Genomic DNA, 115,343 nt, shown 5'->3' on the forward strand with positions numbered 1-115,343 from the left:
GAATTCTTGAAAATCCAATGGAAGTAAAGGGATATGATGCCAACGCAAAAATTAATTCAGATAAAAATAAAAAATCAACTTGGAGATGGACAGCGAAAAATATGCTGGATTTTGCTTGGGCAGCCGACAGAGATTATATTGTAAAAAGCTTTGATGTTCCGGAAGGTCCAAAAGTTTTCTTGGTCTATCAGAATAACGATAAAACAAAAGTTTGGGAGCAGGCTCAACCTTACCTTACGAAATATTATCAGCTGATGAACGCTCATTTCGGAAAGTATGTTTATCCTAGTTATGCTTTTATTCAAGGTGGTGATGGCGGAATGGAATACGGAATGTGTACTATGATTTTGGGAGAAGCTACTAGCATTGAAGGATTGATGGGATTAATGGCTCATGAAGGAGCTCATTCTTGGTATCAGCAAATGCTGGCAACAAACGAACCGATGCGTCCGTGGATGGATGAAGGTTTTACAAGCTATGCGGAAGGATATGTGATGAATCAGCTGTTTCCTCCGGCAAAAGAACTTCCGAATCCGTTTGCAAATTCTTTAAATGCTTACAGAAATTTCGTTAAAAAAGGAATTGAAGAACCTGCAATCTGGTTAGGCGATCACCACGATAACGGGACTTCTTACACGTATGCTTCTTACGTGAAAGGAGAATTGTATCTGGTAGAATTAGGCTATATCATGGGAGAGCAGAATTTAGCGGAAACACTGAAACAATATTACGATCAATGGAGTATGAAGCATCCGTCTGACAGAGATTTTCTTCACATTGCTCAGAAAGTTTCAGGGATGGATCTGAAGTGGTTCCAGAATTATTGGATCAATACAACAAAAACCATCGACTACGGAATTAAAGATGTAAAATACGATGCAAAATCTACAACAATCACTTTGGTAAATAATGGACAGGTTCCGATGCCGATTGATTTCAGTGTAATTACTAAGGATAAGAAAATTGTGAATTATCAGATTCCGATGAACATGACACATACCTGGAAAGTAAAAGATTCGTATGGTGATTTCAAAACAATGCCTTACTGGCCTTGGACGCAGAAAGAATATTCGATTACGGTTCCTTATAACAAAGACCAATTGACAGGATTAGGAATAGATCTGAGCCAAAGAATGGCAGATGTAAATCTGGCTGATAATTTTGTTGAAGTAAAATAACTTTCGAAAAACAATATTAAAATCCCTGAAGAATTTTCTTTGGGGATTTTTGTTTTATTAAAATTAAAAATAGATTTTATTAATTTGATAACAGTATGACTGTTTTTAATTAAATAATTCATTGTTTTGTTTCGCGCAATATGTTTTAAACAAAACAACTTCGCATTTGGTTTAAAACAATAGTGATTCTAACCTCTGTACATTGCATTTTATTAAAAACAATATTGTTTTAGTCTTCCTGCATTTGCATTTTATTTAAAATAACCTTGTTTGTAACCTCCGTAGTTCTTATTTTGTTACAAACAGGCTTGTTTTGAATAACGGAGAAAAACTATAAAGTATTAATGACTAAAAATAAAATCACCCATCAATTTGACGGGTGAATTTTTTTTTATGTAAGCCGAAATTATATAAAACAATATCTTTTAACAGAAGCTGGGCAACCTGGAATAGATGTATAAGTTAAATCTGGTCCGGGGTTTAGTTGACATCCCATTGCATACATATTATCTACACATTCTTGTGTATAGCCTCCTTTTACTGTTTTAAGATTTTCTCTTGAAAGTTTTTTAAGATTTTTCATAAAATAATTAATAGTTTGTTTGTAATTCCTACTCTTTGTAAAGCTTTTCGGATACCGCTTAAATTTTTCCTAAAATAGTGAATTTTATTTATTGGGCAATAATTTTTTTAAATCTGTAATTCGATTAGAATAATTTTAATTAAATCGTTTCCAATGATTCATATTTTTTATTGATCTATCTAAAGGTTTTTCCATATTCAACCGTGAAAATTTTACACAAAAGGGTAATTGATAGCTAGGAAAAGACGCTATACATTTGGTTTCTACAATATTTCATAAAAAATTATTAAACTAAAAACATCATTACATCATGGAAAAAATTTCAACTATACCACAAATGGGAGACAGAGGATTTCATGTGGAAGCTCTTCAGTTAAAATTAATTGCTCTTGGATATACAGCTCTTGGAACTGCCGATGGAATTTTCGGAGGCAGAACTAAAGAAGCAATCCGTAGTTTTCAAAATTCAAGAGGAATAGCGGCTACAGGAACCTTAGATAATGCAACATTGAATGCTTTGGAGCTGGAAATTGAAACAGATTTTGATAATTCTGAAAAAGCAATAACAAGTATTGTTGATAAATCAGGGATCTCAAAGACCTACTGGGAAAACAGAGGATATGCTCCTTATGGATATTATTACGGCATGGCTCTCATGTTTGCAAAATTATATAAGAGACTAAAGCAAGGGGATGAAATTGCAAAAGAAATTGCAAAACCGCTAAACTTCAGTCAGCCGGATTCTCTATTCAGATTTGATGATGTGTTTGCAGATTTAGGAATGAATAATTCAGCTTCCGAAGCAAACAGGCTAAGAAATACAATTACATTAATGATGGGGCTTGGTTTAATGGAAAGCTCAGGAAGACATTGCTGCGGTTGGGACAAAGGTAAATTAACAGGTTGGGGAAAACCTTCAAGAGCGATAGAACCGAGTTCAAACAATTCCGAAGCAGGACTATTTCAGACAAGCTATGACATCATAAACTCCGTGAATTCTTCTGTAAAATCTAAATTGCTTGCCGTGATTGCAAATTATGAGAATAATTCTGAAGGATTTTTAGATTATTTTTCCAAAGGAGTCCGATGCGGTGAATCAGATGCGGAAAATTACGGAGAAGGAGACGGTCTGAAATTTCAGAAAATGTCTAAAGATATTCCTGGTTTTGCGGTCGAATTTACAGCCGTTGCATTGCGCAATGTAACCGGACATTGGAATCCTGTTATTAAAATTGGCGATTCGAAACACGGATTACAAATAAAAAAAGAGTGTGATGAAATGCTTAAGAAAGTGCAGGACTATATTGATGGAAGCGGTGTTGAAATGCTGAAAAAAGTACAGGATTATGTTGTTGAAAATGGTTTTAAAGGCATTGTAGTGACAGCCGCAATTACAGAACCTACCTATGATGACAAAAAAGAAGCAATCTTAAATATAGCGGAAACATTAGGACAACATGGTGCTCTTAAAAGACTTTTTGATTTTGCTCCTGAAAGTCAGGCAAACCATTGGGCGGTAGTTGATTTTAATAAGCCGAGTTCAGAGGAAAGATTTTTTATATTTAATTTAAATGAGCAAAGTGTTAAAAAATATCTTGTCGCACATGGGAAAAAATCAGGCGAACTTTATGCAACCGACTTCTCAAATGTAAATGGATCTAACAAGAGTAGCTTAGGAATTTATAAAACCAAATATGTTTTTCAGAGTGGAAGTCATGGAAAAGCTCTCGGTTTAAAAGGTTTAGAAGATTCAAATTCAAATGCGGAGCTAAGAGAAATTATCATTCATAAAGCGGATTATGTAGCATCTGATTACAGAGGAGCTGGAGGATCGGGAAGATCTTTGGGTTGTTTTGCGGTAAAGCCTGAAGTTTTAAATGAAGTTGTTGAAGCATTAAGAGACGGATCATATATAAATGCTTGGCATAGCTGATAATTACCTTTAATAAACAAAGCTCCTGCAATTAGTAGGAGCTTTTTTATAATGAGTCACGGGAAAAATATTCTATTAATATTCTTTTTGGTAAGTTTTCTTTTCCGACAAATATTCTGTTTTGCTTCCATCTCCTGTTCTGAACAGTGTTTTTATGGTCTTTCTTTGTTTCGGACCTGTAGGATCTGGAAGATAACAAACAAAATGAAGATGAGGTCCGTTTGTCCAGCCTGTATTTCCACTTAGACCGATAACGTCTCCTTTTTTTACTATGTCGCCAATTTTCACTTTCACGCCATTTTGTTTTAAATGAAAATACTGTGCAATTGTTCCGTCAGAATGTAAAATGGTAATGTAATTTGCCTGATTGGCACAGTTTATTGATGGACATCCGGAATTATTGGTTTGAACTGCATCAATTACTTTACCTTCTCTTGTAGCGGTAATTTCTGTTCCTTCCGGCATAGTGAAATCCAGCGAGTTTTCATTTTGATGGGAAAATATTCCGTTGTATCCTTGATGAACCGTGAACGACTTTCCTTTTTGAAAAGGTAAATCATATTTATAATCAGCATCGTAGCTTTTTATCGTTGCGTCTCCGGCTAATGTGTAATAATTTGGCATTTTCTTTATCTTCCAGCCTTTTTTATTATCGTTAACCATGAAAACTGCAACCTTGTTTTTAGTTGATTGAGGAGGCAATACCTGAATCATTTTGAATTGTCCCGGAATTCTTAAATTTTCAAGTTCAGGCTGTCCGCTGAAAGTGATCGAAATGGGATATATCTCAACATTATCTGCGTAATAAATTACACTGTCTTTTTTCACTTCGGGATACATTTTAGCACTTTTCTGTGAAAATGCTGTGAAAGACTGAATAATTAAAGCTAAAATAATTAAATTTTTCATCGTTAGGTTTTTACTTGATCTCAAATTGTTTTACCATCCAGTGATTGGGATGATTTTTTATTAAATCATTTTTTATCGCTGCATCTTTTGTGCTTAGATAGCTGTAAACTTTTAGAGGAACAGAATCAGGATATTCTTTCAATCCCTGAATTGCAACAGCTTTTGCTTCATCTTTTTTATTGGCATTGTCTAATGCTTCATATTTATAAATATAGATGATCGCAGGAGTTTTTCCATAAACGCTTTTTGTTTCATCTTCCAATAACCTCATCGTTTCGATCTGGAAATCCGAATTCGGCTTTTTGCCTGCTGTCGCAGTTTGGCTGATGTGTTGCTGATACATTAAAAAGAGCAACAGAATATGAAGGTTTTTAGTAGAAGAATCTGAAGCCAGTCTCTGAATTTTCTCTATTGTTTCAGGAGTCATTTCATCATTTTCTGCCTGTAAGTTTTTATCATAAAATTCATCAAGGATATTATAGATGGTTTTGTCACTTCCATCGATCTTTGATTCTTTTTTTATTTTTTCAAATACTTCTTTTGCAGCAGCTGCAGTTTGTGAGAAAGCATTGATTCCCAGGAGAAAGAAGAATGCTAAGATCAGTTTTTTCATGAAAAGTTGAGTTTGAAGTGATTTTCGATTTTAAATATAATTAATTGTTTTAGAAACAGCAAAGTAATTTATACTCTATAATAAGATTATTTTTATTAAAATCATTAATTTTAAAACCTTAAAAATTAACAGAAGATTAAATCTTTTTTGAAAATCAAATAAATGAATTCAATCGTAATAAATATAGGGAACAGCAATATCCGGTTTGGACTTTTTGATGATGATAATTGTGATATTTCGTGGGTGATCAATACAAAACCATACAGAACACCTGATGAATTGTATGTTCAGATGTCGATGTTGTATCAAACCTATAAAATCGAGCCGAAAGAAATCAGCAAAGTGATTATTGGTTCCGTCGTGCCTCAGCTTACAAAAGTGATGAACGCAGCGATTAAAAAAATTCATGATCTGGATCCTGTGATTGTCGACAGAACTACGCCATCAGGAGTTGTGGCAAAATCTAAACAGATGGGAACTGATATTTACGCGAATCTTGTTGCAGCTCACAATATGTATCCGAACAGAAAAAAGATTGTTTTAGATTTCGGAACAGCACTTACAGCAAGTTGTGTTGCAGAAGATGGTGAAACATTGGGTGTGATTATCGCTCCGGGAATTGTAACCGCTTTGAATTCTCTGATTGCGCAGACTGCTCAACTTCCGAGTATTGAATTGGTAAAGCCGAAAACAGTTTTAGGATTAGATACAGTGAGTTGTATGCAGAGCGGAATGGTCTATGGATTTTTAGGGATGGTAGAAGGCTTTATCGACAGGATAAATGAAGAAGTAAATGATGATTGTTTTGTCATCGCAACAGGAGGCGTTTCTCATGTGTATAAACCATTGACAAACAAGATTCATTTAATGGATAGGCTTCACACTTTGAAAGGATTATACTTTTTGGGAAAAGATAAATAAATTAATATTTAATGATGTTTCAATTTTCCATTAATATCTAATGAGTAAAGTTGAAACATCAATTATATAAAATTATCTTTTAGATTTAAAGAATTCTTTCACGATCGAAGAACATTCATTTTCCATAATTCCGGTTACGATTTCCGTTTTCGGATGAAGTGAAAGATGTTTATTAATAAAGCCTCTTTGTTCGTCTCGGGCGCCAATCACAACTTTTGAAATCTGTGCCCAAGAAAGCGCTCCTGAACACATCACACAAGGCTCTAACGTTACATAAAGTGTACAGTCTTTTAAATATTTTCCCCCAAGAAAGTTCGCCGCAGAAGTTATTGCCTGCATTTCTGCATGAGCGGTTACATCATTTAATGTTTCGGTAAGATTGTGAGCTCTTGCAATGACACGATTGTTGGAAACCACGACACAGCCAATAGGAACCTCATCTTTTTCCATTGCAATTTCGGCTTCATTAAGAGCCATTTTCATGAAATATTCGTCAGTAAACATTTATTATTCTAAATTCATAGTTAAAGGAAGTCTGAATCGATATCTTACCGGGTCTCCATTAATGATTGCCGGGGAAAACTTTTGTGAAACAGAATACAGTGCAATTTGAGCCTGTCTGTTAAAGGTAAAATTATCACCATCGGCTTCAACATTACTTATGCTTCCATCTTTTTCCACAATAAAAGCAACATTAGCTTTTACAGTTTTTATATCAGAATAAACGCCTCCAAGATAAAAAAGGTCTGCCACTTCTCTTCGAAGTTCATTGATTCCGCCGGGATAATCTGCGACTTTATCGATAACGGGAGAAGGAGAAATGGTGGCTTCAGCGGGTGAATTCTTTTTTAATAAATTTAATTTGCCAAGATCTTCAAGATTCTTGGTTTTTAATAAAGCTCCGGTCAAAGCAACATTTTCTATGCTGTCCATTTTTCTCATGAAAAGAAGATAATCAAGCTTAATGGACGCTTTGTGAAAATTATCTTTTTCTGCATCAAACTTTTTCTTAAATTCTTTACTGAGCATTGACCGATGCTGATTGTAATAATTTTTAATAAGCTTAAATTCTTCCGTCTGCTGCGAAAAACAAAGAGAAGAAACAAAGCAAAAAAGACAAAGAAAAAGAGATTTCACTTTTGATATATTTATGTAAATGTACTCAAAAAAATCTTAAATATTTTGATAATTTATCAGCTTTCCAGATACTTATTCAACGATTCCTGCAAGTGATTGCGAATGTCTTCAACTAAACCTTTCGGTTCTAAAACCTGTACTTCTTTTCCATAAGAAAGAATTTCCTGCATAAAGTCGTAAGTCGGATGAAGGAAGAATTCAAAAAATATATCGGTCGGGGTTTCTTTGGTTTCTTTCTGTGACTGATGAAGAGGGAAGCTTTTAATATATTCACCTTGGTGACGGGTGCATTTCAGAACGATTTTCTGAGGATTTTGCTCTGTAAGATTCATAACGCCGAAAGCATTTTTAAAATGTTCCCTGAAATTATATTTATAATTTTCCCTGAATTGATTTTTTGAGACATCCAAATAATTGATTCTATCCAAACCGAAGGATTTCAACATTTTATCTTTTGTATCGATAGAGATAAGATACCATCTGTCTTTTGATTCTTTCAAAGCTAAAGGATGAACTTTTCTTGAAGTCATCAGTTTATTTTTGTAATTATAATGTTCAAAAGAAACTATTCTTTTATTACGGATTGCAAAGAAAAGGTCATAAAAATTTTCAACTCCCGTTGGTTTTCTGCTTTCAAAAAAGATGAAGTTTGAAAAATCAGGATGAAGATTCAGCGCATTACTTACCTGAAAAGATTCCAATAGTTTTTGATTGTATTCATCCACTTCCATGATCGGGCGACTTTCGATATAATAACGATTGTCCCCTTTCTTTTTATTGTGAATGGAAAGATTAAAAAGATCGGAAATTTCCCGAATATCTCTTTGCAAAGTACGGATAGAGTAGCTCTTGATCTCCGCATCCTGAAATTCGAAAGAATTGAGCAGATACTCTTCCAGCTGCGAATAGGTAGCCGGAGAACTTTCCAATCTTTTTATAATTAAGGCATATCTTGTAAGGTAAAAATCTTTTTTCATAATTAAAAGTTTCTACCACAAATATATGGGCTTAATGCGACAAAAGGTGTCGTGTTTTATTTTTTTGTAAGGTGTTTGTTTTATTTAATTAAAATTTTAATCTAACTCCTTTTTGAATAATTGTGGGTTTATTATAATCAAAAGGATTGTGGGTTGAAACAACTGTTGCATAAAAATATCCGGAAGTCCAGAATGATTCTGGATGCATTGATTTTGATATGGTAATAGTGAAAGGAAGAATCATTTGCGAAACATTAGCTGTTCCTTCTCCGGTTGTATAAGAGAAATTGCTGAGATACCAACTGTCTCTGTCTGCTGAGATATCTGAAATTTGTTTATTATCAACAAATACTTTTAAATTTGAACCTATACCTGCGTTTCCACCAACCCCGTCTTTCATACATAAATATGCTGTACCTTTAATATAATAATTGTTGTCGTCCTGAGTATAGGTTAGCTCGCTCATGTAGGACAATCTTCTTAGATCATCATTATTTTTATCTTCCCACCCAAACGTTCCATCTGGTTTTGCTACAATATTTTTAGTAAACTCAGTGCTTCCTTGAGCATTTGGCATATATTGAGAAGGAATTGTTAACGGAGCATTAATAAGTAGCTTATTATTAGGTAATTCTCCATAAATAATGGCTTCACTGGCATAAATTCTGCGCGATTTGTTTAGACCAATTGCAAGAGAGTCTATCTGATTCGGCAAATTAATACAGTTACCAATGATAATTGAATTGTTCATACTGGAGTTTGCTGATCGCAAATGATTTCCTGCTCCAATGACAATATTATTGAAGTTTCTATATAACATATTGCTTAGTGTGGAAGCCCCAATAATAGTCGACATTGCTGACCTGGTAGGAGAATTTGGATATGAATTAATACATGCTCCGACAAATGTATTTAGAGAAGTATTGAAAGAAGTTCCGTTATATCCAGATAAAGAAGAAAGTTCTTTCATGTATTCTGCAGCAGCTGGAGATGTATTGGCTAAATCCGTTTCACTTATTTCTGTTTTCAGATTAAAACCAGCATATTGCCCGACAAATACATTTGATGAAGATCTGTTTAATTGATATCCTGTTGCATATCCTAATGTTGTATTGTAACCGCCTTCCGTAACAGCGGAAAGACTATAGTTTCCTATTGCAGTATTGTATGCTCCAGTAGTTAATTTATTTAATGTATTAAAGCCCATTGCTACATTATGAGATCCTGTATGCGCAGGATTCATATCTCCAAAATAGTATCCATAAGTAGTTTCGTTGAAGCCTAATGTAGCAGCTCTGCCTTTTGCTGATGCAAGAATAATTTCGTTCTTTGTGGTTGAATTTCCTCTATTAGCTATAATATCAAAAGTATCATTGCTTTCAATAGATTGTTTTGAAATAATACCTTCACTGTCTGTTACAAAACGTTCATGTGAACCACCTTTTTTTGGAACTAAGTATATGTTTAATGGCTCAAAAGTTTTAATTTCATCCTGACTATTGATATAGTTACTTTCTTCAAGATTTATACTTTTTACGATAATTTCCCTAAATTTCATAATTATTATTTTGTATTATACCGGAAAATTCCAGATCCCGCCTTCGTCTTCTCCAATTTTTTCATCTACATAAACTACGGTCGCCAATCCTGAAGTATCAATCATTTCTGGTAGGGCTTCTGCAGATATTTTTTCCTCCTTATGCCAATAAGAATCCATCCATTCCCAAAACTGTTCTTGTGTTGGTTTGTCTCCTTCTTCGAAATAAAGCTTTAATTTTTCTTTTGTTATCATTGTTTTTAATTTTAGACTGTAGCATTTGTCCCTCCTCTATATGTGATCACTGCGGTTGAAGGAATTCCTGCAGTACTAAGATCTAATCCGGCAGGTGCTGAAACAGTTTGAAGTGCCGGAATAGCAAAAGCATTTTGCCCTACTGATTTTACGGAGTCAGGAATGTATAAGTTTGATAAACTGGAACTTCCAGGTAAATTGAATGCGGAAGCACCAATAGTTTCCAAGCTTTCTCCCAAAATAAGCTCTGAAATATTGATTGAACCACTATTAAATGCCCCTGCCTCAATGACTTTACAGTTATTGGGAATTTTTATACTTCCTGATAAGTGTTGTAAGGAGAAAGCATTGGATTTTATCTTTTCTAAAGAATTAGGAAATACAACTTTAGTAATATAGTTTTTAAAGATAGCAACGTAATTAAACGAATTCGACCCAATAACTTTTATTCCTTCTGGAAAAACAATTGTTTTGGCTATTCCTAACAGTTCAGTATTGTCTGTTGGAGAGTACATAAAGTGCTCTTTTGTTAAAAGATCGAGAGAATCCTGTGAGATTTTTTCCTCTTTATGCCAATAAGAATCCATCCATTCCCAAAATTCGTCTTGTGTTGGTTTGTCTCCTTGTTCAAAATAGAGTTTTAGTTTTTCTTTTGTTGTCATAATAAAAATTTTTATACTGTACCATTTGTTCCTCCTCTATATGTAATTACTGCGGTTGAAGGAATTCCCGCAGTGCTAAGATCTAATCCAGCAGGCGCTGAAACAGTTTGGAGTGATGGAATAAGAAAACCATTTTGTCCTATTGATTTTATAGAATTTGGAATATATAAGTCTTTTAAATCAGAACTGCCTTGTAGTGAGAAGGCTCCATAACCAATGTCTTCTATGCCTTCTTCTAGTATCAATTCGGTTATTCGACTTGACATCCCATTGAATGCATAAATTTCTATTACTTTACATGATCCAGGAATTTTTAAAGTACCAGTAAGATATTGATTGTTAAAAGCTGATGATTTTATTTTTTCCAAAGTATTTGGAAAGATAATTTTAGTAATATAGTTTCTAATAATTGCATTGAAAGCGAAGCCACTTGAAGTAATCACTTTTACCCCTTTCGGAATAGTAATTGTTTTAGCTACTCCCAATAGTTCAGTACTGTCCGTTGGGGAATACATTAAATGTTGCTCTGTTGCCAAAAGGTCGACAGAATCTTGTGAGATTTTTTCCTCTTTATGCCAATAAGAATCCATCCATTCCCAAAATTCGTCTTGTGTTGGTTTGTCTCCTTGTTCAAAATAGAGTTTCAGTTTTTCTTTTGTTGTCATAATAAAATTTTTGTTATTTAATTAATAGTCCTTTCAAAGTTCTTTTATGAAAATCTTAATTCATTTAATTCTTTCAAGTGATTTTCATGATAAAACTTTCTATTTTAGTATTCCTATATTATTGTTTTTAAACACAATTCTGGCTGTCCAACATTTTGTGAATGGAGAATTCAAAGGATAAGAAAGTAAAAAAGGATTTTTTGGGTATTATGGCGTTGAAAAGAGCCAGAATTTTATGTGTTTAAAATTTAGTTAGTATACAATATTTTTTAATGATGACATTCTCAAAATCTTGTCGGAAAAAGTCTTCAATGTCATCAGATAGTTGTCGTAATCTATCTCTGTGTTTTCAATATCGCTCCATTCAATAGTGTAGAAGTCTTTATCGAAGATTGCAGTTTGATTGTAATTTAGTGTTTCCATTTTGATATATGATATTTGGTGTTAATTTTTGAACATTTTTCTAGCTATCCAGCATTTGTAAATGTTGAATTCAAAAGTTATTTTTAAGCTTAATAATGATTCTTTTTTGTGTTTTGTTTTATGCTTCAAATGTAAGAGAGGGGAACGTCAAAACTTGACGTGTTTTAATTATTTTAGAAAAAATTAAAACTTTCTTTTTAAGTATTTTCTAATTAGTATGAAAAATAAAATAGAAAGAAGAAATGAAATAATTCCTGAGTTAAAAACATTTCCGATAGGCATATATTTGTATCCGTCTTTTGTAATGGGAGGATTCAGGCAATCAAATGAAAAATATAAAATGATATAACCAAGAATGAAAAATATAATGCTCATAAAAAGTGATGCGAAGTTTGCTTTCATTTTGCCAATCATTTTGAAATTAAATATAATTAAAAAAGCTTATATTAATTAATTATAAGGTCATAAGCTTATAATTTGTTTTTAATTAATTTTTGAACAATTTGATTTAAGGTTTCTCTGTTATCATCAATATAATTTAATCCAGCCTGAATCAGATTTTCAATATTAGACCTTTTTACATTATCCATCGCAGGAGAAGCGTTTTTCAATGAAGGATTTACGCGATAATAATTTTTCTGGTTTCTTAATCCTAAAGTCTGAAACATTTGTCCCAATTGATAATCAACCGTTTCTGCATTTGCTGACATTAAAATATCAATGATAGGATTTACCCAGCCTATTTTTCCAGCTTTCTCCATTTTTTTGAAAGAATAAGGTCTTGCCTCAATTCCTGTTCCGATTGAAACGATAATCATATCATTAACAGTCGGATTATTAGCTTTTTGATGATTTTTCAAAACCTCTGCAAAAGGAATTTTTCTTGCTTCTGCATAAGCGCAAAGAGCCGGATTATTGGCAAACATTCCGCCATCGATTAAGCTGAAAATCTGCCCATACATTGATTTGATCTGAACCGGGCTGAAATATGTCGGCGCCGCGGAAGTCGCTCTGCAAACATCTTTTACATAAAAATTATCTGTACTCAAATTCGCCTTCCAGGAATTAAATAATTTTGCTCTTCTGTTTTCTATATCATAACTTGTTATTAAACAGGGTTTTATTAATTCTTTTAATTCTAAATTTCCAAAAAAATCATTCAGGTTATTTTCAAGTTCATCCTGAGAGATTTTTTCGTTCAATAATCCAAACGGATTTACCAAGCGTTCCCAAAAAGAAACCTGAAATATGTCACCACCTCTTTCAGCATATAATTCTAATCCTTTCTGGATCGAATACTTTGCTTTTCGGTGTTCATCGGGGCATAAAATGATGGAAGCAATCAGCCCGCCTGTGCTGCTTCCCGCAACAAAGTCAAAATAATCGCCAAGTTTTGCATTTGGTTTATCATAAAATTGCAGTTGCTCTTCTATGTAGCGCAGAATAATGCAGGTGATAATTCCTCTGATCCCGCCTCCGTCTAATGAAAGAATAGTTGTCTTTTTCATGTTATTTTTTACTTTATTTTTAAGATACATTTGGCAACTTTAGACAAGTAAAACCAATAGCTTTTATAAAATGACTATTGGTTTTAGCTCTTATCGTGGTTGTGTGTAGTGTTTTCTTATAAGGCAAAGATAGATCGGGGTAGCGACAAAAGTCGTCGTATTAAAATTTATTTTCAAATAAGAGAGAATTAAAATACAATGTAGTTTTCCTTGTCTCTCAACATCTTAGACAGTATTCTCCAAGCTGTTTTTACTAAGCCTTTTTTAGTTTGAATGCTCTTTTTTTCAAAATGCGGAAGGTCTTTAAACGTTTTCCAGTTTCCGCCCCAATCCCAACCGTATTTTGCGAAAATTTTTACACATTCGTACCAATCGGCTACTTTGTCGTTGTCCCAATCTTTTGCTGTGTCCCAACTTGCCGTTTTTCCGTCAATCATTAAACAGATGTCAACAGCGAGTCCGTAATTATGAATACTTTGTCCGGCTTTTGCATTGGTCACTTTTTTTCCTGAAGTGATTCTTCCGATTGCATATAGTTTTTCCTGTTCTTCAAAACTTCTCAAACCTTGTGTAATTCTCACCTTTGCTCTCCCGGTTAATGCTTCGTCGCATTCCTTAATAATTTGCGTCACTTCCTCTCTTACTACAGGGTGAAGTTTTTCGATTCTTTGTAAAGTTACTTTATCCATATTGTCAATATTTTAGTGTTTTGAAAAGCAAAATTATAAGTAGTTAACGACAAAACTTGACGTATTTTAAATAAATTAAATGCCTTAAAATCAATCGTTTATATTTAATGTTAAAATTGACATTTAACATAACTATCCGCTATAAAAGTTATAATTTTGTGTATCAAAATGTCCCGTTTTAATCATGTATGCTTTAGTAGATTGCAATAATTTTTTTGTTTCCTGTGAGAGAACGCTCGATCCGGAACTTGAAAACAAACCCGTTGTAGTGCTTTCCAACAACGACGGATGTGTTGTGTCACGAAGTAAAGAAGCGAAAGATTTAGGAATTCCGATGGCGGCTCCGGCTTTTAAATATAAAGAGCTTTTTAAAGAACATGATGTAAAATGCTTCTCTGCAAAATTTGAATTATATAATTTTAAAAGTCAGCAAGTTATTCGTATTGCCAGTTCTTACGTTTTAGAGTTTGAGACATACAGTATCGATGAATTGTTTTTGAATCTTACTGGTTTTAAATACATTAATATGTATGACTATTGTCTTGAAATTAAAAATAAAATTAAAGACAATGCAAATATTCCTGTAAGTATAGGAATTGCATCCACAAAAACGCTTTGTAAAGTTGCCAACAGAATTGTGAAAGAATTTCCTGAAAAGTTTAATGGGGTTTATATTTTAGACACTCCCGAAAAAATCGAAAAAGCTTTAAAATGGTTAAATATTGGCGATGTTTGGGGAATCGGACGAAAACTTGCTGTAACAATGCAGGATAACGGAGTTTTTAAAGCATGGGATTTATTGCAAAAACCTGAAATGTGGGTTCGAAAAGTTATGGGAATTCATGGGATAAGAATGATCAATGAGTTGAAGGGAATCCGTCAATTGGAACTGGACTCTCCTTCTCCCAAAAAATCAATCGCAGTAACGAGAAGTTTCATGGAAATGCTGACTGAAAAAGAAGATGTTCGCGAACGTGTGGAAACTTTCGGAATGTATTGTTCCGAAAGGCTGAGAAAACAGAATACATGCTGTAAAATGGTAACGGTTTTTGTACAGACCAACCGATTCAGAAAGGATTTGCCTGAATATAGAAAGGCGATAACTCAAATTCTTCCAAATCCTACAAATTCATCAATTTTAATTGGCAGAGTTGTGAACGAATTGTTTGAAACCATTTTCAAAGAAGGTTTTCATTATAAAAAAGCGGGAGTCATTGTGAATGATTTTGTTCCCGAAGATCAGCGATTGATCAATCTGTTTGAGAAAGATGCTCAAAATCAACATTTACCGGTAATGAAGGCAATGGATGCAATGAATAAAAAGTTTGGAAAAGATAAAGTACGTCTCGGAAGTATGAGCGGAGAAAATACCTTCGGACGAAAACAATTATCCCCCGAATATGAAGCATTCTTAAAAAATAATATACTTCCAGAAGCCAATTTCAGGTTCCACTAAGATTTTAGTTTAATAAAAATCTATTTCCTCTCATATTTCTAATTCCATGTTTTTTCCGATTTTAAAAAGTTTAAAAATCAATTATTTCCTGAGAAAAACTTAACCGTCTCATTAACCAGGAATTTTATCTGATCTGGTCTTCCTCTGTCATTTTTAGGGAGATTATTATAGCTTCCGGTTCTTACAATAACCATATTATGTTCAGGAACCATGATGATATATTGTCCTTGCAAACCTAAAAAATAATAATGCTTAATGGGATTGTCGTTATTGATCCAGAATCCCATTCCGTAAATTTCTTTAGATTTTTCTGTAGGATTTCTCATTTGATTAATGAAATCATGACCTAAAATTTGTTTGTCGCCTACTTTCCCGTTATCTAAAAATAACTGTCCTAATTTTGCAAAATCTCTTGCATTGGAATGAATGCAGCAATATGTTTTTTCCATTCCGCTTTCGTCGGTGCTCCATTCTGCGTTTTGCTCCATTCCAAGCGGAATCCAGAATTTTTCGGATAAATAACTTGCTAAAGATTGCCCTATAGCTTTTTTCACTGCAAAACCCAACAATTGTGTTGAGCCACTTTGATATTCAAATCTTTCGCCCGGATTTTCTTTAAATTTCCTTGAAAAAGTAGCTTTAATCAAACTTCTTCCGTAGTACGCTTTAGCATTGGGCAGAAAAGGATTTTTGTAATTTTCGTCCCAATCCAGTCCGGATTCCATTTGAGCTAAATTTTTTAAAGTTAAGCTTCCTGCAAATCCTTTATTTTTAAATTCCTGAAAATAATCTGAAAATTTATCATCAATACTGTTGATTTTACCTTCTTCCAAAGCTTTTCCCAAAAGCATTACAGTAACAGCTTTTGCCATTGAAAAAGAATTGGTCTTTGATAATTGATTATAACCGTTCCAATATTGTTCGTGAAGTAATTTTCCATCTTTTATCACAATAAAAGAAGCTGTTTCAGAATGAATTAAATCTTCAACTATGTTTTTCGGTAGTTCAGATTTGTTGTATTCGGGTGCTTCTTCCCAGAGTTTTGGTGATTCTGTATGGATGAGATTACTAGAGAAAAACTTTCCGTCATCAATATTAGCACTGGTTTTTCCCTTTAAATAGGTCTTTGAAATTCCGCTAAAAATATAACTGTATCCAAAAACATAAAAAAGTAATGCAGCGATGATGATAAATGTCACAAAATAAATAAGAATTGTCATAACGATCGATCTTGAAACAAATTTAAAATAAATTTGAAAACAAATTAAAAAAGAATCCGTCTCACAAATAGTGAAAACTGATTCTTGACCTTGCAATAATTTTTATTGTTTTGTAGTATATAGTGTTATTTCATTTTCCTCAAAATTAGCTTTATAAGTTCCTATGTAAGGAGTTAATTCATTATTTGCATCTTTTAGGTAAGCCCCATTAGGAATGGTTGAAAAGGCTGTATTAAGGGATAAATTTTGAGCCTTACAAGACATTAAAGTCATAATTAACATTAATGTCAGAAATATTTTTGATTGCATTCTACTCATATTATCATTTGAAAAAGCCTCCGAAGAGGCTTATATTATTGCTTTGTGAAAATTACATCTTTCTCTGTCGGTATATTAACTGTAAGATCTGTATCTTTTGGACAGCCTCCCCAAATACCACATATCCCATTATAGCTCCATATAAAATGATTAGAATCTATCATTTTTAAATTAATACTTCCAGAACCGACTCCACAATTTGCTCCGGAGTAATAAAATGATGCTGATTTTAGACCCTTATTGTATGTATTAGAAATTATTTTATAAACATCTAAATTTTTTGAAAAATAGTCTTCAATTATGTTTCCTTTCTTATCCATAATTACATGTTGTATGATAAGAGCATCTTTAAAGTACTTTCTTTCATTTTTTCCAAATCCTTCTTTGAAAACCTTTTTTGGTACTTTTATAATTCTAAGCATTATTAATTTATCATCATAATTAGCTTTCCAATTACTTATGAAAGGTTTAAAATCATTATCTAAATCTTTAAGATAATCATCTGCTTGTATACTATCTGAATTTGTTTTATTTAATGGTAGCATTCTTTGCTGTGCTCTGCAAAAAAATACATTCAAAATTCCTAAAAGCAGTAATATTCTTTTCATTATTGCTTTGTGAAAATTAAATCTTTTGTCTCAGGCAAATAAATGGTAGTATCTAAAGTTGGAGGACATTTAGCTGCTGTTGTAGTAATATCATCAGGACGATATTCCCAAGAAATTTGTGTAGAGTTGATTTTTTTTAAGAAAACATCACCCCAACCTACGCTACAGTTTGTTCCACTATATATTAAATGTACAGCATTTTTAGCAGGTCTTATTTTTGTACTATATAATTTGATGTCATATAAATTATTATTTTGGGTATCTTGTAAAATAACTCCTGCAGAATTTTTCACAATATATTTTACCATTAAAACATCGACATAATAGCTTTTTTGACCGGTATTTTCTAATTTATTTTCCTGTTTAGTAATGAATAATGTAATTTCATTGCCATTAAAAATGGTTTTGTAAATTCCCACGTAAGGATTTAATTCACTATTCGTATCTTTTATATATGCACCATTAGGAATGCTTAAAAAAGGAGTACTAAGTGGTAAATTTTGAGCCTTACAAGACATTAAGTTTAAAATCATCATTAATGTCAGAAATATTTTTGATTGCATTCTAATCATATTATCATTTGAAAAAGCCTCCGAAAAGGCTAATTTTATTGCTTTGTAAAAATTAGATCTTTTGTTTCTGGAATGTAAATAGTTGTATCCAAAGTTGGAGGACATTTAGCTGCTGTTGTAACGATATCATTTGGTTTGTATTCCCATGAGAGTTGAGTAGCATTAATTTTTTTTAGATTAATATTTCCAAAGCCTACGCTACAATTAGTTCCACTGTAGATTAATTCTGCCTTAGTCCCATTCTCAGAAACCCATAAGCTATAAATAGCATGTGATAGATCATCTTGCTGTAATGTCATATTTTTAGTATCTTGTAGAATGGCTCCAGAAGAATTTTTTACAATATACTTTATTGATATCACATCTCTATAAATTTGTTGATCTCCGTAATTAAAAAATCTATCATTTTCTCTCGTAATATAAAGAGTGGTTTGATTTCCATTGTATGTTGAAACATATGTTCCTACAAAAGATTGGAGTTCATTATTAGTATCTTTTATATGAGACATATTTGGGATATTATCCAAAGAGGTCAATAATGGATAAACTTGCTGAGCTTTACAAGACATTAAATTTATAATTAATGCTAATGATATCAATATTTTTGATTGCGTTTTATTCATATTATTTCTATTTAAAATTTATTAATTATGGACAAGGTGTTCCGATAGGTATACCATTACTATCTAAAGTTACATTATTTACAATACCGTTTTCTATTCGTTGTAAATTTACTTTTCCATTCAAATTCATATTCTTCAATGTCTCAAAAAATAATTTTTCCAGTCCTTTTTCATTCAAGTCTCCTGCGTTATTTTTAATATATGTGTTTCCATTTAGTGAGGTGTTAGTTAATTCTCTTACTTTGATAAGGTATTTATTTTCAAACTGTTTCATTTGTGCAGCTGTAAAATTATAATTACCTCCTATTCCTAAATCTGATGCTGCACCAGTGTATTGAATGACATAATGCAAAAATTGCTTATTACTAGGTGGGCAATTACACCATTCTGCAGCAATCATTCCAAAATAGGCATCGCTTACATTATTTTGTGCAGCAGCAAATCCCAAAAGAGTATCGCCAATATCTTGTGGTGAAAACATATGTGTGCCTTGCGCAGTATGATTATGATAACCTCCAATAGCATCTGTAACATCATTATATATCACCTTATGTGCAGAATTTATATCTGCAGGAGCTATTGTTCCGTCTTTCTTTTCTTTAAAGCCAATCTCTCCTGTATTTATATTACTAAGGGTTTGTAAGGCTTGCGCTTTTACATCTGTTATTCCCTGCTGTACATTGGGTCTGGTCAGCATATTCTTTGTTTTCTCGCAGGGATCATCAATATCTATACCTGTATCATCATGTTCAATGCATTGCTGAGAAATCCTGTAAAACGTAGATCCACTCAACGTACACGGATCTTTCGGAGGTTGTGGTCCGGGAGCTCCTCCTCCGCCATCTCCTCCTCCCGATGTATTGGGAATAGGAAAAGAAGCATCACCATCCGGAACACTGATTACCAGATCATAACATATATTCACATGGCACTTTGCCATACAATTATCGCATTTTCCTTCTCCATGATGAGAACATTGCCAATAGACGCCACAGGATTGGAGCCATATCATCTTTCCATTCTGCTGAGCGGTAGCCGTGGAAGTTGTTAAATTTTTTATTCGTATTCTTCCATATTCATTATTATACTTTTTACCGACAAAAAGATCTTTCGGGATATTGGTGAAATCTTCATTCCCGAAAGTTTTATTATCCATATACATAAAAGTATAAAACATCTGCTCCCGAAAATCCTTATCTATTTTTTCACTGTAGACAATGTTTTCTAATAGTTTATTGTCATAATCTTTCACTCCGATTATCGAATTTTCATCATCCAGTGTGGCAAAAAGTACAGAACTCATCGTTTCATTATCATCTGAAAGGGGGATCATCAATCCCGTTGAAGTTTCTGTGTCTACTACCTGCATTTTGTCCCAGACCGGCATTCCTTTCTGGTCGGGCATGGTAGACAGGAAATCTTTTTCACGGTTGTAAGCTTCCAGAATACTCACATAATCTACGCCTGATTTTGCAGTAACAGAAGTTGCGTATTTAAAGAAATTGGTATTGTTTCTTTGAGGTTCAGCTTCGCCTTTGGCAAAGTCTTCATTGTGGCAGGACCATAGTAAGGTCAGCAAGACTGTCAGTATAGACAGCCACGAAATCATTTTTTTCGTCATGGTCATTTTGTTTTTTTAAGTTAACAATTATAGTCGTTTTATATATAGATGCATTTTTTTCTCTTTTGGTTGGAAAGGATGTAAAAAAAATTTCGATCTATATATGAACAGGGACAAAACTAAAATAAAATTTCTTTCCATATCATCGATATTTTGTTATTTTTGATCTAAATATCGATATTATGAGCATAGGTACTAAAGTAAAAAGATTCAGAGAAGCAAAAGGGATTTCCCAAGACGATCTGGCGTTACGCCTAGATGTTGCACAGAGCACCATTTCCAGTATAGAATCTGATAAAAATATTCCCAATTCTTTATTATTAAGTAATATTGCAAAGGAACTGGATATAAATATGAATGATCTATTTGATGATGAACGAACCATTAATAATGTTTATGATAACAATGATAAAGTTGCGATAGGCTTTGGTAACAATAATACATTTACTGTAGGTGGGTTGTCTGAAAAATTAGTTGAATTATATGAAGAGAGAGTAAAAGAATTAAAAGAACAAGTACAGGAACTTAAAGAAGAAATAAAAATTTTAAAAAATAAATAGAACCTGTTCAGGATAACATCATCTCAGGTTGAGATATTGCTATCCCCAATAAGTTCTCACCGTCTCAAGCTGAGAAAGTCTAAACCTAAAAGAAGGGATCTTGTCTCACAGTGAGAAACCTTCAACCGAAACACATTCTGCTTGTCTCATCTGGAGAAACTTTCAAACCAACTTGGTTTGCACAAATATTAAATACAAACGTTAAAAAATTATTTATGGAAAAACACAAATTAGTTTCCCTACACCTCATTCGTCTGCATCATGCAGAGTTCGGGCAGTTTATCGTCCGTTTCTTCGAAGATTTTTCCCGGACTTCTTTAGATGCCAATACAGATGCAGATTTTAAAAGAATGTTTGATGCTCTACAAACTCAGATTCCAAACTACAACAGTGCATTAGATCAGGTACGAGCCAGCGAAGAATCTGCAAAAATTGCAGAGGCAGATAAGGCAAGAGATATAGATGTACAAGCTCTTAAGGATTCTGTAAAACCTTATAGAAATGCAAAAGTACAAACCGAAAAAGATGCTTATATTTCTATTAAGATATTGCTGGATCAGTATAAAGGGGTAGAAGATACATCTTATGAAGAAGAAACCAATAAGCTGAATTTGTTGGTTGCCAAACTTCAATCTCCTGAGTATAGTTCTCATGTAGCCACATTGGGGATTGTAAAATTTGTGAATCATTTATCAGATTCCAATATCGCTTTTAATGATCTGTTTTCGCATCGTTCTTATCAGGTTTCACAAAAGCAGACCTATGATGTGAAAGCATTACGAAAAATCTTAACAGACGATTACAGCCAAATGGCTAATTATATAGCAATGCTTGCTAATATAAAATCGGATGTTTTCTATAAAGATGTTTTAGCGGTTATTAATAACGGAAGAAAATATTTTTCGGATCTTCTGGCGAGGAGAAACGGAAATTCTTCACCTAAAACAGAAAGCAATAATTGATAAAAATAAAAGCCCTGATTTCTCAAGGCTTTTAATTTATATTTTAGAAAGTAAATTTCTGAAGTTCGTTTTCTCATCAATAATTCGTCTCAGTTCAGAAACCGGAACTCTTTCTTGCTCCATTGTGTCTCTGTCTCGGATTGTCACGGTGTGATCTGTCAATGAATCGTGATCGATGGTGATACAGTAAGGAGTACCAATTGCATCCTGTCTTCTGTAACGTTTTCCGATCGCATCTTTTTCTTCGTAGAATAGGTTAAAATCGTATTTCAAATCATTGAAAATCTGTTCCGCATATTCTGACAAACCATCTTTTTTCATTAATGGAAGAATAGCCGCTTTAATTGGCGCTAAAGCCGGAGGTAAAGATAAAACTGTTCTTTCTGAACCATCTTCCAATACTTCGTCTCTTAAGCAATGAGAGAAAATAGAAAGGAATAATCTGTCTAAACCTACAGAAGTTTCCACAACATAAGGAACATAGTTTTCGTTTCTTTCAGGATCGAAGAACTGAAGTTTTCTTCCTGAGAATTCTTCGTGCGCTTTTAAATCGAAATCCGTTCTTGAGTGAATACCTTCCAATTCTTTAAATCCGAATGGGAAATTAAATTCAATATCAGCAGCAGCATTGGCGTAGTGAGCCAGTTTCTCATGATCATGGAATCTGTAATTGTCGTTTCCTAGACCTAAAGCTAAATGCCAGTTAAGACGTTTTTGCTTCCACTGTTCGTAGAATTCAAGTTCTGTTCCCGGAGCGACGAAGAACTGCATTTCCATTTGTTCGAATTCACGCATTCTGAAAATAAACTGTCTCGCAACAATCTCATTTCTAAATGCTTTTCCGATTTGAGCGATACCGAAAGGAAGTCTGTGACGTGAAGTTTTCTGTACGTTTAAGAAATTCACAAAAATACCTTGAGCCGTTTCAGGTCTTAAATAAAGATCCATCGCAGAATCTGCAGAAGCACCTAATTTAGTTCCGAACATTAGGTTGAATTGTCTTACTTCCGTCCAGTTTTTAGAACCAGTATCCGGATCAGCAATTTCCAATTCTTCAATTAAAGATTTTACATCAGCCAAATCTTCATTTTCAAGAGATTTTGCTAATCTTGAAAGAATCGCTTCTCTTTTTGCTCTGTATTCTAATACTTTTGGATTCGTTGCAACAAACTGATCTTTATCGAAAGACTCACCGAATCTTTTTGCCGCTTTTTCGATTTCCTTATTTTCTTTATCTTCAATTTTAGCACAATAATCTTCCACCAAAACGTCTGCTCTGAAACGTTTTTTAGAATCCTTATTGTCAATTAATGGATCGTTGAAAGCGTCTACGTGTCCTGAAGCTTTCCATGTTGTTGGATGCATCAAAATCGCCGAATCTATACCTACAATATTTTCGTTAAGCTGTACCATCGCTTTCCACCAATATTGTTTGATATTATTTTTTAGTTCGGCACCGTTTTGTCCATAATCATAAACAGCGGATAAACCATCGTAGATCTCACTCGAAGGGAAAATAAAACCATATTCTTTAGCGTGAGAAATCACTTTCTTGAAAACATCTTCTTGCTTTGCCATAATTTTTTTACGTCTGAAGTGCAAAAATACAGATTTTACAACAAATTTTTGGTATTCATTTATTTAATCCATTGAGAGAATTACTCTTCAAAGCTTTTTTCCAGTTTTTCTAATGAACTGATAACGACTGATATTTTTTCTTTTTGTTTTTTAATTTGTCTTGGTCTGATGAAAAACCAGCTGACAGCAAACCATATAAAGGTAAGCCCGTAAGTTAATACAGCACCAAACCAACTCATTTTCGAAGCAAATTCATAAAAATAAAAAACAAAACCTATTGAAATTATAAGATAATATATGCCGATTCCTTTGGTTTGCATATATACCTGTTGTTGCTGTAGTTTTTTCAGTGAAGCAAGATATTCCTGAATGTTGATTGAAGGATTAATTTTACGAATCACATTGAAATTTTGCGAAAATAAACCGATATAAAGCCCTAAAGCAACAAGAAGCAGAATAATTCCCAGACGAGTTGTAAACATTTTAAAGTCTATGGTATTCCAAATGATTATCATCACAATTGCTGTAACTGTAAGGCTTAGTAATCGGCGAATGGTAATAAGCAGTTCCTTTTTTCTGTATTGATCTGCTTTGCTTTTTATCTCATCGATGTTGGGAACTTCCGTTTTTTTACTGTTCCAGATTTCCTGAAAATTATAATTGGTTTCCATACTTTGTAAATTTCTCGGTTAATTTTTCTTTGATTCTGTGTACTTTGACTCTCACATTGGCGGGAGAGATTCCCACAACTTCGGCAATGTCTTTCTGTTTCATTTCTTCCAATTCCAGAGAAATGATGATCCTTTCAAGCTCGGGCAATTCTGAAATACATTGATACAGAAAATCGGTCATCTTTTCCTGTTCGAGCTTATTTTCTTTTTCTGAAATATCTTTGATTTGATAGGGAAGTTCATTTTTAGGCATTCTTTTTTCGACATGAATCTGTCTCAGGCAAATATTGGTGGCGATTCTGTAAATCCAGGTTCCAATGTTCGCTTCCTGACGAAATTTGGGCAACTGCTGAAAAACAGCGACAAAAGTTTCCTGACACAGATCTTTTGCCATTTCATCGTCATTTACATAACCCATGCAGAGTCGAAAAATCTTCTTCCAATAAGTATGATAAATTTCGTCGAAGTTTAAATTATGCATTGATCCTTTTTAGAATTTAGAGAACATACAACTGAAAATGTTACAATAATTAGTGAAGATAGAGAATCTTTTTATTGTCATTGTAATCTGAGCTATATCGTTCGAAAATTTCTACTTTTGTCCCATGTTAGAAATTCTTTATCAAGACGAACATCTTATTGCGATCAATAAGCCAAGCGGATTATTGGTTCATAAATCTTTTTATGCAGGAGAAGCAGATACTTATGCTATTCAGGAATTGAAAAAGCAGATTGGACAAAAGGTTTATCCGGTGCACCGTCTTGATAGAAAAACTTCGGGAGTTTTATTGTTCACTTTGGATAAAGAAACTTTGAGAATGATGAGCGAACAGTTTGCATCACGAGAAGTTGAAAAGAGATATATAGCTATTCTTCGTGGTTGGGCAAAGGAAGAAGAAACCATCGACTATGATTTGATTAATGAGAACGAAGTTACACAAAATGCAATCACTTATTATCGTCGTTTACAGACTTCGGAAATAGATTTGCCTTTTTTAAAACATCCAACCTCAAGATATTGTTTAGTAGAAGCAATTCCTGAAACGGGAAGATTTCATCAGTTGAGAAAACATTTTAAACATATTTTACATCCGATTTTAGGTTGTCGTAAACACGGTTGCAATAAGCAGAATAAATTGTGGCTGGAAACTTTTGCGATCAATAAAATGACACTTCACGCCCATCAATTGATTTTTAATCATCCTATTTCTAACGAAAGAATTACGGTAAATGCCATTATAGATGATGAATTCAAAAGAGTAGGGGATATTTTGAAGCTGGATTTGAGTGCATATTTATAGTCTTTTATATTTTCTATTACCATAAAGTTGTCATCCTGGAAGGATTTAAGCGTAGTATTAGAAATCATATAAAATATTTTAGGCGTGAGATTCCTACGGAATTCAAATGTTATGCTTATATGCAAATATAGACAATGTTAATAATACATTTTCTCATAAAATATCATACATTAACGAAACATTAATTTTAAAATGAGTATTTTTGTAAAACTTTTTTTCAATGTACAAATCGCTCATTCGTCCGATTCTTTTTAAATTTGATCCCGAAGAAGTTCATCATTTTACTTTTTCGATGCTTAAAAATTTCGGATTTCTTACAAAATTATTTTTTCCAAAACCTGTTGAAGACAAACGTCTGGAAAGAGAAGTTTTCGGATTAAAATTTAAAAATCCTGTAGGATTGGCTGCCGGTTTCGATAAAAATGCGGTGTTGTTTAATGAATTAGGAGATTTAGGTTTCGGATTTGTGGAAATCGGAACCGTAACTCCAAGAGCTCAAGCGGGAAATCCTAAGAAAAGACTTTTCCGATTGATAGAAGATGGCGGAATCATCAACAGAATGGGTTTCAACAACGAAGGTCTTCAAGCTGCCATTGAAAAACTGAAAGGCAATAAAGGAAAAATCATCATCGGTGGAAACATCGGAAAAAATACAGACACAAGTCCCGAAAATTATACACAGGATTATTTGGATTGTTTCGAAGGTCTTCATCCTCACGTAGATTATTTCGTACTGAATGTAAGCTGTCCAAATGTAGGAAGTCACGCCAAATTGGAAGATGTAGAATATTTACGTGAATTAATTACAGAAGTTAAAAAAATCAATCAGTCAAAATCTGTACAAAAACCAATTTTATTGAAAATTGCTCCAGATTTGAATAACCAGCAATTGGACGAAATTATTGATTTGATTGCAGAAACAAAAATCGACGGTATCGTAGTTTCAAATACTTCCGTGAACAGAGAAGGTTTGAAAACTTCACCTGAAGTTTTGGCAGAAATCGGAAACGGTGGATTAAGCGGAAAACCGATTCGTGAGAGAAGTACAAAAATGATCAAATATCTTTCTGATAAAAGTAATCGAGCTTTCCCAATCATCGGAGTTGGTGGAATTCATTCTGCAAAAGATGCCGTTGAAAAGCTGGATGCAGGAGCGACTTTGATTCAGTTGTACACAGGTTTTATCTACGAAGGTCCAGAATTGATTAATGATATCAATAAGGAAATTTTAAAAAGAGCAAGTCGTTTACCAAGATAATTTTCACAAATGAATATTATAATTTTAGTTCTTTTAACAATCTTTCTTATCCCATTGTTAAAATTTTTATTTCCGGTGACTAAAGAAATGAAAATCGGAACGGAAGATTTTTATCCTAATCTTTTCAGAAAAATATTCAGAAAAAAATAAAATTAAAAGAGAGTTCAATGAGCTCTCTTTTTTGTTATCTGGATTTTGTAACAGAAGCATTTTTTATATCAACAGTCAGAATATAAGCCGGCGAACTTGATGTTTTTTTAATATTAAATTTAATAACTTTTGATTCTTTTGCTCTTGTTGAGGTTGTATCATAAATATTTTCAATACAGCTTTCGATCATGAAATCGTCATAATTTTTAAAATTCCAGTCGTTGGTAAAATAAAGAACTCTGTATCCTTTTTCGCCGTCACTTGCGCCGCACATTCCACAGAAATTGAAATTAGAAACTTCTTCAAAGTATAATAAAACACGATTTCCGGATTTATCAGAAGTATAAGAAATCAATTTGTTTCCGCCAATAGGATTAATAAAATCATAAGTATTAATTTTTTTGTTGTTTGGCAAAATAAGATAATTATTGAAACGATAAATCCTGCTGTCTTTGGTATATAATTTTGAAGAATAATTTTTATCTCCTATAACGATATTCCCCACAACTTCTTTTGTTTTTGAATAATCTCCCTTAAAAATTAAAGTTTCTTTTGGCTTTAAGGGTGTCATGAGACTATCAATCTTTTCTAATGATTGAAGGCTTGTAATTTTTTTATGTAATATTTTTGAGTTTTTATCTTGTTGATTGCCAAAATTATAAAGATGTAAATTCGCCAAATCATAAATTCCTATCAACGGAATTTTCTTTTTGTATTTATCATAATAATACCAACCTTTTACAAAATGCTGATATTGATTACAATCGATAATTCCATCAAAACTCAATTGTATTGTTATTGGATTTCCAGCAATTTCTCCTTTGAAAAGCTGTGATGAATCCGTTACTTTCTTTAGTTCAACTTTCTGACAGAGAAAATAGGTGAAACTTAAAGAAAATAATAAAAGAAAGATTTTTTTCATGGTTTAGTTATAGTTTGCTGTAAGCTTTCAGAGAAAGAAATGAGAAATCGTATAAATAATCAACCCGACTAATCCGCCGACCAAAGTTCCGTTGACTCTAATGAATTGAAGGTCTTTTCCAACTTCCAATTCCAGCTTTTCACTTAATTCTTTTCCCTGCCAGTTTCCGACTGTAGAACTGATGAGGTTTCCGAATTGATGCGTGTTTTTTAAAATATATTTGTAAGCTGTCACACGAACCCAATGATCAATTTTATTTTGAAAATTCTCGTCGGTTTTTAAATTTTGCGAAAACTCGTTCAGGTTTTTAGATAAATAATTTTTTAATGAAGATTGATCTTCCTGCAATTCTTTTTTTAACGTATTTTTAATGGAAATCCAGATGTCGTTGGAATATTCTTCCAGTTTATCACCTTTCAAAAGATCATTTTTAATGGTTTTAAATTCATCTTCCCATTTCGGATCTTCTTTTAAATCAACTGAAAATTCATGGATTTTTTGTGTGATTAAATGTCTGAGTTCGTGATTTTGATCCTCCTCTATTTCTTTGAAAAAATCTGAAAGTCCGCTTGCAATTTTAACAGCAATTTTTTTATCTACAAAAGCCGGAATAAAAGTGTAGCTACCTTTTTTTACACGATCTTTGATCATTTCATCGTTTTCGGTAATATAATTTTTAATCTGTGCCGAAAGATTTGTAATAATTCTCTGATGATCATTTTTTTCTAAAATATAGCCGATTCCGTTTCCGACAATTTTATTAAGCTTAATATTATCAGTCATTTCAGAGACTTTTTTGCTGATAAAATTACTTACCTCAGAATCATCAAGCTTATTTAAAATATCCAGAACAATATCCGAGAGATTTTTAATTAAAACTTCCTGATTTTTCTCTTTTCCCAGCCATTCCCCAACAAAACCCGAAATTTTCAGCTTTTGAATATAAGGTCGGATATTTTGTGGCGAAAGGAAATTACTGACCACAAAACTTCCCAGATTATCACCTAATTTTTGTTTACTATTTTCAATTAAGTTTGTATGAGGAATTGGCAAACCAAGCGGATGACGGAAAAGTGCTGTAACAGCAAACCAATCTGCCAAAGCTCCGACCATCGCAGCTTCAGAAAAAGCACGGACATAACCGATCCAATGAGAATCGTTGTTTTTTTGCAAGATTGTCGTAATAATGAAAACCGCCGCCATTAAAAGGAATAATCCCGTGGCGAAAGCTTTATATTTTCTTAACTGTTTTCTTTTTGCTTCATCATTCATATTCTCAAATTTAGTAAATTTGGTATGATATTTATCTTTATTAAAAATCCTAATTACAAAGACGTATAAGTAATTTAAACACTTTAAATTAAGGTAATTAAACTTAAAAATAATAAAGTGCCGAAAACTTTTACGATTTAATTTAAATATTTAAAATAATTCTATGGAAAACGAAGCAAAAAACAATCCATACTATTCCAGAACAGATACTGCAAAACTTGATGTTTCCAATGAGGAGTGGAAAAAAATCTTAGCGCCCGATTTATATGCTATTTCAAGGGAAGCAGCAACGGAAAGAGCTTTCACAGGAAAGTATAATGAATTTGACGAAATAGGAGAATATTATTGTGCGGTTTGCGGGAATCATTTGTTCCGTTCGACATCCAAATTTTCCAGCAGCTGCGGTTGGCCGAGCTTTTTTGAAGCGGATAAAGAAGGTGTTTATTATAAAAGAGATACGGCATATGGAATGGAAAGAGTAGAAGTTCTTTGCAAAAGATGCGATTCTCATTTGGGGCACGTTTTCGATGATGGTCCGAAACCTACTGGATTACGCTATTGCATGAATTCTGTGAGCTTGGAATTTGTCCCGGATTCACAAAAATAATGTGTTTTTATTCACAGAATCAGGAAGTTAAATTTTCTTAAATTGAGTTAAACTTTTTAGAGTTATTCCTTGAAATAATTATGTTTTTATACATTTGCTGACTCAATTGGATTTAACATAATATTGAATGAAAGGATTTTATAGCTTATTAGGTATTGTTTACATGGTAACTACTTCATTCTATTTGTCTCCAAAAAAGGCAATTGTAAAGAATGAAATCAGTACAAAAAAAATTGAAAGATTAGCCGACACGAAATCTGAAAAGACTACATCTACTGTATCTTCGTCAGAAGCATTGTACAAATCAATTACATTTGAAGAAGGGCACGAACTTAACGAAGAAGTTTTCTTTAAAGCCTTAACAGGTTTTGAAAATTTGAAGAAAGCTGGTTTGCTTAATCATAGCGCTCATTTATTGACTGTATGCGATTTTTCTATGTCTTCCAACACGAAAAGACTTTGGGTAATCGACACAGAAGAAAAAAAAGTATTGTTCAATTCGCTTGTAGCGCATGGAAAAAATACGGGTGAAGAATTTGCGACCAACTTTTCGAATACAAACAGTTCTCTTCAGAGCAGCTTAGGATTTTATATCACGGATGCTACTTATAACGGAGACAACGGGTATTCTTTAAGATTACTGGGAATGGATAAAGGTTTTAATGATGCCGCTTACAAAAGAGCAATCGTCGTGCACGGTGCAGATTATGTAAGTGAAGATTTTGCAGCAGTGCACAAAAGAATCGGAAGAAGTTGGGGATGTCCCGCAGTTCCGAGGGATCTTACACAGCCGATCATTAATACTATAAAAGGTAGAAATTGCCTTTTTATTTATTATCCTGATCAGAATTACCTTTCCAAGTCGGAATGGTTGAAAACATCAGTTTAAAATGAATGATAATTCGGAATTTATTTTTGCGGTAAGATTATTTAATGAAGAAGATGGTTCAAGTAGTTTTGAAAAAGGAAAACTTCCTGTTTTAAAAAAACTGAATACCACAACTTTTTGGATCAGCAATAAAACTGAAGAATGGGAAAAGGTAGATCATCCCGCTCCGAGAAGGCAATATGTTGTGACTTTAAAAGGAAAGATCAGATTTAAGGTAAGTGATGGTTCTACATTTCTTATTGAGCCAGGAATTATTCTTTTAGCTGAAGATGTTGAAGGAAAAGGTCATAGCTGGGAAATAGAAGAAGGAGAAAGGTGGGAAAGGCTTTATATTCCTATTGCCGAAAATGCCGAAAGTTTTTTTATTGCCGATTCGATGTAGAAAATGATTCCGAATTTAATTATTTAATTGATATTTAATAAAAAAGCAGTCAAATTTTGACTGCTTTTTTATTTGTATTAAGTTTTTGATTAAAGATCTTCCAACATGTTTGTCATTCTGACGAAGGAAGAATCTAAGCTATATTTTTAGAGTTAAAATTTAAGAAAACTTCTTAAAAATCAAAGTCGCATTATGCCCTCCAAAACCAAAAGCGTTGCTTAAGGCATAATTAATACTCTTTTCCTTAGCTTCACCAAAAACAATATTAAGATCTTTCGGAATGGTCTCATCAATCTTATGAAGGTTAATCGTCGGTGGAATAATTCCATTTTCAATCGCTTTAATAGAAAGAATCGCTTCTGCCGCTCCGGCTGCACCCAACAAGTGACCAGTCATTGATTTCGTTGCGCTAATGTCCAGACTTTTGTTTCCTTTAAATAATTTATTGATACCATTCAATTCCACTAAATCTCCCATCGGAGTAGAAGTTGCGTGAGGATTAATATAATCAATATCATCTACATTAATTTCTGCTTCTTTTAAAGCCAATTCCATTGCTTTAATAGCTCCAACTCCATCAGGATGAGGTGCTGTCATGTGATACGCATCGGCTGTCATTGCTGCTCCGACTAATTCTGCATAGATTTTTGCGCCTCTTGCTTTTGCGTGTTCGTATTCTTCTAAAATTAATGCTCCTGCACCTTCTCCCATTACAAAACCGTCTCTGTCTGCATCATAAGGACGACTTGCAGTTGCGAAATCATCATTTCTGGTGGACATCGCTTTCATAACCGAGAAACCTCCAATAGAAGCCGGAGAAATGGCCGCTTCAGAACCACCACTCACAATTACTTTTGCTTTTCCTAAACGAATATAATTGAAAGCGTCCATTATCGCAGTATTTCCAGTAGCACAAGCTGAAATGGTTGTATAATTGATTCCCTGAAGACCAAACTTCATAGAAATCATTCCCGAAGCCATATTCGCAATAAATTTAGGAACGAAAAACGGATTGAATCGTGGTGTTCCGTCTCCAGCAGCGAAATTCATCACTTCGCTTTCGAAAGTCCACATTCCGCCTTGTCCAGTTCCCCAGATTACTCCGGTGTCGAACGGATCCATATTTTCCAATTCAAGTCCGGAATCTTTCAAAGCTTCGGCTGTAGAATACATTGCATATTGTGAAAAAAGATCACTTCTTTTGATTTCGTTATGTGTTAAATGAACTTTTGGATCAAAATTTTTAACCTCACAAGCGAAATGTACTTTAAATTTTTCTGTATCGAAATGCGTGATCGTATTTGCCCCGCTTACTCCATTGATGCTGTTTTTCCAGAATTCTTCAACATTATTTCCCAAAGGCGTCACTGCGCCAAGACCTGTAATGACAACTCTTTTCATACTTAATTATTGATTTTGAATAAATTAGAGGTTCCCCTTGCAATTAAGCGTGTTTTGCCTGCGTTCCATATTTCGCATTCCGCGTTTACAAATTGCTTTCCTCTTTTAATGATTTTAGTTTCAGCTACAATATTATCATTTTCTTTTGCAGTTGAAAAATAATCAATGCTATTATTTATGGTTACGATGAATGTTTTTTCATTTAAAGAAAACATGGTTGCTCCAATTACATCGTCAAAAATCGCAGCGGTAACTCCACCATGCAGATTTCCCATCGGATTCAGCCATTCTGGTCTTACCGTATATTGAAATTCCAATTGTCCTTCTTCTACAGATAAAACGATCGGATTCAACCATTTCATAAATGGCGATGGTGACTGATCGAATTCCTTTCCGATAAATTGTTTTAATTGTGCTAATCTATCCATATTTTCAATTTTATTTTTCTAAAATCATCGTTACACCTTGTCCACGAGCGGCACAAATCGAAATAAATCCTTTTCCGCTTCCTTTTTCATTTAAAATTTTCGCTAAAGTTCCAATGATTCTTCCTCCCGTTGCTGCAAAAGGGTGAGCTACTGCGAGACTTCCGCCTTTTATATTTAATTTATTTCTGTCGATTTTTCCTAATGTTTTTTCCAGTCCGAATTTTTTAGCCAGATCATCATTTTCCCAGATTTTTAATGTTGCTAAAACCTGTGCCGCAAATGCTTCATGAATTTCATAATAATCAAAATCTTCCAAATTCATTTCTGCCTTTTTCAACATTCTTTCGGCTGCAAAAACAGGAGCAAGAAGTAGATTTTGTTTATTTTCAACATATTCAATTCCTGCAATTTCAGAGAAAGTGATATATGCTAAAATAGGTAAATCATTTGCTTTTGCCCATTCTTCACTTGCCAATAAAACCGCAGAAGCTCCATCGGTAAACGGTGTTGAATTTCCGGCTGTTAAAGTTCCGTTTTGCTTATCAAAAGCAGGTTTTAAAGTCGCTAATTTCTCTAAACTTGTATCGCGACGAAGATTATTGTCTTTATCTAAACCATAAACCGGAGTAATCATATCATTGAAAAATCCTTCATCATACGCTTTTGCCATATTTTGGTGACTTCTAAATGCTAGTTCATCTTGGTCTTCACGGGAAATTTCGTAATATTTTGCTGTAATTTCTGTATGACCGCCCATTACCAAACCTGTTTTCGGTTCCTGACCTTTGTATGGAATCGGCATCCAGTCTTTCAATTTTGGACTCAATAATTGCTTTATTTTTCCAAACGCAGATTTCTCTTTATTGGCTTTTAACAAAGCTTTTCTCAATCTTGGCGAAGATTCAAAAGGAATATTACTCATGGCTTCTACACCGCAGGCAATTCCGCTTTCAATTTGACCTAAAGCAATTTTATTTCCGATATAAACGGCTGCTTCAATTCCTGTATCACAAGCTTGTTGTAGATCACAAGCAGGGGTTGCAGGATCGAGAGAAGTGTTCATCACGGTTTCTCGGATGAGGTTGCTTTCAGAAATATGTTTGATTGTCGCACCTCCGGCAACTTCGCCAAGAAGTTTTCCTTTGAGGTGGTAACGGTCGATTAAACCATTCAGAGCTGGAAGGAGTAAATCCTGATTTCCTTTGTCTGTATAAGCTGTATTCATTCTGGCAAACGGAATTCTGTTGTATCCTACAATTGCCACTTTTTTTGTTTCCATAGCGTGAAGTTTATGATGGAAGTATGTTTAATTCATTGTCAATCATGTGGGTGATTCTGTCCAAAGCAAGGTTTAAAAATTTCTCATCTCCCGTTGTTTTGGATAATAAAATTCCGCCCTCGAGAAGCATGATGAAAATTGAAGCATATTCCTCTGCATTAGCTTTTTCATTTAAATCTCCATTTTTCTGACCTTGAATAATCACCGAAGAAATTTTTCCTGACCAGTCTTCAAAAGATTTTTTAACCTGATTTTTAAGACTCGGAAAAATATCGTCGGATTCTGTTGCAGCATTCATCAGCGGGCAACCGCCGTTTGAAAAAACTGAACGCCAGTTCTTTCTATAAAAATCTACAAAAGCATGAAGTTTATCCATTGTTGTAGGAAATTCATCTCCAAAAGACCGTGACATGCTTTTACTCAACATTCCTGAATTGTATTTGTAAACCTCAATTGCCAGTTCATCTTTATTGGCGAAGTTTCCGTAAATGCTTCCTTTTGTAAGATTGGTTGCCTGTGCAATGTCTGATAAAGTCGTGGAAAGATAACCTTTGGTATTAAACAAAGATGCCGTTTTCTCGATAATGAATTGTTTTGTCTTTTCTGCTTTTGACATTTTCAACTGATTATGATGCAAATATACAAAAATATACCGATTGGTATATTTTATTTTGCAATTAACGATTATCTGTTTGGTCTATTGAATTTAACCATTAAGATTTAAATTAAGAAGTTTAGATTTCTTAAGTTTTGGCTAAAGCCGATGTGATAGTTTTGAATGAAAAACGGGCTAAAGCCCGTTCCTATTAATGATTGCTTCATCATTATTTTATCCATTTAGTTTGCCATTCAGTAAGAAACTCAGCAAAAATTTTTATAATTATATCTTTAATAATTTCGTCGAGATTCCTACGGAATGACAAACTTTATGTTTTAAACTTTTAGTTAGCCAAAGTAGCTTCCAAAGTAATTTCAAAGTTGAAAGCTGCACTTACAGGACAACCTTCCTCAGCGATTTTCGCATATTTCTGGAATTCTTCTTCTGAAATTCCCGGAACTTTTGCTGTTAAAGTCAATTCAGATTTTGTGATTTTCCCGATGTTTGGGTCTAAAGTGATCACAGATTTTGTCGTCAATTCTTCAGGAGTATAACCTGCCTGAGAAAGTTCTGCGCTCAATTTCATTGTGAAACATCCTGCGTGAGCCGCTGCCAATAATTCTTCCGGGTTTGTTCCAACTCCGTCAGCAAAACGGCTGTTGAAAGAATATTGAGTTTGGTTTAATGTAGTACTTTGAGTAGTGATGTGTCCGTTTCCTTCTTTGATGTTGCCGTTCCAAACGGCTGTTGCGTTACGTCTCATAATAATTGTTTTTTGTTGTTTTAAATATTGTTGTTTTTTGATGTTACAAAGGTATGTCGGAAATTACTCCGGATAAATACACAAATTGACTTAAATATTGTACTTTTTTCCCGAAGTATAATTTTTCTTGAAATTTGTTGGCGTACTTCCTATTTTATTGGTGAAAAGACGGTTGAAATAAGCCGGATCTTCATAGCCTAAATCATAAGCAATTTCTTTCACAGGCTTATCGGTATAAAATAAAAGTCTTTTGGCTTCCAGTAGAATTCTGTTAATGATAAACTGATTCGGAGATTCAAGATTTAAATTTTTGAATTTGTGAGTCAATGTTTTTGGAGCGATGTGAAGCAAGTCTGCATAATCTGCAACGTTATGCTTTTCCCTGAAATGAATTTCCAAATGTCTGCTGAAATCACGAAAAACATCCAATTCGTTGCTAGGGATTTTTATTTCGTCGTTATCGAGATTTTGCTTTTTCCATTTTCGGGTGGCGCGGATGATGATTTGTTTTACATAAGTTCTGATCATTTCCTCGGCGGAAGAATCTTTCCATTCCAATTCGTCTTTGATGCTTTGAAATAAACTTTTAATGATAAACTTTTCATTCTCATCAAGTTCTACAAAAGGAATTTCAAAAACATTATGGAAAAGAAGTCCGTCACAAGCTACTTCCTTATCATGAATTTGGATACAATAAAAATCGCGGTTGTAATATAAAAGAGTTGCATCTTCTTTTCCTTTTTCAACTTTTAAATGCTGATTTGTTAGGAAAAATAGGGTAGGTTTTGTTGTTGTAAAATAATTAAAATCTATAGAAAGCTCATAACCTGCCGGAATATAAAATACTTTAATATTGTAATGAAACTTACTTCCATTAATTATTTCCAGATTTTCGTCTGAAAAATTTTCTAAGCCTAGTTTTTTGTAATTATCTTCAAAAATAAGCGTCTTCGACATAGATTTACTTTAGTTTAAAGATACAAAAAAGCATGGTTTGTTAATTATTAAATTATTGAAACCATACTTATATTTTTAATTGAAAGTTTAAAAATGATTTAAATTAATCATCACCCAAACTCTACAACTCTCAGATTCTTAAACCTAGAATGTCACATCAAGCCCAACATAGATATTCGCCTTCATAATCGGAGCATAAACCATTCCGCCATCAAAATAATTTCCGAAAGGATTTTTAAAATCGACAATCGCATTTTTCTGATAATAAGAAGTCAGGTTTTCACCACCTAAATACGCTCTGATTTTTTTATTGAAATTCCTTGAAATCTGCGCATTTAAGATTGAATAAGATTCAGAATAAGTTGGCAACTGAAATTCTTCGGGATTTGATGAAGTGTTCGGAAGTCTTTGTTTTCCGACTAAATTTAAAGTTGTATCAAAACTCCAGAAACCACCTTTGTTATTTTTATTGGTTGAATAGGCCAGATTCACAAAACCTCTGTGTTTCGCCATGAACGGAACTTCACGTCTTCCATCCAGATAATCTGCCTGAACATCGTAATATTTGTAAGCCAATCTTATATCAAAATTTTTAAAAGGTGTAAAATCCCATTGCGTTTGGAAAGAATTGGCGAAAGATTTTCCATCAAGATTGTAAAATGTCAATTGCTGAGGTGAGCGGTCTAAATCTACCATCACCTGATCTTGGAAATCTGTTCTGAAAAAGTCGGCAACAATCGTAGATTTTCTTCCGAAAATTTTAAATTCCTGCTGTAAACTTGCTCCGTAATTCCAAGCTATTTCTGGTTTTAAACCGTAAATATTTCCGCCATTTTGTAAAATCTGAACACTTCTGTTTGATGCAAAATATTGCTGACTTTCCGCAAAAACATTAGCCGTTCTGAAACCTCTTCCTGCAGAAAGTCTCAAAATAGTTTGTGGCGTGAAATCATATTTAAAATTCAATCTTGGCGTAAACTGAGTTCCTGCCAGATTATGGAAATCAACCCTTGCTCCTGCAACCAAAGTATATTTTAAACCTGTCAAAGTATATTCTGCAAAAGCTCCGGGAACGATTTCGTTTCTTTTAAAGTTGTCCGTTAAATACGTTTCATCGTAGCCATCATACATAAAACTTGCTCCGGCTTTGTATTTGTGATTGGTATTTCCTAAAATACTTTCGAAAATTAAATTTGAATAATACGTTTGCTGTTTTCCGGAATAATTTCTCAATCCAAAAAAGCTATCTTGTTGATGATAAGTATATTGGTTCATCCAGCCCAAACTTTGGTAAGGCTTTCCTTTAAAAACATAACCCGTTTTATTCCAAACCTGAAATCTTGAAATATCAATTCCAACACCATAAAGCGATTGTTTATCTTGTAAAATTTTTTTATCAAAACCGATTTGTCCAGAAGTTCTTTGATCTTTAATGAAATTAATTCCAAAATGCGAACCTAAACCAGAATTTTCCAAATCGTTGTAATTCAATAAATAAGCTGTGTTTAGTTGAGTGCCTTTTGGTCTGTCTAGAAATTCGTCATCGTTCATGTCGGTATCTCCGAAAGTTCCGTTTCCGTGAAGCAAAAATGTCTGTGACCATTTATCGTTGATTGGCGAAACGCTTGTGATATTCGCTTCGGCTCTTCCGTTAAAATCAGAAAATAAATTTAATGAAGTCTCTGGTTTTTCAGCATTTTTCAATAATTCTGTGTTGATTTGTCCCGTAATGCTTTCGTAACCATTTGTCACCGTGCTTCCGCCTTTTGTTAATTGAATACTTTCAATCCATCTTCCGGGAATGAAATTCAATCCGTAAGCTGATGCCAAACCTCGAATTTCTGGCAATAATTCTTTTGTTAGGCTCGTATATTTTTGATCTAAACCTAACATTTTCAGTTGCTTTGTTCCCGTCACCGCGTTGCTGAAAGAGACGTCAACGGTTGCATTGGTTTCAAAACTTTCGGATAAATTACAACAAGCAGCTTTTAATAATTCTTTTCTATCAATATTAAAAACCAATCCGGCTTCTTTTTTATTTAAGGAAGTTTCTGCTTTAGAACCTATTACGGTAACGCCTTCAATGTTTTTTTCGTGGTTCTCGTGATTTTTGGTTATATTATGATCGTTGTGATCTCCATGTTCAGAAGTTGTTCCTTCTTCGTCATGAACCTTTGGATTAGCTTCTCCGAAAGGAATTTCTCTGTCGTAAAGACAACAAGAAGGCAGTTTTTTATAAGTTTTATCATTGGATTTATACTTTTCGTTGTCATGACCAACGTCTGCAATTTTCTTTAAAATTTTATCTGAAGAAGTCTTTTTTGGATCAAAATTTAAAGTTACCATTTGCTTTTCTGCATTCCATTCTGCAGAATCCGCTCCTGCATCTTTAGCGGCTTTTTCAATTCTGGCTTTGCAAGATTCACAGTTTCCTTTTACATAAAACTCATTCTCTTTTTTTGATTGATGTTCATGATTTTCAGCTGTTTGTGTCTTGGAATCTCTGTCGTAATGACAACATTCAGGCAGATTATTATAATTTTCATTTAAAGCCTTGAATTTTTCATTGTCATGACCAGCTTCAGCGATTTTTTTCAATATTTCATCTGTGGAAATATTGGAGTCTGTTTCTAAGGTTAATGTTTGTAAATCAATCGAATAGGTTGCTGTTTTTGCCCCTGCTTTTTTAGCTGTATTTTCGATTCTTTCTTTACACATTTCGCAGTTTCCTTTTACTTTGAACTGGTTTTTAGAAAGATTTTGAGCCAATATAAATTGTGCAGATAATAAGAATATACCAAGAATAATCCTGGAAATATATAATTTCATTTTGTTTAAAATTTAGAATAATTAAAATTTAATGTAACAATCTAGAAATTTAATAATGTAATAATCATTGGTAAACTAGCAAATTGATACATCATTACATTTTTTAATTAGCCTATTTTCGGCGGTTGCCAAATCTCTTTTAAACGATCTGAAATATAAGGATCGGAATATTGAAATTGTAAATTTTTGTTGGATTTATAATAAGAAATCTCCAATTGAAGACTCTTCGAAAAAGGAGTTTCTATGAAGGTATAACAAGCCACACATGTCGAGCAGCAATCGTCGTTGCAAGAAGATTTTTCCTCTTTTTTGTTGTGATTGTCTTTAAAATGCTCTTTGTGGTCGTTTTTACAACAATCCATTCCGGATTCTGATTTGCAGCACGTTTCCTGCATATTCTGAGCATAGAAATTATCTTTAGGAACTAAAAAAATTCCCAAACAAAAGACAATTGATATGATCTGAAACAGTTTCACGACTGCAAAAGTACGAAATTATGGTAATGCTTCTCCTACTTTTACGCCACAATTATGCCAAGGTTCTCCATGAGGTGGGTTCAATGCAGGTTTTGGACCCGTCGGTGCAGGAGTTGGAGCCGGTGTATTTTGGGCTACAGTTTGTACCTGTTGTGGAGCTGGAGCAGGCTTGCTGTTCAAAGGCTGTCCTACCGGAATATCACATCTGTGTCCCGGTTCACCGTGTGGCGGATTCATTCCTTTTGCTGTTTTTATAGTTTTGGGTTTTCCGTTGTTATCAACTTGGAATTTCCCTGTCTGCAAAGCGTTCGGATCAATCTGAACAGTTTGTCCTTGTTGAGCATTTACAGCTACATTTTGAGTTCCTTGCTGAGGTTGAGCCGGAGCCGAGTTCAGCGGTTGTCCTACAGGAATATCGCATCTATGACCTGGTTGTCCATGAGGAGGATTCATTCCTTGAGCGGTTGTCGTTGCTGCGATTGGAGCTGCATTTTGATTCGATTGAATTCCTGCTTGATCCAAAAGGGAAGGTTTTGGCGCATTATTCATAGCCACAGGTTGCGTAACGCCTGCTTCTTCAGTTAAATAAGTCGCCCTTTCATCTTTTTTACAAGAAATCATCAATATAGAAACAGCTATAAAGCTTAAAAATGTATTCTTCATATCCTTTTGATATAAAACAAAATTAGCAAAACATTTTTAATTGCTTTGCTAATTTTATATTTATAATGATATTTCAGAATTAATTTTTAACTAAAAGTCTGAATCCTTCTCCATGTACATTGATAATTTCTAATCCTTCGTCGTCTTTTAATAATTTACGAAGTTTTGCGATATAAACATCCATACTTCTTGCGGTGAAGTAGTTTTCTTTCTTCCAGATTTTTCTTAATGCTAAGTCTCTCGGCATGAAATCGTTTCTGTGAATGCAAAGAAGTTTCAATAGTTCGTTTTCCTTTGGAGAAAGCTTGTATTCGTTATCTCCAACTCTCAATTGTCTCAACATAGAATCAAAGAAAATATTGCTGATCTTGAATTGCTCCTGCTCTTCATTTTCCAATGTAGAACTTCTCTGAAGAATTGCTTTTATTTTATATAGAAGTAATTCAGTATCAAATGGTTTAGTGATATAGTCATCCGCTCCCAACTGATATCCTTTCAAAATATCTTCTCTCATGTTTCTTGCAGTCAGGAAAATGATCGGCGTATTTTTATCAATCTTTTTAACGTCTTCAGCCAAAGAAAATCCGTCTTTTTTCGGCATCATCACGTCGAAAATACAAATGTCGAATTCGTTTTCTGTAAATTCCTTTAATCCTTGTTCACCATCTGTGGCAAGAGTAACTTCGAAATTATTTATCGTTAAATAATCCTTCAACACTGCCCCGAAACTCTGGTCGTCTTCTACTAATAATATTCTGTTGCTCATAGTTTTAACTAATTAAAATTAATAATTAAGAATGAACCTTCGTCACTCTTTCCTTCCTATATTTTGTTTTTTTGGTTTACTATTTTATATTTAATTGATAAGCGGTTAATGATAATTTGTTTTAGCATTGAACTTAAATTTATTTAAACATTAAGTATAAAATCATTTATCACTTATCATCGATTCTTTTAATACATTGGTAGTTTTATCGTAAACGTACTTCCTTTTCCTTTATTTGAATCTACGATAATCTGTCCTTTATGAAGTTCCACGATCTTTTTAACGTAAGAAAGTCCCAAACCTTGCCCTTTCACATTATGAATATTTCCAGTTTCTTCCCTAAAGAATTTTTCGAAAATCTTCGTTTTATTCTGCGTTTCCATTCCCATTCCTTTATCAGCAACTTCTATGATGTACCACTGTCCTTCATTTTTAGTTTTAATGCTGATTTCAGGGGCTTCCGGTGAATATTTATTCGCATTGTCCAATAAGTTTACCAACATATTAGAAATGTGAAATTCATCTATTTTAAAGGTGAAATTCGTTGCATTGAATTCCTGTGTAAGTATTCCGTTTCTTTGCTGAACGATCAGATTGAAAGATTCTGTTGTTCTTCGGATCAGTTCTCTTACGTTGGTTTCCTTTAGAAATAAATTAACTTCATTTCTTTCAAGTTTAGACATATTCAGTACGTTTTCCACTTGCTTTTTCATCCTCAGGTTTTCCTGTTTGATAAGGTTTGAGTAATATTTAACCTTATCGGGATTGGTTGCAATTTTATCATTTGCCAAAGAATCTGTAGCTACGGAAATTGTTGCTAAAGGCGTTTTAAACTCATGAGACATATTGTTGATAAAATCCGTTTTCACCTCCGCTAATTTTTTCTGCCTCATCATATAATTAATGGAAATGATATAAATTCCTAAAATTGTAAGCAATGAAAGAAAAGTTCCCAATAACATCGGCCAATTGTTCATCGCCAAAGAATAATCTTTTTTAGGAAAAACCAAAGCCAGACTGTATAAGGTCCGTTCTTTTTTATCTGTAAAAAGCGGATAACTATAGGTATTATTGTCCTTTTTCTCTTTATAATCTTTGCTTACAACACTGGTAACAATATTATTTTTGTCAATAATACCATAACCGAATTTGGCGGAAATCCCTCTTATTCTCAATTCTTTTGCAATGACGGAATCTAAAACTTTAGGATTTACCCTTTTCGTGATCGGTAAATTGTTTCCAACGATTTTAGCATATTCTTTCATCGCATAATCACCATTTTCCAAGTCCTGATTAATGTCTGCTGTAAGAATTTCACGGTTCGTAGTGTCCCGTTTTATTTTCAGTGCTGCTTCATCTGTGTATAACTTGGTCAGCTTAATAGAATCTCCCTTTTGAGAAATTGGAAGCTGGCTTTTTTCAATAATATTTTTTGAAAAGATGATCTGTCTCTGTTTTCCGGAATCTTCTACCTGTTGAATTGTCGTTAATGTAGGTTGATCGCTGTTTGCAAGGATATTATTTCTAAAATCCTTATTGTCGATATTTAAATATTTATCAAGCTCGATCTCTCCGATGCTTTTTGATGTTCCTTCCAAAGCCGAATATACTTTGTTGGAAAAATCCTGTTCCAGAGTTCCGTAATAACGTTTCAGCCAATAAAACTGGAGCGTGACGAAGACAATCAGTGAGATCGTCATAAACACCGAAATTATTGGGATGAATTTATTATTCATTTACTTTATTTTATGAGTTTTTTTTAAAAACGAATGTTAAAATTAAATATTTTATGACTTGATAAACAAAAAACGAGCCAAAAAATTGTGTTATTTTTCTTAAAAAGGTGTTTTTTAACATTTATTTATAAATTTTAGAATACTTGTCATAGGAAAAGAGCTATCAAAGAATAAAGAATTAGCTTTGTTAAAACAAAATATTAATTATGGAATCTAATATCACTTTTAACAAAGATTTTGGCTCAAATAGTGTTTATGTCATGAAAATTTATGACGCTGATGTACCAAAAGTCTGGGATTACTTCACAAAATCCGAATTGCTGGATGAATGGTGGGCTCCAAAACCATGGAAATGCGAAACTAAAAGCCAGGATTTCAAAGCAGGCGGCATTTGGTTGTATTCAATGGTTGGTCCGGAAGGAGAAAGACATTATGCTCAGGTAAAATATGGTGAAATTATGGAACACAGAAGTTTTGATGGAACTGATACGTTCTGTGATGAAAACGGAAATGTAAATCCTGATTTTCCTGAAGCAAAATGGCTGTTTGGTTTTACAGGAGTGGAAGAAGGAACGAAAGTAACAGTGAATATTCATTTTCCTACGGAAGATTCTTTGAAGCGATTGCTGGAAATGGGATTTGAAGAAGGTTTCAAAATGGGACTCAACCAATTGGAGGAAATTTTGAAATGATTTTCTAAACACAAATTTCACGAATGTTTTCACAAATACACACAGTGTTTTATTAATTTAGCCAAAACATAAAAATTATAAACAAAAATGGAAAGTAAAATATACTTTCCATTTTTTATTTTTAAATTAATTCTTCATCCTGAAAATACTGAATAATTGCTTTTTTCATAAGAATTTGCTGTTCATTCGGTTTTAGTTCCGGAAGTTTTTCAAGTTCCTCAAAATGTGGATATCCATCGTCGTCGTAATGCGAAAATTTATAATATCCAAAAGGCTCCAATAATCTGCAAACTGCAATATGAATTAAATTTACCTTATCGTCTTTAGTATATTTCTGCTGACCGCTTCCCAATTCCTGAAGACCGATTAAAAATAAATATGTTTCAATAGGAGCGTCTTTTTCAGTATCAAAATTTTCAATGAAGAACTTTTGTACTCTCTGCCAATATTCTGCGTCGTTAATCATAATTAATTATAAATGATAATTGATAGTTGATCAATGATTAAAAGGTTAGTCTTTTAACATTTTTCTGTAAGAAGAAGTTGTTTTGAGAACTTCCTCAGTTTTAATTTTTAAATCTAATAATATTTCTTGCTGAACATAATTTAACTCTTCTAACATTTCGAGCCAGAATAATGTTTCATCGGTTTCTTCAATAACGATGGACAGTTTTGAGAATCTTTCCGCTTTTGATCTTGCTCTACACATAGCTCTATAATTTGCCGCCATTGATGTAGAGGATCTGTATAGTTGTTTTCTGATCACCTAAAATGCTTCATTGTAAGGAAGTTTTAAGAACTCCTTAATAATTGTTATTGCCAAGAACTTTGTTTTTGAAGCGAAAATTTATTATAATCGGCGTTATCCATCATTTATCAATTATGATTTATCATCTATCATTAAAAGGAATGCATATTCCAATGCGTCTTCCTTCAATGACTCAAATCTTCCGCTTGCACCGCCGTGTCCTGCGCTCATATCTGTTTTGAAAACCAAAATATTATTATCTGTTTTCAATTCTCTCAATTTTGCCGTCCATTTTGCCGGTTCCCAATATTGAACCTGAGAATCGTGTAATCCGGTTGTAATCAATAAATTCGGATAATCTTTTGCTTCTACATTATCATAGGGCGAATAAGATTTCATATAATGATAATATTCTTCGTCGTTTGGATTTCCCCATTCGTCATATTCTCCAGTTGTTAAAGGGATTGTTTCATCCAGCATTGTAGAAACAACATCCACAAAAGGAACTTGCGCTACAATCCCGTTGAATAAAGCCGGTTCATAGTTCATTACCGCTCCAACCAACAATCCTCCCGCACTTCCGCCCATTGCGTAAAGATGTTTTGAGGAAGTATAATTTTCTTTAATCAAATGTTTTCCTGCATCAATAAAATCGAAGAATGTATTTTTCTTAAACAACATTTTTCCGTCTTCATACCATTCTCTTCCTAAATATTCACCTCCACGAATATGTGCAATTGCATAAATGAAACCTCTATCCAAAATTGAAAGTCTCACATTCGAAAAACTTGCATCAACAGTATGTCCGTAACTTCCATAACCGTATAAAAGAACAGGTGTATCTGCCGATTTTTTCGTGTCTTTATGATAAACCAAAGAGATCGGGACTTTTTCTTCACCATCTCTCGAATCTGCCCAAATTCTTTCAGAAATATAATTTTCAGGCAAGAATTTTCCGCCCAAAACTTCCTGTTGCTTCAACAATTTGGTGGTTTTTTCCTTCATATCATATTCGTAAGTCGAACTTGGCTGAGTTAATGAAGTATAACCATAACGTAAAACTTCTGTATCAAATTCAAGATTTACCCCGATGTAAGCGGTATAAGTCGGATCTGAAAATGGCAAATAATATGATTCCTGCGTTGTTTCATCGATGATTTTTATTTGTAACAAACCTTCTTCTCTTTCTTCAAGAACCAGATAATGTTTAAAAATTTCAAAACCTTCCAGCAAAACTTCAGGGCGGTGAGGAATTACATCTACCCAGTTTTCCATTCCGCAATTGTCGATTTTTGCTTTTACAATTTTAAAATTGAAGGCCTCATCCGCATTAGTAATAATGTAGAATTCATCTTCATAATGTTCAACAGAATATTCTAAATCATCAATTCTTGGCTGAATGATTATCCAATCTGCAAATACATTGTTTGAAGGAATAAATCTGTGTTCATCGGAAATCGTGCTCGAGCTTGCAATGAAAATATATTCTAAAGATTTTGTCTTAAAAACATTCACATCGAAAGTCTCATCCTTTTCGTGGAAAATTAAAATATCTTCAGAAGGATCGGTTCCCAATTTATGTCTGTAAACCTGAAAAGCTCTTAAGCTGTCGTCTTTTCTGATGTAGAAAACATGCTCGTTATCATTTGCCCAAACTGCTTTTCCTGTTGTGTTTTCAATTTTATCAGGAAGAATTTCTCCCGTTATTAAATTTTTAAAATTAATGGTATAAATTCTACGGCTTACATTGTCACTTGAAAATGATGCTAATTCATTATTTGGCGCAACAGCAACGCTTCCTACTTCAAAATATTCTTGTCCTTCTGCCAAAACATTTACATCAAGAATGATTTTTTCTTCGTTGTCTAAACTTTTATGTTTTCTGCAGAAAATAGGATATTCTTTTCCGTCTTCGTAGCGAACGATATACCAATATTCATTAAAAAAGTAGGGAAGAGACTCATCATCTTTTTTGTAACGGGCTTTCATTTCTTCAAAAAGTTCTCCTTGAAGATGTTCTGTGTCTTTCATCACAAATTCTTCGTAAGCATTCTCTTCTTCAAGATATTTTATGACTTCAGGATTTTCTCTTTCATTGAGCCAGAAATAGTTGTCTATCCTTTTGTCTCCGTGTATTTCAAGTATTTTTTCTATTTTTTTTGCCTGTGGAGCTTTCATCCGAATATTTTAATTTTTTTATTTGATCGGATGGAACGTCTTTCTACATTTTCTCTTTTTGAAGAGCTTGTAGATGGACGTTTCATTCAATGTTAATTCTTGTTCAAATTTAATTAAAAAAAAACCATCTTTCCTTTATGAAAAGACGGTTAGTTTATATTTAGTACAAAATTCTACTTGTGTAAAGTTTTAATATACTTTTCCAATGCCATTGTCATAGATGGAGTTTCCTTTGTAGGAGCCATTAAATCTACTTTTAATCCTGCTTCTTCTGCTGCAGCTGAAGTTGTTGTTCCAAAAACACCAATTTTAGTTTCTTCTTGCTTGAATTCAGGGAAATTCTGTTGTAATGACTTAATTCCTTGCGGGCTGAAGAAAATCAACATATCGTAATCCTTAATGTTAATATCTGTCAGATCACTGCAAACCGTTCTGTACATGATGGCTCTTTTCCAATCTACATTCGATGCTTCCATTGTTTTCACAATATCCGGACTCAAAACGTCTGAAGATGGCAACAAATATTTTTCAGTAGGAAATTTTTTGAAAAGAGGAGCCAGATCTGCGAAATTCTTTTCCCCAAAACTGATCTTTCTTTTTCTGTAAACAATATGCTTTTGAAGATAATTCGCAATCGCTTCAGACTGACAGATGTATCTCATCGTATCAGGAACTGCAAAACGAAGTTCTTCAGCTAGCCTAAAGTAATGATCAATAGCGTTCTTACTCGTGAAAATAATCCCCGTGTATTGTGTAAGATCAATCTTTTGTGTTCTTAATTCTTTATTGTCAACCCCTTCGACATGGATAAAAGGACGGAAATCTATCTTAATCTTTTCCTTCTTCGCAATTTCAAGGTATGGAGACGATTCGCTAGGCGCTGGCTGTGATACCAATATAGACTTTATTCTCATCATTGACTTTTATTAAAAAAATAATAATTTCCAAAGCAACAAAATAGGTGCGATTTGGAGGGTGCAAATATACAAAAATTTATAATACCATTTTTCAGGTAAGATGTTGTTCTTGTGAAATAAATAGAAAAAAACTTTGAAAATGAATACTATAGCGAAAAACAATAAATAGTATAAAAATAATTTATTTCTGTCAACAGGGAAATAGTAGTGGGTTACACATAAAATTATTAACAAAAATGACAGAATAAAATAAAATTTGGTAGAGGTAAAATAAAAAATTGTCCATTTTTTTCCATCACCGATACTTTGATAAAATAAAAATCCTAAACCTGATTTTATTAAATAAAAAAGTACCACAGCAATTAAACAAAAACCAAATTTGTTCAGTTGATAGCCCAAAATCTGTAAATCTGCAATATATTTCGGAACAGTCGGAATGTATTGAGAGATTAAAACCGATAAAGTAAGAGCAATCACACAGGACGTGATCACCCAACTTGGCAGGTTATTACTCGCGTCAAAATATTTTTGAAGCAGAAAGTCTTTCAGGTTGGCTTCTCTTTCTACAATATTCATCATAAAAAGGTATAAAAATATGCAGCCCAACAATATAAAGATGACCCAATCGTTGTTCTCAGGTATTCTTATATGATTTGTAATGTTTTGTGATAACAGCAACAGAATGTTTTTTGCAAAATTATAGATTATTTTGTATAAAAAAAAGCCTGAATAATTCAGGCTTCAATTGCAATTTTTTATTTATTTTTTCCTTAAACTGTCTCCCAATATAATTCCAATAGGACCTATAACTGGAAAAAAAATTAAGCTTAAATATGGTAAAATTCCTGCTTTATTCTTGAATAATAGACTTATTGCGTATACATAAAGCACTACTAAAACAAGTAATAAAAATATGATATTAAAAAAATTAATTGATAAAATACGCATAATATTATTTTTAATTACAACAATAAGTTCTAAAGATAACAATAATGTATTAACAATTTAATTTTTCAACCTAAAAATTAAATTGTTAATATGAATATAAAATGATTCTATGAGATTATTATCCTGTAATTTTATATTTGTTTAAAAATTTTACATAAAATGGTAAAGGATAAACTAATCAGAATACCCACAAATTATGCTCAAGAAAATAATATTCCCGAATTAATGCTAAAAAGTATGGAAGAATATCTGGATATTCTTAAAAAAGAAAATCAAGAGTTGAAAGATGAGAATATTAAATTAAAACAACAAATTAACACACCTTTATGATTTAAAATTGTCTTTAATAATTATCTTTGCAGACAATTTTTGAAATGAAAAAACTGGTCATAATTCCGACTTACAACGAAAAGGAAAATATTGAAAATATTATTTCCGCGGTTTTTGCATTGGAAGATGACTTTCATATTTTGGTAGTGGATGACTCGTCTCCCGATGGAACGGCGGAAGTGGTGAAGGATTTACAAAAGAAATTTCCGCACTATTTACATCTGTCTATCAGGAAGGTGAAAGATGGTTTGGGGAAAGCTTATATTCATGGTTTCAAATGGGCGATCGAAAATAAATACGATTACATTTTTGAAATGGATGCCGACTTTTCTCACAACCCGAATGATTTGCCGAAACTTTTTGAAGCGTGTAAAAATGCAGACATGGCAATCGGTTCCCGTTACTCTAAAGGAGTAAATGTGGTAAATTGGCCAATGGGAAGAGTTTTACTTTCTTATTTTGCTTCTAAATATGTGAGATTTGTTTTAGGACTTTCAATTCATGATACGACTGCAGGTTTTGTCTGTTTTTCGAGAAAAGTATTGGAAGAGATTGGTTTGGATAATGTAAGACTAAAAGGTTATGGATTTCAGATTGAAATGAAATTCAGAGCTTTTAAAAAAGGATTCAAAATTGTAGAAGTTCCTATTATTTTTACAAACAGAATCTTGGGAGAAAGCAAAATGAATGGAGGAATCATTCATGAAGCGGTTTTTGGAGTTTTAAATTTAAAATGGAAATCAATAATCAACAGATTATGAAAAAGCTGATCTTCATTTTCGTCCTGATGTGTATGTTTTCGTGTGAAGACTACATCGATAAACCTAAAAATCTGATTCCGAAAGATCAGATGGCAGAGATTATGGCTGATTTGGCAATCAATGATCAGGCAACTTTCATGTATCCGAATTCTAATCTGGAAGCCGGAACAAGATACATTTTGAAAACACATAATGTAAAATCCAACGATTTTGTTGAAAGTTTTAAATATTATGTCGTAAAAGACAAAATGAACGGAATTGCAGAAGATGCCCAAAAAATATTATTAGAGAAAGATCCGAAAGCGGATAAATATGTAAAAGATAAATTGAAGAAGAATGCGGGAACTTTGCCCAATACTATTCCGAATTTATCAAAATAATGAGAGATGCAAAAGTTTTTTAATATAGAAAAAACCTCAGAGGGAAAGGCTAGAGCGGGAGAGCTTACTACAGATCACGGTAAAATCCAGACGCCGATTTTTATGCCTGTAGGAACTGTAGCAAGTGTAAAAACAGTTCACCAAAGAGAATTAAAAGAAGACATAAAAGCCCAGATTATTTTGGGTAATACATATCATTTATACCTTCGTCCGGGAATGGAAACGATGGAAGCAGCAGGAGGTTTGCACAAATTCATGAACTGGGATCTTCCTATTCTGACGGATTCGGGAGGTTTTCAGGTGTTTTCATTGGCGAGCAGCAGAAAAATGTCGGAAGAAGGAGCGAGATTCAAATCACATATCGACGGAAGTTATCACATGTTTTCTCCGGAAAAATCTATGGAGATCCAAAGACAGATCGGAGCTGATATTTTTATGGCTTTTGATGAATGTGTAGCGTATCCTTGTGAATACAATCAGGCAAAAACATCAATGGAGCTGACTCACCGTTGGTTAAAAAGATGTATTGAATGGACTGAAAATAATCCTGAATTATACGGTCATAAGCAAAGACTTTTCCCTATTGTTCAGGGATCTACTTTTTCCGATTTAAGAAAAATTTCTGCAGAGGTAATTGCAGAAGCCGGCGCTGAAGGAAATGCAATCGGCGGACTTTCTGTGGGTGAACCAGAAGAAGAAATGTACCGAATTACCGATGAGGTAACTGATATTTTGCCAAAAGAAAAACCAAGATATTTGATGGGAGTCGGAACTCCGTGGAATATTCTCGAGTCAATCGGTTTGGGAATCGATATGATGGATTGCGTAATGCCGACAAGAAATGCAAGAAACGCAATGCTTTTCACTTGGCAAGGCGTGATGAACATGAAAAATGAAAAGTGGAAAAAAGACTTTTCGCCGTTGGATGAATTTGGTACAAGTTTCGTAGATAGAGAATATTCGAAAGCATATCTGAGACATTTATTTGTTTCTAAAGAATATTTGGCAAAACAAATCGCTTCAATTCATAATCTGGCGTTTTATTTAGATTTGGTAAAAGTAGCAAGAGAACATATTTTGGCAGGAGATTTCTACGAATGGAAAAATTCTGTGGTTCCTGTTCTTCGTCAAAGACTTTAACAGTAAAAAAGATAAAATAATGCTAAAAATTATAGACAAATATATCGTTAAAAAATACCTTGGAACTTTCAGTTTCATGTTGATATTGCTGTCTATAGTTGTTTTGGTAATCGACGTTCAGCAAAAAATTCCTAGAATTGAAAATGCAACGGCAATCGATTCAAAGCTGAATGTGACTTATTTTTTGATTCACTTCTATCCGTTTTGGATCGTCAATCTGGTGATGACTTTCCTGTCCATTCTAGTATTTATTTCAGTGATTTTTTTCACGTCGAGAATGGCTAATAATACAGAAATTGTTGCCATAATCAGTAGTGGAGCAAGTTTTCACAGATTTGCAAGACCCTATTTACTGACATCTTTGTTTATCGCACTTTTGTCTTTGGGAATCAATCATTTTATTCTTCCTTGGGCGAATATTCAGAAAAACCAATTGGAAGCTTATACTTATAATGCCGCCAATAAGGAAAAAGTAATGGGAACAGCTCCAGTTTCCGCGCAATTGAGTAAAACAGAGTATATTTTCATCAATTCCTGGAATAAAAGAGAAAAAAGGGGATCAGGATTCGTTTATCAGAAGTTTGATAAAAACAGAAAAATGACCTACGAATTGAAAGCCTCCGACGTTTTCTGGGATAAAGATAAAAAACAGTTTGTCTTAAATTCCTACATGGAAAAGACAATCAATAAAAACGATACGGAAAAATTATCGAGTGGTTTTGATTTGAAGAAAAGTTATGGTCACGATCCGGAAGAACTTTTCCCGAACGAACTTTTAGGTCAGAATAAAACAACTCCCGAGCTTTTAAAATTCATTAAAAGAGAAACTGAAAAAGGAAACAGCAACCTCAATACACACTTAAATGAACTCCATCAGCGAACTTCAATGCCTGTTTCTATTGTGATTTTAACATTTTTGGCACTTTCATTGTCTTCGCAAAAAAAACGTGGAGGATTGGGAATCAACTTAGCGTTGGGAATTTCTTTAGCGTTTGTTTTTGTATTCTCATTTGAGGCTTTAAAAGTTGTTTCGGAGAACAAAAGTATGTCTCCGGCTTTGGCAATGTGGTTTCCCAATATCGTATTTTTCCCACTTGCAGCTTATCTTTATATTAAAAGAGCAAATCAGTAAAGAAGTTTTATTTCTTTGTGATAAAAGGATTGTAAGCCGTCATTTTCAAGATCAATCACGATTTCGCCATTTTCATCAGCATTTTTTATGATGCCATTTTGTCGCTTTTTATCTAATTCGAAAACGGAAACTTCATCTTTTCGGAATAAGCTTGCATTAAACTGATTCATAATTTCCTTTTTAGACGGAATGTTTTTCAATTTTTCAACTAAGAATTTGTTTAAATTTAACGTAAATTCTTCAAGATCAAAAAGCTTTCCGGTTAAGCTTAAAAGTGATCCTGCGTTAGAAATTTGATCAAATTTTTCCTGAAGAATATTAAATCCGGCTCCGATAATGAAATAATTATTTTGATTAATCTTTTTCTTTTCGATTAGAATCCCGACTATTTTTTTATTTTTAAGGATAATATCATTCGGCCACTTTATTTTCACGGTATTTTCAGTCAAATTGGCAAGGAAATCCCTAATAACAATTGCGGTATAATAATTGAACATAAAATCCGAGACTGTAGAGTTTTCAGCCTTTACAGCAAGAGTATAAGCCAAATTTTTTTCAGCCGTTGAAGACCATGTATTTCCGTATTGTCCGCGACCTTTGGTTTGATTGAATGTATAAACTGTAATAAAATCCGAATTCCCGTAAAGTAAAAACTTTTCAATTTCGTCATTAGTAGAAGAACATTCTTTCAGGTAAAATAGTTGGCTCATTTAAGAAAACTTTAAGACTTTAAAAGGCTAAAAGTAAGGCTAAAGTAAAAGAAAAACAATAAATTTGCAGATTATAGTATTTTTTAATGAATAAAACAGCAGAAAAACAAGCACTAATAGATAAAATTGTAGAGGCTATCCAAGATGTAAAAGGTGAGGATATCATGATTTTTGATCTTTCGAACATCGAAAACTCTGTAGCAGAGACTTTTATAATTTGCAGCGGGAACTCGAATACACAGGTTTCAGCTTTGGCAGGTAGTGTAGAGAAAAAAGTAAGAAACGATCTTAAAGACAGACCTTGGCATGTAGAAGGTACCGAAAACTCGATGTGGGTTTTGGTAGATTATGTGACGGTTGTAGTTCACATTTTTCAAAAAGAAACTCGTGAGTATTATGATATCGAGGAACTTTGGGGAGATGCGAAAATTACAAAAATTGAAAGTGAATATTAAATTTTAAAAAGTATAAATGAACAATAAAGGATTTAACTGGTTTTTTCCGATTGCGATCATAGCTCTTTTGTTATTCTTTATCCCTAATTTTTTTGGTGATAGCAGTGCAAAATCTATTGACGAAGATGCTTTCTTTATAGAAATGCAGACGGGAAAAGTTCAGAACATTATAATTTACAAAGATACTGAGAAGGTTGACGTGTTCCTTACAAAGGCCGCGAAAACTACGATGGTAAAGACAAAGGACAATGATCCGCTTTCCGCATTCTCAATGTCTCCAAAAGCAGATTTTTCTGTTAAATACGGAGATCTTCAGCTTTTCCTTCAAAAATTTGATCAGGTAAAAGCGACGAATCCGGCAATTAAAACAACAAAAGATTACGGTGCGGGTAAAAGCCCGATTACAGACATCTTAGTTTCTGCATTGATCTGGGTTGCAATTTTAGGATTATTCTATTTCCTTCTTTTCAGAAAGATGGGAGGTGGAGGTGGTCCCGGTGGACAAATTTTCTCTATCGGAAAATCTAAAGCAAAACTTTTCGACGAAAAAGAAAGAATTCAGGTGACATTTAAAGATGTTGCAGGTTTGGAAGGTGCTAAAGAAGAGGTTCAGGAAGTAGTAGATTTCTTGAAAAACTCGGAAAAATATACAAAACTTGGAGGTAAAATTCCTAAAGGTGTTCTGTTGGTAGGACCTCCGGGAACTGGTAAAACGTTATTGGCGAAAGCTGTTGCGGGTGAAGCTAAAGTTCCTTTCTTCTCACTTTCAGGATCAGATTTCGTGGAAATGTTTGTGGGAGTAGGTGCTTCAAGAGTAAGAGATCTTTTTGCTCAGGCTAAAGCTAAATCTCCTGCAATTATCTTTATTGATGAGATCGACGCAATCGGACGTGCAAGAGGAAAAAATAATTTCTCTGGTGGAAATGACGAAAGAGAAAATACATTGAACCAGCTTCTTACGGAGATGGATGGTTTTGGAACAGATACGAATGTAATCGTAATGGCTGCAACCAACAGAGCAGATATCTTGGATAAAGCTTTAATGAGAGCAGGACGTTTTGACCGTTCAATCTATGTAGACCTTCCGGAATTGCACGAAAGAAGACAGATTCTTGATGTTCACTTAAAGAAAATCAAGCTTGATGATAATGTAGATAGAGATTTCTTAGCAAAACAGACACCTGGTTTCAGTGGAGCAGATATTGCTAATTTATGTAATGAAGCGGCATTAATTGCAGCAAGAAATAACCACGCTTCGGTAACGAAACAGGATTTCCTTGATGCAGTAGACAGAATTATCGGTGGTCTTGAAAAGAAAAATAAGGCAATCAAACCTTCTGAAAAGAAAAGAGTAGCATATCATGAAGCAGGACACGCAACAATTTCTTGGTTGGTAGAACATGCTTCTCCGCTTTTAAAAGTAACAATCGTTCCGAGAGGACGTTCTTTAGGAGCAGCTTGGTATTTACCGGAAGAAAGACAGTTGACAACTACAGAACAAATGTTGGACGAGTTATGTGCAACATTAGGAGGTAGAGCTGCAGAACAGGTTATTTTTAACAATATTTCTACAGGAGCACTTTCAGATTTGGAGAGTGTAACGAAAAGAGCTCAGGCGATGGTTACAATCTACGGTTTGAGTCCTAATATTGGTAACATTTCTTATTATGACAGTTCTGGACAATCTGAATATTCTTTTGGAAAACCTTATTCTGAGGAAACGGCAAAGAAAATCGATGCTGAAATCAAAGGAATTATAGAAAACCAATATGACAGAGCGATTCAGATCTTAACTGAAAATAAAGATAAGCTTGATGCTTTGGCTAATAAATTATTGGAAAAAGAAGTTATTTTCCGTGAAGATTTAGAGGAAGTTTTTGGTAAAAGAGCTTGGGATCCGGAATTAACAGAAAAGCCTGTTACGAATACAATTCCTGATGCTAAAGAGCCTACAGAAGAAATCATTATTAAAGAAAAGGAAAACGAAAGTGAAATTCAGGCTCCTGAAAGCCCGACACAACTTTAAAATTTCTTGAAATTTAAATAGAACAAAACCTGACAGTTGCAAAATTGTCAGGTTTTTTCATATTTATCGGCACGTTTTTGGAGTTCTATCTAATTAATTTTATATTTTTGTATAAACTTGCCTCAAAATAGATCAAATTGAATTTATTCAAGAAACTTGTAAACAAACTTACCAACCAGCCGGAAGACGACGAAAAGCAAAGTCTGGAGAAGCTAGGAGATTCGCTGAAAAATGCAGATCTCGACTATAAGTTTGCCCAATTGTTTACGCATTCGGGAGGATTTTTCAATTACTGTGCAGATGAAGCAGAAGCACTGCAAACTTTACATCAAATCATCAAAATAGAAGGAATCAGCAATATTTTCTGTTGGGATAAAGATCTTCAGAATTTTTTAAATGTTGTGAAAACTCCTTACTCTTCTGAGTTACAAAGTAATAATGATGCAAGTTTCATTACCTGCGAATATCTTATTGCTTATGACGGAAGGATCATGCTTTCTCACAACAATATTCTTCATTATCATTCTTCAAGGTTGCCAAACAAAATTATCATCATGGCAAATGTTTCACAGATCGTGAACAATCTGAATGACGCGATGGGAAAAATAAAGAGAAACGGAAATATTAAAAATCTTACTTCTATCAGCGGAGGACAATCAAAACTGGATCCGTCTTCCAATACCAATACGAAGCTGTTTTTATTGCTGCTTGAAGATTAAGCATCAACTTATAAAATTAAAACCTTGGACAAAAATCTCATTCAAAGAACCTTATCAGGAATTGTTTACGTAGCAATCATTATTCTTTGTACAACTCCGCTTGGAGCTCAACTGATTAACGGAGTTTCTCCGGGACTTGTAAAGCAGGAATACTTGTATTATGGTTTGATTACACTTTTGATGGGTGTCGGTTCTTGGGAATGTTTTAAAATAATGAAATTTGGAAATGGCTACGAAAGATTTGTCGTATTTCCTTTAGTTATTTTTATTTTTTATATTTTTTCTAAAAGATATTTTCACTTCGATTTCTTTTTTGATTTTAGAATAAGTGAAATTTTAGCAATACTCCTTATTCTTATCGCTTCGGTTACTTTATTTAAATATCCTAATGAATTGTACTTTGACAGTGGGAAATTGATTTTTACGGTCATTTACGTGGCTCTACCATTCAGTTTTGCATTAGGTTTACCAAAGTTTTCAAGTTTTAATGACAGCTTCTCTCTTGAAGTTCTTTTTCTGTTCATTTTGATTTGGAGTAGCGATACTTTTGCATATTTGACGGGCAAATTCTTTGGAAAACATAAAATGGCTCCCAAAATTTCTCCTAAAAAAACATGGGAAGGATATATCGGTGGAGTAGTTCTTACTTTAATTTTATCTTATTTTATTGAACACTATCATTCTGATCTTCGAGGAAACTGGATGGTTGTCGGCTTTTTAGTTGCTGCATTTGCTCCTGTAGGTGATTTGGTGGAAAGTCAGCTGAAAAGAAATTTTGCAGTAAAAGACAGCGGAAACATCATTCCGGGACATGGTGGAGTATTAGATCGTCTTGATAGTTTTATTATCTGCGTTCCTGTCGTATATTTGTACTTTATTTTAGAAAAATTCATTTAATCTCATGAAACTACACAAAGAATCAAAAGGAACAATTACCGTTGCAACCATCTTGTTTGTCATTTTGGGAGCGTTGGCTATTTATTTTCTTAAAATGTGGTCTTTACTGATCATTCTGCCATTATTGGTAATTTACAGCTTAGTATTTTGGTTCTTCCGGGTTCCGAATCGTGAAATTTTAGATCACAAAGAAAACGTGATCGCTCCGGTTGACGGAAAAGTGGTGATGATAAAAGAAGTGGATGAAGACGAATTCATCAAAGGAAAAGCAATTCAGGTTTCTATTTTTATGTCTCCGCTGAATGTTCACATTTGCAGATATCCAGTTTCAGGAAAAGTGATTTATAAAAAATATCATCCCGGAAAATATTTAGTAGCTTGGCATGAAAAATCTTCTACGGAAAACGAAAGAACAACTGTTGCTGTTGAAAGCTTAACAAATCATAAAGTTGTTTTCAGACAGATTGCGGGTTATGTTGCGAGAAGAATTGTTTTCTATTGTAATGAAGGTGATGCAGCGAAAGCCGGACATGAATTCGGATTCATCAAATTTGGTTCAAGAATGGATGTTTTCTTGCCTTTGGATACAGAAATTGTATGTAAGATCGGTGACATCACAAAAGGAGGTTTGGATGTTATTGCGAGAATGAAAGACAACTAAAACTTAATTTTATATAAAAATTCAAAGGGAAAATCTTTAAAGGTTTTCTCTTTTTTTTGTTATTAAATTTTACATAATTCTTCATTGCCAGATTTCTTATTGAGTTTTACTACTCGTGCGTAAGATTGAGTATTTTTATTATTATACACATTCATTGGTTTGATTTAATTTTACAAAGCAAAACGCAACAATTCATAAGTTTAAGTCGTTGTCCATTTTTATGGACGACGACTTTTTATAAGTTTATTTTAAAGTAAAAATTTATGGTATTTTTATTTTCTGCATAATATTTTTCTGAGAATAAGTTTTTGTGGTATATTGTATTAATTATATTTGTAAATATTAATGAATTTTTTACATAAGAGAAGATTGTGCAAAATTCATATCATAATTAAAAAAACACTTAAATCATATTTTTATTGACAACAGCTTTGCGAACAGATTTTAATCTGTTTTGCAGTTTTAATTGTGCTTATAAGATATTGGTTCTTATGCTTTAATGAGTACAAATAGCTATTTGAACTATATTTAAAAAACATAAAAGATAAGATGATTTATAAATTTTTCTTTAAAATGATCAATAATGAGGCGGAAAAAATAGATGATGATTTTGAAAGTAACTATTTGAATCTTATTAACAGATATTTGCTTTTTCTCTTCTTTATATTTCTTTTTTATTCCATTTTTATTATAATTTTTTTTGGTGACGCAATTATTTCTACATTTCTTACTGTCATCACTCTTTTTTGGGTGCTATTGATCTCCATAAAAGGCAAAACCAAGAGGTTTAGAAATATGCTGAAGTTCGTTATTGCTTTTGTTATCGTATTGCTCACTTTTATGGTAAGTTTTTTTCATATTTACACCTCAAAAAATGCGGGTGTGGAGTATTTTTATTTCAGTCTTCTTTTTGCAATACCTTTTTTCTTAAATTATAAGAATGATAGAGCAATTATATTTTTTCTGGCTTTTATAATCAGTATTAATTTTATTGCCTGCCTCTGTTTTGATTTTGATTTTTTGCCGAAAAGTAAATTTTTTGAAAAGCAGGATTACAGAACTGTGAAAATGCTGAATATTTTATTTTCTATAGCTTCTTTTTTAATGGATATTGTATTTATTGCTCAAAAAGACGAGTTGATAAATGGATTGATTAGAAACACGAAAATTAAAGATTCGACGATTGAAGATCTTGTGAAAACCAATACAGAATTAATGAAGCAACAAATGCTGATCCATCATCTTACGGAAGAAAATATTCAGGAAATATTCAGTTTAGCGGAAAATAATTCTGCAATGTTTTTTGAGAAGTTTCAAGTCTTTTTCCCAAATTTCATTCCGGATATTTTAAAAATCAATTCTAATCTTATTCATTCAGAACTATATTTTTGTGCATTAATGAAGCTTGATTTTGATACAAAAAAGATTGCTTAATGTACAAATAACAGTATAAGAGCTGTGGAAAGCAAAAAATACAGAATACGAAAAAAACTTAATATTTCTTCTGAAATAAATATCAACAGCTTTCTTCTTAAAATATAAATCAATATTTTGATTTTTAATACTCACGCGTAGCATTGCGAAGTCGTTAAAAGTGATATTTTGTGGCAATGTGAATATTTTTACTTGTCAAATATTATTATGCTATGAATCTTAAAAATATTCACATTGGTAGTCTGATTCAGTGTAAAGTCGAGGAACTCAATATTCCTGTTGAAAGAATGTTAAAGTTTTTGGATTGCGAAGAAGAAGATATAAAAGAAATATATCAGCAAAAGCAAATTAATACAGATATTTTGTTGAGATGGTGCAAGCTTTTGGAATTTGATTTTTTTAGGGTTTATACGGGGCATCTTATACTTTATTCTCCGCCTTCTAAAGTAAATAAAACGTTGAGGAAGAAAGAGAATATGCTTGTATTTAGGAAAAATATTTATACAGAAGGAATTAAAAATTTTATAATCAGAAAAGTAATTACAGAGCAAATGACGGCAAATGAAGTGATTTCCAGATATAAGATTCCTAAAACAACTTTATTTAAATGGTTAAAAAAAGTATAAATGTGTCCCGATTACAAACAAATCTATTTGGATATTCTGCAGGAAAAATACCCTGAAAAGCTAGAAAATCAATTGATAAAAAATAAGTTGAATTCACTGCATTCGGCTGTTGATATTTTGAAATTTGATGAACTTATTTTCGGAAAATCTTCAGGTTCTGCCGAATTTAAAAATCAAAGACTTCGATCTTATGATGAGGAATCTGTCTTAGAAATTTTAAGATATCAGAAAAAAAATAAAATGACAAATAGTGATATTGCTAATCATTTTAAAATAAGCCGGAATACGATTGCAAAATGGAAAACAATTTACAAAATTTAGATTATGTTCTAGACTTGCGGATAGTTGTTTTTAATATAAATGAATTATTGATTCTATATTTGTTTTTATAATTAAAATATGTTTTTATTTTGTAAAATATAATGCATTATTTTGGATTTATTTCAAATAATAGTAAGATAACTCAACTTTTCTTTTATTCTTTTCAGATTGTATAAAGCGTTAATATTCTGTGAGTTTTACTACGCGTGAGTAGTATTGCGTATTCGGATTTTATACTGTAAGTGTTTGTTAATGATAATTTTGCTCCAATTCAGTGATTTGAGTTAAAAATTTTAATCAATTAGGAAATAAACATTTATAATTTAAAAAAAATGATGAAGACAAAATCTACAACATCCAAAATCGGAATTTTGCTCATTGCATTACTTTTGACTTTTGGAAAATTCTATTCACAAGCTAATAATGGCGCAGTCGGCATTAATACTTCTTCTCCAAATTCAAATTCTGTTTTGGATGTAGTTTCGGGAAATAATAACAAGGGAATACTTATCCCGAGACTAACTGAAACACAGAGAAATGCTATCGTAATCAATAAACCGAAAGACGATGGATTGACAATTTACAATACAACGGAAGATTGTTTCAACTACTGGAGCTTTATGGATGATGAATGGAAAAGCGTTTGCGGACAGCTTGGAAAGTCGGTTTTCACGGTGGATTGTTCTACTTCGAAAGCAATGGGAGCTTATGTGAAAGGAAAAGAACTTACAAATTCTAATTATCTTAGCATTTCCGTAAATGTAGCTAAAGTCGGGAACTATACTATTTCAGGAACGACATCAAACGGATATAATTTTTACGGAACAGGTGTCTTTCTAAACACTGGAACTCAAACGGTTCAGGTTTTAGGACAGGGAATTCCTCAAAATATTCAGACGGATAATGTAACGATTGCAGCGAACGGAACTGGCGTTACTTGTACGCCGCCAATTTCTATTACGGTCTTGAGTCCTTCAGGAGCCTATACAATGAGTTGTGGAAGTGCAATAGTGAATGGAGTTTACAAAGTAGGGACAGCTCTTACGGCTTCAAATACAGTTACTTTGCCTGTGAATGTTTCGGCATTGGGAAGTTATACAGTCACAACAAATACAGTTGATGGAATTTCTTTTAGTGGTTCAGGGACTTTTACGGCAACAGGAAATCAGAATATTACACTAAGCGGAACGGGAACACCTGCTTCCACAAGTGTAAAAACTATTACGATAACTTCTGATAGCCAAGGTGGAGTTTCAACAACTTGTAGTGTAAATGTGATCGTCGTAATTCCAAAGAAAACGGTATTGCATATTGGTTATGAAACGGCTTACGGATATAGTGCTTATACGGGACCTTCAAGAAGTTTAATGGATTCTCCTTCTAATTTTGGAACAACAGCTTCAAGTATTGTAAAGTATGAAGGTTTTAATCATATTTCATTGGGGAATTCACCCTCGTCTGCAGCTCTCTTAACCGCTCTAAATAACAAACCGGATATTGTGATAATTGGCTATAACTATACTCCAAATACTACTGATGCAGGATATATTGCAAATTATTTAAATAAAAAAGGTATTGTGATCGCTTTAACGGATGATACAGGTTCTGCACAGAATTTATTAAGAGGAATATTTTCGGATCCTACCATTTCAGCTTCTTATGGAGGAGGTGCAGGTTCGGTTTATGCATTATCAAATAATGACGATCCTATTCTAAACGGTCCTTTTGGAGATGTAAGAGGTAAAAACTGGGGAGAAGATGCTTCAACTACGGTTAATATTTCCGGATTAACGAGTGGATTTGTTCCCTACAGCTATGCACAACCTATTAACAGTGCAACTGCAAGAACCGGAGTTTCCGCAATCAGAAATAGCAGCTTGAATTTTATCTGGTTTGGTGACGGAGGGTTTTTAAGTAACGAAAACGCAAACGGTAGCCAATATTCAAGTAATACAATTGAACCTTTTGTTGCTCCGAGTTCGGGAGGTTATTTTCCTGTTCAAAAATCTATTTATGGAAGTGCCGGAAATGGATATGCAGCCGGAAGTATGCAGGTTCAGAATTCAATTTTATTTGCAAATATGGTAGCTTGGGCAATCAAGCAAGCCGAATTCAGCGGAATTAATACACAGTAATATAAATAATTCGTTTTATGGGGGAGCTTCGGCGCGACAAAGTCGCGCCGAAGTCTTTTATTTAATATAAGCTTTAACTTCCTGAATCAACTTCAAAATCAATTCTAAAGGCAAATCCTTTTCCATATCAATCAACAGAATTTTAAACTTCTTTCTGCGTTCCTGAAGCAATTCCAGATGATCGAGTCTATCTCCGTGGTAGAAACTTACATAATGTTGTTTGTATTTTTTACTGAAATAAAAATAACACAGCATTTTCTTTTTATACTTAAAAAATGGCAATCCAAAACTCAATGTCTCGGTAATATTTTCCTTGTCAGATTCCAGAATTTTTTTCCGCAAAAAAAGAAGAGTACTTCTATCAGGCTCTTCAATTCTGTAGAAATACTCTTGTATTGGATTCATTTTAAATTAAAATTTAAAAATACTTTTAATCGAAATTCTGTAGCTCAACAAGTTTGTTATACATTCCTTTTTTGGCAATAAGATCGTGGTGAGTTCCCTGTTCCACAATATCTCCTTTTTCCATAACAACAATCCAGTCAGCTTTTTGAATAGTTGAAAGTCTGTGGGCAATTACCAGAGAAGTTCTGTTTTCCATCATTTTTTCCAAAGCATCCTGAACGAATCTTTCGGATTCCGTATCCAAAGCGGAAGTTGCTTCATCCAAAATCATAATCGGTGGATTTTTCAATACGGCTCTTGCAATAGAAACCCTTTGTTTTTGACCTCCGGAAAGTTTTCCGCCATCATCCCCAATATTTGAATCATAACCATTAGGAAGATTGGTGATAAAGGAGTCTGCATTGGCAATTTTCGCAGCAGCTGTCACTTCTTCTCTCGTAGCATCAGGTTTACCCATCAAAATATTATTGTAAACAGAATCATTGAATAAAACAGATTCCTGAGTTACCATTCCTAAAAGTTTACGGTAATCCTTTAATTTTAAGTGCTTAATATTAGTTCCGTCAATTAAAATATCTCCTTCGGAAACATCATAAAATCTGGCTAAGAGATTGGCAATCGTTGTTTTACCGCTACCACTTTGCCCTACAAGAGCCACTGTTTTCCCTTTTGGAATACTCAGTGAGAAGTTTTTAAGAATCGTATGATCTTTATCGTAATAAAAACCAATATTGTTAAACTCAATTGCGTTATTTAATGTAGAAATTGAAACAGGGTTTGCAACTTCGTCAATTTTCACGTCTGCATCAAGGATTTCTAAAACTCTTTCAAGAGAAGCTTCCCCTTTCTGAACGTTGGAAATAGACTGAGATAAACTTTTAACAGGAGGTAAAATCTGGAAGAAAATACCCAAGAAAACAAGGAAATCTGCAGGTGAAATGCTTTGTTCCACGATAATTTGCTTTCCACCATACCAAGCGATAATTAAAAAGGTAACCGAACCTAAAAATTCGCTCATTGGAGAAGCCAATTCCTTTTTTCTGCCTAATCTTATGGAACTGTTGATCCAATTTTGCATAGACTGCATGAATCTGTTGTCCATTATTTTTTCTGCACTGAAAATCTTAATCACTTTTGTAGACTTCAATGTTTCGTCTACAATCGAGAAGATATTTCCCATTTCGTTTTGAGCTTCATGGGAGTCTTTTTTCAGACTTTTTCCAATCAATGCGATCATAGTTCCCATTACAGGCAATACCAAAAGTGAGAAAAGTGTCATTTCTGTACTCAGGAAGAAAAGTGTTACCAATGTACTGATTAACATAAATGGTGCGTTGATCAATTCAACCAAGCTTCCTAAAATATTTCCTTCTACTTCACCTACGTCATTCGACATACGGGACATCAAATCCCCTTTTCTGCTTTCCGTAAAAAAAGAAACAGGCAAAGAAAGTATTTTTCTGTACATTGCTCCACGAAGGTCTTTGGTAACACCTACACGATAATTGATCAATAAAAATGAGCCTAAATATCTGAAAAGGTTTCTCAGTAAAAACATGAAAGCGGTTATTATGCACAACCAAGCCAATACCTTAAGTGCGCCATGTTCTGTAACTAAACTTTGAACATAATAATTGGCATATTCTTTTGTATAAGAGAAAAAATCTAAGATTTCTCCCGAATAAACCGGAGCAGTTTTGTATTTTTTAGCTTCAATGGTTCCGAAAAGCATTCCCAAAACCGGCAAAATCGTTCCTAAAGAAGCAATCTGAAAAACAGAATACATAAGGTTAAAAAATAAACTTCCGTAGATGTATTTTTGGTGTGGTTTCGCGAACTTTAGTATTTTAATATATTGATTCATTCAATGAAAAATTGGATAGCAAAATTACGTAAAATTAAAAGATTAGACGTTTCTAACTTGGTTTTACTTTAGTAATAAGTTTGAATAAGATCTTATTTGTTACAAAATTCTTTACCTTAAAACAAAAAACCACCAAAAATGGTGGCGCTATTCGTCATTAAAATTTTATTAAAATCTTACTTTATCATTATATTTTGGTGCAAAGTTCTTCGTGGTTAGTTTTTCCAGTGTTTTTCCGAAGTTATTGATAATCTGTGTTAAATTGTCAAAATCAACAACATTAATATCATCGTTTTCGTGGTGATAATGAGTTGCTTTTGTCATATCAACCGTAGAAAAAGAATGTGCGATAATTTTCTTTTTAACGAAATTTACGTTGTCAGATCTGTAAAATAATTGTTCTGAAGCATATGGATCAGGATTTATTTTTAAACCGTTTGCCGCATTTTTATTGAATAATTCATCCAGATCAGAAAATTCATCACCCGTCATGAATAAAGCATTTTTTCCGAACGCAGATTCTGTTGCTACCATTTCAAAATTGAAAAGAGCCGTAAGATTGTTATAAATTTTATCTAAATTCTGATCTTTAGAAATAGCTTTTGAGCCCAACATTCCTTTTTCTTCACCATTAAATGCCATGAAAACCATTGAGAAATCCGGCTTTTTATTTTTAAAATAATCTGCAATTCCTACCAACGTTGTGATTCCGCTTGCGTCATCATCGGCTCCGTTGTAAATATTGTCTTTTGGATTATTACTTGTTCCGATATGATCGAAGTGTCCTGAAAAACCTAAAAATTTATCTGTTTTTCCTTTTTTTAATCCACAAACATTGTAAACGGTTTTTCCTTTATAATCGAATGGAACTAAGTAAGAATTTCCTGTACAGTATTCTAAATCATTTTCTTTGAAAAGTTTTGCAATATAATTTGCGGCATTTTCATTTTCCTGAGTTCCGATTTCACGACCTTTCATTTCATCTGAAGCCAAGGTAGAAATCACAGTCTTGATTCTTTCTTGGGAAACTTCCTGTGCAAAAGAAAATATTGATAAAAGTGAAAAGGTAAGATAGGTTAGTTTTTTCATTTTAGATAAAATTTATGAATAATCTGTCGCAGTTTAAACGGAAATGTTGCATTTTGTAGTATAAATTTTTTCTCCCACAGATTTTGCAGATGTTTATGTGTTATTTTTTTAATTCAGATGAAAATGTTCGCAATCATCTGTGAAAATCCGCGAAATCTGTGGGAGAAAAAAATCAAAAGGAATAAACAAAAAAACAGCTTCCATAAAGAAAGCTGTTATACTCAAAAAATCATTGTAAGGTTATCGAAGTCTGTCTACAGATTTTACGAGCCTTTCATCTTTCTTGATATAAACGTTTGCTATTAACAAACAAATAATCGCAATCAATGAAAAAACCGGCTCAATACCCTTCTCAGGAATCTGAATTCCTCCGGATAATTTTAGTAACCAGTAAATCAATACACCAATCAACAAAGCGTTTATAATGATGCTGATGTTATTCAGCAAAATTTGTCTTTTTCTGTTTTTAAAGCTGAATACACTCAGTAATCCAACCAAAACAAGTACGATACAACCAATATTTATAACAGGAATGCTATCGGAAATGATAACATCCTGTCCTGTAACGAACAGAAACACAGCAGCCAAAACTGCCAAAAAGGTCCATATAGTCTGTATTCTTTGTAACATTGAATATTAAATTCCAGGCAAAAGTACTATAAATTTTGCACAATTCAAAAATAAGTGTAGATTTGCATTATACGAATGCACTTGAAAACAAAAGTCACCCGACTTACTTTTCTTATTCACAATTAATTACATTTTTTACATTAAATATGTTTAACATTGAAACGTTAAGGTCAAAATCCGTAACGGAGTTGACTAAAATCTTAAAAGATTTGAGCGTTAAAGTTGCAAGAAACAGCACCGAAAATGACAAAATCTTTGCAATTCTTGACTTTCAGGCTTCAAATCCCAAAGTGGCAAAAGATTATTTCAACACCACCGAAGCAAGCACAAATACTGAGGAAACACCTACAGAAAAACCTGCGAAGGCTCCTGTTAAAAAAGCTGCACCGAAAAAACCTGCAGCCAAGCCCAAAGCAGAAGTAAAGACTCCGGCAGAAACACAGCCAAAAACTGAAGAGAAACCAGAAGCAAAAGTTGAAGAAACTGTTTCTGAAGCACCGAAGCCAGAAGAGCCAAAAGCTGAATCAGCGGCAGTAACAGAAGAGAAAACGCAGACAACACAAGCGCAAGCTAAGCAGAAAAGGAAGCGAGTTTTACCTACCAATACAGGAAATACAGAAAATCCTCAGGAAAAAACAGAAGCTCCAAAAAATACAGAATCTCAGGAATCTGCTCCAGCAGAAGAAAAGCCGAATCACCCTCAACATCAGGCTAGACCACAAAAAGGTCAACACAATAATAATAATAATAATAATAATAATAATAATAATAATAATAATTCGCACAACAGCGGAAACCAGCATAGAAATCAAAATCAAAATTCGAATCAGAACCAAAATCCTAATGCTAACCCTAACCAGAATAGACAGCAACAGCAGCATTCTGAAAGACAGGAGGAACAACAGCATCATGAACCTAAAAAAGAGTTCAGTTTCGATGGAATGGTGAGTATTGAAGGGGTTTTAGAGATTTTACCGGATAACTATGGTTTTTTACGTTCGTCGGATTTCAGTTATATTTCTTCACCGGATGATGTTTACGTTTCGACAGCTCAAATCAGAAATTACAGTTTAAAGACCGGAGATACGGTAAGAGGAATTGTAAGACTTCCGAAAGAAGGTGAAAAATATTTTTCTTTATTAAGACCAACAGAAGTTAATGGACGTGATTTAGCTTTTATTAAAGATCGTGTTGCTTTTGAATATCTTACACCACTTTTCCCTGAGGAGAAATTTAACTTGGCAGGAAATAATTCTACAATGTCTACAAGAATTGTTGATTTGATCGCGCCAATCGGAAAAGGACAAAGAGCAATGATTGTTGCCCAGCCAAAAACTGGTAAAACAATGTTGCTGAAAGATATTGCTAATTCTATCGCAGCCAATCACCCTGAAGTTTATATGATGGTACTTCTAATTGACGAACGTCCGGAAGAGGTTACCGATATGGAAAGAAGTGTAAATGCAGAAGTTATTGCATCTACATTTGATGAAGCGGCAGATAAACATGTGAAAGTTGCCAACCTTGTTTTAGCAAAAGCTCAAAGAATGGTGGAATGCGGACATGATGTTGTGATTTTATTAGACTCAATTACAAGATTAGCAAGAGCTTACAATACAGTGACTCCTGCATCTGGAAAAGTTTTATCAGGAGGTGTTGATGCGAATGCTCTTCACAAACCGAAAAGATTCTTCGGAGCTGCAAGAAAAATTGAAGGTGGTGGTTCATTAACAATCATTGCAACAGCTCTTATTGATACAGGTTCTAAAATGGATGAAGTTATTTTTGAGGAATTCAAAGGAACTGGTAACATGGAACTTCAATTGGATAGAAAAATTGCTAACAGAAGAATTTATCCTGCAATTGATTTGGTAGGATCAAGCACTCGTAGAGATGATCTTCTTTTGGATGAGGTTACTTCTCAGAGAATGTGGATTTTACGAAAATATCTTGCTGAGATGAATCCTATAGAAGCAATGGAATTTGTAAGTAAAAACATCAAAGGAACTCGTAATAACGAAGAATTCCTGATGTCTATGAATAAATAATTAATTTAATTTTGTTAAATGGAAAGCACGAATCTTTAGGTTCGTGCTTTTTTATTGCTGAAAGTTGAAGTTTTAATGATAATAGTGTTTTGAATGAATTGCTCTTCATAATATTAATTTTAAAGCCTCTAATTTTGCTTTTTAAAAATTAAACTTATTCTAAATCAATATATCAATGTTAAAGATTTATTAAAGTAATCCTCATTTTTTGAAGATAGGTTAAATTATGGCTAAATTTGAGTAATAACATTAAAAATAAAACTTATGTCATTTGAATTACCACAACTAGGATATGCTTACGATGCTTTAGAGCCTACTATTGATGCGAAAACTATGGAAATCCACCATACAAAGCACCACCAAGCATATATCGACAATTTAAATAATGCAATTAAAGGAACTGATCTGGAAGGAAAAACTATAGAAGAGATTTGCCAAACAGGAACTGATAAACCTGCAGTAAGAAATAATGGAGGAGGTCACTTCAATCACTCTCTATTTTGGGAAATTTTAACTCCTGGCGGAAGCAATGAACCTGTAGGAAATGTAAAAGCTGCTATCGAAGCTTACGGAGGTCTTGAAAAATTCAAAACAGATTTTTCTGATGCTGCTAAAACAAGATTCGGTTCTGGATGGGCTTGGTTGGTGAAAAATGCTGATGGTTCTGTTTCTGTATCCTCAACTCCAAATCAAGATAACCCTTTAATGCCTGTTGCAGACGTAAAAGGAACTCCGGTTTTAGGACTTGACGTTTGGGAGCACGCTTATTATTTAAACTACCAAAACAGAAGACCTGACTATGTTGCAGCATTTTTCTCTGTTGTAAACTGGGATAAAGTAGAAGAATTATTCAATAAATAATTTTAAAACTATTATAAAAGAAAAGGTTCAGAGTTATTCTGAACCTTTTTTAATATCTTGTAGTGTCACTTCCGGAAAGTCCGTTCATTTTTAATCCATACTTCCAGTTAACATACGCAAAAACCTGATACAATTTGTATTCAAATTTCAATCCGTAATTTTCTTTTGGATCATAATCAATCGAAGATTCTATTACATTTCGGTATCTTCCTGAAGAATAATATGAATTCCATTCGCTTACTAAAAGTGTATTTCTATTTTTTAAATAAGATTCGGAATACTGACTGATCGGTTTTGCAACTGCATTCAAAAAATAATCAAATTGAGTATCAATTACGGTAAGATCCCATTCTCCGTCATCGTTTTTTGAAGGTTTCATCTCTGATTTCTCTTTTTCATCTTTCGTATTTGTTTGTGACGAACAATTGAAAGAAAAAAGAATCATGAATAATATTAAAACTAATTTTTTCATGATATTAAGTTACAAAAAAAAGACACTCAATTGAGTGTCTTATATTTTTATGGTTCTTTCTGGAGAACTACAAATGCTGGGAAGTGGTCACTGTAACCACCTGTAAACTGGTCTCCGTTCCACGATCGGAAAGGATAACCTTTGTAATTTCCTTCTTTATTAACTAAATAAGCCGGAGCAAAAATCTCTGCCTTGAATACTGAATAATCTTTTGTCACCTGATCTGTGATTAAGTTTTTAGAAACAATAATCTGATCAAATAAATTCGGAGCATCCTGATAAGCCAATGAAGCTACACCTTTCTTATATAAAGGATACATTAAATTAAGATAAGGATTTGTATCACTTAAATCTTTCGGACTTGGCTGGGCTTTCAGATAATTCTTTAAACTTGAGCTTACAGGATCATCATTAAAGTCACCCATTGCAAAAAGTTTCGTTGAAGGATCTGCAGCTCTTACACTGTCCATTTGTTGTTTCAATAAAGCAGCAGCTGCATTTCTTTTTGGTAAAGAAATCGCTTCACCACCTCTTCTTGAAGGCCAGTGATTCATAAAGAATGCTACTTTTTCGTTATCTAAGAAACCTGTTACCACCAAAATATCTCTTGTGTATTCTCTTTTTCCATCATCACCGAAAACTTTCAATTCTTTCTTTAATGAATTGGTAGGAGTGAATCTTCGTTTCTGATAAATTAATGCAACATCAATTCCTCTGTAATCATAAGAATTGTAATGAATGATTCCATAATCATACTTTTTCAACGCCGGTTCATTTACAAGATCCTGAATAACCTGTCTGTTTTCAACCTCAATTAAACCTACAACTGCAGGAGCAGTTTTCGTGTACTGAGCTCCCATTTCAGAAATTACCTTTGCTTCGTTGGCAAGTTTAGCCTTGTAAACTTTAGTCCCGTAGTTTTTACCGCTTTTTGGCGTAAATTCGTCAGCACCACTTTGATATCTTACTACTTTTTTGCCTATTAAAGCACCATCGCTCCATACTCCGTCGTATTTTTCAGCTTCTAAAAATTTAATAGAATCCAAAGGAATACTTCTGTGGAAAGCCGGATTCTTAATGTCTTTAGTTCCGTCGATATAATCTGCTGAGCGAATGGTGTCCCAAAGGTTTTCTACGTTCAAAAAACCTACTGTGGCAACTTTTCTCAGTTTTCCCTGTTGTTGTGAGAATGCCATGATCGAAAAAATGATGGCAAATAAACTCGAAAATTTCTTCATCTTCTTAGAGTTATCATTAATATTATTTAATCTGCAAATTTACTTTTTTTTAATTCACTTCATTTTAAATATTTGTAAATTTAAAATGTGGTATTTGAGTTATTTTATATAATCATTCTTAAAAGTTTGCAATGTTAAGAAAAAATAACGTTAAAAAAGTTGTAAATTATAAATTTTGACTAAATTTGCGTCCCCAACTTTTAAACTGTTGAGAATTAACAAGAAAAGTATTTAAAAAATAAATATACTCATGATTAAAAAACTATCATTAGTCTCTTTATTTACTTTACTTCCAGCTTCATACTATTTTGCACAGACTACAGTCTCTGCATATCTAAAGGATGCTGACGGAAAGCCTATCGAAAGGGCAGAAGTAGATATGAAAGGGAAAGACAATGATGTAACGGCAGACAAAATTGGATACTTCCAATTTGTAGACTTGATGCCGGGACATTATCAAATTGTGATTACGAAACCGAATTACGAAACAAAAGTAATGGAGTTTGACGTGATGGACAGTGAGAAGAAAAAGGATTTAGGAGTAATCACCCTATATTCTGCACTTACAAACGCGGATCAAGGTTTAGCAATTATTGACAATAGCGGTAGTGATGACGAAGACAGCAGCAGTGGACAGGCTTCCACGGTTGGTCTGTTACAATCTTCTCAGGATGTTTTCAACAGAATCGCTAGTTTTGATCTGGGAGCTTATTGGTTCCGACCAAGAGGTATTGACGGAAGAACTTCCGAAAATATGATGAATGGTGTTTCCATGGTGAAGTCTGACAATGGAAATGTTGATTTTTCTAACTGGGGTGGTCTTAACGAAATTGTAAGATATCCGGAAATCTCTTCCAACCATTCACCTTCTGAATATGCTTTTGGTGGAGCAAGCGGTGTTATTTATAAAAATACTAAAGCAAGCGAATACAGAAAAGGATTTCAAGCAACTTATTCTATTACCAACAGAAATTATCGTCAAAGAGTTTCTTTGAGATATACATCGGGAATGAGCAAAAAAGGTTGGGCATTTACTGTAATGGGAGCAAAAAGATGGGCTGAAGAAGGTATTCAGGAAGGAACTTTCTATGATGCTTATGGTACTTACTTAGGTGTTGAAAAGAAAATCAATGACAATCATACGATTACTTTCAATGCATTTGCATCTCCTTACAGAAGATCTACCGCAAGTCCAAGTACTCAGGAAGTTTATGATTACAGAGGTGTACATTATAATTCTTACTGGGGATGGCAAGATGGAGAAAAAAGAAGTGAGAGAGTAAGAAAAGGTTTTCAGCCGATTTTCCAATTACAGGATTTCCTGAAAATCAATAAAAAATCTAATTTATGGACTACTGTTTCTTACCAATTCGGAAAGGATAAAGGTTCGAGATTAGATTGGCAGAATGCACAGAATCCTTCTCCTACTTATTATAAAAAATTACCTAGTTATTATTTAAACAGTATTATTTATAGCCAATATCATAATAACACACCTGCTGCTAATTATGACATGTTAATGCAAGGATATCAAGCGGCTAATGAAAACTGGGCAAATAATAATACAGATGTTACTCAGATCAACTGGAATGCATTATATAACGCAAACCGTGCAACAGATGTTGTTGATCAGGCTGAAATGTCTACAAGATTTGGTCTTACAGGTAAAAGAGCTAAATATTTCCTTGTAAATGATGTTAGCGATGATAAGATCTTCAATGCAGCAACGCATTATACTTATAACTTTAACGATAAGACAAGATTCTTATTAAATGTTTCTTATCAGAATTTCAAATCAGAATATTACAGAGAAGTTAATGATTTATTAGGTGCAGATTATGCATTAAATGTTGACCCTTATGCTGATTCTAACAAAGCAGGATCTTCAGGTTTGTATAACATGAATGATTCTCAGTTAGCAAAACACGTTGGAGATAAGATCAATTATGATTATATCCTTAGAAGACAGGAAGTAAAAGTAAATCCGGGACTTAAATTATCTACAGGACAATTTGATATTTTCGTAAGTGGTTTATTCGGATATTCTACGTCTAACAGAGAAGGTTTATTCAAAAATTATTTGTACCAAAACAGTTCTTTTGGGGAGAGTAAAGACTATAATTATTTGAATTATGGTTTGAAAGGGCAGGTTATCTATAGACTTAACGGTAGGAATTTCTTCATTTATAATGGAGCATATTTCTCTCAGGCGCCTTTCTTAGAAGATATCTTTATCAATCCTAGAGGTAATAATTATGCAGTTCCGAATATCAAGAATGCAGTTGTAAGTGCAAACGACCTTAGTTATGTAATGTCTACTCCATTCTTAAAAGTAAGAGCAACAGCATATATTGTGAATACACAGAATGATACAAATGTTCAGAGATTCTTCGCAGATGGATTAACACTTAGTGTTGATAATTCTGACACTGGAGGTACTGAAGATAAAACGGCAAGTGCATTTGTTACTCAGACAATGTCAAACGTTAGCAAAAGAAACATGGGAGCTGAATTGGGGGTAGATGTTAAAATCTTACCAACGCTTTCATTACAGGGTGTTGCGAGCTGGGGAGAATATAAATATACAAACAACCCGAATGTATATATTTCTTCAGACGTAATGGCTGCTCCTTATGCTAATTTAGGTACAGCTTATATCAAAGATTTTAAAGTTGGAGGAACTGCTCAGAAAGCTTTCTCTGCAGGATTCAGATACAACTCACCAAAATACTGGTGGTTTGGAGCAAGCTGGAACTATCTTGATGATAACAACCTAGATCCTTCTGCAATTCTTAGAACGGATGATTTTATCCAAAATAATAACAGCAGTACACCTTTCGTAAATCTTGATGATCCGAAAGTTGAGCGTTACATGCAACAGGTAAAACTTCCTTCATCATTCTTTGTAAATGCAAACGTTGGAAAATCTTGGATCATTGGTAAATATTATGTATTGATTTCAGGATCGGTAAATAATATACTTGATAACAGAAGATATATTACAGGAGGCTTTGAACAGATTAGAAGTGCCAATGGTAATGTAGATTTTGAAAATGACTACAATAGCAGATATCCTAACTTTGCACCAAAATACTGGTACACTCAAGGACGTTCTTATTTTGTAAACCTACAAGTTAGATTCTAATAAAAAATAACCCATAGAAATAAAAAAAAATGAATATAAAGAATTTCTTAAAAATTAGTTTGGGTGTAGCTGTATTAGGTGCTACCCAGCTTTCGTGTATCCACGATGATAAATGGGATGCACCGGAGATTGTATGTAATAATAAATTTAGTGCTCCTACAATGACAATGGCACAGTTTGTAGCATTGTCTCCTGCTACGGGAGTATATACAGTGCCTGCACAGGATGCTACAAACCCGGAGGTTATTTTCGACGGATATGTTGTTTCTTCTGATGCTAACGGAAACTTCTACAAAACAATTTCTTTTCAGGATAAGCCTGAAAACCCAACTGTAGGATTGGTAGTAGGTATCAATAAGTCTTTGAACTATGCTGATTTCCCTGTGGGAGCTCACATCAGAATCAGAGCAAACGGAATGGTTATCGGTAAATCTGCAGGAGTTATCACTTTAGGTGTTAAAGATCCGGATTTTGCAATTGGTAGAATTCCTGAATCTATTATCAGCAGATATATTGCAGGTGTTTGTAACGGAACTGGATTGGATATTGCAAACATGGTTCCTCAGGAATTAGGTCTTGCTGATATCAAGAATGATAAATATATCAATACATTGGTAAAAGTTAAAAATGTACAGTTTGTTGATGCAGAAGTTGGATTGAATCTAATGAATGTAGACGCTTCTGGTGCTGCAGTTGATACAGACAGACATATTGTTGATGTTTATGGAACACAGGCAACGATCAGAACTGATGGATTCTTTAAGCCAACATATGCAATTCCAAATACAAGTGGAGACATAACATTTGTAGCAAGTAAGTATAATAGTGCATACCAAAATGTAATCAGAGGAATTAGTGATATTAACTTTAAAAATCCTAGATTAACAGCTGCTACATTGGTATTAAATGAGCCATTTACGAACTTAACAGCAAACGGTTGGACTGCTTATAACGTTGCCGGAACACAGGTTTGGGGAACGACTACATTTGGTAATCCTGCTCCTTCAGCTTACATCAGTGGTTTAGGTGCTGTGAATGAAGACTGGTTGATTTCAAAATCACTTTCTTTATCCGGAGCTACTGCTGCAAAACTTTATTTTGAAAGTGATGTAAGATTTGCTGGAAATCCATTGCAAGTGCTGATTACAACTGATACATATTCAGGTGGAAATCCTAATACTTTGAACTGGACACCTTTAAATGCCTTTGTAGATACAGATATTGCTGCATTCGGAGGATTTGTAGGTTCAGGATTAGTAGATCTTGCTCCTTATCTTAACCAAAATATAAGAATTGCGTTTAAGTATACAAACCCATCAACTACTGTTGCAAGTGCTGTAGAGATTGATAACGTAAAAGTTTTCAAAACTCCGTAAAGTTCTTATTTAAATAAAATAAAAAAGACTGTCTTTTATTAGACAGTCTTTTTTTCTATGTATATGTTTCACTTTGCATCAGATTTTTTTATTCATTAATACATCTAGATGTCATTCCCATAGGATCTACAGTATGACTGAGATGGTAATCTTGATAATTAGCAATTCTATTTAAAATATTCTTATCAGTAATATTTGTATTTGCTTTTACAAAATTTAAGACCTCTTCAATATCATTAATTTTTTTAGAACAGTTTAAACCTTCAAAAAAATGAAACTTTCCTTTCGATAAAATTAAAATGATAGAAACTTTATAAGTTGATCTCAAAGCCGCAATATGATATATATGGTCATCAGTAAATTCAATGCAATTACCTTCCTTATCAGGAGTTTTATTTGAAGTATCAACAAGATCGTATATGAAAAAATTATAAAAATTTTCCTTAGTCACAGAAAACTTTCTAGGCATTTCTATTTGATAAAATTCATTCAATTTATTTAATCTTTTATTAATACTATCAAGTATTTGCAGGCGATTATATTTTGTATCAGAATTTACATTACATTTTCTGTTATCTTGACTAAAGCAAAATATATTTGACAAGAACATTATCACAAAAAGTATGTATTTCATATGAAGGTTTTATTTTTAATGTTTAATATAAAAAAACCACCGCGATTTGCAGTGGTTTTATAACTAAATAATTTTTTTCTAAAAGTCAACTTCATTCACTTCTTTTCCGCGTTGGAAATTCATTACTTTTTGATTTCCTTTATAAGCAACAGTAACGATGTTAAATTGCTTTGGAAAAGCGCTCAGAAGTATTGTATTCTTAATTTTTAAGGTGTTGATGTCCGATACTCCTCCGGTTTCAAAATACACCCATACAGTTTCTCCGCTTACCTGACTTCCCGTGAATGTTATTGTTTTCGGTGAGCCATTGACATACACATCAAAATTATTATTTACATATTTTTTTACTTCTGCCTCAAATCCAGCCGTGTTAGGGTTGATTTTTATGGCGTCCGAAATATGGTTCGTATTCATTTTTGTGGTGAACTTCAATGTTTTACTTCCATCGATATAATCCACTTTTGTCATTGAAGAGAAAAAGTCTACATACGTGAAACTCATTAACATAAAAAATGTTAAAATTCCTGTTATATATAAAAGTTTTTTCATCTTAATTAATAGATTTACAATCATGCTTGTCTGGTTTAAGTCACAAATAATATGCCAATTAAAAGTTAACGTTCACAGAATATTTATCATAAAATGCTTTAATGTGTGCCACTGCTTCGTCAGCTGTGTCTACCACACGATAAAGATCAAGATCTTCCTCATGAATCATTTTTTCTTTAAGTAAAGTTTCTTTGAACCAATCCAATAATCCGCTCCAAAATTCCGAACCTACCAAAACAATCGGGAATTTTCCAATTTTATTGGTTTGAATTAAAGTTAAAGCTTCTGTCAGTTCATCCAGCGTTCCGAAACCTCCCGGCATAACGACGAACCCCTGCGAATATTTCACAAACATTACCTTTCTCACGAAAAAGTAATCAAAATTCATGGAATATGACTTATTGATGTATGGATTAAAATGCTGTTCAAAAGGAAGATCGATATTTAAGCCGATCGATTTTCCCTGTGCATTGAAAGCTCCTTTATTTCCTGCCTCCATAATTCCGGGACCACCACCTGTGATGATTCCGAAACCGATCTTTGTAATTTTCTCAGCAATTTCTACAGCCATTTTGTAGTATTTGCTTTGAGGTTTTAGCCTTGCAGACCCGAAAATAGAAACACACGGACCAATTTTAGCCAGTTTTTCATAGCCGTCTACAAATTCTGCCATCACTTTGAAAACCATCCAGCTGTCCTTGGTAATGGTTTCGTCCCAGGCTTTTTGTCTCAAGCTGTTATGTAGTTTTGTTTCATTAACATCAAGTTCAGGATTTACCAAACTTTCGTCTCTTCCATCAATTTCCATTGCAAAAATTATTTAAAATGTTTTTCGGCTTCTATTACAGATTCTGGTCTTCCGACATCTATGAGAATACTGTCATGTACAAAACCGTGAATTTTTTCAGTCTGCATCAAGTCAAGATATTCTTCCATAACAGAGAATTTGCCCGTTCTTTTAATTTTATCAAAGATAACAGGATTGATACAGTGAACGCCGCTAAAAGCTAATGCTTTGAATCCTTTATTGAATTCCGCAAGTCTCTGTTCCCCGGTCTGTACATTAAGCCAGCCTCTTAAAACCAAATCATCATTGAAAAGTAACTTCCTCGAGCTCTCTCTGTCCGAAACAGCTAATGTAGCAAAATCTTTTATCTTTTTGTGGTATTCCACAAAGTCTGTGATGTTTATGTTCGTTAAGATATCGGCGTTCATGATCAGAAAATCTTCCCCATGATCAAGAAATCTTTTAGCAAAAATCAAGCCGCCTCCGGTTTCCAGAAGTTCTTCCGATTCGTCGGAGATTTCTATTTTACAGCCAAAATTGTCATTTTGCTTTAAAAAATCAACTATTTGATTTCCAAAGTGGTGAATATTTATGACAAAATCGTTTATTCCGAAATTTTTTAAATATTTAATATTTCTTTCCAAAAGCGGAACATCATTCACTTTTGCCAATGCTTTCGGATGATGATCTGTAAAAGGTTTCAACCTTGTTCCTTTTCCTGCAGCGAAAATTAAAGCCTTCATTATTTATAATTGATAAGTGATGAATGATGATTGATAAATATAAACAGTTTTAAATAATCATTTATAAATTATCGATTATCATTTATGAATTAAGTTGGTGTTGTTCGTCGTGGTGAAGGCTGATTTCAACTTTATCACCATATTTTTCCTCAATAAAATGTGCAATTTTAATTGCAGAATAAACCGATCTGTGTTGTCCTCCAGTACATCCGAAATTGATCTGAAGGTTTTCAAAACCTCTTTCCAGATAGTTATCAATATTAATTGAAACTAAGCTTTTGATTAATTCTAAAAACTTTGGCATTTCAGTTTTTGTTTCTAAATATTCCTGAACGCCGATGTCATTTCCAGTCTGGATTTTATATTCTTCCACTCTTCCCGGATTCAGAATTCCACGGCAGTCGAAGGTAAATCCTCCTCCGTTTCCTGTGTCATCTTTCGGAATTCCTCCTTTTTTGTACGAAAAACTGTGTATGTCGATGTGTAGCATTTTCTTGTTTTATTTTCTAATTATAATTTTTTCAATCCCTTTTTGTCATTCCGTAGGAATCTAAGTTCTGTTTTTGAAAGATCCTTCGACTGCTTCGCGCTCAGGATGACATTTCGCTAATACTAAACTTTTTCTTTATTACTATATTCAAATAAAGTGTAATTCAATCAGTGTCAGTCTGAGCTTGTCGAAGACTTTAGCTATTTAAAATCTCTTCAATTTTCAATTTCGTTTTCTCCAAACTCAATTGTGCGATTACTTTTTCCAGCTCAGGATAATCTTTCATATTTTCCCAGGTCTGTGCAAATTCTGTAATGTTTTCAATTCCTTTTTCTATGCTTGCAATAAAATGTTGCTTTCTCTGAATCAGCCCTCTGAATCCGTAAGCTCCCAAAACCTGTAAAAATCTCATCAGTTGAATCGGTTTCACCGAAGCTTTTAGTTGATTTTTAATTTCCTGATCTTCAAATTGATTACTATAAAAATCAAGCATTTCATTTTTAAGATCTTCAGGAAAATTGGCTTTTGCCTGAAACAGAAAAGATATGACATCATACATCAAAGGTCCTTTCATCGCAGACTGATAATCGATAAATGAAACTTCATTTTTTTCGTTCACCATAATGTTTCTTGCCTGAAAATCGCGGATCATTAATCCTTTCGGTTCAAGATTTTCGATGAGGTTGACGATTTTTTTGAATTCCTTCAAAAGAGTAGACTTATTATATTCGAGTTCGAGAACATCTGCCACGAAATTTTTGAAATAATATAAATCGTGCGTTACCGGAAGTTCATCATAACTTTCGTATTCAAAAGTTCTGGTGAAATCAATTTTATCTTGCGTTGAAATTTGTAATTGATACAGTTTTTCCAGCGTTTGCTTTACCAAAGATCTTACATTGTCGGATAAACCTTCTTTTGCAATAACTTCAGAAAGAGTGTTTCCTCCCAAAAATTCCTGAATATACATTTTTCTGTCATCGGAAATTTTTAGAATTTTAGGAGTATTAAGGTCTAGATCAGAGAAAATTTCAGAGTAATATAAAAAACTTTCGTTCTCCTGAACATTTTCATTGTACGTAATAATATACTTCTCATTTCCGGTTTTAGCCAAAAAATTTACTCTCGCGGAACCGCTTTGAGCTAAAATAATAAACTCAGAATGTTTTTTACCGGTATAATTTTCAAGAAACCGTTGTGCGTTTTCAGAATTCATAGATGAAACAAATATAGTAATTTACAGTCTAATTTCTATCTTTGTAATATGCTAAAGGATTTTAAACCTGTTTTAGGAATTTTGCTGCGCTTCATCATCATTTATCTGGTGTTGCTTTTTGCGTATCAGTTTTTTCTGAACAGTTTTGAAAAAGAAGGTTTGGATCCATTCTCACGATTGATTGCAGAACAGGTGAGGCACATTCAGAATTCTATCGGTTATCCTACCCAACTTTATAATGATGTAAAAGGAGAACAGGTTTATTTTTATGTTAAAAATGAATATCCGACCAGAATGGTGGAAGGCTGTAATGCGGTTTCTGTAATGATTCTTTTCGTCGCTTTTGTTTTTGCTTTTTATAAAGGGAAAAAGACATTTGTTTTTGTATTGATAGGTCTTGTCTTACTTTATATTATGAATGTATTGAGAATTGTAGGACTGAATCTTGTCGTTCTGGATTACAAAGAATACAGTAAAATGACTCACGATTATATTTTTCCAGCCGTAATCTATGGAACTGTAGTGATTCTTTGGCTGATCTGGATTAAATTTTTTGCTTTAAAACATGAAAATTCTTAATTTGTATTTGATTATCATCGGAGTTTGTGGATTGATGGGTGTGAGAGTGCTCGAAGACAAACTTTTCTATGATCCTTTCCTTAATTATTTTCATGAGGCTAATAAAAATCTTCCGTTTCCGCCTTTCGAGTGGGGGAAATTAATCTTAGGTTATCTTTTCAGGTTTATTTTGAACTTAATTTTTTCATGTCTGGTTATTCATTTTTGGTTTAAAAATAAAGAATGGACGATTCAGGGTGCGATTTTAATTACCATAATTTTTTTCATCACTTTCCCGATTTATCTGTATTGTATCTATGACAGATTCGAAATTGGCTATCTTTTTTCTTTTTATATGAGGCGTTTTGTAATTCAGCCTTTGATTTTACTTTTGATTATTCCGATGTTTTATTACAGGAAACAAGTCGGCAAGTTAAAATAACATCATTATAACTTCTTCTGATATGCTCTAAATATATTTTTATATGCATAAGGCATGTTTTTAAATGTATTATGCTTATGTGGATATGTTTTTTACATTTATTTCTTAACTTAAAGCATCATTAAATATGCATAGAGAATATGGCTATATGCTTTATGCTTTATGCATATAATAGTATGTATTGTGCTTTTAATTAGTATATTTAGATATATAAATTATAATGATGAGTATCAAGAAAAAACAAAAGAAAAACATGTCTTCTTTTCCTCACATAGGGGAGTGGGTAAAGAAAATAATAGCTGATAAAAAACTGACGCAGGCTGAAGTAGCCAGAAAAATGCAGATAACTCCAACATCTTTGGCTAACTATTTTAAGCAGCCTTCATTGCAGTTTAGGATTCTTTGGGATCTTGGTTTAGCGTTAGAATATGATTTTCTTACTGAACTTATCAATTATTATCCACCATCATTTGCTCTTAACGAAAACTCTGAAATTGTTAGAGAGCTTAAAGAAAAAACGCAGCTGCTTTTGGATCTTCAAAAGGAAATGGAAATCTACAAAGCCGCTTTGGGAGTAAAAAAGTAAAGTTTTTTTTTCGTTAAAATCTTATTTGAATTATAAAAATTTCATCTAAAAGAGAAATAAGTGTAATGATTTGAATGGTAATTGTTTGTTTTGGTTAAATGTTGGAAAAGCATGATAAATTTTGTTGTGTTTGTATTACAGAACTTCTGAAATTTATATTTTAGTTTTGTCCCTGTTCATATATAGATTAAAATTTTTTTAAATCTTTTCCAACCAAAAAGGAAAATAATGCATCTCTATATATGTAAAGATTTTTTTAACTAAAGAAACAAACAAATGACCATGACGAAAAAAATGATTTCGTGGCTGTCTATACTGACAGTCTTTCTGACCTTATTTGGGTCCTGCCACAATGAAGATTTTGCCAACAGCGAAACCAATCCTCAAAGAAACAATGCCAATTTCTTTAAACACATCAATAAAGGAGGTATAAATGCTAAATCGGGTGTAGATTACATTAGTATTCTTGAAGCTTATAATAGGGAAAAAGATTTCCTGTCTACTATCCCTGACCAAAAAGGAATGCCGATCTGGGACAAGATGCAGGTTGTGGATGCGGAGAATGCAACAGGTTTGATGATTCCGCTTTCGGATGATAATGAAACGATGAGCTCTGTGCTTTTTGCTACACTAGATGATGAAAATTCGATAATCGGAGTGAGAGATTATGACAATAAATTGTTGGAAAATATTGTCTACAGTGAAAAAATAGATAAAGATTTTCGGGAGCAAATGTTTTATACTTTTATGTATATGGATAACAAGACTTTCGGGAATGAAGATTTCACCAATATCCCGAAAGATCTTTTTGTCGGCAAAAAGTATAATAATGAATACGGAAGAATGCGAATAAAAAATTTAACTACTTCTACGGCTACCATACAGCAAAATGGAAAAATGATATGGCTTCAATCCTGTGGTGTGTATTGGCAGTGTTCTCATCATGGAGAAGGAAAGTGCGATAATTGTATGGCAAAGTGTCATGTGAATATATGCTATGATGTGGTAATCAGTGTTCCAGATGGTGATGCAACGCCACAGATTCCTAACACCTCGGGAGGCGGTGATGGCGGAGGTGGAACTCCCGGACCACAACCTCCGAAAGATCCTTGTACACAAAGTGGAACTGCATTTTACAGAATATCACAACAGTGTAGTGAGAATGATGATACGGGTATTGTTATTGATGAAACTCCTTGTCAAAAAATAATTACTGAAAACACAAAAGCAAAAAATCTTTTAGATCAGGCAGTAATTGCTGCACAAAATACCATAATGAAAATTGGAATTTCTACATCTACAATAGAAAAAGGATTTATATTTGGGAAAGACGCTTCAGGGAATTATAAAACTTCAAATATTATATTAGGCGATTCTTCGGGAGCTCAAGTCGATCTACCTCCGACACATACTGATTTTACTGCCGAAGGAGGAATTCATGATCATACCATTAAAACTTATGAAGTGCCTTCAACTGGTGATATTTATTGGTTTATGCAAAATAATTATCAAAACCCAAACTTTGATTATTATCTTATAAATGGAGCTGAAGGAACTACTTATGCATGTGTAGTCACAAATCAATCAGATTTTGACAATTTCCCTTTAACTCATCCTCCATCCCAGTATTTTAGCTCAGAAGATAATGCATGGAATCCAACAAAAGATATTGGTAAAGATTTTGATTTATCGGAAAAATATTTTAAAGATATCGGTAAATCAGATGAAGAAGCAAAAGAGTTAGCTATGGCTTTTGTGATAGGAAAATACAATACAGGAATGGGATTAAGTAAAAAAGACAGCAATGGAAATTTTCAACCTATATTTGTAAAAGAAATTGAAATACAAGTTCCTACAGGAAATACAGCTTTCCCGTTCATAGTAGTAACAACGTATGAAAAAATAACAGATTGTAATCTTAAATAAACACTCAAATGAAAAACATTTTTAAAACATTCATCATATTATTGTTTTTTTGCTTTACAAAAAGTTTTGGGCAATTAGATACTTTAAATTATCTTAAACAATTTGAAATAAATAAAGCAAATTATATTGGTCAGCCTTTTTCTAAACTCCTTAATGACATGATGCAAATTCATCCTAAAACAGCTTGGAGTTTCACCCCTTTTAATAATAAAAATATCGTTACGAGAACATCTTTTAATTTTTGTGAAAAAGAATATTCTTTTCATAATGTAATTAATTTAGCAATTTTTTGGGAAACACCTATTCCTAGATCAACTACAAAATCTTATGAGCAATTAAATGCTTTCTTTTTTACTAATGATGAAAAGAATTTCTACGGAGGTAAAATAGTAAAAGATATTAAGGTGTATAGATGATGAAATTGCTATATAAAATATTTCTATTTTGTGCTTTGCTTTTTATAATTAAAAGTAAAGCACAATTAGATACTTTGAATTATTTAAAACAATTTGAAGTGAAGAAGGCAAACTATATTGGAAAACCATTTTCTAAATTATTAAGTAAGCTAAAATATAAAATATTAATATCGAGCTTAGATAATAATGGTTGTTATTATGCGTCAAGCTTTGGTTTTTCAAAAAATAAGAAGACCTTTATGAGTATGAATATAAAGTGGGGAAATTCTATTATTACTAATCCTTCGTTTTTTCCAGGTAAAAAATGGCTAGAAGTTTCAGATTTTACAGAAGAAGAGAAATTGTTTTTAGAAAAGATTATAATTAAAGATATTTCTGTTCAAAATCGAGCGGTATCATTTGGTTTTTTACATTGCGGACCTAAAAAGTTTTCAGATAATTTTGCCAAATATTTATTCGACAATAAAAAGAATTATATCGGAGGGAGATTTGAAGATTTTTTATGTAATCTTCATCCGGTATTTTTTGATTTCTACAAACATGAGTTTAATAAATCAGGAAAAATATATAAGACTACCTTTGTTCTAAATTATGAAAAAGTTTTTGATAAAAGTTCCCGGAATAAAGATTCGATTCAAATTATATGGAAAAAACCATTGAATAAGAGGTTATCGTTTGCTAGAAAACCTTTAGAGATCAAAGATATTTTACAATTAAAAGATAAAATAATAGGCGATATTTCTCTATAGAATTTTGTCAATTGCAAATAGTGATGATATATAGGATTAAATATCTAAAAATAAACCCCACCAAACATTTTGGTGGGGTTTATTTTATATGTAAAAGAATTACTTTTTTAGATTGTTAATCAATTCTTCAATTTGTAAACTCAATTTTTCTGCGATTTTTTTATCAGAGAGGTTAAAGACAATTACACCTGCTGAATCATTGAAAGTATTATTTGAAATATGAAAAGTCTTTTCTTCTTCGAACAAATCTTTAATTTCGACCTCAAAAATATCGGCAAGTTTAGGAATATATTGAGACTTTATATCAAACGTTTCATTTTCCCAGTTGGCATAAGTTACTCTGTCGATATTCAATTGATCTGCAATATCCTGTTGAGAAAATTTTGTTTTCGTTCTTAGTCTTTTAAGATTGGTTCCCACTCCCATATTTATATTTTTAACAAATGTAATATTTTTTTGTTATTCTGCTGTATGCTTATCCACGCAAGTGACATTTTCCGGAGTCCAGATCACTCTTTTTACAAAATCTTTTTCACGGACGGGGCAGTCTTTAATCTGACAGACAGGGCATGAAATAGGTTTGCAGTCGTCCATGTGAAAATTAAATTCTATACTTCTGTTAATGTTTTCGGCTAAAAGAATGATCATCTTTTCCATTTCGTTATGAGCGTCACGAAGGCTGTAATACCAAGGCAAAGTGATGTGTGCATCAATATGTAGATTGGCTCCGAACTGCTGGATTTTCATATTGTGTACATCGATCCATTCCGTGCGTCTGTTGTCTTCTAAAACTTTAATGATTTGATTTAATAATTCAGGATCCTGTTCATCCATAATTCCACTTAAAGATTTACGAACGATCTTGTAGCTGACAACAATAATATATCCACCAAAAATCAATGCTACAGCAGAATCTATCCAGTAAATTTTAGTGAAATAAACAATAACTAAACTGATCACCACACCAAGCGTTGTAATCGTGTCGGATTGCAAATGTTTCCCGGAAGCCACTAAAACCAAAGAGTTTTCCTCTTGTCCTTTTTTAATGGAAATATAGCCAAGAAAATAATTGACAATAGCTGTTGCAGCAATGATCCAGATTCCCCAATCAAGTTTATTTAAAGTTTTTCCGACTACCAAGCTGTTTACACCTTCATAAATGATCATGATTCCGGCAATGGCTATCAAAGCACCTTCAATTCCGGAAGTAACGAATTCTACTTTTCCGTGACCGTAAGGATGATCTTCGTCTTTGGGTTTTGCAGCAAGATGCAAGGAATACAATCCCATAAATGCACTGATTACATTGACGATACTTTCCATAGCATCAGAAAATACAGCATCAGAATTTGTGAGCTTCCATGCAACGATTTTTCCGATAAACAGGATAACTCCAGAAGCAGCAATCCACTTTTGAAAGGCTAATTTATCTTTATTATGAGTCTTTTGTACGTTCATAGGTTTGATAAAAAAAAGAATCTCAATTTTGAGACTCTTTTTATTTTTGTTAGTTTACACTAAGTTATTTGATACTAAGTATTCTGCGATCTGTACTGCGTTCGTTGCAGCTCCTTTTCGCAGATTGTCTGCCACGATCCAGAGATTCAGAGTCTTTGGCTGTGATAAATCCCGTCTTATCCTTCCGACGAAAACTTCGTCTTTTCCTTCCGAGTAAAGCGGCATCGGATATTCGTTGTTTTTCACATTATCCATTACCACAACTCCCGGAGTTTCAGATAAGATTTTTCTTACTTCATCAAGTTCGAATTCGTTTTCAAACTCGATGTTTACACTTTCTGAGTGACCTCCCTGTACAGGAACTCTCACTGCAGTTGCGGTTAAATTAAATGTGTCATCCCCTAAAATTTTCTTAGGTTCTTTCATTAATTTAATCTCTTCTTTCGTGTAATCGTCATCTGCAAAAACATCGCAATGTGGCAATGCATTTTTGAAGATCTGATAAGGATATACTTTTGCAACAGAATCGTCTCCGCTGATTTCACCGTTTAATTGATCAACAGCTGCTTTACCCGTTCCTGTTACAGACTGGTAAGTTGAAACGATTACTCTTTTTAAATCATATTTTTTGTTCAAAGGTCCTAAAACCATTACTAACTGAATAGTAGAACAGTTCGGATTTGCAATGATTTTATCTTCTTTTGTCAATACATCTGCATTGATTTCAGGAACTACCAATTTTTTAGAAGGATCCATTCTCCAGGCTGAAGAATTGTCGATCACGGTTGTTCCTACTTCAGCGAAAAGTGGCGCGAATTCAAGAGAAGTATCACCGCCGGCTGAGAAGATTGCAATATCCGGTTTGGCAGCTATAGCGTCTTTCATGCTTACAATTGTAAATTCTTCCTGTTTATACTTCACCTTCTTACCAATAGATCTTTCCGATGCAACCGGAATTAATTCGGTGATAGGGAAGTTTCTTTCTTCCAGAACTTTAAGCATAACTTGTCCAACCATTCCTGTTGAACCGACTACAGCTACTTTCATTGATTTAATTAAAAATTTTTATGTTAATATATTTATGCCCCAAAGACTCTTGCCCAAGGGAACGCGAATGCAAATAAACCTGCTGCAATTAATCCCATAATCACAATTCCTAAAGAAATAGTAGGATTTACTTTCACTTTTTTGTTAACGATTGTCATCAAAACAGCAGCAACCAACATCGAAAACGGATGCTCTACAAATTGAAATCTTGAATATGGATCTTTCATTAATGTTCCCGCATCTAAAGCAGCCTTAAAGCCTGGAGAGAATATGAATAATAAACATATCCCGACTAAAAACTGAACATGGAAGAAGATCATTGTGAAAAGTGTAGTTTTCTTTAAAAATTTGTTCACTTTTCCACTGTACCCAAACATGGTAATTAATAAGGCAATAACAAATAATGCAACTAAAACCAATTCTAAATACCCGAAACCTTTATGGGCACTGAGAAATACTTTGTAAAAATCCATAATCCTATTTTTTTCTTTTTTCTAGGAGCAAATATAGCAAAAATCCCGGCGAAAAGCCGGGATTGGTATTTATAAAATCTAATGTTTTTAGATTATTAGAATCTGTAAGAAAGAGATGCAGCCCAAGTTCTTCCGAATCCGAAATAAACGTTGTTGCTAACATCTAAACCTTTGTAGAAGTTTTTAGCATTTGCATTGTAAGCATCTAACAATGTTTGTGCCTGTGCATCCGTATTTGAAGAAGTTTTGAAATCTGAGAATGTTTTCTTAACTGATGATCTCAAATCTGAAATGTATGTGGTATCAAATAAGTTATAGATATTCGCTGTAACAATTAGTCTGTTACCATTTTTCAAATTAAATGTATAAGAAGCTCCAACATCTGTAAGATTATAAGAAGGCGCTTTTAAAGATCCTTTTTCTGCTCTGGCAGCCGGTACAACTCCATCTTTAATAATATAGCTATTGTTGATGCTAAATGTTCCGTACAAGTTATCAATATATCTCCATGTTCCGAAAACATCAAGATTTTTAATAGGTCTTACAGTTGCTCCTAATGCAGCTGTTGTTTGCGCGGCATCCCCAACTTTCAGTCCATCCAAAGCTAAAGTAACTTCGTCTTTTCCGTTTGTTGTAATTGGATCACCGTTTACGTCAGATACTCTTCCTGTTGGGTTGTTTTTGTACTTCCAGTTTCCTATAGAAAGCATTCCGTTGAACTCTAACCAGTTTAGAGGCTTATAGAATGTTTCTAGTTCTACTCCCATGTGCACTTCACGTACGCCTGTTAAACTTGCAGTACCGTTTGTTCCAGCACTCCCATCTGCATTAGTATAAGCAATACCTGTAACACGAACGAATCTGTCTTTCCAATCTGTGTAGTATGCATTTACGTTTGCTCTGAATTTTCCGCTTTTGAATCCATAACCAACTTCAGCAGAAGAAACTTTTTCGTTTCTTAGATCTTTGTTTTCAATCTGTTGATACAAAGAACCGAAAGTTTTTGTTGGCAATGAATAAGGGAAAATAGCATTTTGATTCGGCTGTTTAGAATAAATACCAATATTTACGAAAACATTGTGTTGTTCGTTAATATTATAGTTCACACCAGCTTTTGCGTTATATCCAAATCTGAATTTTTGATCTGTTTTTTGGTTTACCACTTGTCCTTGCTGTGTAGTAGATATTCCGGTAGGAACGGCAGACGTTCCATCCCAAACCCACTTATCAATTCTTTGGTTGCTCTGCTCAGATGCAGAACCTTGTACGAAAGCTGAAATTTTATCATTCGTATATTCTAACTGTCCGAAAACACCACCCCAAAGAACTTTACCATCATAATTTCTGTATACAATCTGTGATTTGTCTTTTACTGCAGCTGCAAAAGGGTTTGCAGGAGGTGCTGCGTTATATGATTGTGTAACAGTGTAATATGGGAATTGGTTGTAGTTTCCAGCTTCGCGGTATTCTCTGTTTCCTAAGAAATCAGTAACAAGACCTGGGTGATAACCATAATAGTATCTTGCATCTATACCTGCGGAGAAATTCCAGTTTTCGTTAATCTTATGTTGAAAATTGGATAGAATTCCGTACCAGTCATGTGAATTTACACTAGCTCTTCTGGTAATACCATTGGATGTTGTACCAATAAAAGGAGTTGCATTTACTTTGTTAATACCGGTTCCTGCTGCTACATTTGGATTCCAAGTAACTGCTTGTCCTGTGTTCCATGCGTAGATATCATCAAAACGAATTAAACCGTCTGCTGTTTTAGGTAATGAGTTGATAGAAGTACCATTGATAGAACCTAAAATTCCGGTTCCACCACCTCTACCCCAAGAAGCATATCCTACTGTAGATAATTTTGATTTTTCAGAAATATTCCAATCCCAGTTGATAGAGGCAACAGGCTTGCTATAATAATTTACAGTTTGAGAATATTGCTCACCATTTAAATATCCCCAGTTAGAGTTATATTTTCTATTTGGTTTATCAGACAAAACACCGTCTAATCTTCCGTCGCCCATATCCAAATCGGTTGCGATGGTGTTATTGAAGGTTTGGTTATGCCATTGTGGAGCTCCTGTAAAAGTAAATTGGAAATCGTGCTTTTTATTTGGTTGGAAACCTAATGCAAAATAGTAGTTATATGCTTCAAAATCTGAACCGTCAATATACATTGCTCCAGCTGTTCTACTCATTAAGAATGAAGTAGACCATCCTTTTGCAGATTTTCCTGTATTATAAGAAAATAAAGTTTTTAGATAACCATCATTACCAACTCCCAAAGTTACATTACCCTCTTTCTTTTTATCTGCAGCTCTTGTAATAATGTTAACTGTACCTCCAACAGAAGCGATTGCTAATTTTGAAGATCCTAAACCTCTTTGTATCTGCATTGCAGACGTTACATCAGAAAGCCCAGCCCAGTTAGACCAATATACGGTACCTCCTTCCATATCATTAACGGGAACTCCATTAATCATTACTGCGGTATTAGAAGTATCAAAACCTCTTACGTTCATACGTCCGTCTCCAAAACCACCACCACCTTTTGTAGCATAGATAGAAGGAGTTGTTGCTAAAATCTCAGGGAATTCTTGGTTACCCAATCTTTGTACGATTTGTGCTTCTTTGATTGTTGAAACTGCTACCGGAGTTTTTCTTTCTTTAGCGATATCCGCAACTCCTGTTAGTACAACTTGTTCAATGTCTTTGGATCTTGTATCTTTTACAGTATCCTGAACTTGTTGAGCGTAATAAACACTAGCCGTAGATAATGTAATTATCGCAGTTAGCATTGATTTGTTGATTAATTTCATAATCGTTAGTAATAGTTAGATTTAAATTTTATGCAAAAATCGGCAAATAAATTTTAACTAATATTAACTGTATGTTAATTTTTAATTGTTCTAAAAAAGGGTTAAATTATTGATTTTTAGAATATTAAATAATTATTAACATTTTGCATGAAAAAAATCACATTATTGAATTTTTAACAAATTGCGGTCATTTTTGTTAAAAACTCAATGCTATTTCACGGCTTTGAGACTCAAATCCATATTGTCTGCGGAGTGTGTTAATGCGCCTGCAGAGATATATGTTACACCTGTAGAAGCGATTTCTTTTAACTGTTCACGAGTAATTCCGCCTGATGCTTCGGTCTCGCAAGATCCATTAATTAGCTTAACTGCTTCTTTCATAGTTTTTACATCCATGTTGTCAAGCATGATTCTGTCAACTTTTGCATTAATGGCTTCCTGAACTTCTTCAAGGTTTCTAGTTTCAACCTCAATTTTCAACTTCTTTTTATTTTTTTTGATATAATCTTTAGCCATTTTTACGGCATTCGTAATGCTTCCATTGTAATCAATGTGATTATCTTTCAACATGATCATATCATAAAGTCCATATCGGTGATTGGTTCCGCCGCCAATTGCGACTGCCCACTTTTCACAAACTCTGAAATTAGGAGTTGTTTTTCTTGTATCTAAAAGTTTTGTTTTTGTCCCAATTAATCTGGAATCCCAATCATGAGTAAGTGTCGCGATTCCGCTCATTCTTTGCATGCAGTTTAGAACGAGTCTCTCTGTAGAAAGAATTGATCTTGCACTTCCTGTTACGATAAAAGCAACATCGCCAACTTTTACAGCATCACCATCTTTTACGAAAGTTTCAACTTTTAAGTTTTTATCGAAAGTTTTAAAAATAATTTCAGCCAATTCAACTCCGGCGAGAATACAGTCCTGTTTTACCAAAAGTTTTGCACTTTGCTCCAAATCTTTCGGAATTGTTGAAAGAGTAGAATGGTCACCATCCTGAATGTCTTCCTCTAAAGCATTTTTGATGAATTGTTTTAAAACTTTATCTGTAACGTAAGTTGGTCTTTTCATGAGTCTAATTTTTTTAATTCATTTTCTACGTCTTCAATTGATGGAAGGTGAGATTTGAAATTTTCGGGTAATATTTTTTTGAGTTCGTAGGACGAAATTCCTAATGGTTTATGAAGATCTGTGAGGGAATATTCTGCAATAATTTCGTTTTTGTCTTTACAAATAATCATTCCTACAGTTGCGTTGTCGTTCTCATCTCTTAGCGTTTTATCGACAGCGGTTACATAAAAATTTAACTTGCCGGCAAACTCCGGTTCAAAATGTCCTGTTTTCAATTCTATTACAATATACCTTTTTAATTTAATATGATAAAAAAGCAAATCTATAAAGAAAGACTGATTGCCAACAGAAATTTCAACTTGTTTTCCAACAAAAGCGAAGCCGCTTCCCAATTCTATTAAGAATTTTGAAATATTTTCTGTCAAAGCATTTTCCAGCTCTCTCTCTTTATGATGTTCTGTAATGTTTATAAAATCGAAAATATAAGGATCTTTAAATGTTTCACGTACCAATTCACTGTCGTAATCAGGAAGTGTTTTTGAAAAATTATTAATTGTTTTTCCTTGGCTTTCAAATAATTTTCCGGAAATCATATTAAGTAGAATAGCACGACTCCAACCATTCTCTATTGTCTTTTCGATATAAAAATGGGCTTCTTCCTGAGTTTTACATTTTGCTATTAGAGCAATATGATGTCCCCAAGGAATGAGAAAAAGATGAGGTCTCAAATCGTCAACAACTTGTTGACGATTTTTATCACTTTGATTATAAAACAGATAAAATCTTTTACAGTATTTTAAATTGCTTTCAGAAAGTCCTTTTATTTCAGGGAATTCTGTACGTAAATCTTTACTTAATTGTAAAAAAAAGCCGGAACCATAAGTGTTTTCAAAATTCCGTTCAGAGATTTCTTTTCCCAAATCCCAATACATTTCTATCAAAGCAGAATTCACCTGAATGGTTGCTTTGATCTGGCTTTGCTGAATTTTTTGTTTTAAATCTAAAATCCAGCCAATATATTGTTCATTGTTTTTGTTTAGCATATTCAGAAAAATATAACTTATGCCTAAGCTAAATCTTTATTATAAAACGCTCCTTTATTCTCAGTCATTTCCATAGATTGGGTAATGATGAGGTGAGCAACGGTTGTTAAATTCCTTAATTCCGATAACTGTGGCGAAAGAATAGAGTAGTGGTAAATTTCATTTACGGCAGCAGAAATTTCCTGATGTTTTTGTAAAGCCATATTTAGACGACGGTTACTTCTTACAATTCCTACAAGATCGCTCATCATTTCCTGAAGCTGTTTTCTTAAGTAAGAAACGATGACCATTTCGTCCATGATTTTCATGCCTTCTTCATTCCATTCCGGAACGGCTTTTAAATCATCAAAGTTGAAATTATTTTCATTTAAGAGATCAACGGTTTTCATTGCAGCATTGTGTCCGAAAACCAAACCTTCCAGTAACGAATTTGAAGCTAATCTGTTCGCTCCATGAAGTCCGGAATTTGTGCATTCTCCCACAGCGAAAAGATTTCTTATGGAAGATTGTCCGTCTCTGTCTACCTCAATTCCGCCCATTAGATAATGACAGGCAGGAACCACAGGAATTAATTGTGTGAAAGGATCAATTCCTTCGTCTTTACATTTTTTATAAATATTAGGAAAATGTTCTAAGAATTTTTCATGATTCATTTCTTTACAATCCAAACCAACATATTCGTCTCCTGTGATTTTCATTTCGGCATCAATGGCTCTTGCAACGATGTCTCTTGAAGCCAATTCTTCACGCTCATCATATTTATGCATGAATTTTTCACCTCTTTTTGTTCTTAATTTTGCGCCATCTCCACGAACAGCTTCAGAAATTAAAAACAACATTCCATCCATTTTGCTGTATAAAGCGGTCGGGTGAAACTGATAGTACTGCATATTGGAAACATTTCCTTTTGCTCTTGCTACAAAAGCGATTCCGTCTCCTGTTGCGATCGTCGGATTGGTGGTGTTTTTATAAACATGACCTGCACCGCCGGTTGCAACCAATGTTATTTTTGAAGTAATTTTTTTGATGGATTTAGACTTTTCATCCAAAATATAGGCTCCGTAACAATGAATGTCGCCTTCATTCAATTCTTTTCCCGGAACATGATGCTGAGTAATAATATCAATCACATAATGATGATCCAGAATTTCGATGTTCGGGCTGCTTTTTGCGGTTTGCAATAAAGCTCTTTCAATCTCAAAACCCGTGATGTCTTTATGATGAACAATTCTGTTTTCGGTATGACCGCCTTCTCTTCCTAAAGCAAATTCGCCATTTTTCATGTCGAAATTCGCACCCCATTCTACAATTTCCTTGAATCTTTTGGGAGCTTCTGTGACAACCATTTCTACGACGTCGCGTTTGTTTTCTCCGTCTCCGGCACGCATCGTATCTTCGATATGTTTTTGGAAATTATCATTTTTAGAATCTGTAACTACCGCAAGACCGCCTTGAGCGTATTTTGTATTACTTTCGTCTTCGTCAGACTTTGTTACGATGATTATTTTGGCATCAGGAAGCTGCTCAGAAACTTTTATGGCGTAGGAAAGTCCCGAAATACCGGAACCGATTACTAATACATCCGCTTTTATCATATCCTTAGTTTAAGACAATCGTCTAAATATTAAATAAATTTAAACAATTTTTCGTTTGGTTTTCTTACTTTTTTCATGTGCTGGAAATGATCTTCCTCCGAACGGTAGCCTAATGCAAGAGTGACGGTTACTTTTTCGGTTTCAGGATTTACTTCTAAAATTTCTTCAATAAGTTCCTGACGGAAGCCTTCCATAGGACAGGTGTCTATATTTTCGATAGCCGCAGCGTACATTAAATTTGCCAGAACTATATAAGATTGCTTTTCTGCCCAGTTGAAAATTTCATCTTGAGTTTTTTGATTAATATGTTGATTGATACTATTTTTAAAGGGATCCAGGTTTTCCATAGGAGTTTCTCTTACCTTTGAAATGTGTCTGAAATATCCGGTGATATAATTGTCGTCTACAATTTTTTTTGAAATGATAACAATTAAATGAGAACATGTAGAAATTTGCGATGGATTGTAAAAAGCAGGAATTAATTTTTGTTTCATTTCCTCGCTTTCCACTACAAGAATTTCGTAAGGCTGAAGACCAAGAGAGCTTGCCGATAGTTTTCCTGATTCAAGAATATTATGTAATGTTTCCTGAGGAATAATCTCGTTATTAAATTTTTTTACAGAGTATCTTCTGCTTAAAGCCTCCAAGTAATTCATATGTCAAATTTAAGAATTGAATACGAATTAAGTAAGCTTAAAACGAAATATTTCGTTCTAAATTATACTAAAAAAAGATCACTCCAAAAATTTGAAGTGATCTTTCCTTTTTATGTGGAATGGTTATTAAGATTAATCTCTGTTTTTCACAAGTATCCAACCTGAATATTTGATCGGAGTGCTTTTCTTATCATTTTCATTCCATGAAACAGAATACCAGTAACTTCCTGTAGGAACCTTTCTTCCTCCTACTGTTCCGTCCCATTTGTATCTGTTTGATTTGTCAGCCTGATGGATTTTAGCTCCATATCTGTCAAATATATTAAAGACAAGGTTTTGTTTTCCTGCAAGCGCTGAATAATCAATGAAATCATTAACTCCGTCACCGTTTGGCGTAATAACATTGATCAGATTCGGAACAACAATTGTGATTGTAATCGGATCACAATCATAAGCATCTTTTACATAAATCTGACTGTCACCTCTCGGCATATTTTTAAATTCATTAGAATCCTGCCAGTGAATTCCATCCAAAGAATATTTGTAAGGTGCAGTTCCTCCATTTACATATACCGTTACTGTTGTACTAGAAATATCAACACTCGTAATTACAGGTTGTGCGGAAGGATAAACTTTTACAGTTTGTCTTACTGTACAATCGCCCGTTTTAAGATCTACCCAATATGTTCCAACAGCTACATTGCTGATTGCCTGAGTCGTTGCTCCTGTACTCCATTTATAAGATGTAAATCCTGAACCTGCATCTAATGTTGTAGTGTCTTCAATACAAATGATTTTGTCATCTAAAGTATTCGAAAACACTTGAGGAATTACAATTAATGTAACTTTAGCAATCGAATAACATCCATTTCCATTAGTTACTTTAATATATACTACTCCGTTTGGCGAAATATATGCAGACGGTGTTGAAATTTGGTTAGTTCCGTTTAATGCATCAGCTAAAGATGGATAGTATGTTTTTGTCCCTGTTACAGTCGTTACGGGAGCAGTTGTAAGATCGAACGATCCTGTGGAAGGGTTTGTATTAAGGGCGCAAGTTCTTAAAGTTGCATCCTGAACTACCACTACCGGATATAAAGCTAATGTAATTTCAGCAACATCCGTACAACCTTGCGGAGTCGTTACCTGAGCATAAATTGTCGCAGCAGGAGAAAGAAACGCTGAAGGGTTTGTAATAGGATTAATATGATTATTAAGATCATACATTGTATTATAAAATACAGATGTACTTCCCGGAACCGATGATAATGCTGCAGTAGTAAGGTTAAAAACAGCACCTCCTGCATTGTTATTATTACAGCCTGTTAATGTTAAGTCGTTAGCAGCAAAAGGTGTCGGTGTTAAAACAATTTTTCCGTCACCATTATCACACAATGTAGAAGACGGATCTTTTACGACAACGGTAATTGTTGTGGTTCCCGTTGAATATTGATAATTAGTTGGGTTTGTAATTACCGCACCTGCTGAATTAAGATATGTAAAAGTATAGTTAGCCGGATTCGTTACAAACTGGTTCTGGAAAGATGTTAGATCCACTGAACCATTTCCTGTAGCTGGATTTACACAGACAAAAGGTGTAATTGTATTTGTAAGAATTGGAACTTTATCAATATAAATTTTAGCATTTTTAATGGAATGTCTTGCACTTGCACCTCCTGTTGCTGCAGAGAATCCGAAATATCCTGTCGTCATACCAATTGCACCACCTGAAGCGGTAAATGCTTGATCTACAAGAAGAACTCCATCTAATTGAATTTTAATATGCCAGATATTTGTATTAACCGGATCCATCTCGCCGTTTACGATAACGTGTTTGTAGTTTGCTCCTACAAATGGCTGTGTCGGATTAAGGTCGGCAGTGTGAAAAGTACTTCCTGCAGTGTTGTTGTATTCAATATTGTTGTTTCCTACAGGTAAATTGTTTGTTCCGTACAGAACATGAATTTTACTCATCTGTCCTTCAGTCGTATTGTTGAAGATGTCGAAGCCTACCATTAATCCGTTTGCATTTGCCGGAATACCAAGACCTCCACCACTTGTAAATCCTGTTGGCGGATTGCTTAGATACCAGAATGTGAAACCGTCACCTCTTCCATACTGTGTAGTTCCGTTTCCGTCGATTCTGAAATCGAATTCCACTTTCCATTTGTCACAATATTTAAGGTTAATTGGGGTTGATAATTTGATAACTCCAAATTGTCCACCGACATCCGGAGTAAGCTGTACAAAATCTCCACTTACAGATGCATTAGAGACAAGATCCCATCCTGTAGTATTTACAGGGGTTCCGGTAAGCTGATAGGTTTGTGCGGAAAATCTTCCGGTAAGACAAATGAAAATGATAAAAAAATAATAAAGTAATGCTTTTTTCATTTGAGCGAGTTGGTTAAGTTTATTAATATTAAATTTTGATTTTCAGGTAATTAATTTAATTCTGATCAATTTTCTTTTAGATAAAAACTGAAAAGTTAAATAGCCGATAAATTCTAATGAGTAATCGATTGAATTTATCTTTTAAGAATTAAAAAAAGACCACTCACAATCGGAGTGATCTTTTTAATATAAATTATTATTCTATATTTTTTACCAATACCCAGCCGTTGTATTTTGTCTGAGTATGGTTTTTATCGCTTTCTGTCCAAGAAATTGTGTACCAGTACGTTCCTGTAACGATTTTTTTACCACCAGAAGTTCCGTCCCAAGTATAATTTCTGATTTTATCAGCTTTATAAAGCATATTTCCATATCTGTCATAAACAGTGAAAACCAAATCTTTTTTATAAGCCAAAGCTGAATAATCAATGAAATCATTTTTGTTATCTCCGTTTGGCGTGATTGCATTAAGAAGATTTGGCACAGTGATCTGAACATGAATTGGCGTACAGTTGTAAGAGTCTTTTACATATACTACAACTTCACCTCTTGCAAGACCCGAGAATACATTAGAATCCTGCCAAGTAGTTCCGTTTAAAGAATACTGATAAGGTCCTTTTCCACCTGTTACATTCACTGTGATTGTATTATTTGTAATATCAATACTTGCAATTACAGGTTGAGGAGCAGGATTGATTCTTACTAACTGCATCGTTGTACATCTTCCTGTTTTCAGCTGAACCCAATAAAGTCCGGGACTCATATTCAGAATAGATTGAGTTGTTGCTCCTGTGCTCCACAGATAAGAGTCGAATCCAGGACCTGCATCCAGGTTTGTTTTGGCATCAATACAGATTGTTTTATCTTTTAAAATAGAAGAATAAACAGGAGGTAAAACCTTCAATGTTATTTTAACAATTGTCCAACAGTTTGCAACATTTGTAATTCTTACATAAACTGTTGATGATGTTGCAATATAAGCTATTGCAGGTGAAATTTCATTAATTCCGGCTATTGCATCAGCCTGAGTTTTGAAGTATCTCTTAGTGATGCCCGGTGCTGAAGTTACATTAACCTGAGTTAAATCAAAAGATGCTGTATTGGGAGCGCTTTCAATGAAACAAGATTCCACAGTAGCATCATTTGCTACAATTTGTGGGAAGAAAGCTAATGTAATCGGTGCAGAACCTGTACATCCAAGAGGGGTTGTTACTTTTACATAAACTGTTCCTGGAGCCGAAAGATAAGTGCTGAAGTTTATAATTTCATTAGTTCCGGCATTCAGATCAGCCATTGTCTTGTAATACTTTCTTGTAGAACCCGGCGGTTCATTTACATTTGCCAAGGTAAGGTTGAAAGTTGCGGTTCCAGCATTATTGTTATTACATTCTGTAAGTGTTGCTGGAGTTGCTGTAAACGGTGAAAGATTCAATTGTATTTTTCCATCAGGATTATCACAAAGTAGCCCTGAATTATCTTTAATTAAAACTGAAACCGAAGTATTTGCACTAAACTGATAGTTCGTAGGATTCGTAATCACAGTTCCTCCGACGCTGTATGAGAACGTGTAATTGGCTGGAGTTGTTACGAATTGATTTTGATAAGATGTTAAATTAACAGTTCCTTGTCCGGTTGTAGGATTCGGGCAGAAAGTATCAGTTATTGTCGTTTGGTTTAGAGCAACTTTATCTACATAAACTTTTACGTTTTTAATAGAGTGTCTCGATCTGTTCCCACCTGTAGATGCTGAAAATCCGAAATATCCAACTGTCATTGTAGCTGCCGCACCTGATGGAGCGAATGCCTGATTACAGATCTGAGTACCGTCGATTGTAATTTTTATCATCCAGTTTTGAGTTCCTGGAACTACTTGTGAGGTAACTTCAACATGTTTATACGTCGCTCCCTGAAAAGGCAGTGTTGTATTCATGTCCGGCGAGTGGAAAGAACTTCCTGCAACGTTGAAAAATTCTACGTTGTTGCTGTCGGTTGTATTGGCAATCTGCCCGTAACCAACATGTACTTTACTCATTACCGCCGTAGTAGTGTTATTGTAAGTATCAAATCCTACAACAAGACCAACTGCATTTTGAGAAACTCCAAGACCTGAACCTAATACACTTGCTACTGGTGGATTTTGCAGATACCAAAAGGCAATACCGTCACCATTTGCAGTTTGGTTAGAATCCATCCTAAAATCGAATTCCACTCTCCATTTATCACAATACTTTAGGTTGATCGGGTCGTTTAATCTGATAGATCCGGATTGGTTATTCGTATCGGGAGTTAATTGTATGAAATCATTTCCTGCTCCGACTATCGTAGGAGAGACCATCGTCCAGCCTGTAGTGGAGATAGGATTTCCTGTAAGTTGATATGTTTGAGAAGTGAGGTGTTGTGAGAAGCACAGCAAAAAACTTACAAACAAAAAAAGGTAGTTTTTTCTATTCATTTATTGGTACACTTAAATTAGACGAGTCAAAGATATTAAATCCCAATCAATAAATATATATTTAATGTTAATTTTGCCGAAATTGATGGTTATTTGGTAAAAAATGATAAGTTAAAAGGGGAAATGCTGAAAAGTTTTAATCTGAATTTAGTTTGAATATAAATTAAAACAAAGAATTGTTTTCAAGATTCTCGAAATAAGTGTCGGTGTCTAAACTGTCTGATGCAGCGGCAGTTACGGCTAATTTGTCACACAGTTCATTTTCGAAATGTCCTGCATGTCCCTTGATCCAGTGCATTTTAGGCTTGTGTAAATTGTATAATACTACGAATTTCTGCCAGAGGTCAGGATTTTTTACATTTTTCCAGCCACGCTTGATCCATCCGGCTAACCAATTTTGATTGATAGCATCCGAAACATACTTACTGTCAGTATAAATATGAATATCGTTATCAGGTGATTTCAGTTTTTCCAACGCTGTGATGACAGCCAGAAGTTCCATTCTGTTGTTTGTCGTTTTTCTGAAACCTTTCGAAAACGTTTTCTGATAATTTTTTTCAGGAACGCGCATGAGAATTCCATATCCGCCTTTTCCGGGATTTCCGCTGCAAGCTCCGTCAGTGTATATTTCTATTCTCATTGTAAATTAGGACTGAAATTTAATTTAAGGTTAATTATTATTTTAGGTTAAATTTTAATCTTAGCTAAATCTTAGTCTTAAATTTAAAAAGTAAAATCATCGTCATCATCATTCATTGATAATGTATTCTGTTTGATACCAAATGCGGATTCTAAATCAATAGTTGTTTTTATTTTATTAAATCCATTTGGACTATGGTAATGGCTAAATCCATTTAAATTTTCAAATTTTGCAATATCCATAAAATAAGACAGTCTTACAGTACCGGTAGCTCCATTTCTATTTTTTGCAATAATTAATTCAGCTTGGTTCTCTGTTGAGGTCTCCATACCATCTTCATCATTATCCCAAACTGTAATTTTATAACTTTTTGGAACATAAATCAGAAAAATTAAATCGGCAATATCTTCAATTTGTGTATAACTATAAAAATCTAGTAGTTTTGGTCTTTTATCAAGTCTTTTGTTTGCATCATTAATATCCGAACCGAATATAATTGTTATATCTAATTCTTTTGAAATTGATTTTAATTCTCGAATTGTTTGATCGATTAAAATACTGCTATCATTATTATGCAATAAATTATGCAATGTTTGTATATTATCAAAAATAAAGATTCTCGAACTATTTTGTTGAATTGAATTTATGATCTTAGCCTTAAGTTCTTTAATATTTAAATCACTAAAATTTTGTTCAAAAACAATTGGGGAATCTTTTAAAATATTTTCCTTACTGAAAATTTTATGCAATTCATCATCGCTAAAATTCTTAGTTAAAAATTTTTTGAGTGGAATTTCAGTAATATTTGATATAAAGCGATTAAACAATAAATTATTGTTAGATTGAAAATTAAAATATGTTGTTGGAATGTTATTATCAATACTTAAATTCTTTATTAATGAAGTTAAAAATGATACTATATCGCCTGATGGAATCCCACCAACAACAATTAATGCTGGAATTTCTAACCAATTAATTTTTTTATCAATTTCAATAAAACCAGTTGTGATCATAAATTAATTTTTAAAAAGGAAAATCATCTTCATCATCAAAATCATTCATTGAAGATCCGGAAAGTTTAGAGCTATCCGGAAGATCGAATGCAGCTCCCGGCTGAATTGTTGTTTTAATTTTGTCAAAACCACTCTGCTCTTTGGATCCGAAGTTTGACGGATAACCACTATCCATTCCTCCATTTAAAGCCGCTTCAACATCTCCGAATTTTGCAAAGTGTTTCAAGAAAGATAAACGCACATCTGCGGTTGCACCGTTTCTGTGTTTAGCAATAATTAATTCTGCCTGGTTTTCTGTTGAGGTTTCCTGTCCTTCTTCATCATTATCCCAAACAGTAATTTTATAATACTCAGGACGGAAAATGAAAGACACGATATCCGCATCCTGCTCGATCGCTCCGGATTCCCTCAAATCTGAAAGTTGAGGTCTTTTTCCTGGACGCGTTTCCACACTACGTGAAAGCTGTGAAAGTGCAATTACCGGAACGTTCAATTCTTTTGCAATCGCCTTTAATGAACGCGAAATCATGGAAATCTCCTGTTCACGGTTTCCAACTCCTTTTCCGCTTCCTCCACCAGCTGTCATTAGCTGAAGGTAATCGACCATGATTATTCTTACCCCGTGTTGCATAACCAATCTTCGGCATTTTGCACGAAAATCGAAAATCGAAAGGGAAGGAGTTTCGTCAATATATAAAGGAGCATTTTCTAATTCTGATACATTGGAAAATAGTCTTTGCCATTCTTCATCATCCAAAGTTCCTTTTCTTAATTTTTCTGATGAAATTCTTGTTTCGGAAGCAATCATTCTGGTGATCAACTGTACCGAAGCCATCTCGAGCGAGAATAAAGCCATCGGAATTTTGTGACCAACTGCAATATTTCTTGCCATAGAAAGTAGAAATGCCGTTTTTCCCATCGCGGGACGAGCTGCAATAATGATAAGGTCAGAATTTTGCCAACCTCCGGTTTCTTTATCCACATCTCGAAATCCTGAAGGAACTCCCGAAAGTCCTTCTTTATCTTTTAAAGATTTAATGGTTTCGATGGCTTGTTTTACTAATGAATTCGCAGTGTCGAATCCTTTTTTAATTGTTCCGTTGGTGATTTCGAAAAATGACTGTTCGGCTTTATCCAATAATTCAAAAACGTCTGTAGATTCTTTATATGAAGCATCAATTACGTTTGCAGAAACATTAATTAAACTTCTTAAAATATATTTTTCAAGAATGACACGAACGTGATATTCGATGTGAGCGGATGAACTTACCCCCATCGTTAAATCAATGATATAATGATCTCCACCTGCCTGATTCAGTTTTTCTTCCTTTTTCAGAGACTGAATAATAGTCATTAAATCGACAGGCTGGTTGCCTTCGTATAATTTTAAAATGGCAGAAAAAATCACATTGTGTCTGGGATCATAGAAAACTTCCGGAGTAAGCAAATCGATAGAATGGTCTAGTCCTTTTTTATCAATTAAAAATGTACCAATAACCAATCTCTCGAACTCCAGTGCATTTGGAGGCAATTTTCCGTCAGCAATGGAGAGTTCTTTTGCAAAGTTTCCGTTCGTCAATGAAGATAGTGTTTCTTTCTGCGCCATAATTCTGCAAAGATAGTTTTTTTGAAAAGTAAATGAAATGGAGTAGCTAACAATTTACTGTGGATAAGTTTTAAACATTAATATTAAAAGGCTTTGCTTTGGTGCATAAAAAAATCACCCCAAAATGAGGTGATTTAAGTGTCTGAAAATTAAAAGATTTAATTATTCTATATTTTTTACCAATACCCAGCCGTTGTATTTTGTCTGAGTATGATTTTTATCGCTTTCTGTCCAGGAAATTGTATACCAGTATGTCCCTGTAACGATTTTTTTACCGCCAGAAGTTCCGTCCCAAGTATAATTTCTCATCTTGTCTGCCTGATAAAGCATATTTCCATATCTGTCATAAACAGTGAAAACCAGATCTTTCTTATATGCTAAAGCTGAATAATCAATGAAATCATTTTTGTTGTCCCCGTTTGGAGTGATCGCATTAAGAAGATTCGGTACTGTTACCTGAACACTAATAGGGTTACAGTCGTAAGAGTCTTTTACATATACTTTGTTTTCACCTCTTGGAAGACCTGTGAAGACATTTGAATCTTGCCAAGTAATTCCGTCCAATGAATATTGATAAGGCGCTTTTCCTCCGTTAACAATTACTGTGAATGAATCATTGGTGATCTCCATGTTTGTAATTACCGGTTGTACAGAAGCATTAACATGTACTTCCTGTAAAGTCCAACATTTTCCAGTTTTTAATTTTACCCAGTAGTTTCCAGCTGATACATTTGAAATGGATTGAGTCGTTGCTCCAGTGCTCCATTCATAACCGCCAAATCCAGGTCCTGCATCTAAAGTTGTAGTATCTTCAATACAGATGATTTTATCTTTAAGTACATTCGATTTTACCGGAGGCAAAACTTTCAAATTAATTTTAGCTATTGCATAACAATTGTACTCATTAATTACTTTCACATAAACAATAGTTGTTGCAGTAATATAAGTTGCAGGATTCAATATTTCATTTGTTCCGGCTACAGCATCAGTTTGAGTTTTGTAATACTTTTTAGTAACTCCGGTTTGAGATGTTACGTTTGCTAATGTTAAATTAAATGAACCTGTAATAATATTCGACTCAATGTAGCATTCTTCAATAGAAGCATCATTTACTATAACTGATGGATTGAATTGTAGTGTAATTATATTAGAACCTGTACATCCTTCCGGTGTAATTACTTTTATATAAATTACTTTCGGAGCCGATGTGTAAGCTGCAGGATTTGTAATTTCATTTACTCCTGCGTTCATATCTGCAGACGTAAGATAATATTTCTTAACAACATTTGTAGATGTCGGATAAACATTGGCAGATGTAAGATCAAATAGACCAGTTCCTGCATTGTTGTTGTTACAAGCTAATAAATTAACCGCATTTACAGGCAATGGAGGTAGGAAATTTAACGTTATTTGTGCGTTACCCATACATCCTTCACTTGTCGTTACTTTTACAAATACTGTTTTAGGCGCAGTAGAAGAATAACTTGCAGGGCTTGTTATTTCGTTTGTTCCTGCATTCAGATCTGCTAAAGTAGGATAATACTTTTTAGTAATGCTTGGTGATGTAGGATAAACATTTGCAGATGTTAAATCAAAATTACCGATACCTGTATTGTTGTTGTTACAAGCTAAAACTGTTGCACTCTGCACGACAATATTTCCCGATTTAAATTTGAACTTCCCAACCTGAAAACACCCGTTAATTGGGTTAGTCGGGTTTGTAGGATCTGTGTATTTCAATCGATAATAATAGATCGTTGTTGCGTCAACCATTATTGGTGTCGTAATAGGAGCATTTCCTGTAATAGCATCATTACTATTTAAGTGGTAAGATACTGTAAAGTTTGAATTACCGTTAATAATTCCAGTTGATAAAGTACTGAAATCAAACATAGTTGGTAAAGCACATTTTAAAATTTCATTTGGATCAGCTGGGTTTGCCGCAGGTGTTCCGGGAGCAATAAATGGATTGGGTGTTAATGCAGGATCTGTAAATGCAGAAGTTAAACTAGCTGTTCCTCCCCAAGTTAATGAAAAAGGCATTGATGCATTTGCACCAGACCAGTTATCTACAATAAGATAATAAGTTTCTCCGGCTACAACGTCCAATGCAGGACTCCATGCACCAGAATTCCCTGTAAGACCAGTCTGTAATCCTGTTTGATTTGGAGCGGGTTGTGCACCTGCATAATTGCATCGTATTGGGGCGCCTTTGGTACCACAAGTTACATTAGGTCCATATACAGCAAAATCATAGTCAGCTGTAAAAGGAGCTTGAGGAGAAATTACAAAAGTTAAAGTTCCGGATGTTGCAACTGTGAACTGATACCATACTGAATAATGTTCGTTCGCACTTAAACAGCTTCCATTAGCATTCACTTGATCATCCACGAGTCCTGAACCTGTAGGGAAATAAGAGATATCTGAATTTCCACATATCGGAATTGCAGAAGCACAATCCGATTGTGAAAAGAACATTTGTGACAGAAATAAAACAGTCAGTAGTAATAATTTCTTCATTAGAACTGATTTTTAATATTAGACTTTATTATTATATTATGTGAAAAAAACCGCTTGAAAAAAGCGGTTTTCTTTGTTTTTTTATTCTCTATTTTTTACCATTACCCACCCTGAGAATTTGAATGGTGTACTCTTTTTATCGTTTTCTTTCCATTCTACAGAATACCAGTATGTTCCTGTCGGTACTTTTTTGCCACCTATAGTTCCATCCCATTTGTATCCGTTAGATTTATCAGCTTGCGCAACTTTTACTCCATATCTGTCGTAGATATTTAATATTAAGCCTTGTTTGCCTGCCAATGCAGAATAATCTATAACATCATTTACTCCGTCTCCGTTTGGAGTGATTACATTCACTAAATTTGGAACAACTACAGTTACTGTAAGTGGATCACAATCGTAACCATCTTTTACATAAATCGTATTGTCTCCCCTAGCGACGTTATTGAAAACGTTAGAATCTTGCCAGTTAATTCCGTCGATTGAATATTTATATGGTGCAGTTCCACCAATCACATTTACTGTAACCGTATTGTTAGTAATATCAATATTTGAAATTACCGGTTGCTCTGATGGATAAACTTTTACTTTTTGTCTGGTAACACAATTTCCTGTTTTAAGATCTACCCAATAATCTCCAACTGTTACATTAGTGATCGTTTGCGTAGTTGCTCCTGTGCTCCATTTGTAAGCTGTAAATCCAGGTCCTGCATTCAATGTTGTAGTGTCTTCCATACAGATAATCTTATCTTCCAGTACACTTGAATATACAGGAGGAAGAACGATTAATGTCACTTTTGCAACTGCATAACATCCATTTCCATCTTTTACTTTAACAAATATCACTCCGTTTGGAGAAATATAGTTAATAGGATCAGCGATTGCATTTGTATCAGCAATAGCATCGGCCAATGAAGGATAATAACTCTTGGTTCCTGTCTGCGTTGTTACAGGAGCTGTTGTAAGATTAAATACAGCCGTTGAAGGGTTTGTTTCAAGGAAACAAGATCTTAATGTGGCATCTGTTACTACAACAACAGGGAAGAAGTTTAATGTAATTTTTGCAATATCAGAACATCCTAAATTGGTTGTTATTTTTGCATATACCTCTCCGGTAGCAGAAGTATAACTATACGGATTTAAAATTTCATTAGTTCCATTATTGGCATCCGCAACAGTTGGATAATACTTCGTAACATAGGTGTATGCCGGGTTTGGTGTGTATAATGTTGTCGTAGTAAGATTATATACCGCAACCCCGTTATTATTGTTATTACACGCCGTTAAACTGGCATTTGTTGCTTTAAAGGTGACGTCTTTAAACTTAAATGCATTGACGTTGAAGCATTTATTAGTCGGGTTATTAGGATTAGTAGGATCTAAATAACGAATTGTATAGTAATATGTATTTGTAGTATTTACAACAATTGGCGATGTGATTGCGTTTGTATCAGCTAAAGCATCGTTGGATGATGGATAGTACTTTACATAGAAATTCGGATTACCATTAATAATATTGGTGCTATTGATCTGGAAATTGTACGGAGCTGCAAAGTTACATAGCTCTATGATTCTAGGATCTGATGCTGTAGCTCCGGGAACTCCAATAGGATTAAACGGATTAGGCTGAATTCCAGGATCATTAAATGGTGAAGTTAATGTAGCAGTACCTCCCCAAGTCATTGAAAAAGCCATTGCAGCATTTGCACCAGACCAGTTATCTACAATAAGATAATAACTTTCTCCTGCTACAACATTCATTGCGGGACTCCAAGCACCAGAATTAGCCGTTAAACCAATTTGTAATCCTGTTTGATTGGGAGCAGCTTGTGCGCCTGCATAATTGCATCGTATTGGTGCACCTTTGGTACCACAAGTTTTGTTAGGCCCATATACAGCAAAATCATAATCAGCTGTAAAAGGAGCTTGAGGAGAAATTACAAAAGTTAAAGTTCCTGATGTTGCAATTGTGAACTCATACCATACTGAATAATGTTCGTTTGCACTTAAACAGCTTCCATTTGCATTTACTTGATCGTCTATGACTCCCGGACCTGTAGGGAAATAAGAAACATCTGAGTTTCCGCATACACGTATTGCAGTAGCGCAATCAGACTGTGCAAAAAATATTTGTGAAAGGATGAGTAGTAATATAAGGTAGATTTTTTTCATAATATTAGAGTTTATCTTGATTATGATACATTATTTAAGAATTGAAAGATAATAGTTTGCATCCTCTTTCCCCCAGCTTGGATCAAGATTGGATTTTTTACTATACGTTTTAAATTTAGCTAAAGCTGAATTGAAATATGTTTTTGCCAATTCTTTATCTCCTCCGTTTTTTACTGGAGAATTTAATGCAATTTCACCTTTAATAACATCAATTCTTGGGTTGTTTTTGTCTTGTAATGCTGCTTTAGCCAAATATTCGTTTGCTTTAGCTAAATCTGATTTTAATAAATAAATTTGTGATAAAAGAATATTAGCTTCTGCATTATTAGGGTTTTTCACAAAGATTCCAGCAATATATTTTTCTGCTAAAGCTGAAGTTTCATCAATGTTCTGCGCGTTGCCATTTTGCTGAGAGCTCATCTCACCTCTGATTATTGATAAAGCTGAGTAATAATAAGCTCTCCAATCTTCTTTTTTAGTTTCAGTACCTCTGGAGAGACTATTAACATATGTAGTAAAATAATCCTTGGACATCTGAAAGTCCTCAGATTTTTTTGCAGACTCTAATTTAGCAATTTGAGTCGGTAAACTTTTCTCATAAGATGATTGGGCAAAGCTATATGCCCCCACCACTAATGTAAAGGAAATAAATAGTTTTTTTAACATAATAGAAAATATTTTATAAACAAAGATAAAAAATTATTAATCTTAATTTAAAGTTTTTAAGATTAATTTAATAAAAATGTCTATATTGTCTTAATATTGCATTTTTCTTAATTTCGGATTTGTACTTCCTACAACCAGTGCAATAAGTACTGTCATCGTTCCGCCAAATACCACAGAGCGCACTACGCCGAGTAATTTTGCAGACAACCCACTTTCAAATTGTCCCATTTCATTACTTGACATAATAAAGATTGAATTCACACTCAAAACTCTGCCTCTGATATTATCCGGAGTCTTCAACTGAACAATCGTTCCTCTGATCACTACCGAAATTCCATCCAGCATTCCGCTTAAAACTAAGAACATGAATGAAAGCCAGTACCAATTCGACAATCCGAATCCGATAATACAAAGTCCAAATCCTGTAACCACACCAAGTAAAATCTTGCCTTGGTTTTTTCTTAATGGAATTATTGATAAAATTGTGATGATACACATTGAGCCAATATCTGAAGCCGCATTCAATAAACCAAAACCTTCTGCACCTACCTTCAAAATGTCTGTTGCATACACCGGGATCATTGCAACAGCACCGCCGAAAAGGACAGCAAACATATCCAAACACAACGCTCCCAAAATTTCTTTTGTTCTGAAAATATAAGAAATTCCTTCACGCATACTGTCTATAACGTTAATATTCTCTTTTTTGTATTCGGAATATTGTTTTTTTAATTGAAAAAAGAATAATGAAGCTAAAAATATTAATGAAATAATAACAACTAATGTCCATTTAACTCCAAAATAGCCGATTAAAAATCCGCCGATTGCATGTCCGCAAACAGAAGAGATAAGAAAAGTTGCCTGATTTAAAGTAACTGCATTCGGAAGATTCTCTTTTTGTACAATTTTGGGGATCATCACAGGAATAATAGGTCCGATAAAAGCTCTTGCAATTCCTGTAAAGAAAATTACTCCGTAGATAAAATAAGTGATCTGATGTCCCGTAAAATGCATTTCAACATTAAGAAAAGCCGGAATCAACAATAATCCGATTAAGAAGATATAAACGAAATTACAAATTAATAATAATTTTTTCTTTTCGTTCATGTCGATTACGTGACCTGCATATAAAGCACAACTTACTGCCGGAATTACTTCCGAAAGCCCGATCAACCCGATTGAAAAAGGATCTTTTGTTAATTGATACACCCACCATCCGAGTAAAGTAGCGAGCATTCTGAAAGCTAAGACAATAAAAAATCTTCCCGTAAGAAGGTTTCTGAATTCGACATTTTGTAATGTCTTTAACGGGGTAAAAGAAATCATCCGACAAAAATAGCCTCAAATAATGACTTGAGGCTATTAATATGATAATTTTTTAAATGAAAAATTAAATGAGACTTAAAAGATAAAATCTATTTTAGTCTGCTCTTGATGCACTGAAAACCAAAGCTGCAACACCTGCCGCTCCTATTATCGTAGCTCCTGTTGCAATTCTTGCTTTTCTGCTGTCTCTTACAGCCGCAACGTTAGCTTTAGGAATGGTAACAACTGTACTGTCTTTTTTGCCTGCAGTTCCGATAAGATTATCTCCTTCCACATTACGGAATAACATTTTTTGATTTTTCGAACCATCTCTCATCATTACAGTATACATTTTTCCTGCTTCAAGATTAGAATAATCATTTTTGGCAGTATCCATAGTATATTTTGTAGTTGCACAAGATGAAATTACAAATAACGATGTCAATAAAGATGATTTTAAAAGTACAGATGCTTTCATTATTATTTTTTAGTTTTCCAAATTTATAATTTTTTTCGAATATACGTTTCCGGAATTGAAAAAATGTGATTAAAGTTTATAAATTTCCAATAAATCTGCGATCTTTCTGTCATTCGCAAGTCTTGGAGTTTTATTTTGACCTCCCAGTTTCCCCTGAGATTTTGCATATTCATGGAATGCAGTTTTCTTTAAAGCTGAAATATGAAGTTTCTGCAAAATATTTCCGGAGATCAGATCATCATAATAAGTATTACGTTTTCTAAGCTGATCATCTAGCTCATTTTTAAATAAATCTAAATTTTCAGGTTCTTTTTCAAACTCAATAAACCATTCATGATAAGGCAATCCATCTGTCGGATTTACTTGTGGAGCAAGATGAAATTCCGTGATTTGGGCAGGATATTTTTCTACCGTTGCTTTGATTGCTTCTTCAACTTCAAATGCAATCACATGTTCTCCAAAAGCTGAAGTGAAATGTTTTGTTCTTCCACTCACCAGAATTCTATGAGGCTTTTTATCAATGAATCTTACAACATCGCCAATCGAATATGCCCAAAGTCCTGAATTTGTCGTTAAAATTAAAGCATAATCTTTATTAAGCTCAACATCTTTTAAAGTTAATCTTCTCGCCTCTGGTTTTCCATATTCTTCCAATGGAATAAATTCATAGAAAATTCCATGATTGGTTAAAAGTAATAATCCTTCTTTCGTATAATCATCCTGAAATGCAAAAAATCCTTCCGAAGCCGGAAATGTCTGAACAATATCCACCTTTCCTCCTAAAAGTTCTTCCATTTTGTCACGGTAAGGTTCGTAATTTACCCCTCCTGTAACGATTAACTGAAGATTTGGGAAGATTTGCTTAATTTTTTTACCGTGTTTGTCAATTAATTTTTCAAAATACATGATCAGCCAAGGTGGAATTCCTGAAATTAAGGTCATATTTTCCTTTTCCGTTTCCTCGACGATTTTATCAACTTTTGCTTCCCAGTCTTCCATCATGTTGGTTTCCAAGCTCGGAAGTCTGTTTTTCTGCAAATAGTTTGGAATGTGATGTGCTACAATTCCTGACAGGCGACCGATTTTTATCCCGAAGTTTTCTTCCAATTCAGGGCTTCCCTGTAAAAAGATCATTTTTCCTTTTACAAAATCGGCGTTATTTTTTTTAGCAATATAATGGAAAAGTGCACTTTGAGCTCCTTTGATTTGAAAAGGCATTCCTTCCCTAGAAATCGGAATATATTTGGAACCGGAAGTAGTTCCTGAAGTTTTTGCAAAATATTCCGGAGTTTCTGTCCAGAGAATATTTGCCTGTCCTTTTTTTACTCTTTCAATATAAGGTTTCAGGTCTTCGTAGTCGGCAATTTTTACATGTGCCTGAAAATCTTGAATAGTCTTGATATTTTCAAAATCATGTTCTCTTCCAAAAAGAGTTTTCTTTGCCGTATCTATTAATGATAATAACAATTCTTCTTGATCTTTCTCTGAATTTTTCTTGAATTCTTCTGCTTTCTGGACGTGTTTTTTCGCCCAAACCAATGCCGCATTTTTCTTTAGGAAGTTTAACATGGTTCAAATTTATAAATAACTGAAGAATTGGCGATCATTTTTAAAAAATATGCAACAAAAAAACCGATGAATGAGTGTACATCGGTTCTTCGAAATTTGATTATGAAAATAACAACTATAATGTTGAGTTTTTATTTGTTCACTTTGTACCTTTTATCAGGTGTACCATCCTTTTTAAGTTTTTGGTTTTCTTTATATCTTTTGTCGGGAGTCCCGTCTTTCTTCATTTTTACAGCCGGTGCAGCTGTGCTTGCCGGTTTTGCTGTTGTAGCAGTAGTGGCAGGTTTTGTAGCTTTTACCGTTTTTACAGTTTGATGAGTAGTTGTTGAAGTCGCGGGAGCAGTCTGTTGAGCAGTTGCAAGTCCAAGTCCTAACATGATAGACATTGCAGATAATAATTTTTTCATAAGAATTAATTTGCTTGTTTTCTTGATTCAAAGTTATACAAAAATCGGACTGAAAATTTCACTTTCGGAAACTTAACTAAAGTTTATTACAGATTAAAAAAAGATTAAATGAGATTGTAATAAAGATAAATATTGAAGATATATGATTCTTAATAAAAAACCTGCCTCCCCTAAAAAGAGAAGGCAGATCCTAACATATGTATGAAAAGTTGGTTAACGCGTACAATTGGCCGTCCACGTTTTGCCATCTTTGATGTATAGAATTTTCAACTCATTGTTGTCAATTCTAATGTATGATGTGGCTGTAGAGCCTACCATAATTAAAGTGTGATCTCCTTGTTGGTTAAACTCAACGCCATTCAGATCAGGAATTCCGTTTGAGAAAGCGAAATTATATTTTGTTCCGCTCGCAATTTTTGTTACAAATACACTTCCGTCATTGGAGTTGATGTCGTTATCACTATCGTGATAAGAAATTGTTCCTTTGTAAGTTCCCGCAAAAAAATCATTATTCGTTGGATCATCATCACGACTGCATGATGAAATGGTCGTGACAACAAAAATCATCGTCAGGAATAATCCCAACAGTCTCATTGCTTTTTTCATAATATTATTTCTTTAATGGTTTGGTGTAGTTAGAAATTTTCAAACATTATGCCATGAGGTAAATAAAGAATTATTTTAACTTTAAATTAAAAATTTTAGTAAAATATTAAGATTTATGTGTTTTTTAGAGATTATTTTAAATTCTGAATAATCTGTAATCATCTTTTTAAAAGAAAAAATAATCCTTACCTTTGTGTAAATCAAACGGTTTCGGAAACTCCCGAAATCGCTTTTGGCGTTTATATCTTTACTATATGCAGTTAAAAACCATCAACGAAAAATTCCTTCCGGATCTGCTTCAAAAAGAATTTGGAAAAGAGATTTTTATTCAATTGGAAAACAATCAACATATTTCTGTAAAAGGAAGTGCAGGATCTTCGGTTTCTATTTTTGTGGCTGAGCTTTTCCTTACACAGAAAAAACATATCCTTTATATTGTAGATGATAAAGAAGATGCGTTGTATGCAAATACGGAAATAGAAGATTTATTGGGAAAAGAAAAAGTCTTGTATTTTCCGGCGACACATCTTGAACCTTATCAGGTGGAAAGAACGCAGAATGCCAATTTGGTTTTAAGAACAGATGTTATCAATAAAATTACTTCCAGCAAATCTCCGAAAGTAATTGTTGCTTACGCGGGAGCTTTGTCTGAAAAGGTTTTGAAGAAAGAAGATTTCAAAGCCATTTCTCATCATATTAAAGTCGGCGACCAGCTTGATTTTGATTTTGTTGATGAATTATTGAACCATTATAATTTTCAACAGGCAGATTTCGTTTCCGAGCCGGGAGAATTTTCCGTGAGAGGAGGAATTGTTGATGTTTTTTCTTTCTCAAATGAAAAGCCATATCGTATCACGTTTTTCGGAAATGAGGTGGAAAATATCAAAACTTTTGATATCGAAACCCAGCTTTCGGTGGAAAAAGTGACGGATTTTCAATTGGTTTCCAATATGAATTTTACGGTCACCGGAAGCAGAGTTTCATTGCTTCAATTGCTGCCAAAAGAAAGTTTCGTTATTTCTAAAAACGGAATTGTCGGAATGCAGAGACTAAAATCATTCTATGAGAAGTCACTGGAAAAATTTGAGACATTAAGCAAAGACATCGCACACAGATCTCCGCAGGAATTATTTATTTCTGATCAGGAATTTCTATTTGATTATAAAAAATTCAGAACTGTTGATTTTGGAAGTGTTCCCATTGAAGGATTGATTGAATTATCAGAAATGAAGATCGATCAGATTCCTCAACCAACTTTTCATAAAAACTTTGAATTATTAATTGAAAATTTAGAAGAAAAACAAAACGAAGGTTTCGATACTTGGATCTCTTTTTCATCTGAAAAACAAAAGGAAAGATTAGAATCCATTTTTGAAGAACTGGAACATAAGCTTCCTTTCAAAAGTTTTAAATCTGAACTTCACGAAGGTTTTGTAGATAGTGACCATAAGATTTTAGTCTATACCGATCACCAGATTTTTGACCGTTATCAAAGATATAAAGCAAAAAATACTTTCGCAAAATCCGAGCAGTTGACTTTGAAAGATTTGATGTCTTTAAAAATTGGAGATTACATTGCTCACATCGATCATGGAATCGGAAAATTCATGGGATTGGTGAAGGTTAATAATGATGGAAAGATCCAAGAGTGTTTTAAATTAACTTATAAAAACGGAGACTTATTATATGTAAGTATTCATTCTCTTCATAAAATTTCTAAATACAACGGTCCCGACGGAAAAGAAATTGTGTTGAGTAAGCTAGGTTCACCAACCTGGAAATCTTTAAAACAAAAGACAAAAGCGAGAGTAAAACAATTGGCTTTCGACTTAATAAAATTATACGCGCAGAGAAAATCTGCAAAAGGTTTCGCGTATACTCCCGATTCTTATTTACAAAATGAACTGGAAGCTAGTTTCCTTTACGAAGACACTCCGGATCAGGAAAAAGCAACCATTGATGTGAAAAAAGATATGGAAGCAGATACTGTAATGGATCGTTTGGTTTGCGGAGATGTAGGTTTCGGGAAAACGGAAGTTGCGATTCGTGCGGCATTCAAAGCGGCGACAGATGGAAAACAGGTCGCGATTTTGGTTCCGACAACGATTCTGGCTTTTCAGCATTACAGAAGTTTTAAAGAAAGACTAAAAGATTTTCCGGTAAATGTTGGTTATGTGAATCGTTTCAGAACAGCAAAACAGAAATCTGAAACATTGGCACAACTAAAAGACGGAAAACTTGATATTATCATAGGAACTCATCAATTAGCGAGTAGTTCTGTTAAATTTAAAGATCTGGGATTATTAATTATTGATGAAGAACACAAATTCGGAGTTTCTGTAAAAGATAAATTAAAAACGTTAAAAGCTGATGTTGATACTTTAACACTGACAGCAACACCGATTCCGAGAACCCTACAGTTTTCTTTAATGGCTGCACGAGATTTATCGGTAATCAAAACGCCACCACCAAACAGACAGCCCGTCGATACCCAATTAATTGGTTTTAATGAAGAAATCATTCGTGATGCGGTATCTTATGAACTTCAGCGTGACGGGCAGGTTTATTTTATCAACAACAGAGTTGAAAATTTGAAAGATATTGCAGGATTAATTCAGAGATTGGTTCCCGATGCAAGAGTGATTACCGGTCACGGACAAATGGAAGGAAAACAATTGGAAAAGAACGTTCTGGATTTCATGGAAGGGAAATACGACGTTTTGGTTTCTACAACCATTGTAGAAAGTGGAGTAGATGTTCCGAATGCAAATACGATTTTCATTAATGATGCACAGCGTTTCGGAATGGCAGATCTTCACCAGATGAGAGGTCGTGTCGGTCGAAGCAATAGAAAAGCCTTTTGTTATCTTATCACGCCACCTTATGATATGATCACTGCCGATGCTAGAAAACGTTTGGAAGCAATCGAACAGTTTTCAGATTTGGGAAGCGGTTTCCAGATTGCGATGAAAGATTTGGAGATTCGTGGTGCAGGAGATCTTTTGGGTGCTGAACAGAGTGGTTTTATTAATGAAATGGGCTTTGAAACATATCAAAAAC

112 protein-coding genes (2 of these 112 running past the window's edge) are annotated in these 115,343 nt (G+C 33.7%); 37 read left to right on the forward strand and 75 right to left on the reverse strand.

The genetic code is table 11. From position 1 onward, the window contains the following. On the forward strand, window positions 1–1,178 hold the 3' portion of the coding sequence (locus ABD940_RS11055; RefSeq protein ID WP_345203609.1) for a M1 family metallopeptidase. Its footprint begins 667 nt before the window's first position; only the last 1,178 of its 1,845 coding nucleotides appear in the window; its start codon lies beyond the left edge, outside the window; the stop codon is at window positions 1,176–1,178. A 406-nt stretch (window positions 1,179–1,584) separates the two neighbouring features. On the opposite strand, the gene ABD940_RS11060 is transcribed toward ABD940_RS11055, so the two are convergent. Then, window positions 1,585–1,761, reverse strand: a complete 177-nt coding sequence (locus ABD940_RS11060; protein ID WP_345203611.1) for a bacteriocin-like protein — start codon at window positions 1,759–1,761, stop codon at window positions 1,585–1,587. A gap of 310 nt (window positions 1,762–2,071) precedes the next feature. Between ABD940_RS11060 and ABD940_RS11065 the strand changes: the two genes are divergently transcribed. Then, window positions 2,072–3,694: a murein L,D-transpeptidase catalytic domain-containing protein gene (locus tag ABD940_RS11065; protein ID WP_345203614.1), complete on the forward strand. Its 1,623-nt coding sequence runs from the start codon at window positions 2,072–2,074 to the stop codon at window positions 3,692–3,694. Between the two features lie 75 nt (window positions 3,695–3,769). On the opposite strand, the gene ABD940_RS11070 is transcribed toward ABD940_RS11065, so the two are convergent. Both ABD940_RS11070 and ABD940_RS11075 read right to left on the reverse strand, forming a co-directional pair. Then, window positions 3,770–4,603 (reverse strand): M23 family metallopeptidase, encoded by an 834-nt coding sequence (locus tag ABD940_RS11070; protein WP_345203617.1) that lies wholly within the window; start codon window positions 4,601–4,603, stop codon window positions 3,770–3,772. Window positions 4,604–4,613: 10 nt separating this feature from the next. Beyond that, the gene (locus ABD940_RS11075; protein ID WP_345203619.1) at window positions 4,614–5,216 is read right to left on the reverse strand and encodes a hypothetical protein; all 603 of its coding nucleotides are present in this window, start codon (window positions 5,214–5,216) and stop codon (window positions 4,614–4,616) included. A 162-nt stretch (window positions 5,217–5,378) separates the two neighbouring features. On the opposite strand from ABD940_RS11075, the gene ABD940_RS11080 reads away from it, so the two are divergent. Beyond that, on the forward strand, window positions 5,379–6,137 hold the full coding sequence (locus tag ABD940_RS11080) for a type III pantothenate kinase (RefSeq protein WP_345203621.1): 759 nt from the start codon (window positions 5,379–5,381) through the stop codon (window positions 6,135–6,137). A gap of 72 nt (window positions 6,138–6,209) precedes the next feature. On the opposite strand, the gene ABD940_RS11085 is transcribed toward ABD940_RS11080, so the two are convergent. The 10 genes from ABD940_RS11085 to ABD940_RS11130 all read right to left on the reverse strand — a co-directional run bounded on the left by ABD940_RS11085 (window position 6,210) and on the right by ABD940_RS11130 (window position 13,990). Continuing rightward, window positions 6,210–6,641, reverse strand: coding sequence for a nucleoside deaminase (locus ABD940_RS11085; protein ID WP_345203624.1), 432 nt, complete (start codon window positions 6,639–6,641; stop codon window positions 6,210–6,212). Window positions 6,642–6,644: 3 nt separating this feature from the next. After that, entirely contained in the window at window positions 6,645–7,166 is a 522-nt protein-coding gene (locus tag ABD940_RS11090; RefSeq protein WP_345203626.1) for an energy transducer TonB, read from the reverse strand. Window positions 7,167–7,330: 164 nt separating this feature from the next. Further along, window positions 7,331–8,251 carry a helix-turn-helix transcriptional regulator gene (locus ABD940_RS11095; RefSeq protein WP_345203628.1) on the reverse strand — a complete coding sequence of 307 codons (921 nt, stop codon included), beginning with the start codon at window positions 8,249–8,251 and terminating at the stop codon, window positions 7,331–7,333. 88 nt (window positions 8,252–8,339) lie between these two features. After that, the gene (locus ABD940_RS11100) at window positions 8,340–9,809 is read right to left on the reverse strand and encodes a hypothetical protein (protein ID WP_345203630.1); all 1,470 of its coding nucleotides are present in this window, start codon (window positions 9,807–9,809) and stop codon (window positions 8,340–8,342) included. A 15-nt stretch (window positions 9,810–9,824) separates the two neighbouring features. After that, entirely contained in the window at window positions 9,825–10,043 is a 219-nt protein-coding gene (locus ABD940_RS11105) for a hypothetical protein (RefSeq protein WP_345203633.1), read from the reverse strand. Window positions 10,044–10,054: 11 nt separating this feature from the next. Continuing rightward, window positions 10,055–10,705 (reverse strand): leucine-rich repeat domain-containing protein, encoded by a 651-nt coding sequence (locus ABD940_RS11110; RefSeq protein ID WP_345203636.1) that lies wholly within the window; start codon window positions 10,703–10,705, stop codon window positions 10,055–10,057. An 11-nt stretch (window positions 10,706–10,716) separates the two neighbouring features. After that, the gene (locus tag ABD940_RS11115) at window positions 10,717–11,370 is read right to left on the reverse strand and encodes a leucine-rich repeat domain-containing protein (RefSeq protein ID WP_345203638.1); all 654 of its coding nucleotides are present in this window, start codon (window positions 11,368–11,370) and stop codon (window positions 10,717–10,719) included. Window positions 11,371–11,622: 252 nt separating this feature from the next. Next, on the reverse strand, window positions 11,623–11,793 hold the full coding sequence (locus tag ABD940_RS11120; protein WP_345203640.1) for a hypothetical protein: 171 nt from the start codon (window positions 11,791–11,793) through the stop codon (window positions 11,623–11,625). 470 nt (window positions 11,794–12,263) lie between these two features. Then, window positions 12,264–13,301: a patatin-like phospholipase family protein gene (locus ABD940_RS11125; RefSeq protein ID WP_345203642.1), complete on the reverse strand. Its 1,038-nt coding sequence runs from the start codon at window positions 13,299–13,301 to the stop codon at window positions 12,264–12,266. A 188-nt stretch (window positions 13,302–13,489) separates the two neighbouring features. Then, window positions 13,490–13,990, reverse strand: a complete 501-nt coding sequence (locus tag ABD940_RS11130) for a M15 family metallopeptidase (RefSeq protein ID WP_345203645.1) — start codon at window positions 13,988–13,990, stop codon at window positions 13,490–13,492. Between the two features lie 184 nt (window positions 13,991–14,174). Here ABD940_RS11130 and ABD940_RS11135 point away from each other — a divergent pair, with 184 nt between their 5' ends. Further along, complete coding sequence (locus ABD940_RS11135) at window positions 14,175–15,446, forward strand: Y-family DNA polymerase (protein WP_345203647.1); 1,272 nt, start codon at window positions 14,175–14,177, stop codon at window positions 15,444–15,446. Between the two features lie 77 nt (window positions 15,447–15,523). Here ABD940_RS11135 and ABD940_RS11140 read toward each other — a convergent pair whose 3' ends face one another. From ABD940_RS11140 to ABD940_RS11165, 6 genes are all read right to left on the reverse strand, one after another. Further along, window positions 15,524–16,666: a serine hydrolase domain-containing protein gene (locus tag ABD940_RS11140; protein ID WP_345203649.1), complete on the reverse strand. Its 1,143-nt coding sequence runs from the start codon at window positions 16,664–16,666 to the stop codon at window positions 15,524–15,526. A gap of 102 nt (window positions 16,667–16,768) precedes the next feature. Then, window positions 16,769–16,984, reverse strand: coding sequence for a hypothetical protein (locus ABD940_RS11145; protein ID WP_345203651.1), 216 nt, complete (start codon window positions 16,982–16,984; stop codon window positions 16,769–16,771). Between the two features lie 35 nt (window positions 16,985–17,019). After that, window positions 17,020–17,592 carry a DUF6705 family protein gene (locus tag ABD940_RS11150; RefSeq protein ID WP_345203653.1) on the reverse strand — a complete coding sequence of 191 codons (573 nt, stop codon included), beginning with the start codon at window positions 17,590–17,592 and terminating at the stop codon, window positions 17,020–17,022. Continuing rightward, entirely contained in the window at window positions 17,592–18,269 is a 678-nt protein-coding gene (locus ABD940_RS11155) for a DUF6705 family protein (protein WP_345203655.1), read from the reverse strand. The genes ABD940_RS11150 and ABD940_RS11155 overlap by 1 nt, the downstream gene beginning before the upstream one ends. Then, a complete protein-coding gene (locus ABD940_RS11160; protein ID WP_345203657.1) occupies window positions 18,200–18,787 on the reverse strand; it encodes a DUF6705 family protein in 588 nt (195 codons plus the stop codon). The genes ABD940_RS11155 and ABD940_RS11160 overlap by 70 nt, the downstream gene beginning before the upstream one ends. 25 nt (window positions 18,788–18,812) lie before the next feature. Continuing rightward, window positions 18,813–20,408, reverse strand: a complete 1,596-nt coding sequence (locus tag ABD940_RS11165) for a hypothetical protein (protein ID WP_345203660.1) — start codon at window positions 20,406–20,408, stop codon at window positions 18,813–18,815. 182 nt (window positions 20,409–20,590) lie between these two features. On the opposite strand from ABD940_RS11165, the gene ABD940_RS11170 reads away from it, so the two are divergent. Together ABD940_RS11170 and ABD940_RS11175 are read left to right on the forward strand one after the other, a co-directional pair. Beyond that, complete coding sequence (locus tag ABD940_RS11170) at window positions 20,591–20,968, forward strand: helix-turn-helix domain-containing protein (RefSeq protein WP_345203662.1); 378 nt, start codon at window positions 20,591–20,593, stop codon at window positions 20,966–20,968. A gap of 215 nt (window positions 20,969–21,183) precedes the next feature. Then, on the forward strand, window positions 21,184–21,930 hold the full coding sequence (locus ABD940_RS11175) for a DUF6261 family protein (protein WP_345203664.1): 747 nt from the start codon (window positions 21,184–21,186) through the stop codon (window positions 21,928–21,930). A 36-nt stretch (window positions 21,931–21,966) separates the two neighbouring features. Here the strand turns inward: ABD940_RS11175 and ABD940_RS11180 are convergent, their stop codons facing one another. The 3 genes from ABD940_RS11180 to ABD940_RS11190 all read right to left on the reverse strand — a co-directional run bounded on the left by ABD940_RS11180 (window position 21,967) and on the right by ABD940_RS11190 (window position 24,660). After that, window positions 21,967–23,508, reverse strand: coding sequence for a glycine--tRNA ligase (locus ABD940_RS11180; protein ID WP_345203667.1), 1,542 nt, complete (start codon window positions 23,506–23,508; stop codon window positions 21,967–21,969). 80 nt (window positions 23,509–23,588) lie between these two features. Further along, on the reverse strand, window positions 23,589–24,179 hold the full coding sequence (locus tag ABD940_RS11185) for a hypothetical protein (protein ID WP_345203669.1): 591 nt from the start codon (window positions 24,177–24,179) through the stop codon (window positions 23,589–23,591). After that, the gene (locus ABD940_RS11190; RefSeq protein WP_345203670.1) at window positions 24,163–24,660 is read right to left on the reverse strand and encodes an RNA polymerase sigma factor; all 498 of its coding nucleotides are present in this window, start codon (window positions 24,658–24,660) and stop codon (window positions 24,163–24,165) included. Before ABD940_RS11190 ends, ABD940_RS11185 begins: the two co-directional genes overlap by 17 nt. A 124-nt stretch (window positions 24,661–24,784) precedes the next feature. Between ABD940_RS11190 and ABD940_RS11195 the strand changes: the two genes are divergently transcribed. Further along, on the forward strand, window positions 24,785–25,480 hold the full coding sequence (locus tag ABD940_RS11195) for a pseudouridine synthase (RefSeq protein ID WP_345203672.1): 696 nt from the start codon (window positions 24,785–24,787) through the stop codon (window positions 25,478–25,480). Between the two features lie 220 nt (window positions 25,481–25,700). Beyond that, entirely contained in the window at window positions 25,701–26,738 is a 1,038-nt protein-coding gene (locus ABD940_RS11200; protein ID WP_345203675.1) for a quinone-dependent dihydroorotate dehydrogenase, read from the forward strand. A 184-nt stretch (window positions 26,739–26,922) separates the two neighbouring features. Here ABD940_RS11200 and ABD940_RS11205 read toward each other — a convergent pair whose 3' ends face one another. Both ABD940_RS11205 and ABD940_RS11210 read right to left on the reverse strand, forming a co-directional pair. After that, window positions 26,923–27,810, reverse strand: coding sequence for a hypothetical protein (locus ABD940_RS11205; RefSeq protein ID WP_345203677.1), 888 nt, complete (start codon window positions 27,808–27,810; stop codon window positions 26,923–26,925). A gap of 27 nt (window positions 27,811–27,837) precedes the next feature. Further along, complete coding sequence (locus ABD940_RS11210; protein WP_345203679.1) at window positions 27,838–29,082, reverse strand: DUF445 domain-containing protein; 1,245 nt, start codon at window positions 29,080–29,082, stop codon at window positions 27,838–27,840. A gap of 163 nt (window positions 29,083–29,245) precedes the next feature. On the opposite strand from ABD940_RS11210, the gene msrB reads away from it, so the two are divergent. From msrB to ABD940_RS11225, 3 genes are all read left to right on the forward strand, one after another. Further along, window positions 29,246–29,689, forward strand: a complete 444-nt coding sequence (gene msrB / locus ABD940_RS11215; RefSeq protein WP_345203681.1) for a peptide-methionine (R)-S-oxide reductase MsrB — start codon at window positions 29,246–29,248, stop codon at window positions 29,687–29,689. A gap of 127 nt (window positions 29,690–29,816) precedes the next feature. Further along, window positions 29,817–30,578 carry a murein L,D-transpeptidase catalytic domain family protein gene (locus ABD940_RS11220; protein ID WP_345203683.1) on the forward strand — a complete coding sequence of 254 codons (762 nt, stop codon included), beginning with the start codon at window positions 29,817–29,819 and terminating at the stop codon, window positions 30,576–30,578. Between the two features lies 1 nt (window position 30,579). Beyond that, window positions 30,580–30,960: a cupin domain-containing protein gene (locus ABD940_RS11225; protein WP_345203685.1), complete on the forward strand. Its 381-nt coding sequence runs from the start codon at window positions 30,580–30,582 to the stop codon at window positions 30,958–30,960. A 159-nt stretch (window positions 30,961–31,119) separates the two neighbouring features. Here ABD940_RS11225 and fabF read toward each other — a convergent pair whose 3' ends face one another. The 11 genes from fabF to ABD940_RS11280 all read right to left on the reverse strand — a co-directional run bounded on the left by fabF (window position 31,120) and on the right by ABD940_RS11280 (window position 42,856). Then, window positions 31,120–32,361 carry a beta-ketoacyl-ACP synthase II gene (gene fabF / locus ABD940_RS11230; protein ID WP_345203688.1) on the reverse strand — a complete coding sequence of 414 codons (1,242 nt, stop codon included), beginning with the start codon at window positions 32,359–32,361 and terminating at the stop codon, window positions 31,120–31,122. 2 nt (window positions 32,362–32,363) lie between these two features. Continuing rightward, complete coding sequence (locus tag ABD940_RS11235) at window positions 32,364–32,789, reverse strand: PaaI family thioesterase (protein ID WP_345203691.1); 426 nt, start codon at window positions 32,787–32,789, stop codon at window positions 32,364–32,366. 10 nt (window positions 32,790–32,799) lie between these two features. Further along, window positions 32,800–34,068 carry an acetyl-CoA C-acetyltransferase gene (locus ABD940_RS11240; protein WP_345203693.1) on the reverse strand — a complete coding sequence of 423 codons (1,269 nt, stop codon included), beginning with the start codon at window positions 34,066–34,068 and terminating at the stop codon, window positions 32,800–32,802. A gap of 10 nt (window positions 34,069–34,078) precedes the next feature. Continuing rightward, window positions 34,079–34,684 (reverse strand): TetR/AcrR family transcriptional regulator, encoded by a 606-nt coding sequence (locus ABD940_RS11245; RefSeq protein ID WP_345203696.1) that lies wholly within the window; start codon window positions 34,682–34,684, stop codon window positions 34,079–34,081. Window positions 34,685–35,009: 325 nt separating this feature from the next. Further along, window positions 35,010–35,429, reverse strand: a complete 420-nt coding sequence (locus ABD940_RS11250) for an OsmC family protein (protein ID WP_047441259.1) — start codon at window positions 35,427–35,429, stop codon at window positions 35,010–35,012. A gap of 90 nt (window positions 35,430–35,519) precedes the next feature. Further along, on the reverse strand, window positions 35,520–36,386 hold the full coding sequence (locus ABD940_RS11255; RefSeq protein WP_345203700.1) for a helix-turn-helix domain-containing protein: 867 nt from the start codon (window positions 36,384–36,386) through the stop codon (window positions 35,520–35,522). A 144-nt stretch (window positions 36,387–36,530) separates the two neighbouring features. Then, window positions 36,531–39,215: a TonB-dependent receptor domain-containing protein gene (locus ABD940_RS11260; protein WP_345203703.1), complete on the reverse strand. Its 2,685-nt coding sequence runs from the start codon at window positions 39,213–39,215 to the stop codon at window positions 36,531–36,533. A gap of 107 nt (window positions 39,216–39,322) precedes the next feature. Beyond that, window positions 39,323–39,655 (reverse strand): hypothetical protein, encoded by a 333-nt coding sequence (locus tag ABD940_RS11265; protein WP_345203705.1) that lies wholly within the window; start codon window positions 39,653–39,655, stop codon window positions 39,323–39,325. 54 nt (window positions 39,656–39,709) lie between these two features. Further along, window positions 39,710–40,354: a hypothetical protein gene (locus ABD940_RS11270; RefSeq protein ID WP_345203707.1), complete on the reverse strand. Its 645-nt coding sequence runs from the start codon at window positions 40,352–40,354 to the stop codon at window positions 39,710–39,712. A 79-nt stretch (window positions 40,355–40,433) separates the two neighbouring features. Beyond that, a complete protein-coding gene (locus ABD940_RS11275; RefSeq protein WP_027380477.1) occupies window positions 40,434–41,120 on the reverse strand; it encodes a response regulator transcription factor in 687 nt (228 codons plus the stop codon). 188 nt (window positions 41,121–41,308) lie between these two features. Next, entirely contained in the window at window positions 41,309–42,856 is a 1,548-nt protein-coding gene (locus ABD940_RS11280) for a sensor histidine kinase (protein WP_345203709.1), read from the reverse strand. A 206-nt stretch (window positions 42,857–43,062) separates the two neighbouring features. Here ABD940_RS11280 and ABD940_RS11285 point away from each other — a divergent pair, with 206 nt between their 5' ends. Further along, entirely contained in the window at window positions 43,063–43,548 is a 486-nt protein-coding gene (locus ABD940_RS11285; protein WP_345203711.1) for an SRPBCC family protein, read from the forward strand. 121 nt (window positions 43,549–43,669) lie between these two features. Here the strand turns inward: ABD940_RS11285 and ABD940_RS11290 are convergent, their stop codons facing one another. The 5 genes from ABD940_RS11290 to ABD940_RS11310 all read right to left on the reverse strand — a co-directional run bounded on the left by ABD940_RS11290 (window position 43,670) and on the right by ABD940_RS11310 (window position 48,069). Then, complete coding sequence (locus ABD940_RS11290; protein ID WP_345203713.1) at window positions 43,670–44,014, reverse strand: hypothetical protein; 345 nt, start codon at window positions 44,012–44,014, stop codon at window positions 43,670–43,672. A 45-nt stretch (window positions 44,015–44,059) separates the two neighbouring features. Further along, window positions 44,060–44,314: a four helix bundle protein gene (locus ABD940_RS11295; protein WP_345203716.1), complete on the reverse strand. Its 255-nt coding sequence runs from the start codon at window positions 44,312–44,314 to the stop codon at window positions 44,060–44,062. Between the two features lie 114 nt (window positions 44,315–44,428). Then, window positions 44,429–46,474, reverse strand: coding sequence for a S9 family peptidase (locus ABD940_RS11300; RefSeq protein ID WP_345203718.1), 2,046 nt, complete (start codon window positions 46,472–46,474; stop codon window positions 44,429–44,431). Window positions 46,475–46,647: 173 nt separating this feature from the next. Further along, window positions 46,648–47,388 carry a uroporphyrinogen-III synthase gene (locus ABD940_RS11305; RefSeq protein ID WP_345204711.1) on the reverse strand — a complete coding sequence of 247 codons (741 nt, stop codon included), beginning with the start codon at window positions 47,386–47,388 and terminating at the stop codon, window positions 46,648–46,650. A gap of 12 nt (window positions 47,389–47,400) precedes the next feature. Beyond that, window positions 47,401–48,069, reverse strand: coding sequence for a DUF4271 domain-containing protein (locus ABD940_RS11310; protein ID WP_425550361.1), 669 nt, complete (start codon window positions 48,067–48,069; stop codon window positions 47,401–47,403). 429 nt (window positions 48,070–48,498) lie between these two features. Between ABD940_RS11310 and ABD940_RS11315 the strand changes: the two genes are divergently transcribed. The 5 genes from ABD940_RS11315 to ABD940_RS11335 are packed head-to-tail and all read left to right on the forward strand — an operon-like array spanning window position 48,499 to window position 52,082. Next, window positions 48,499–48,669, forward strand: a complete 171-nt coding sequence (locus tag ABD940_RS11315) for a hypothetical protein (RefSeq protein ID WP_345203722.1) — start codon at window positions 48,499–48,501, stop codon at window positions 48,667–48,669. 44 nt (window positions 48,670–48,713) lie between these two features. Next, window positions 48,714–49,430: a polyprenol monophosphomannose synthase gene (locus ABD940_RS11320; RefSeq protein ID WP_345203725.1), complete on the forward strand. Its 717-nt coding sequence runs from the start codon at window positions 48,714–48,716 to the stop codon at window positions 49,428–49,430. Next, the gene (locus ABD940_RS11325) at window positions 49,403–49,810 is read left to right on the forward strand and encodes a DUF4296 domain-containing protein (RefSeq protein WP_345203727.1); all 408 of its coding nucleotides are present in this window, start codon (window positions 49,403–49,405) and stop codon (window positions 49,808–49,810) included. Before ABD940_RS11320 ends, ABD940_RS11325 begins: the two co-directional genes overlap by 28 nt. A 6-nt stretch (window positions 49,811–49,816) precedes the next feature. Further along, entirely contained in the window at window positions 49,817–50,950 is a 1,134-nt protein-coding gene (tgt, locus tag ABD940_RS11330) for a tRNA guanosine(34) transglycosylase Tgt (protein WP_345203730.1), read from the forward strand. A 19-nt stretch (window positions 50,951–50,969) separates the two neighbouring features. Further along, the gene (locus ABD940_RS11335; RefSeq protein WP_345203733.1) at window positions 50,970–52,082 is read left to right on the forward strand and encodes an LptF/LptG family permease; all 1,113 of its coding nucleotides are present in this window, start codon (window positions 50,970–50,972) and stop codon (window positions 52,080–52,082) included. Here ABD940_RS11335 and ABD940_RS11340 read toward each other — a convergent pair. Further along, on the reverse strand, window positions 52,076–52,792 hold the full coding sequence (locus ABD940_RS11340) for a biotin--[acetyl-CoA-carboxylase] ligase (protein WP_345203736.1): 717 nt from the start codon (window positions 52,790–52,792) through the stop codon (window positions 52,076–52,078). The two genes, ABD940_RS11335 and ABD940_RS11340, sit on opposite strands and share 7 nt — an antisense overlap. Before the next feature lie 86 nt (window positions 52,793–52,878). Here ABD940_RS11340 and rsfS point away from each other — a divergent pair, with 86 nt between their 5' ends. The 9 genes from rsfS (at window position 52,879) to ABD940_RS11385 (ending at window position 62,066) form a co-directional block, all read left to right on the forward strand. Beyond that, a complete protein-coding gene (gene rsfS / locus ABD940_RS11345; RefSeq protein WP_072953881.1) occupies window positions 52,879–53,247 on the forward strand; it encodes a ribosome silencing factor in 369 nt (122 codons plus the stop codon). A 16-nt stretch (window positions 53,248–53,263) separates the two neighbouring features. Beyond that, window positions 53,264–55,273, forward strand: coding sequence for an ATP-dependent zinc metalloprotease FtsH (ftsH, locus tag ABD940_RS11350; RefSeq protein WP_345203741.1), 2,010 nt, complete (start codon window positions 53,264–53,266; stop codon window positions 55,271–55,273). Between the two features lie 137 nt (window positions 55,274–55,410). Next, window positions 55,411–55,992: an LUD domain-containing protein gene (locus ABD940_RS11355; protein ID WP_345203743.1), complete on the forward strand. Its 582-nt coding sequence runs from the start codon at window positions 55,411–55,413 to the stop codon at window positions 55,990–55,992. Between the two features lie 24 nt (window positions 55,993–56,016). Next, window positions 56,017–56,889, forward strand: coding sequence for a phosphatidate cytidylyltransferase (locus tag ABD940_RS11360; protein WP_345203746.1), 873 nt, complete (start codon window positions 56,017–56,019; stop codon window positions 56,887–56,889). Window positions 56,890–56,893: 4 nt separating this feature from the next. Then, window positions 56,894–57,550: a phosphatidylserine decarboxylase family protein gene (locus ABD940_RS11365; protein ID WP_345203748.1), complete on the forward strand. Its 657-nt coding sequence runs from the start codon at window positions 56,894–56,896 to the stop codon at window positions 57,548–57,550. Window positions 57,551–58,345: 795 nt separating this feature from the next. Continuing rightward, window positions 58,346–58,984 carry a Two component regulator three Y domain-containing protein gene (locus ABD940_RS11370; RefSeq protein ID WP_345203750.1) on the forward strand — a complete coding sequence of 213 codons (639 nt, stop codon included), beginning with the start codon at window positions 58,346–58,348 and terminating at the stop codon, window positions 58,982–58,984. 212 nt (window positions 58,985–59,196) lie between these two features. Next, window positions 59,197–59,610, forward strand: a complete 414-nt coding sequence (locus ABD940_RS11375) for a transposase (protein ID WP_345203754.1) — start codon at window positions 59,197–59,199, stop codon at window positions 59,608–59,610. Then, window positions 59,611–59,931, forward strand: coding sequence for a helix-turn-helix domain-containing protein (locus tag ABD940_RS11380; protein ID WP_345203757.1), 321 nt, complete (start codon window positions 59,611–59,613; stop codon window positions 59,929–59,931). Window positions 59,932–60,263: 332 nt separating this feature from the next. Continuing rightward, window positions 60,264–62,066 carry a hypothetical protein gene (locus tag ABD940_RS11385; protein WP_345203760.1) on the forward strand — a complete coding sequence of 601 codons (1,803 nt, stop codon included), beginning with the start codon at window positions 60,264–60,266 and terminating at the stop codon, window positions 62,064–62,066. A gap of 57 nt (window positions 62,067–62,123) precedes the next feature. Here ABD940_RS11385 and ABD940_RS11390 read toward each other — a convergent pair whose 3' ends face one another. The 4 genes from ABD940_RS11390 to ABD940_RS11405 form a co-directional block, all read right to left on the reverse strand. Next, window positions 62,124–62,471, reverse strand: coding sequence for a DUF1801 domain-containing protein (locus tag ABD940_RS11390; protein ID WP_345203762.1), 348 nt, complete (start codon window positions 62,469–62,471; stop codon window positions 62,124–62,126). 25 nt (window positions 62,472–62,496) lie between these two features. Continuing rightward, window positions 62,497–64,335, reverse strand: a complete 1,839-nt coding sequence (locus tag ABD940_RS11395) for an ABC transporter ATP-binding protein (RefSeq protein ID WP_345203765.1) — start codon at window positions 64,333–64,335, stop codon at window positions 62,497–62,499. 168 nt (window positions 64,336–64,503) lie between these two features. Beyond that, window positions 64,504–65,424, reverse strand: a complete 921-nt coding sequence (locus ABD940_RS11400) for a M28 family peptidase (protein ID WP_345203767.1) — start codon at window positions 65,422–65,424, stop codon at window positions 64,504–64,506. Between the two features lie 240 nt (window positions 65,425–65,664). Continuing rightward, window positions 65,665–66,054 (reverse strand): DUF4293 family protein, encoded by a 390-nt coding sequence (locus ABD940_RS11405; RefSeq protein WP_345203769.1) that lies wholly within the window; start codon window positions 66,052–66,054, stop codon window positions 65,665–65,667. Window positions 66,055–66,200: 146 nt separating this feature from the next. Between ABD940_RS11405 and rho the strand changes: the two genes are divergently transcribed. After that, window positions 66,201–68,102: a transcription termination factor Rho gene (gene rho, locus ABD940_RS11410; RefSeq protein WP_345203772.1), complete on the forward strand. Its 1,902-nt coding sequence runs from the start codon at window positions 66,201–66,203 to the stop codon at window positions 68,100–68,102. A 264-nt stretch (window positions 68,103–68,366) separates the two neighbouring features. Next, on the forward strand, window positions 68,367–68,963 hold the full coding sequence (locus ABD940_RS11415) for a superoxide dismutase (RefSeq protein WP_345203774.1): 597 nt from the start codon (window positions 68,367–68,369) through the stop codon (window positions 68,961–68,963). A gap of 49 nt (window positions 68,964–69,012) precedes the next feature. On the opposite strand, the gene ABD940_RS11420 is transcribed toward ABD940_RS11415, so the two are convergent. Together ABD940_RS11420 and ABD940_RS11425 are read right to left on the reverse strand one after the other, a co-directional pair. After that, the gene (locus ABD940_RS11420; RefSeq protein WP_345203777.1) at window positions 69,013–69,435 is read right to left on the reverse strand and encodes a DUF6146 family protein; all 423 of its coding nucleotides are present in this window, start codon (window positions 69,433–69,435) and stop codon (window positions 69,013–69,015) included. Window positions 69,436–69,482: 47 nt separating this feature from the next. After that, window positions 69,483–70,673, reverse strand: coding sequence for an endonuclease/exonuclease/phosphatase family protein (locus ABD940_RS11425; protein ID WP_345203779.1), 1,191 nt, complete (start codon window positions 70,671–70,673; stop codon window positions 69,483–69,485). Window positions 70,674–70,923: 250 nt separating this feature from the next. On the opposite strand from ABD940_RS11425, the gene ABD940_RS11430 reads away from it, so the two are divergent. Both ABD940_RS11430 and ABD940_RS11435 read left to right on the forward strand, forming a co-directional pair. After that, entirely contained in the window at window positions 70,924–73,818 is a 2,895-nt protein-coding gene (locus tag ABD940_RS11430) for a carboxypeptidase regulatory-like domain-containing protein (protein ID WP_345203781.1), read from the forward strand. Between the two features lie 29 nt (window positions 73,819–73,847). Continuing rightward, window positions 73,848–75,194 (forward strand): M949_1556 family lipoprotein, encoded by a 1,347-nt coding sequence (locus ABD940_RS11435; RefSeq protein ID WP_345203783.1) that lies wholly within the window; start codon window positions 73,848–73,850, stop codon window positions 75,192–75,194. 88 nt (window positions 75,195–75,282) lie between these two features. Here ABD940_RS11435 and ABD940_RS11440 read toward each other — a convergent pair whose 3' ends face one another. The 6 genes from ABD940_RS11440 to ABD940_RS11465 form a co-directional block, all read right to left on the reverse strand. Continuing rightward, the gene (locus ABD940_RS11440) at window positions 75,283–75,828 is read right to left on the reverse strand and encodes a hypothetical protein (RefSeq protein WP_345203786.1); all 546 of its coding nucleotides are present in this window, start codon (window positions 75,826–75,828) and stop codon (window positions 75,283–75,285) included. A 78-nt stretch (window positions 75,829–75,906) separates the two neighbouring features. After that, entirely contained in the window at window positions 75,907–76,377 is a 471-nt protein-coding gene (locus tag ABD940_RS11445; RefSeq protein ID WP_345203788.1) for a DUF6702 family protein, read from the reverse strand. 58 nt (window positions 76,378–76,435) lie between these two features. After that, window positions 76,436–77,185, reverse strand: a complete 750-nt coding sequence (locus ABD940_RS11450; RefSeq protein WP_345203791.1) for an LOG family protein — start codon at window positions 77,183–77,185, stop codon at window positions 76,436–76,438. 8 nt (window positions 77,186–77,193) lie between these two features. After that, window positions 77,194–77,907: a nucleotidyltransferase family protein gene (locus ABD940_RS11455; RefSeq protein ID WP_345203793.1), complete on the reverse strand. Its 714-nt coding sequence runs from the start codon at window positions 77,905–77,907 to the stop codon at window positions 77,194–77,196. A gap of 82 nt (window positions 77,908–77,989) precedes the next feature. Next, window positions 77,990–78,397 (reverse strand): RapZ C-terminal domain-containing protein, encoded by a 408-nt coding sequence (locus tag ABD940_RS11460; RefSeq protein ID WP_345203796.1) that lies wholly within the window; start codon window positions 78,395–78,397, stop codon window positions 77,990–77,992. A 196-nt stretch (window positions 78,398–78,593) separates the two neighbouring features. Next, window positions 78,594–79,613 (reverse strand): aminoglycoside phosphotransferase family protein, encoded by a 1,020-nt coding sequence (locus ABD940_RS11465; RefSeq protein ID WP_345203798.1) that lies wholly within the window; start codon window positions 79,611–79,613, stop codon window positions 78,594–78,596. Window positions 79,614–79,661: 48 nt separating this feature from the next. On the opposite strand from ABD940_RS11465, the gene xrtF reads away from it, so the two are divergent. The 6 genes from xrtF (at window position 79,662) to ABD940_RS11495 (ending at window position 84,290) form a co-directional block, all read left to right on the forward strand. Beyond that, entirely contained in the window at window positions 79,662–80,192 is a 531-nt protein-coding gene (gene xrtF / locus ABD940_RS11470) for an exosortase family protein XrtF (protein ID WP_345203801.1), read from the forward strand. After that, on the forward strand, window positions 80,179–80,613 hold the full coding sequence (locus tag ABD940_RS11475) for an exosortase F system-associated membrane protein (RefSeq protein ID WP_345203804.1): 435 nt from the start codon (window positions 80,179–80,181) through the stop codon (window positions 80,611–80,613). Before xrtF ends, ABD940_RS11475 begins: the two co-directional genes overlap by 14 nt. Window positions 80,614–80,836: 223 nt before the next feature. Continuing rightward, window positions 80,837–81,199: a helix-turn-helix domain-containing protein gene (locus ABD940_RS11480; protein ID WP_345203807.1), complete on the forward strand. Its 363-nt coding sequence runs from the start codon at window positions 80,837–80,839 to the stop codon at window positions 81,197–81,199. Between the two features lie 282 nt (window positions 81,200–81,481). After that, window positions 81,482–83,125 (forward strand): hypothetical protein, encoded by a 1,644-nt coding sequence (locus tag ABD940_RS11485; RefSeq protein WP_345203810.1) that lies wholly within the window; start codon window positions 81,482–81,484, stop codon window positions 83,123–83,125. 8 nt (window positions 83,126–83,133) lie between these two features. Further along, window positions 83,134–83,541 carry a hypothetical protein gene (locus ABD940_RS11490; protein ID WP_345203812.1) on the forward strand — a complete coding sequence of 136 codons (408 nt, stop codon included), beginning with the start codon at window positions 83,134–83,136 and terminating at the stop codon, window positions 83,539–83,541. A 98-nt stretch (window positions 83,542–83,639) separates the two neighbouring features. Further along, a complete protein-coding gene (locus ABD940_RS11495) occupies window positions 83,640–84,290 on the forward strand; it encodes a hypothetical protein (protein WP_345203814.1) in 651 nt (216 codons plus the stop codon). Window positions 84,291–84,389: 99 nt separating this feature from the next. Here the strand turns inward: ABD940_RS11495 and ABD940_RS11500 are convergent, their stop codons facing one another. From ABD940_RS11500 to ABD940_RS11605, 22 genes are all read right to left on the reverse strand, one after another. Next, complete coding sequence (locus tag ABD940_RS11500) at window positions 84,390–84,716, reverse strand: helix-turn-helix domain-containing protein (protein ID WP_345203816.1); 327 nt, start codon at window positions 84,714–84,716, stop codon at window positions 84,390–84,392. Between the two features lie 33 nt (window positions 84,717–84,749). Continuing rightward, window positions 84,750–85,748 (reverse strand): cation diffusion facilitator family transporter, encoded by a 999-nt coding sequence (locus tag ABD940_RS11505; RefSeq protein WP_345203819.1) that lies wholly within the window; start codon window positions 85,746–85,748, stop codon window positions 84,750–84,752. 54 nt (window positions 85,749–85,802) lie between these two features. Then, window positions 85,803–86,795 carry an aspartate-semialdehyde dehydrogenase gene (locus ABD940_RS11510; RefSeq protein ID WP_345203822.1) on the reverse strand — a complete coding sequence of 331 codons (993 nt, stop codon included), beginning with the start codon at window positions 86,793–86,795 and terminating at the stop codon, window positions 85,803–85,805. Between the two features lie 32 nt (window positions 86,796–86,827). Beyond that, complete coding sequence (locus tag ABD940_RS11515) at window positions 86,828–87,268, reverse strand: hypothetical protein (RefSeq protein ID WP_345203826.1); 441 nt, start codon at window positions 87,266–87,268, stop codon at window positions 86,828–86,830. Window positions 87,269–87,363: 95 nt separating this feature from the next. Beyond that, window positions 87,364–90,090: a TonB-dependent receptor gene (locus tag ABD940_RS11520; protein ID WP_345203829.1), complete on the reverse strand. Its 2,727-nt coding sequence runs from the start codon at window positions 90,088–90,090 to the stop codon at window positions 87,364–87,366. 210 nt (window positions 90,091–90,300) lie between these two features. Next, the gene (nadC, locus tag ABD940_RS11525) at window positions 90,301–91,161 is read right to left on the reverse strand and encodes a carboxylating nicotinate-nucleotide diphosphorylase (RefSeq protein WP_345203832.1); all 861 of its coding nucleotides are present in this window, start codon (window positions 91,159–91,161) and stop codon (window positions 90,301–90,303) included. Beyond that, a complete protein-coding gene (locus ABD940_RS11530) occupies window positions 91,158–92,204 on the reverse strand; it encodes a PDDEXK nuclease domain-containing protein (protein ID WP_345203836.1) in 1,047 nt (348 codons plus the stop codon). Before ABD940_RS11530 ends, nadC begins: the two co-directional genes overlap by 4 nt. 23 nt (window positions 92,205–92,227) lie before the next feature. Beyond that, the gene (nadB, locus tag ABD940_RS11535) at window positions 92,228–93,799 is read right to left on the reverse strand and encodes an L-aspartate oxidase (RefSeq protein ID WP_345203839.1); all 1,572 of its coding nucleotides are present in this window, start codon (window positions 93,797–93,799) and stop codon (window positions 92,228–92,230) included. A 29-nt stretch (window positions 93,800–93,828) separates the two neighbouring features. Continuing rightward, the gene (locus ABD940_RS11540) at window positions 93,829–94,455 is read right to left on the reverse strand and encodes an NAD(P)H-dependent oxidoreductase (RefSeq protein ID WP_345203842.1); all 627 of its coding nucleotides are present in this window, start codon (window positions 94,453–94,455) and stop codon (window positions 93,829–93,831) included. Window positions 94,456–94,587: 132 nt separating this feature from the next. Then, the gene (locus ABD940_RS11545; protein WP_345203846.1) at window positions 94,588–96,849 is read right to left on the reverse strand and encodes a T9SS type B sorting domain-containing protein; all 2,262 of its coding nucleotides are present in this window, start codon (window positions 96,847–96,849) and stop codon (window positions 94,588–94,590) included. A gap of 196 nt (window positions 96,850–97,045) precedes the next feature. Beyond that, on the reverse strand, window positions 97,046–99,301 hold the full coding sequence (locus ABD940_RS11550) for a T9SS type B sorting domain-containing protein (RefSeq protein WP_345203848.1): 2,256 nt from the start codon (window positions 99,299–99,301) through the stop codon (window positions 97,046–97,048). A 163-nt stretch (window positions 99,302–99,464) separates the two neighbouring features. After that, entirely contained in the window at window positions 99,465–99,941 is a 477-nt protein-coding gene (rnhA, locus tag ABD940_RS11555; protein ID WP_345203851.1) for a ribonuclease HI, read from the reverse strand. An 83-nt stretch (window positions 99,942–100,024) separates the two neighbouring features. After that, window positions 100,025–100,954: a DnaB-like helicase C-terminal domain-containing protein gene (locus ABD940_RS11560; RefSeq protein ID WP_345203854.1), complete on the reverse strand. Its 930-nt coding sequence runs from the start codon at window positions 100,952–100,954 to the stop codon at window positions 100,025–100,027. Window positions 100,955–100,964: 10 nt separating this feature from the next. After that, the gene (dnaB, locus tag ABD940_RS11565) at window positions 100,965–102,560 is read right to left on the reverse strand and encodes a replicative DNA helicase (protein WP_345203856.1); all 1,596 of its coding nucleotides are present in this window, start codon (window positions 102,558–102,560) and stop codon (window positions 100,965–100,967) included. Window positions 102,561–102,722: 162 nt separating this feature from the next. Next, window positions 102,723–105,080 (reverse strand): T9SS type B sorting domain-containing protein, encoded by a 2,358-nt coding sequence (locus ABD940_RS11570; RefSeq protein WP_345203859.1) that lies wholly within the window; start codon window positions 105,078–105,080, stop codon window positions 102,723–102,725. 81 nt (window positions 105,081–105,161) lie between these two features. Continuing rightward, the gene (locus ABD940_RS11575) at window positions 105,162–107,252 is read right to left on the reverse strand and encodes a T9SS type B sorting domain-containing protein (RefSeq protein ID WP_345203862.1); all 2,091 of its coding nucleotides are present in this window, start codon (window positions 107,250–107,252) and stop codon (window positions 105,162–105,164) included. Between the two features lie 30 nt (window positions 107,253–107,282). Further along, on the reverse strand, window positions 107,283–107,918 hold the full coding sequence (locus tag ABD940_RS11580; protein WP_345203864.1) for a tetratricopeptide repeat protein: 636 nt from the start codon (window positions 107,916–107,918) through the stop codon (window positions 107,283–107,285). Between the two features lie 90 nt (window positions 107,919–108,008). Next, window positions 108,009–109,244: an MFS transporter gene (locus ABD940_RS11585; protein ID WP_345203866.1), complete on the reverse strand. Its 1,236-nt coding sequence runs from the start codon at window positions 109,242–109,244 to the stop codon at window positions 108,009–108,011. 94 nt (window positions 109,245–109,338) lie between these two features. Next, on the reverse strand, window positions 109,339–109,701 hold the full coding sequence (locus ABD940_RS11590; protein ID WP_345203868.1) for a hypothetical protein: 363 nt from the start codon (window positions 109,699–109,701) through the stop codon (window positions 109,339–109,341). Window positions 109,702–109,770: 69 nt separating this feature from the next. Continuing rightward, window positions 109,771–111,270: a GH3 auxin-responsive promoter family protein gene (locus tag ABD940_RS11595; RefSeq protein ID WP_345203870.1), complete on the reverse strand. Its 1,500-nt coding sequence runs from the start codon at window positions 111,268–111,270 to the stop codon at window positions 109,771–109,773. A 131-nt stretch (window positions 111,271–111,401) separates the two neighbouring features. Then, a complete protein-coding gene (locus ABD940_RS11600; RefSeq protein WP_345203872.1) occupies window positions 111,402–111,677 on the reverse strand; it encodes a hypothetical protein in 276 nt (91 codons plus the stop codon). Window positions 111,678–111,890: 213 nt separating this feature from the next. Then, complete coding sequence (locus ABD940_RS11605; RefSeq protein WP_345203874.1) at window positions 111,891–112,283, reverse strand: hypothetical protein; 393 nt, start codon at window positions 112,281–112,283, stop codon at window positions 111,891–111,893. 254 nt (window positions 112,284–112,537) lie between these two features. On the opposite strand from ABD940_RS11605, the gene mfd reads away from it, so the two are divergent. Further along, window positions 112,538–115,343 carry the 5' portion of a transcription-repair coupling factor gene (mfd, locus tag ABD940_RS11610; RefSeq protein WP_345203877.1) on the forward strand. It continues 566 nt past the right edge of the window, so only the first 2,806 of its 3,372 coding nucleotides appear in the window; the start codon lies at window positions 112,538–112,540; its stop codon lies beyond the right edge, outside the window.

Source organism: Chryseobacterium ginsengisoli (genome assembly GCF_039542325.1).
In the GTDB taxonomy this organism is placed as follows: domain Bacteria; phylum Bacteroidota; class Bacteroidia; order Flavobacteriales; family Weeksellaceae; genus Chryseobacterium; species Chryseobacterium ginsengisoli.

Bases quoted from the DNA above. Each gene is read 5' to 3' on its own strand.
- ABD940_RS11380 (WP_345203757.1), top strand. From the start codon at position 59,611: ATGTGTCCCGATTACAAACAAATCTATTTGGATATTCTGCAGGAAAAA.
- ABD940_RS11570 (WP_345203859.1), bottom strand. From the start codon at position 105,080: ATGAAGAAATTATTACTACTGACTGTTTTATTTCTGTCACAAATGTTC.
- ABD940_RS11340 (WP_345203736.1), bottom strand. From the start codon at position 52,792: ATGAGCCAACTATTTTACCTGAAAGAATGTTCTTCTACTAATGACGAA.
- ABD940_RS11430 (WP_345203781.1), top strand. From the start codon at position 70,924: ATGATTAAAAAACTATCATTAGTCTCTTTATTTACTTTACTTCCAGCT.
- ABD940_RS11420 (WP_345203777.1), bottom strand. From the start codon at position 69,435: ATGAAAAAATTAGTTTTAATATTATTCATGATTCTTTTTTCTTTCAAT.
- ABD940_RS11270 (WP_345203707.1), bottom strand. From the start codon at position 40,354: ATGAAGAATACATTTTTAAGCTTTATAGCTGTTTCTATATTGATGATT.
- ABD940_RS11205 (WP_345203677.1), bottom strand. From the start codon at position 27,810: ATGAAAAAAATCTTTCTTTTATTATTTTCTTTAAGTTTCACCTATTTT.
- ABD940_RS11490 (WP_345203812.1), top strand. From the start codon at position 83,134: ATGAAAAACATTTTTAAAACATTCATCATATTATTGTTTTTTTGCTTT.
- ABD940_RS11285 (WP_345203711.1), top strand. From the start codon at position 43,063: ATGGAATCTAATATCACTTTTAACAAAGATTTTGGCTCAAATAGTGTT.
- ABD940_RS11325 (WP_345203727.1), top strand. From the start codon at position 49,403: ATGGAAATCAATAATCAACAGATTATGAAAAAGCTGATCTTCATTTTC.
- ABD940_RS11370 (WP_345203750.1), top strand. From the start codon at position 58,346: ATGCTGAAGTTCGTTATTGCTTTTGTTATCGTATTGCTCACTTTTATG.
- ABD940_RS11155 (WP_345203655.1), bottom strand. From the start codon at position 18,269: ATGTCCTCCAACTTTGGATACAACTATTTACATTCCAGAAACAAAAGA.
- nadB (WP_345203839.1), bottom strand. From the start codon at position 93,799: ATGATAAAAGCGGATGTATTAGTAATCGGTTCCGGTATTTCGGGACTT.
- ABD940_RS11185 (WP_345203669.1), bottom strand. From the start codon at position 24,179: ATGGAAACCAATTATAATTTTCAGGAAATCTGGAACAGTAAAAAAACG.
- ABD940_RS11220 (WP_345203683.1), top strand. From the start codon at position 29,817: ATGAAAGGATTTTATAGCTTATTAGGTATTGTTTACATGGTAACTACT.
- ABD940_RS11500 (WP_345203816.1), bottom strand. From the start codon at position 84,716: ATGGGAGTGGGAACCAATCTTAAAAGACTAAGAACGAAAACAAAATTT.
- ABD940_RS11315 (WP_345203722.1), top strand. From the start codon at position 48,499: ATGGTAAAGGATAAACTAATCAGAATACCCACAAATTATGCTCAAGAA.
- ABD940_RS11465 (WP_345203798.1), bottom strand. From the start codon at position 79,613: ATGAATTCTGAAAACGCACAACGGTTTCTTGAAAATTATACCGGTAAA.
- ABD940_RS11235 (WP_345203691.1), bottom strand. From the start codon at position 32,789: ATGGATAGATTAGCACAATTAAAACAATTTATCGGAAAGGAATTCGAT.
- fabF (WP_345203688.1), bottom strand. From the start codon at position 32,361: ATGAAAAGAGTTGTCATTACAGGTCTTGGCGCAGTGACGCCTTTGGGA.
- ABD940_RS11600 (WP_345203872.1), bottom strand. From the start codon at position 111,677: ATGAAAAAATTATTATCTGCAATGTCTATCATGTTAGGACTTGGACTT.
- ABD940_RS11415 (WP_345203774.1), top strand. From the start codon at position 68,367: ATGTCATTTGAATTACCACAACTAGGATATGCTTACGATGCTTTAGAG.
- ABD940_RS11255 (WP_345203700.1), bottom strand. From the start codon at position 36,386: ATGTCGAAGACGCTTATTTTTGAAGATAATTACAAAAAACTAGGCTTA.
- ABD940_RS11190 (WP_345203670.1), bottom strand. From the start codon at position 24,660: ATGCATAATTTAAACTTCGACGAAATTTATCATACTTATTGGAAGAAG.
- ABD940_RS11070 (WP_345203617.1), bottom strand. From the start codon at position 4,603: ATGAAAAATTTAATTATTTTAGCTTTAATTATTCAGTCTTTCACAGCA.
- ABD940_RS11090 (WP_345203626.1), bottom strand. From the start codon at position 7,166: ATGCTCAGTAAAGAATTTAAGAAAAAGTTTGATGCAGAAAAAGATAAT.
- ABD940_RS11115 (WP_345203638.1), bottom strand. From the start codon at position 11,370: ATGACAACAAAAGAAAAACTGAAACTCTATTTTGAACAAGGAGACAAA.
- ABD940_RS11195 (WP_345203672.1), top strand. From the start codon at position 24,785: ATGTTAGAAATTCTTTATCAAGACGAACATCTTATTGCGATCAATAAG.
- ABD940_RS11320 (WP_345203725.1), top strand. From the start codon at position 48,714: ATGAAAAAACTGGTCATAATTCCGACTTACAACGAAAAGGAAAATATT.
- rnhA (WP_345203851.1), bottom strand. From the start codon at position 99,941: ATGAGAATAGAAATATACACTGACGGAGCTTGCAGCGGAAATCCCGGA.
- nadC (WP_345203832.1), bottom strand. From the start codon at position 91,161: ATGAAAAGACCAACTTACGTTACAGATAAAGTTTTAAAACAATTCATC.
- ABD940_RS11455 (WP_345203793.1), bottom strand. From the start codon at position 77,907: ATGAAGGCTTTAATTTTCGCTGCAGGAAAAGGAACAAGGTTGAAACCT.
- ABD940_RS11125 (WP_345203642.1), bottom strand. From the start codon at position 13,301: ATGAAAAAGACAACTATTCTTTCATTAGACGGAGGCGGGATCAGAGGA.
- ABD940_RS11440 (WP_345203786.1), bottom strand. From the start codon at position 75,828: ATGAAATACATACTTTTTGTGATAATGTTCTTGTCAAATATATTTTGC.
- ABD940_RS11145 (WP_345203651.1), bottom strand. From the start codon at position 16,984: ATGAGTAGAATGCAATCAAAAATATTTCTGACATTAATGTTAATTATG.
- ABD940_RS11110 (WP_345203636.1), bottom strand. From the start codon at position 10,705: ATGACAACAAAAGAAAAACTAAAACTCTATTTTGAACAAGGAGACAAA.
- ABD940_RS11075 (WP_345203619.1), bottom strand. From the start codon at position 5,216: ATGAAAAAACTGATCTTAGCATTCTTCTTTCTCCTGGGAATCAATGCT.
- ABD940_RS11580 (WP_345203864.1), bottom strand. From the start codon at position 107,918: ATGTTAAAAAAACTATTTATTTCCTTTACATTAGTGGTGGGGGCATAT.
- ABD940_RS11280 (WP_345203709.1), bottom strand. From the start codon at position 42,856: ATGAATAATAAATTCATCCCAATAATTTCGGTGTTTATGACGATCTCA.
- msrB (WP_345203681.1), top strand. From the start codon at position 29,246: ATGGAAAACGAAGCAAAAAACAATCCATACTATTCCAGAACAGATACT.
- ABD940_RS11130 (WP_345203645.1), bottom strand. From the start codon at position 13,990: ATGGATAAAGTAACTTTACAAAGAATCGAAAAACTTCACCCTGTAGTA.
- ABD940_RS11105 (WP_345203633.1), bottom strand. From the start codon at position 10,043: ATGATAACAAAAGAAAAATTAAAGCTTTATTTCGAAGAAGGAGACAAA.
- ABD940_RS11550 (WP_345203848.1), bottom strand. From the start codon at position 99,301: ATGAATAGAAAAAACTACCTTTTTTTGTTTGTAAGTTTTTTGCTGTGC.
- ABD940_RS11065 (WP_345203614.1), top strand. From the start codon at position 2,072: ATGGAAAAAATTTCAACTATACCACAAATGGGAGACAGAGGATTTCAT.
- ABD940_RS11150 (WP_345203653.1), bottom strand. From the start codon at position 17,592: ATGAAAAGAATATTACTGCTTTTAGGAATTTTGAATGTATTTTTTTGC.
- ABD940_RS11140 (WP_345203649.1), bottom strand. From the start codon at position 16,666: ATGACAATTCTTATTTATTTTGTGACATTTATCATCATCGCTGCATTA.
- rho (WP_345203772.1), top strand. From the start codon at position 66,201: ATGTTTAACATTGAAACGTTAAGGTCAAAATCCGTAACGGAGTTGACT.
- ABD940_RS11475 (WP_345203804.1), top strand. From the start codon at position 80,179: ATGAAAATTCTTAATTTGTATTTGATTATCATCGGAGTTTGTGGATTG.
- dnaB (WP_345203856.1), bottom strand. From the start codon at position 102,560: ATGGCGCAGAAAGAAACACTATCTTCATTGACGAACGGAAACTTTGCA.
- tgt (WP_345203730.1), top strand. From the start codon at position 49,817: ATGCAAAAGTTTTTTAATATAGAAAAAACCTCAGAGGGAAAGGCTAGA.
- ABD940_RS11590 (WP_345203868.1), bottom strand. From the start codon at position 109,701: ATGAAAGCATCTGTACTTTTAAAATCATCTTTATTGACATCGTTATTT.
- ABD940_RS11450 (WP_345203791.1), bottom strand. From the start codon at position 77,185: ATGGAAATTGATGGAAGAGACGAAAGTTTGGTAAATCCTGAACTTGAT.
- ABD940_RS11540 (WP_345203842.1), bottom strand. From the start codon at position 94,455: ATGAATTACTTGGAGGCTTTAAGCAGAAGATACTCTGTAAAAAAATTT.
- ftsH (WP_345203741.1), top strand. From the start codon at position 53,264: ATGAACAATAAAGGATTTAACTGGTTTTTTCCGATTGCGATCATAGCT.
- ABD940_RS11505 (WP_345203819.1), bottom strand. From the start codon at position 85,748: ATGAACGTACAAAAGACTCATAATAAAGATAAATTAGCCTTTCAAAAG.
- ABD940_RS11530 (WP_345203836.1), bottom strand. From the start codon at position 92,204: ATGCTAAACAAAAACAATGAACAATATATTGGCTGGATTTTAGATTTA.
- ABD940_RS11375 (WP_345203754.1), top strand. From the start codon at position 59,197: ATGAATCTTAAAAATATTCACATTGGTAGTCTGATTCAGTGTAAAGTC.
- ABD940_RS11560 (WP_345203854.1), bottom strand. From the start codon at position 100,954: ATGATCACAACTGGTTTTATTGAAATTGATAAAAAAATTAATTGGTTA.
- ABD940_RS11240 (WP_345203693.1), bottom strand. From the start codon at position 34,068: ATGGAAACAAAAAAAGTGGCAATTGTAGGATACAACAGAATTCCGTTT.
- ABD940_RS11595 (WP_345203870.1), bottom strand. From the start codon at position 111,270: ATGTTAAACTTCCTAAAGAAAAATGCGGCATTGGTTTGGGCGAAAAAA.
- ABD940_RS11175 (WP_345203664.1), top strand. From the start codon at position 21,184: ATGGAAAAACACAAATTAGTTTCCCTACACCTCATTCGTCTGCATCAT.
- ABD940_RS11460 (WP_345203796.1), bottom strand. From the start codon at position 78,397: ATGCTACACATCGACATACACAGTTTTTCGTACAAAAAAGGAGGAATT.
- ABD940_RS11390 (WP_345203762.1), bottom strand. From the start codon at position 62,471: ATGAATCCAATACAAGAGTATTTCTACAGAATTGAAGAGCCTGATAGA.
- ABD940_RS11300 (WP_345203718.1), bottom strand. From the start codon at position 46,474: ATGAAAGCTCCACAGGCAAAAAAAATAGAAAAAATACTTGAAATACAC.
- ABD940_RS11120 (WP_345203640.1), bottom strand. From the start codon at position 11,793: ATGGAAACACTAAATTACAATCAAACTGCAATCTTCGATAAAGACTTC.
- ABD940_RS11605 (WP_345203874.1), bottom strand. From the start codon at position 112,283: ATGAAAAAAGCAATGAGACTGTTGGGATTATTCCTGACGATGATTTTT.
- ABD940_RS11085 (WP_345203624.1), bottom strand. From the start codon at position 6,641: ATGTTTACTGACGAATATTTCATGAAAATGGCTCTTAATGAAGCCGAA.
- ABD940_RS11135 (WP_345203647.1), top strand. From the start codon at position 14,175: ATGTATGCTTTAGTAGATTGCAATAATTTTTTTGTTTCCTGTGAGAGA.
- ABD940_RS11405 (WP_345203769.1), bottom strand. From the start codon at position 66,054: ATGTTACAAAGAATACAGACTATATGGACCTTTTTGGCAGTTTTGGCT.
- ABD940_RS11180 (WP_345203667.1), bottom strand. From the start codon at position 23,508: ATGGCAAAGCAAGAAGATGTTTTCAAGAAAGTGATTTCTCACGCTAAA.
- ABD940_RS11100 (WP_345203630.1), bottom strand. From the start codon at position 9,809: ATGAAATTTAGGGAAATTATCGTAAAAAGTATAAATCTTGAAGAAAGT.
- ABD940_RS11520 (WP_345203829.1), bottom strand. From the start codon at position 90,090: ATGAAATTAATCAACAAATCAATGCTAACTGCGATAATTACATTATCT.
- ABD940_RS11160 (WP_345203657.1), bottom strand. From the start codon at position 18,787: ATGAATAAAACGCAATCAAAAATATTGATATCATTAGCATTAATTATA.
- xrtF (WP_345203801.1), top strand. From the start codon at position 79,662: ATGCTAAAGGATTTTAAACCTGTTTTAGGAATTTTGCTGCGCTTCATC.
- ABD940_RS11485 (WP_345203810.1), top strand. From the start codon at position 81,482: ATGACGAAAAAAATGATTTCGTGGCTGTCTATACTGACAGTCTTTCTG.
- ABD940_RS11510 (WP_345203822.1), bottom strand. From the start codon at position 86,795: ATGAAAGTAGCTGTAGTCGGTTCAACAGGAATGGTTGGACAAGTTATG.
- ABD940_RS11400 (WP_345203767.1), bottom strand. From the start codon at position 65,424: ATGAAAAAACTAACCTATCTTACCTTTTCACTTTTATCAATATTTTCT.
- ABD940_RS11260 (WP_345203703.1), bottom strand. From the start codon at position 39,215: ATGAAATTATATATTTCCAGGATTATTCTTGGTATATTCTTATTATCT.
- ABD940_RS11585 (WP_345203866.1), bottom strand. From the start codon at position 109,244: ATGATTTCTTTTACCCCGTTAAAGACATTACAAAATGTCGAATTCAGA.
- ABD940_RS11250 (WP_047441259.1), bottom strand. From the start codon at position 35,429: ATGAGACGTAACGCAACAGCCGTTTGGAACGGCAACATCAAAGAAGGA.
- ABD940_RS11435 (WP_345203783.1), top strand. From the start codon at position 73,848: ATGAATATAAAGAATTTCTTAAAAATTAGTTTGGGTGTAGCTGTATTA.
- ABD940_RS11305 (WP_345204711.1), bottom strand. From the start codon at position 47,388: ATGAGAATAAAGTCTATATTGGTATCACAGCCAGCGCCTAGCGAATCG.
- ABD940_RS11080 (WP_345203621.1), top strand. From the start codon at position 5,379: ATGAATTCAATCGTAATAAATATAGGGAACAGCAATATCCGGTTTGGA.
- ABD940_RS11385 (WP_345203760.1), top strand. From the start codon at position 60,264: ATGATGAAGACAAAATCTACAACATCCAAAATCGGAATTTTGCTCATT.
- ABD940_RS11515 (WP_345203826.1), bottom strand. From the start codon at position 87,268: ATGGATTTTTACAAAGTATTTCTCAGTGCCCATAAAGGTTTCGGGTAT.
- ABD940_RS11545 (WP_345203846.1), bottom strand. From the start codon at position 96,849: ATGAAAAAAGCATTACTTTATTATTTTTTTATCATTTTCATTTGTCTT.
- ABD940_RS11445 (WP_345203788.1), bottom strand. From the start codon at position 76,377: ATGAAAAAACTTTTATATATAACAGGAATTTTAACATTTTTTATGTTA.
- ABD940_RS11165 (WP_345203660.1), bottom strand. From the start codon at position 20,408: ATGACGAAAAAAATGATTTCGTGGCTGTCTATACTGACAGTCTTGCTG.
- ABD940_RS11480 (WP_345203807.1), top strand. From the start codon at position 80,837: ATGAGTATCAAGAAAAAACAAAAGAAAAACATGTCTTCTTTTCCTCAC.
- ABD940_RS11575 (WP_345203862.1), bottom strand. From the start codon at position 107,252: ATGAAAAAAATCTACCTTATATTACTACTCATCCTTTCACAAATATTT.
- ABD940_RS11335 (WP_345203733.1), top strand. From the start codon at position 50,970: ATGCTAAAAATTATAGACAAATATATCGTTAAAAAATACCTTGGAACT.
- ABD940_RS11170 (WP_345203662.1), top strand. From the start codon at position 20,591: ATGAGCATAGGTACTAAAGTAAAAAGATTCAGAGAAGCAAAAGGGATT.
- ABD940_RS11210 (WP_345203679.1), bottom strand. From the start codon at position 29,082: ATGAATGATGAAGCAAAAAGAAAACAGTTAAGAAAATATAAAGCTTTC.
- ABD940_RS11095 (WP_345203628.1), bottom strand. From the start codon at position 8,251: ATGAAAAAAGATTTTTACCTTACAAGATATGCCTTAATTATAAAAAGA.
- ABD940_RS11425 (WP_345203779.1), bottom strand. From the start codon at position 70,673: ATGAAGAAATTTTCGAGTTTATTTGCCATCATTTTTTCGATCATGGCA.
- ABD940_RS11395 (WP_345203765.1), bottom strand. From the start codon at position 64,335: ATGAATCAATATATTAAAATACTAAAGTTCGCGAAACCACACCAAAAA.
- ABD940_RS11060 (WP_345203611.1), bottom strand. From the start codon at position 1,761: ATGAAAAATCTTAAAAAACTTTCAAGAGAAAATCTTAAAACAGTAAAA.
- ABD940_RS11225 (WP_345203685.1), top strand. From the start codon at position 30,580: ATGAATGATAATTCGGAATTTATTTTTGCGGTAAGATTATTTAATGAA.
- ABD940_RS11245 (WP_345203696.1), bottom strand. From the start codon at position 34,684: ATGTCAAAAGCAGAAAAGACAAAACAATTCATTATCGAGAAAACGGCA.
- ABD940_RS11365 (WP_345203748.1), top strand. From the start codon at position 56,894: ATGAAACTACACAAAGAATCAAAAGGAACAATTACCGTTGCAACCATC.
- rsfS (WP_072953881.1), top strand. From the start codon at position 52,879: ATGAATAAAACAGCAGAAAAACAAGCACTAATAGATAAAATTGTAGAG.
- ABD940_RS11290 (WP_345203713.1), bottom strand. From the start codon at position 44,014: ATGATTAACGACGCAGAATATTGGCAGAGAGTACAAAAGTTCTTCATT.
- ABD940_RS11275 (WP_027380477.1), bottom strand. From the start codon at position 41,120: ATGAGCAACAGAATATTATTAGTAGAAGACGACCAGAGTTTCGGGGCA.
- ABD940_RS11200 (WP_345203675.1), top strand. From the start codon at position 25,701: ATGTACAAATCGCTCATTCGTCCGATTCTTTTTAAATTTGATCCCGAA.